Below are 106,683 nucleotides of genomic sequence, written 5' to 3' on the forward strand. Positions count from 1 at the left end.
CGCGACGCTGCACGCGATGCATTACCACAAGGTCGATGTGTTCGCCCGCCAGCGCGAGATCGTGGGCGAGGACATACCGGGCCTCAAGCCGCTCTTGGCGATCCCGGTCGCGCAGGGCCGCAACTGGACCGCGGATGAGGTCGCGCAGGAACTCGACAACAATGCTCAGGGCATCCTCGGCTATGTCGTGCGCTGGATCGATCAGGGCGTGGGCTGCTCGAAGGTGCCGGACATTCACGATGTCGGGCTGATGGAAGATCGCGCGACCCTGCGCATCAGCTCGCAGCATATGGCCAACTGGCTGCTTCACGGCGTGGCGAGCGTGGGCGATGTCGACGCCGCCTTCGCGCGGATGGCGGCCAAGGTCGATGCGCAGAATGCGGGCGACCCGCTCTACCGTCCGATGGCGGGGAATGAAGCGACCAGCCTGGCCTTCCAGGCGGCACGCGCGCTGGTGTTCGAAGGGGTAAGCCAGCCCAGCGGCTATACCGAACCGCTGCTGCACAGCTTCCGCGCCGAGGTGAAGGCGGGGGGCTGATCAGAGGGCGCGCTCCGTTCGCGCGGCGACCCAAAATGCCGGTTAAGTCGGCTTGAACCTTCCCCCCGCTCGCTCGTTGGGTTAGCGAGTGGGCGTGCGCCGGGTGCGTTTGGTGTGCGATCCCTTTGGGAGGACAGGGCAATTTCGGGCGTCGGACTGGGTATCCTGCTTTTGGCGAGCAGCGCGCTGGCGCCTGTGGTGGGCAGCGCCCAGATCAGCAGCAGCGCCGGCCAGCCCGGGCAGAGCGCGCCGGAAGACAATCCGAAGCCGCCCGAAGTGCGCCGCTCCGTCCAGCAGTCCGCGCCTGCGCCCGATACCAAACCGATCGTGTCCGACGAGGAATTCGACAAGTCGCTTCCGCCGCTCAGCGACGACATGAATGCTCCGCTCGAACCGATGAAGCCCGCCGATCCGGCGGCGCCCCGGGTCGCCCCGCTCGACGCCATGCCGGACGTGATCGATCCGCTCGATGTCGATACGCCGTTGGGGCAGGAGCAGAACGAGACTGAACTGGCGACCCCGTTACCGCCGCTCAGCGAATTCGACAGTACGCCGATCGCCGAAGCGATGCCGGCCAATGACGAGGCCGGGGTCGAAATCCGCTATGCGACGCGCATCATCGGGCTGGACGAACTGAGCCTCGACGACCGGTTTGAAGAGCTTTCGGCATTGAAGGACGGCGACGGTGTGGCCGCCAACGCCGCGATCATCAGCGCGCGGGCGCGCGAGGATGAGGCGCTGGCGGTGCGGCTGATGAAGACGCTGGGCTATTATGATGCGACCGCGGTGGCGACGGTCGATCAGACCACGGGCGGCACCCGCCCGGTGACGGCGACGATCACTGCGGTGCCGGGGCCGCTCTACACGCTCGGCGCCATCAAGATCGACGCCGATCCGACGGTGCCGCCCAGCCTGATCGCCGACCATTTCAAGCTCGAGACTGGCGAGCGGATCGACGCGGTGCGCGTGCAGGCGGCCGAAGCGGCGGTGAGCCTGGCGCTGCCGCAGAACGGCTATCCCTTTGCCGAGGTCGGCGAACGCGACATCCTGCTCGACGAGGAAACGCATACCGGCGACTATCTGCTGCCCGTGACGATCGGCCCGCGCGCGCGCTTCCGGACCATCACCACCGAAGGGACGCAGGCGATCGACGTCAAGCACATCAACGTGCTGACGCGCTTCGACCGCGATCAGCTGTACGACAGCCGCAAGGTCGATGATCTGCGCGACGCGCTGGTCGCGACCAGCCTGTTCTCGACCGTGTCGGTCGAACCGGTGAAGACCGGGGAGAAGGGCGCGGACGGCACCGAATATGTCGATCTGCTGGTGAAGCAGACCGCGGGGCCGCCGCGTACGCTCGCGGGCGAGCTCGGTTTTTCGACGGGGCAGGGGTTGCGCGCCGAGGTCAGCTGGACGCATCGCAACCTGTTCCCGCCCGAAGGCGCGCTGGTTCTGAGCGGGGTCGCAGGCACGCAGGAGCAGGGCGCTTCCGCGACCTTCCGCCGCTCCAACGCCGGGCGGCGCGACCGCACCTTTCAGTTCTTCGCGTCCGCGCTGCGCAAGGATGTCGAGGCGTTCACCAGCCTGACCGGCACGCTGGGTGCGCGGGTTTCCTATGATTCGACGCCGATCTGGCAGAAGCCGCTGACCTATAGCTATGGCGTCGAACTGATCGGCACGAGCGAGGATCGCTATGATTTCGACCGCGGCGAGCGTCGCCGCGGCGCCTATTTCATCGCCGCACTGCCGCTGTTCGCCGGCTGGGATCAGTCCGACAATCTGCTCAATCCGACGCGCGGCTATCGCGTGAAGGCCAACCTCAGCCCCGAAACCTCGGTGCGCGGCGCGGTGCGCCCTTATGCGCGCGCGACGGTGGAGGGGGCGATCTACCAGCCGGTCATGAACAGCATCGTGCTGGCCGGCCGCGCGCGCTTCGGCACGATCCAGGGTATCGATCGCAACGACCTCGCCCCGTCCCGGCGCTTCTATGCCGGCGGCGGCGGATCGGTCCGCGGCTTCGGCTATCAGGAGCTCGGCCCGCGCGCGCCCGACGGCAAGCCGATCGGCGGCCGCAGCTTCAACGAGTTCGCGATCGAGGCGCGCTACCGCTTCGGCGATTTCGGGATCGTGCCCTTCATCGACGCGGGACAGGTCTATGAGGGCGGCTTGCCCAAGCTGACCGACCTGCGCTTCGGCTTCGGCATCGGTGCGCGCATGTACACCAATTTCGGTCCGCTGCGCCTCGATGTCGCGACCCCGATCAACCGCAAGCCGGGCGAGTCCAAGGTCGCGCTCTACATCTCGATCGGGCAGGCCTTCTGATGGCGGAAGAGGCGACTTTGCCTGAAACGGAAACGGTCGTCGCCAGGACGCCGTTGTGGCTGCGGGTCGCCAAATGGCTGGCGATCCTGCTGCTCGGGCTCGCGCTGCTGGTGGCGCTCGCGATCTTCGGACTCAACACCAGTCCCGGCAAGCGCTTCGTCGCCGACCAGATCGGCAACTACAGCACCGAGAGCGGGATCAACATCAAGGTCGGACGGATCGAAGGATCGATCTACGGCGCGATGGTGCTGCGCGACGTGCGCGTCAGCGATCCAAAGGGCGTGTTCGCCACCTCGCCCTCGATCGCGGTCGACTGGCGCCCCTTCGCTTATCTCAACAACCATATCGACGTCCGTTCGGCGACCAGTCCGCTGGTGCAGGTCGCGCGTCTGCCCGAACTCAAACCGACCGATCCCAACGCGCCCTATTTGCCCGATCTCGACATCGATATCGGACGCATCCGGATCGACCGGCTGGTGCTCGATCCACCGGTCGCGGGCAGGCGCTATGTCGCGACGCTGAGCGGTGAGGCGGCGATCGCCGACCGGCGCGCGCGGGTGATTGCCAACGGGCGCACGCTGGGCCGGCAGGGCGGCGATCTCGTATCGGTGGTGCTCGACGCGGTGCCCGACGCCAACAAGCTCGACATGCGTGCCGATCTCAACGCGCCGGCGAACGGGCTGGTCGCCGGGCTGACGGGGTTGAAGGCGCCACTCGCCGTCCGGCTCGACGGCCGCGGCGGCTGGGACAATTGGCGTGGACGCGCAGTCGGGACACTCGGTGGCGCGCCGCTTGCCGATCTCGGCATCACCGCGCGCAAGGGCACATTCCAGGTCCGCGGCACGGCGCAGCCGGGGCTGGTGCTAAAGGGGCCGGTCGAGCGGCTGACCGCCCCCAATCTCCAGGTCGCACTCGACGCGACGCTCGACCAGCGCCGCGCCGATACCCGGCTACAGCTGCGTTCCAAGGCGATGGCGCTGACGACGACCGGGACGATCGACCTCGGCAAGAATGCGTTCGATCAGTTCCGGATCGCCGGCACGCTGCTGACCCCCGGTGCGATCGCGCCGAACCTCAACGGCCGGTCCGTGACCGGCGCGGTGGCGCTCAACGGCCCGTTCGCGACCCCGACCGTCGACTATAAGCTGCAGGCGGCGGCATTGGGCTTTGGCGAGACCGTGGTCGAAGGCCTGTATGCCGAGGGGAAGGCGACGGTGAACGCCGACCGCATCCTCGTTCCCGTGCGGGCGCGGGCAAAGCGCGTGTCGGGCCTCAACGCCGCGGCCGGCGGCCTGCTCACCAACGTCACGCTGGCGGGCGATCTCGCTATCACCGGACCCCAGATCCTGTCCGAGAATCTCCGCATCCGCTCGGACAAGATCGACGCGACCGCGATCATCGCCGCCAATATCAGCACCGGCCGCTACGCCGGTGCGCTCAAGGGGCGCGTTAATGACTATACGATCGACAGCATCGGCATCGTCAACCTGACCACCGACGCTGATCTCTATGCCGCGCCGGGCGGCGGCTGGGGGATCAAGGGGCGGATCGTCGGGCGCAGCACCCGATTGTTCAACAACGGCGTGCGCGATTTCCTCGGCGGCAATGCCGTGATGAGCGTCAATGTCGGGCTGGACCCGCGCGGGATCATCACCTTCTCCAACCTCAAGCTCGCTGCGCCTCAGCTCACGGTCGTTCGCGGATCGGGGAGCTATGATCCGGCGGGGCCGCTGCGGCTCACCGCCGACGGCGTGTCAAAGGCCTATGGCCCGTTGTTCGCGCGCGTGACGGGGACGCTCTACGCGCCGGTGATCGACGTTCGCGCGCCCAAACCCGGAATGGGCGTCGGCCTTGCCGATCTCGAAGCGCGAATCCGCGGGCAGGGCGATGCCTATGCCATCACGGCCAAGGGGGGGACGAGCTATGGCCCGTTCACTGCCGATGTGCTGGTGCGTATGGGACAGGCGATGACGGTCGATGTGCGCACCGCGCGCTTCGCCGGGACCGACATCACCGGCAAGCTCACCCAGACCGCTGCCGGGCCTTTCGCAGGCGCGCTGGCGTTCACCGGATCGGGCATCAACGGCAATGTCGACCTGAGCGCACAGGGTAAATACCAGCAGGCGGTGGTGCGCGCGACCGCGGTCAATGCAAAGGTTCCCGGCGACCTCGAATTCACGATCGGTCGCGCCATCGTCAATGCGACCGTCATCCTCTATGACGACGCGCCGGCGATTACCGGCGAGGCGCAGGTCGCGAACCTGCGGCGCGGCGCGTTCGTGTTGACGCGGGCGCGCGGCAAGATCGACTATCGCGGGGGTAGCGGGACGGCGCAGGCGCTGGCGGAAGGATCGTCGGGCGTTCCCTTCCGGGTCGGCGTCAATGCCGCCTTCGCGCCTGATCTGTGGCGTGTCGCCTTGTCCGGGCGTGCGAATAATATCGCGTTCCGGACCCCGCAGGCGGCGCGAATTGCGGTGAGCGACAGCGGCTACCGCCTTGCCCCGACCCAGATCGACTTCGACCGCGGGAGCGCGCGCATCGCGGGCAATTGGGACGACGGCCTCGCGGTGCAGGCGCGCATCGACAAGCTCGATCTGTCGGTCGCCAACGCCTTCTCGCCGGGCCTCGGCATCGGCGGCAGCGCCACCGGATCGATCGACTTCAAACAGGCGAGCGATGGCAGCTTCCCCAATGCGATCGCCCGGCTCAACATCGCCGGGTTCAACCGCTCGAGTCTGGCCGGCGTGTCCGCCCCGGTGGATATCGCATTCGTCGGCCGACTGCTGCCCGAGGGCGGGGACGCGCGCGCGGTGATCAAGCGTGGCCAGACGACGATCGGGCGGATGGTGGCGACGCTCCAGCCGCTTGGCCCGGGTGCGAGCTGGAACGAGCGGCTGATGGCGGCGCCGCTGGCGGGCGGCATCCGTTACAACGGGCCGTCGGCGGTGCTCTTCTCGCTTGCCGGTTTCACCAACCAGTCGGTCTCGGGGCCGATCTCGGTTGCGGCGGACTTTTCGGGCCAGCTGCGCGCGCCGCAGCTCACCGGGCAATTGCGCGCCGCCAACCTCACCTATGAGAATGAAACCTGGGGCACCCGGCTGACCCAGATGAAGATCGAGGGTCGGTTCGACAACGACTCGCTCGACATTACCGAGATGAACGCGGTGGCGGGCGCTGGCCGGGTGATCGCCACCGGTACGATCGGCCTCTCCTCGGCCGAGGGCTTCCCGATCGACATCACCGCGCGCTTCCGCAACGCGCGGCTGGCGCGCAGCGACGCGCTCGGCGCGACCGCGACCGGGCAGCTTCGCATCACCAACGGGCTCGATGGCGGGTTGATTGAAGGCCGCATCATCATCCCCGACGCGCGCTACCAGATCGTCCGGCAGGGCGCAGCTGAGGTGCCCGAGCTGACCGGCGTCTATCGCAAGAGCGAGCTCGACCCTGAAGGCAAGCGCCCGGTGCGGCGCAAGCCGGCGGGTATCTTCCGCCTCGACGTCGCGGTGGTCGCCGACAACCGCCTGTTCGTGAACGGCATGGGCCTCGAATCCGAATGGAGCGCGCGGATGCAGGTCACCGGCACCTCTGCGGCGCCGATCGTCACCGGCGAGGCGAAGGTGGTGCGCGGCACTTACAGCTTCGCCAGCCGGCGCTTCGAACTGACTCGCGGTCTGGTCAATTTCGAGGGCGGTCCGCTGACCGATCCCAGTATCAACATCTCGGCAAGCACCACGGCGGAGGGGGTGACGGCGATCATCAACATCACCGGCACCGGTCAGCAACCGCGCATTGCCTTCACCTCGACGCCGTCGCTGCCACAGGACGAGGTGCTGTCGCGCCTGTTGTTCGGCAGCTCGGTCACCAATTTGTCGGCGACCGAAGCGATCCAGCTCGCCGCCGCGCTCAACTCGCTGCGTGCTTCGGGCGGACTCAACCCGCTCGGCCAGCTGCGCTCGGCGACGGGGATCGACCGGCTGCGCATTTTGGGTGAGGACGACACCACCGGGCGCGGCATGGCGCTGGCCGCGGGCCAGTATCTGACCGACAATATCTATGTCGAGATCATCACCGATGCGCGCGGCTATACCGCGGTGCAGATGGAGATCGCCCTGACCCGGTCGCTCAGCCTGTTGTCACAAGTCGGGTCGTTCGGCGGATCGCGCGCGGGTCTCAAATATTCGAAGGATTATTAGCGCCGGCATTCGATCGCCGTTCGACCGATGCCTCATTTCTTCGTCACCCCGGCCTTGTGCCGGGGTCCACCGTGCCCCACCGGAGACCCCTGAGCCTCTTGCCTAGTGCCCGCCTCTTGGTGGACCCCGGCACAAGGCCGGGGTGACGGGCTGGCATAGGTACGGCGTGTGGTATTTTCCTACATCGCGAGATTTCGCTATGCCGGACCGATGCCCCTGCACACGCCATGTCCGGCCAGCCTCCCGCGCATGACACGTGTCAACCTGACGCGGAAAACATGCGTTTCGAGACAAGTTTGTAAATTAATTGAACGATGTCGTTCAGTAATTCGGGCGGTGCGCTCGCCGGTGGGCCCGAACGGCATTGCACTTAACTTACACAAGTGTAAGTATCTGCCTGGGAGAGGCGAATGAGCGAGCATTTCGACGTTGTGGTTGTGGGCGCGGGGATCTCGGGGATCGGCGCGGGGTATTTCCTCCAGCGCGACTGCCCCGACCGCAGCTATGTGATCCTCGAAGGCCGCGAGCGCATCGGTGGAACGTGGGACCTGTTCCGCTATCCGGGCATCCGCTCCGACAGCGACATGTACACGCTCGGTTACAGCTTCCGTCCCTGGACCCAGGCCAAGGCGATCGCCGACGGGCCGTCGATTCTCAACTATCTCGACGAGGCGGCGCGCGACTACGGCATCGACAAGCATATCCGTCATCAGCACCGCGTGACCGGTGCGAGCTGGTCGACGCAGGATGCGCGCTGGACGGTCAGCGTCGAGCGCGGGCCGGATAAGGAGCCGGCGAGCTTCACCTGCAATTTCCTTTTCATGTGCTCGGGCTATTACAATTACGCCGCGGGTTACCTCCCCGAATTCGCCGGGCGCGAGCGGTTCAAGGGCGAGATCGTCCATCCCCAGCATTGGCCGCAGGACCTCGATTATGCCGGCAAGCGCGTGGTGGTGATCGGGTCGGGCGCGACGGCGGTGACGCTGGTGCCGGAAATGGCGAAGACCGCCGCGCATGTGACGATGCTTCAGCGCTCGCCCACCTATATCGTCGCACGCCCGTCCGAGGATGGGATCGCCAACTGGCTGCGCGCGAAACTGCCCGGCAAGCTCGCCTATCGCCTGACGCGGCTTAAGAATATCTCGCTCGGCCAGTTCTTCTACCGGCTCGCGCGCAAGAAGCCCGAGAAGACCAAGGCGCGGCTGATCCAGATGGTCCGCGACGAACTGGGCCAGGACTATGACGTCGCGACCCATTTCACGCCGCGCTACAATCCGTGGGATCAGCGCATCTGCCTCGTCCCCGACGCCGATCTGTTCGCATCGATCCGCGACGGTGCAGCATCGGTCGTCACCGACCAGATCGAGACATTCGAGGAAGGCGGCCTTCGCCTCAAGTCGGGCGAGTTGCTCCCCGCGGACGTGATCGTCACCGCGACCGGGCTCAACATGCAGCTGATGAGCGGCATTCCCTTCACCGTCGACGGGGTCGTTGCCGATCCTGCCAAGTCGCTCGGCTATAAGGCGATGATGTATTCGGACATCCCGAATCTCGCCTCCAGCTTCGGCTATACCAATGCCAGCTGGACGCTGAAGTCGGACCTGACCGCCGCCTATGTCGCCCGTCTGCTCAACGTGATGAAGAAGCGCGGCATGCGGCAGGCGACCCCGCGCATCGCGGGCGACGTCGAGCCCGAGCCGTTCCTCGACTTCACCTCGGGCTATGTCCAGCGCGGCATGGACAAGTTCCCCAAGCAGGGAAATCGCAAGCCGTGGCGGGTGCACCAGAATTATGCGCTCGATCTGGTGGCGCTGCGCTGGGGCGGGATCGATGAGGGGATGGAGTTTTCCAACCCCGAACCCAAGACGAAAGCGGCCGCCTAGGCGGTGTAGATCGCGCCGTCGCGCACCTCGAGCGGCCATGGGGTGAGGGAGGCGCCGGTACAGGGACCGCCGACGCAGCCGCCGTCATCGACCCGGAACAGCGCGCCGTGCCAGCTGCACTGGATCAGGCTGCGGTCGGCGGTGAGGTAGGTATCGAGCTGCTGGGCGAGCGGAAGGCCCATATGCGGGCAGCGATCGACAAAGCCCGTGACGGCATCGCCCCGCCGGACCGCGAAGCCATGGAAGCGACCGGCCTTCATCTCGAGCACGAAGTTGCGCGCCGCGCCGTCCGCAATGATCTCGACCGGGCCAAGCCGGACGCCCGCCGGGGTGGTGGTAAGCCGTTCGGTCAGGGCAGCTTCGCCTTGGGAAAGCCCGTCCATGCCGCGTCATAGTCCGGTTGAGCGGTGTCGAGGGCATGGCTCGTCGGTCGATAGGGCCAGCAGGTCTCGACCATGAACGCCATCGTCCCGTCGATCTTGCGCGGCTTGAGCTCGGCCTTGCTCGCGCCTTCCCAGCTCGCGACATCGGGGCCGTGCCCGGCCATCAGGTTGTGGAGCGACAGGCCGCCCGGCGCGAAGCCGTCGGCCTTGGCGTCATAGGCACCATGGATCAGCCCCATCGCCTCCGACATGATGTTGCGGTGAAACCAGGGCGGGCGGAACGTGTCTTCGGCCACCATCCAGCGCGGCGGGAAGATCACGAAATCGGCATTGGCCCGGCCCGGCACGTCGCTGGGCGAGGTCAGCACGGTGAAGATCGACGGATCCGGATGGTCGAAGCTCACCGTGTTCATCGTGTTGAACCGGGCAAGATCGTAGCGCCACGGCGCAAGGTTGCCATGCCAGGCGACGACATCGAGCGGGCTATGGTCGAGCGTCGTCGTCCACAGATGCCCGAGCGATTTCTGGACGATCTCGAACGGCGCGTCGCGATCCTCATACCACGCCGCGGGCGTCTCGAAGTCGCGCGGATTGGCAAGCCCGTTGGCGCCGATCGGACCAAGGTCGGGCAGCCGGAACAAGGCGCCGTGGTTCTCGGCGACATAGCCCCGCGCCTCGCCATCGGGCAGCAGTGCGCGAAAGCGGACGCCGCGCGGCACCAGCGCGATCTGTCCCGGCGCGATGTCGATCCGGCCAAGCTCGGTGAGCAGGGTCAGCCGCCCGGCCTGCGGAATGAACAGCAGCTCGCCATCGGCATCGACGAAGACGCGGGTGTCCATGTCGGCGTTCGCGGCATAGAGATGCACCGCGACGCCCTCGAGATCGGCGGGGTCGCGGTTGACGAGCATCGTCGTCATGCCATCGATCAGGTCAGTGCCCGGCGCGGGCGCGCCGACGGGATCCCAGCGCAGACGATTGGGCGGGAGCGGATCGCCCGGGGCGGCGGCGACGAAGCGCCCGGCGCCCTGATAGCGGGTATAGGGCGGATGCTCGGCGCTGGGCCGCATCCGGTAGAGCCACGAGCGCCGGTTCTCGTGCCGGGGTGCCGTGAAGGCGGTGCCGCTCAACTGCTCGGCATAGAGGCCATAGGCCGGTCGTTGTGGCGAATTGCGCCCGACGGGCAGCGCACCGGGCACGGCTTCGGTCGAGACATGGTTGCCGAAGCCGGGGAAATAGTCGGTCATGCCGCTTCCTAAACCTTCTTCGCGGGCCGGAGAAGCTGGCGCCGACCTTCCCTCAAAAAGTTGGATGCGGGAGCGGTGCTTGGGTCCGCTCCCGCATCCTGTTCCTTCCCCCTTTGGAAGGAATTGGGGGCCGGATTTGCTCCGGCTCTCCTCTCCTGTTTCTTCAGGCGTCGACCTTGATCACCCCACGGCGGATCTGATCGAGTTCGATGCTCTCGAACAGCGCCTGGAAATTGCCGTTGCCGAAACCTTCATTGCCCTTGCGCTGGATGATCTCGAAGAAGATCGGGCCGAACATGTTCTCGGTGAAGATCTGGAGCAGAATGCCCTCGTCGCCGACATTGCCGTCGATCAGGATGCGATTCTTGCGCAGGCGCTCAAGATCCTCGCCATGGCCGGGGACACGCTTGTCGACCAGCTCGTAATAGGTCTCGATCGTGTCCTGCAGCCTGACGCCGCGGGCGCGCAGCCGCTCGACCGTGTCGAAGATGTCCGGCGTGGTCAGGGCAAGGTGCTGAATCCCCTCGCCATGATATTCGCGGATGAATTCCTCGATCTGGCTCTTGTCGTCCTGGCTTTCGTTCAGCGGGATGCGGATCGCCTTGTCGGGGGCGATCATCGCCTGGCTGAACAGGCCGGTCGCCTGCCCCTTGATGTCGAAATACTTCTGCTCCTCGAACCCGAAGAGCGTCTTGTAGAAGTCGGACCACACCCGCATCTGGCCGCGGCGGACATTGTGGGTGAGGTGGTCGAGCAGGTCGAGCCCGACATTGTTCGCAGCCTCCGCCGCCTCCCAGCCGGGGATCTCGGCCCAGTCGCTATACAGGTCTTCGCCGTCCTGGATGAAATAGAGATACGAGCCGCCGATGCCGAGGATGACGGTGTCGTTCTCCTCGGTCCGCTCGGCGCCATGCGCCAGCGCCCATTCCATCGCCTTGGCCGGATCCGCGACGCGGAACGCCATCGCGCTGGCCGAGGGGCCATGCTCGCCACGGAATTGCGCGACGCGCCCGGCATCGTCGCGGTTGAGCATCAGGTTGATGCGGCCCTGTTTGTAGCGGGTGATGTTCTTGGTCGGGTGGCGATGGCTCGCAACGAAGCCGAGTTGCTCGAACTGCGCCGCCATCGCCGCGGGATCGGGCGATGTGAATTCGACGAATTCAAAGCCGTTAAGGCCCAGGGGGTTGGCGGGGTCGGTCATGGGTCCAGCGCTCCGGAAAAGTGGCGGCAAGATTAGACCCGGTGAGATTTGGTGTCAATTGATACTAAGCTGGACTGGCGGTTCAAAATATGACTATGGTCAATTATGACCCGAGTCGGAATTCGTGAACGTAAGAAAGCCGATACCCGGATTCGCATCCTCGAGTCCGCTGTCGCGCTGTTCGGCGAGCACGGAATCGATGCGGTGACCGTCGAGGAAATCGCCGAGGCCGCGGGCGTCGGAAAGGGCACCGTCTACAATTACTTCGGCGCGAAGGAGGACATCGTCGTCGCCTTCCTCGTCGAGCTCGACCGACGCGCGCTCGACCGGATCGCGCTGCTGCCGGCGCCGGGAATGAGCATCGCCGAGGCGCTCGACGCTGCGGCCTGGACGCTGCTTGAGGACAAGCCGCCGCATCATGCGTTCGTCCGCGCTTTCCTCGCCCGGCTGTTTCAGGGCGACGGATTCGTGTTCGAGCTTGCGGCCTTCCAGACATTGCAGGACGCGGCATTGACGGCGCTGTTCGATCGGTTGCTGGCCGCGCACGGCATGCGACCGACGGTTTCGGTGTCCGACCTGATCCTGTCGTTCAAGACGATGGTCCTGGGAGTCACCGCGGTGTGGAGCTTCGAAGGACCACCCTATGCCAATGCCCGCGCGTTGATGCGGCGGCACATGTTTCTGCTCGCGAAGGAGATGGAGTCATGATGATCCTGGGCTATGCGGGCCTGACGTTCGCGGCGCTGACGCTGGCCGCATGGGTCTCGCCGGGGCGAGGTTGGCGGCTGTTTCTGGCGTTGTTCGTGCTCGGCTGGGTCGTCGGCCAGTTCAACAATCTGATCGAAGCCGTGGTCTTCGGCGTGATCGGCGTCTCCGATACCGCCGCCGCAATGCTGGTGTTGCTTCCGGCCTATGCGATTGTCGCTGCGCTGGCGGTGACCGTCACCGGCCGCTGGAAGGGGGCTGCCGGACCGGGAGCGAAGCCGGACATGAGTCCGATGAAGCTCGCCGCGGTCATCATCGGCTATGAGCTGCTCTACTGGGGCGCCGGAACGCTCGTCTGGCCCTATATCGCCGATTTCTACGCCGCGCGCACGGTGCCGCCTGTCTGGCTGGTCGCCGCGTTGCAGGTGCCGCGCGCTCTGATCTTCGTGCTGGCGGCCCTGCCATGGCTGCGCACCGGCCCGCGCGCAGCTCCGCTGGTGCTGGCGATCCTCTTCTCGGTCGTCGGCGGGATTGCCCCGTTGCTGCCCGAGAACCCGTTCATGCCGCCCGATATCCGGCTGGCGCACGGGTTCGAGACCGGCATCTCCAACTTCCTGTTCGGACTGCTCGTCGGCTGGCTGCTGCGGCCGAAAGCGGTGCAAGACGTCTAGGGTGCGGTGCCCGGCAGGCTGTCGATCGGAAGCAGGAGTGTCACGATCGTGCCGCCCGCTTCCGACCGGATCTCGATCCTGCCGCCGATCGCTTCGGCCCGCCGCGCCTGATTGCCGAGGCCGCGTCCATCCCTGGCTGTAGTGGTGTCGAAGCCGCGGCCATTGTCGACGATCCCCACCCGGACGAAGCCGTCGCGGGCTTCAGTCGTGACCCGGATCTCGCTGGCGCCTGCATGCTTGATCACATTGGTGAAGGCTTCCTGCAGGATACGCAGGACATGGAGCGAATGGCGCTGGTCGAGCCAGGCGAGCGGCGGCACGTCCCCGACCTCCCAGCGCAGCTTGATCCCCGTCGCCTCGAGCCGCGGCTGGAGGCGGAAGCGCAGCGTACCGAGCAGCAACAGCAGATCGGTCTCGACCGGCTCCATTGAATCGATGGTGAGCTTGAGGTCGTCGATGCAGCCCTTGAGCAGGTCGGCGATTTCGCTTTCGGCGATGCGGCCGTGCTCGACCACACGCAGCGCGCTGACCAGCGATGAGCCGAGGCCGTCGTGCATGTCCTGCATCAGACGCTGGCGTTCCTGAAAGAGCACCTCGCGCCGCTCGATCTCGCGGAGTTTCTCGTGGCTGGCGTTGAGTTCCGCCTCGCGCTCGGCCAGCCGGTCGGCGAGGACGGTGTTGGCGCGCTCGACCTCGCTCATCGCGCTCGTGTAGCGGCCCAGCATGATCTGACAGAACGCGATGATCAGGCCGATCGCGGCATAGATGTTGAGGAACAGCCCCTCGATATTGACCAGGTTGTTCTGGAGCAGGATGTCGTAGCCGCCGAGCAGGACGCTGAGCAGGCCCCACCCGGCGAGGACCACGCCTTCGCGCGACTGCACCTGCCAGCTGCGGTACAGGCCGGTGCCGAAGGTGAGCGTGCTGAGAATCGCCATGGTCACATAGATGACCGGCGCAATCACCGTGGCGTCGAATGTGCCGGCGAAAAGGGGCAGCGTGATCAGGCCGACCACCAGCGATGTCGCCACAATCGTGGCGGTCAGCAGCGGCTGACGGTGATGGTGGAGCCGGAGCAGGAACAGCTGGACGATCAGCATCATCCACGTGATCGAATTGACCGTGAACCAGCCGAACCAGGCGTCCGATACCGGCAGACGGTCCATGCCCATATAGCTGTGCATGACGCGCAGAAAGACGACGATCGTCATCGCCGCGAACAACAGATAGGGCGTCTCGCGCCGCCGTCTCAGCCAGACGAAAAAGGCGAACACCCCCGTCGCGAGGAACATCGCGGAGCCGATATAGGGAAGCTCGGTCTGGAAGAAGTTGCGGACCAGATACGCCGCGCCGAGCTGCGAATAGTCGCCCACCCACATGGATGAGAGCGCGCCGCCCATGCCGCGGACATGCCGGATCCGCACCAGAATCTCGCGCGGCGGCGTGGTCTCGGCGGCGTCCTCGAGCGGGATCCACAACGGACGGTTCGAGCCATTCCACTGAAGGTTGGCGTGCGACTGGTAGAAGAGCCGCCCGTCGAGATAGATCGCGATCTCGCCATCGGTCTTCCAGCGCGGAACATAGAGATAGGAATCGGGCGGTGCCGGGCGGGCGGGGTCGAGCTGGAAGTGATACCAGCTCGTCCGCGTTGGCAGCAGGCCTGCATCGCCCGGCTGGGTCGGGACACCGGGTCGCGGGGCATGGGGCATGGCGACCGTACGCCACTGGCCGGGGATGCTCCGCCAGTCGATCTGACGCGGTGGCGGCGTGTAGCCGTCGGTGTCCTGGGTCAGGAACTGCGCCTGGGTCAGATGGATTCCGTGTGGCCGACCGGCGAGCCAGGCGCCGCCGAGGATCAGCAGCAGGATGCCGGCATAGAACAGCACGGTGCGCAGATAGCTAGAGAATCCCATGATTCCGCGCTTCGTAGATCGCTTCGGCCTTCGAATGGACTTCGAGCTTCTGGTAGATGCGCCGCACGAAGGTCATCACCGTGTTGCGCGAAACCTGCATCAGATCGGCGATCTCGTCATAGCTGAACCCCTTGGTGATCAGCTCGAGCGCCTCGCGCTCGCGCGGCGAGAGCGGTGAGGCGAGCGGGAGTGCCGCGGCTTCTTCAGGCGGCTGCGGCGCGGGCTCGGTCGGGCGGAAGCGCAGCAGGATCTGGCGCGCGATCCGCGGGCTGATCGGGCTGCCGCCGGCATGGAGCGCACGGATTTCGTCGGCGATCTTCTCCGACGAACTGTCCTTGAGCAAATAGCCCGCCGCCCCCGCCTCGATCGAGGCGATGACGTGTTTCTCATCGGCAAAGGTGGTGCTGACCATGATGCCGCATTGCGGCCACGCGGCATGCGCGGCCCGGATCACGTCGATCCCGGACCCGTCGGGCAGGCCGAGGTCGACCACGAGCACGTCGAGCGGGTCGCCGGCCAGCAGGAGTCGCGCTTGCGCGACATTATGGGCGATGCCGGCGAGCCGCATGTCGCCGGTTTCCGCGACCGCGGCGGCGAAGCTGTTCTGGAACGCGACGTCATCCTCGACCAGCGCGACATTGAGGAGTGGCGGAACGGTATCGGCCATCGGAACATCCTGGAACGGTCTGCGCCCTGCGGCGCGACCGGGGCGGGCGATCAGGCGAACGCTCGACGACGCCCCGGTTACGGCCTTGTACCATCGATCCCACCGACTTCTGTCGCTAGGAATAGCGACATAGACACGATTTCGGCAGCGTTACAATCAGTTCGGCGGACCTGCCTGCCTCAGGCTTCAGGCCGGACGGCATGGATGGCGCGGGCGCGATCGCCCGGATATCAGGGTTCGAGGGACCGACTGACGGATCGCGTAATCCAGATAAGCGGGTGTTGCCCCTGCTTCGTCCGCGTATTCGGGCGGTGTAACCAGGACGAGGGATCGAGATGACACGAGTTAAGCTTCTGTTGGCGGCGCTGGCCCTGAGTGCACCGATGACCGCATTGGCGGCGCAACAGATCGCCGTTCACCGCGATCCGGGTTGCGGCTGCTGCGAGAAATGGGCCGAGCAGGTGCGTGCGCAGTTCGGCCGGCAGGTCCGGATGATCGACGATCCCCAGCGGGTTGCGCTCCACAAGAAGTATGCGATGCCCGCCGACCTCGCATCGTGCCACACTGCGATCATCGATGGCATGGCGTTCGAGGGTCATGTTCCGATCGCGGACATGAAGCGCGTGCTTAAGCAACGTCCGAAGGGCGTTGTGGGTCTTGCCGTTGCCGGAATGCCGCTTGGTTCGCCGGGAATGGAAGTGCCGGGCCAGCGCCCACAACGCTATACCGTCGTTGCGTTCGGACCGGGCGGCAGGAAGGCCTTTGCCCACCATAACTAAGCGAATCTGGCGGCGGGCGCTGCGGCGTCCGTTGCAGGTTGCCCCGGGGGCCGATGCCTGCGCGCGGCGCGGTCCCGAGGATCGTTTCGCCTGACGTCGCGGAGTCATGGCGCCGGATACAGATCGCCTGTATAGACAGGCTATGACAGCGAGCGCGGCCAAACGCACAGAATCACACGGGAATCCGGCAGAGAAGGTGGCAAAGGAACCGCGCGACCCCGAACGGGGAACAGCAGGCGACGCGCCGCGCTATGCGGCGATCAAGCAGTTCATCCATGATGCGATCAAGGATGGAACGCTGCGCTCCGGCGATCGCGTACCTTCAGAGGCCGAACTGGTGACCCGGTTCGGGGTTTCGCGCATGACCGCGAACCGCGCGCTGCGCGAATTGCAGAGCGCCGGGGTATTGGTGCGGCGTGCCGGGAGCGGCTCGTTCGTCGCCGAAGCGAAGCCGATCGGGCACATGATCGAAATCCGCAATATCGCCGATGAGGTTCGCGCCCGCGGACACGCCTATCGCGCGCGCGTGGTGCTGAATGAGGTCGTGAAGGCGGGAGGCGATACCGCCGCGCTGATGGGCGTGGCCGCCGGCACGCGCCTGTTTCATTCGGTCATCGTGCACCATGAGGCCGAATTTCCGATCCAGATCGAGGAGCGTATCGTTCTGGCGTCGGTAGCACCGGACTATGCGGTGACCGACTTCACCCACACGACGCCGAACGAATATCTGACGCGGATCGCGCCGCTGGAACGGGTCGAGCACCGCGTGCGCGCGGCGATGCCCGACGATCCCACCCGCAGCTTGCTGGGGCTGGAGGATGGCGAGCCCATCCTCGTCATGACCCGGCAGACCTGGAGCCGCGGGCGGCTGGTCTCGCACGCCTGGCTCACCCACCCGGCGAACCGCTTTGAGCTTTCGGCGAGCTTTTCGGTCACCAGCGATTAGGGCCCAAACCCGATCAGGACGCGGGGCGCAGGCGGCCCGATCGGGTTTGGACCCTGAACCTCAGGCCGAAGCCTGCGGCTTGCGCTTGCGCCGGCGCAGCCAGCGGAAGTCGGTGCGGGTGAAGCTCTTGAACAACAGGTAGAAGCCGGTTCCCGACAACCACAATGTGCCCAGCGCGACGAAGATGATCAGCGGATGGTTGAAGCTGGAACGGCTCACATAATCCATATTGTGGAGCATCCAGAAAAAGTCCCAGGTCCGCCAGGTGTCGCCGCGCATCACGACCAGGCGTCCGGTCTGCTCGGAGACATAGGCGCTGCTGTTTTCCGCATCGGTAAAGTTCACGCGCCACATCGGGCCGGTGCCGTCGCGCGACTCCAGATTGGGCTTGTCCAGCCGGACGACGTCGCGGACCGGGGCTTCGTTGGCCATCGCGGCGACGGTCTGAGCCGTCGCGGCGTCGATCCTCACGCGCTGCCCGTCAGTCGCGTCGACGAGGGCGATGCCCTTGCCGGTCTGCAGCTCATAGACCGGACGACCGGCGAGGTCGCGCAACTCCAGTCCGGACACCGGTCCCAGCCCTGCGAGCCGCGACGGTGCGACGAACGCCGTGTCGGCGGGCAGGGGATGGACATGCGCGGCGTGTGCGCCGTGGCCGCCGACCGCATCCTTGTCGAGCAGCGCCATCACTGCGCCGCTCAGCGCCCAGAGCAGGAACTGAAGGCCGAGGATCAGGCCCACCCATTTGTGGATGCGGCGGAACAACAGCGGGGAGAGGCGGATGCGCTTCATGCTGCGGGTGCCTTCTTCTTTTTCTTGCGGCGCGGGAACGCCCAGATCAGGAGCCAGGCGCCGGTCAATGCCATCGCGAAGGCGCTCCAGGTTGCCACGCGAAGCAGCGGGTTGTTGACGTCGGAGCGTTCGTCATAGTCCATGATGTGGAGCATCCAGGCGATGTCGAAGCCGCGCCACAGATTGTGCCGGCGTGAGATCAGCTCGCCGGTCACCGGAGAGAGGTAGAGCGTCGGGCGGTTCCAGCCCGTGAACTCGACCTGCCAGTAAGGCGGCTTGCGCGACTGCATCTCCTGCGGCGCTTCGGTCAGCAGCTTGACGGACACGATCTCACCCGTTCCGGTATAGATCCGCCGCGCGAGCTGGTGGATTTCGAGCTCGGTCGGCGGCGCGAGGCGCTGGCCGGTTTTCGCATCGAACAGGGCCCGGCCCTCCGGCGTCTCCGCGCGCCAGACCGGGCGGTCGAAGTGACGCTGGAGCCGCAGCTCCGAGCTGCCCGGCTGTGCCGCCACGATCCGCGCCGGGGGGATGATCCCGGCGAGGTCGTAGGGCTGCACGGCGGGCGCACGGACGAGATGGTCGCCATGGATCGTATCGATATGGATGACGACCATGTAGACGCCGGTGAGCGTCCACAGCAGCACCTGAACCCCGACCAGCAACGCCAGCCACTTGTGGAAGCGCCGCGCGACGAGCGGCCAGCGGATCTTTCCCGACATTATCCTGCTCGCCTCAGAAGCCGGTGCGGAAGCCGACATAGAAGCGCCGTCCGAGCAGGTCGTAGGTCATCGTGTCGGTGTTCGCATCGGTGAAGCTCTTGATGTACGGCGCCTTGCGATTGAACAGATTGTCGACGCCGATCTGGAAGCGGGTACGCTCGTTGATCTCGTAGGCGAGTTGCGCGTTGTGGTAAAACACGTTGGGCGTGCGATAGCCGATATCGGTCGCGGCCGCGTTGAAATCGGTCGCCTTGCCGATCCACTGCGTCGACCAGGTCGCGCTGAAGCCGTCCTTGCGCCCGGTGATCACGCCATAGCCGCGCCACTTGGCATAGCCGCCATTGCCGCCGCCGATATGGCCGTCGAACTGGATCGGGGCGCCGCCGGGGAAGGGCAGGATGTCATATTTGTTGAGATAGGTGAGGTTGAGGTCGATCGTCAGCGCGACCCCGCCGACGTTGCGATCATAGACCAGACCCAGATCGAGCCCGTTCATCTGCTCGCGCCCGGTGTTGATCGGCTGTGCCGACAGATCGATGACCTCACCGGTGAGCGTGCTGCGCTTGAAATCGCTGCAGAACGGGTGCGACAGGTTAGCGCTGGCGTAGCAGACCGCGAGCTTGGTCGAGCCCGGGATTGCGCGGATCGCGTCCTTGATGTCGATGTCGAACCAGTCGGCGGTGAACGACAGGCCGGGGATAAGCCCCTTGGGCCGGATCACCGTGCCGATCGTCCAGGTCCGCGAGCTTTCGGGCTTCAGTTTCTGGTTGCCGCCAACGGTGGTGAGAATGGTGTTCCCGAGCTGGACATAGTTTGCCGGCACACCCGAGGCCCGGCAGTTGGCGATCAGCGTTGCGTTGCCGCTGGCCGAATAGCGGCTGCACGGATCGGTGGTGGTGAGGTTGCCTTCCGACACGCCGCCGAACAGTTCCGGCACGTTGGGAATCCGGAAGCCGGTGCCGTAGGTGCCGCGCAGGCGGATATCGTCGTTGATGACCCAATCGGCACCCAGCTTGTAGTTCCAGTCGCCGCCGAACAGATCATAGTCCGAATAGCGGACCGCGCCGTCGAGCGTCAGCGCCTTGAAGAAGGGCGCGTTGGCGAACACTGGGATCGAGAGCTCGAGATAGCCCTCCTTGGCGGTGCTGGCGCCGGAGATCGGATCCTGCTGGTTGGTGTTGGCGACGCCGAGCACCGTCAGCGGATCGGGATCGCGCCAGCCCTTTTCCTTCCGGTAGACGGCGCCCGTCGCGAAGGACACCGGTCCGGCGGGCAGGTTGAACAGGCTGCCGGTCAGGTCGGCCGTGACGGTCGCCAGTTCATTGCCGCCATGATCGCGCGAGGTGAAGTTGATATAGTTGAGCACCGCCGGGGTGACGTCGCCCGCGCCCAGATAGTCGGCACAGGGGATCGCGGCGCCCACAGCTACGCTGCACTTGGTGCGGTCGAGCGTGTTGGCGACCTTGGCAAGGTTGGCGACATTGGTCGACCCGTCGACCGCGGTGTTGCGGCCGAACGCAGCCGCGACTTCCCACGCCCAGTCATTGGCGAACTTGCCGCGGAAGCCCAGCGTACCTTGCCAGGTTTCGGTTTTCTGGAAGAATTCGCGCGGCCCGCCCTCGACCAGCATCCGGCGTACGAGCAGCAGATTCTGTCCGGTCGGGTTGGTCGGGTTGGTCGCCGAAATCGAAATATTCCGCAGCGTACCCGGGGTCGCGAGCTGCTCGCTCTTGCGGTGGGTGTAAAGCAATTCACCGAAGACCTGGACACCGTCGGTGATCTGATAGTCGGCGAACACGGCGGTGCTGATGCGCTCGATCGGGCTGACCGCGTTCAGGTAGCGCTGGACGTTGTTGTTGTGCTTTGCGCCGCTGTACGGCTCAAAGAAATCGCCATTGCCGCCGGGCACCTGATTGAAGTTGATCTGCTGGCCATTGGGCAGCACGGCGCGGCCGCCGATCGTCGAGGTGCTGTTGGTGCACGACAGCGCGCCCGGCGTGTTTTCTGCCAGCGAACAGGGTGCGCGGGTCGCCATGTTGACCGCATCGGTTGTTTGATAGGTGACCGCCGCCATGATGCCGCCGCGATCATTGCGGGCGCCCCAGATCAGGTCGGCGGTAAAATCCCCGCCGTCGCCGCGATCGGTGAGGCCATATCGTGCAGTGACGCCGAAGCCTTCATAATCGGTGCGGGTGACGAGATTGACCACGCCCGCCATGGCGTCGGCGCCGTAGATCGCCGAGGCGCCGTCCTTGAGGACGTCGGTCCGCGCGAGCGCGACGACGGGGATCATGTTGAGATCGGGCGACGAATTGGCGCCGGTGCCGCCCGCGACAAGGCGGCGGCCGTTGAGCAGCACCAATGTGCGCTTGATGCCGAGGCCGCGCAGATTGACCTGCGCGGTGCCATAGCCGTTGTTGGTCCAATAGGCCGAGCTCTGGTTGCCGGCGAAGCCTGCATTGGCCGGGAGCCGCTGGAGCATCGTCTCGATATTGGCGATGCCGGTATTCTCGATCTGCTCGGCCGATACCACGGTGGCTGGCCCGACCCCGGCAAGGTCCTGCCGGCGGATGCGCGATCCGGTGACGACGACCTCTCCGGAGGTTTCGCTCTGCGCCGCCTCATCCGCCGCGACGGTCTGCGCCTGCGCCGGTGCGAAACAGACCGCCATCATCGCGGTGCCGAGAAGCAATGCTCCCTTCTTGCTCATCATAGATTCTCCCTGACCCTTGTTATCGGGCGAAGGAACACGGGTTGTATATACAGGTCAAGGCAGATTCTGCCTTTTATTTCAATTATTTAGGACGGAATCAAGCGCGCGTAGCTTGCACCATAGATACGCGGCCAGTCGCGGCACCCCTCATTCAACGGGAAATTTTTATGCGTGGCTGCCGATTTCATTGAAATAGTCCGCAAGGTGGAGGGCGAGCCCGTGGCTGCGCGACCGCGCGGAACCGGAAACGCCGCGCGAACAAGGTTCATGGATTGCCCGCCGCTAACGGCTCTCACGCCGCTGGCGCCAGGGTGATCCCTGCCGGAAACGCCGGCCAGCCAAAGCGAGGATTCCTAGTTGAGAAGCGCCGTAAGTACGCCCTTGCCCTGGATCTCGCTCGCCATGCCCAGGAACAGATCGAAGTTTCCCTTGGTGGCATGCGAGAGCTGGAAGGTTTTGCCGCCCGTCGGTGCCAGACGCGCATCCATCTGAAAGACGGCGTAGAAGGGCTGGTGCCGCCCCAGGCTCGCCGGCCGCGTCGCATCGGCGATGCGTTCCAGACTGACGAGTGTGGCCGGGACCTTGCCCGTATTCGCGGAGATCTGGAACGTCGTGCCGACGAACTTGTCCCACTCGCTGGCTTCGGAAGCCGTGAGCGGCGGGCCGGCCGGCGTGGCGCCGGTTGTGGGCGCAACGACGACGCTGCCCGATTTGCCGCCGCCATCGCAGCCGGCAACCCCGGCGCCCGCCATGACGACCAGTCCCCCAACAACGAACTGACGACGTGAGCTATGAGTCATTGGTTTCGTACTTCACAAATGGCCAGGCCCGGCAACCGCGCACGCCTTTCCCCCAAATGGGTCTTTACCACCCGGTTGGCCGTACCGCACCCCATGAATGATGCCGCGATCATGGTAGTTTCGGCACAGTCCGGGATTGGCGCAGCAGGCCCTGCCTGCCTATAGCGGCAACGCCGTGCGCAGGCGGGTGGCCGGGGAAGGTTGGATGATGACAGCGGATACCGTTCCGGGACTGAAACTCAGCGATTTCGAGGGGCGTATCGGCGAGTCCTTCGCGATCGAAGCGGAAATCGGAACGCAGACACTCGAACTCGTCGCTGTCGAGTCGGTGCCGCATTCTCCCCGGCCGGAAGGCGGATTCCGGCTCGAATTTGCGGGGCCGGCAGAACCCAGGCTGCCGCAGGCGATCTATCGCTTCACGCTCGGCGATACCGCGCATGAGATCTTCATCGTCGCGGTCGGCTACCGGCCCGGGGGCGGGCTGCGTTACGAAGCGATCTTCTTCTAGATCGGTCGGGCGGCAGCGGGCGTTCCATATTCCATCAGGTCGTAGACACCCTTGTCCTCGGTCACGACGAAGCCGAGGCGGTGGTACAGCCGCCGCGCCGGATTGAATTTCTCGACGTGGATCGACACGCCTTTGGTCTGGTCCTCCGCCCAGGCGATCACGTCCCGCAGGACCGCCTCGCCGATTCCCTGCCCGCGCGCCGCTGCCACGAGCGAGATGTCGACGATACGCAGTTCCAGCGGCCAGGTGTCGACGTAGAGCCGTCCGATCGGGGCACCATCGCGCTCGACGATCAACCGCTCGGCGTTCGGATAATAGGTCTGATAGTGATGATGCTGGGCGCGGTGCTGCTGGACGAGGAAGGCCTTCCTCTGCCCTTCAGGCCAGCCGCTCAGCGCCAGTTCCTCGTCGCGCGTGGAAAGATAGAGCGCTTCGATGAAATCGAGATCCTCCGCCCCATAGGGACGATAGTCGAGCGCATAGGATGCAGCGGCACGGAGAGGCGGTGGCATGGCGTTCGACCAGCGTCAGCTCCGCGGCGGGAACACGCCCTGCATCGCGATACAGAAGTAGAAGGTCAGATAAGGTTGCATATTGTTGTGGGGCAGGCTGCCGCCCGCCGGTGAGAGCGCCTGAGGCGACATCTGGACCAGGTTGGTGTTGGTCGTGCTGTGATAGAGCGTGCCGCCGACCGACGTGGAGAGCGCGACGCCATTGGAGAGCGTACCCTGCGTACCGTCCTCAACGGAACTGCGCAGCGTGTGCGAATGGTTCGGGATTTCCGATTCAAGCAGCGTGACGGTGTCGCTGCCGCCGGTTTCGCCCAGATCGTGCAACGAAAGACCGGGACCCTGACCCGGATGCATCGGCGCACGGCCCTGCATGTCCGGAAGCGCGAACGTGGCTTTACCATCGCCGCCATAGGTGGTGCCCAGCAACGAGAACAGCGCGGTGTTCTGCGAAATCGGCAGCAACTGTCCGTCACACCACGCCCAGCCTCTTGGGGCGAAGTTGAACGGGAAAATGCGAATCTCTGCGACGAAGGGATCGGCCATGGTGCGTTCCTGTCAGTTCTGGCTCGGAAAGATGCCGAACAGCGAGATGATGTAGTTCACGCAAAGATAGGGCTGGAAATTGGTATGCGGCTGGCTGCCGCCGACCGAGGTAATCGAGGTTGGGGCCATCGCCGTATCCGCAGCCTCGCCCGAATAGAGCTTCACCAGCGTCGAGCTGGCCAGGACATTGTTCTGGGGGTTGGATTGCGAGCCATTGCCCGACGATCCAATCATCGGGTGGCTATGCGACGGGATCTGGTTGATCGACAGCGTTACCTCTTCGGCGCCGCCCGTTTCGGCAAGGGTGTGGCCGTTGCCCTGGTGAAGCGGCAGCCGGCCGCGCAGATCGGGTAGCGCAAAGGTGCTCTGCCCGTCACCGCCATAGGTGGTGCCGATCAGCACGAACAGCGTCTCGTTCTCCGAGATTGGCAGGAGCTGCCCCTCACAGAACATCCATCCCGCGGGGGCGAAGTTTCCGGCGAAAATGCGAAGCTCGCCGACATAAGGTTGTGCCATCGGGCCGTTTCCTCAGTTCGGGGACGGGAAAATGCCCGCCAACGCCATGCAATAACTCAGCGTCAGGAAGGGCTGCATATTCTGATGCGCCTGGCTTCCGCCATTATTCGCCACGGTAGCGGCATTGAGCGCAACCGCGCTGGGCGCGAAGCCCGTCGAATAGGCATTGCCGGGGTCCGCCGCCAGAACACGGCCGGTGCCACCGAAATTCGGGTTCACGGCATTACCCTGAGTGTAGGTGGCCTGCGCAACATGCAGGTGAGTGGGCATCTCGCTGATGCTCAGCGTATGCGATTCCGCGCCCGCACGCTCACCCAAATAATGGCCGTTGCCGACATGGATCGGCACGCGTCCGCGCAGATCGGGCAGGGCAAAGGTCGTCTGACCATTGCCGCCAAAGGTGGTGCCGAGAAGCGAGAACAGCGCCTGGTTCTGGTTGATCGGGAGGAACTGGCCGTTGCACAGCGCCCAGTTCTTGGGCGGGAAGACGAACGACATCAGTCGAATCTCTCCCATAAATGGTTCCGCCATGAATTATAGTCCCCCGAAGCCCCGGCGACCGGCCTAACCGAAATGGATGAAACTGGCCATAGGGCTTCGACGCGTCGCGGTGATTTGGAGCGATGGCTGCCTGCCAATCCAGAGGCTGTTACGGACTTATGAGTTTGAAGGATTCAAAGGCTTCAAAGGCTTGGATGGAACATTCTCGCAAGCCTTATCCGTCCGACATATCGGGCTAGGAGTGGTCGCTGGTGGCGCCCGTATCTGACGTTGCAGCGTGAAGACCGGTGCGCCGTGGCGATGGATGCCGAACGACCTGCCGCCATGGGCAGCGGTGACCAGCAAACGCAGCGCTGGCTTGGGGTGGGCTGTACAGCCTCTAGCCGGCGCTACCCAAAAGCGCACCTTTGTTCACCTTGGCGTCAAGGGTCGCGTCATCGGGCATGTTTGACCGAGAAATGGAAACTTGGCGGTCTGGCGGACCGCCATCGAGTCGCGGCTGGTCTTGCAGATAGGCAGCGGGGCTTTGACCGAACTCACGCCGAAAGGCTTTATAGAATGTAGATTTGCTGTTGAAGCCAGACGCAAATGCCGCATCCAGCACGCTGCTTTTGTCGCTCAGCACAAGCTCGCTGGCGTGCCGGGCGCGCAATCGATTGATATAGTCAAAGAACGAAAGCTCGCTCCTTTCATTCAGATATCTGGATAGCTGGTTGGCAGGCACGGCGATCCGGCGAGCCAGGGACTGTAAGGAAAGTAGCGGGTCAAGAAATGCCAAATCCAGCGACATCGCCTGATCCAGGCGGATTCCGATCCGTTCGGCTTGCTCATCGGTCAGCGGAGAACGCGCATATTTTGGCGCGGGATCGGGCTGTTCGATTTGGGCTGGCGGGGTTGCGCAGGCGACCCAGGCGACCAACAGGAAAATGACGACTGCACATCCTGCCAGGATCGCAACCTGCCCAGGTGCGGGCAGCCCCAACAGATTATCGTTCAGGACAAGCAGCGCGACTGCAAACGCAAATGCGCCTGGAAGCGCAAAGGCCGGACCGAGCCATCGCACTTCGAATTGGTCCGCATTGGAATAGAGATCGCGCAGCTGTCGGTGGTAACCACGCAACTTGGCAAACATGCGCATAATTTCCGCCAGCCAGACCAAGGCAGTGATCAGAACCAAAACAAAAGCCGTGATAGCGACCACAGCACCTATCCTGCTCCCATTCGGTATTTCGCCGTCAATGAGAAGAGCTTCGCGCAAACTTTGGGGAAGCATCCATGTCACCATCGCAAGCGCCAACGCCATGACCGCAGGAAGCCCGCTCCAGCCGATCCGAAATTTGGCGCTGGAATCGACGAACGCAGTTGCCGCCGTCGACAATGCGACGGGCAAGATCGCCCAGAAAACCAGCATCGCCGGAAGGTAAAAAGTCCAGATCGCATCGAGTCCGTGGCGCAAAAGCGGAGCGCCAGCCAGCCCGGCGAGCAGCGCAAAAGCGGTTGCGGTCGCACAGCGAAATGTAAGGCTGCCTTTCGGCCGGAACGCAATTGTCAGGCCAAGCAGCGCCAAAGCTGTGGCCGATCCGGACCACGCCAATTGAGCACCCGTTATGATTTGCACGTCCTCCTCGAAACCTCTTTCAGCGCCCTAGCCCCGTTGCAGGTCGAGACGAGCAGGTCGTCCGCGCCTGCAGGATAGGACGACATAGCGCCAGTGTCACGGAAGAGCGGTTCGAAACAGGTCGGGTCTCTTGAAGGACGCGTGAGTGTCTCAGCTAACATATGTCGGTGCTTTACACCTTGCTGCAGGAATTGGGGTTTCGTTGGCGGGCTTCGTCGCGCTCGTTGCTCGCAAGGGTGCGGCAGCTCATATTTGGGCAGGGCGGGCTTTCACCTCTGGCATGGCGATGGTTTGCGCCACCGGATTGTGGATGAGCATTTCTCGTCAGATTGTGTTTACACTGTTGCTGTCGATATTTGCCGCTCACCTTGTCGCGACGGGCTGGGCGGCAGTCAGGCAGGACAGTCCGGTCGCCCGACGGGTCGACGAAATTTCGGCGATCGCGTCGCTGATACTCTCTCTCGCCTGCGCTGCAACGGCGGCTTATGTCGCGATGCGCCCCTCGGGCCAGATGGATGGCTTGCCCTATCCCGCCTTCCTGGCGCTCGGCGGCGTTTCACTCTTGCTTTGGCAGGGCGATCTCGGGTGTCGCAAGCCGTTGAGCCGCAAGCGCCGTTTTTTGCGGCACGGCGGAAGGCTGGCGACGGCCCAACTCATCAGTCTTTCGATCTTTGCGTTCGGCAATAGTCAGATACTCCCTGCCGCCTGGCGAGCACCCTCGATCTTGCTGACCCCGATCGGCATCTGCCTGGTGTTCTTTGCATGGCAGATGGCTGCAATCGTCATGGGTCGGCACCAGGTTTTTTACATCGCTCACTCAAAGGCAGCACATTGAAACTTCAAAAACTTGCAGGCCTTGCCGCCCTTTATTCAGCGGCCTCCTTTATCATCCTGTTTGCGGTGGTCGCGACCCTGTTCGCGCCTGCTGAGCTCGGGCCCGCAGCAACCCATGCGGCCGAGCGCGTCGCCTTCATGTCTGCGCATCAGGAGATTTCAATGGCCATCAATCTGATCGGCTACATCTTCTTTGGCGCCGCCATGAATATCCTCAGTTTCGGTCTCTACGAGCGATTTCGGGGCGGTGCGCCGATCGCTTCGCAGATTGCGCTCGGTTTCGGCCTGATCTGGTCGGGATTGGTGTTTGCTTCCGGAATGGTCGCCAACATCGGTCTTCAGCTTCTGTCCGATCTGCAGGCAAGCGATCCTGCGACCGCGTCAGTCGTGTTCCACGCCTATCGTCTTGTCGTAAACGGCTTGGGCGGCGGAAACGAAATCGTCGGTGGTTTTTGGCTCCTGTGCACAGGCCTCGCTATGAAAGGGCGACCGGGCATTCCTGCAATCGCAGCATGGCTCACGATGCTTATCGGGCTCTCGGGAATCGCGACGACGTTCCCGCCGTTGGCAGAGTTGACCACGCTATTCGGGATTGGCCTGATATTCTGGTATCTGTGGATCGCCTTGACCCTGCTCCGGCGATCAACGTTTGTGGGTTAGAATTGGCTTCGCAACCCAAGTTTTCATCCTGCCGCTTTTCACGACCAGGCGCCTTAGGAAGGCAGCCCTGACTTCCTTTCCTGCCTGCACCACAAAGCCCCGCTCGACGACTCGCGCCCTTCCTCGAACCTTCCGCCCTAACGTCACGAAGAAGCGGGGCGGCTACGGCGCCACCAGCGACCATTCCTCGTTCGATATGTCAGACGGATAAGGCTTGCGAGGATGTTCCATCCAAGCCCTTGGATCCTTTCAAACTCATAGGTCCGTAACGGCCTCCAAATCGAAAATAATGTGTGTGACTGTCGCCTTGAGACAAAGGCGGGGCAATGGTAACTGTTGCCGGGGCGTCACGAACATCGATGGGTCATTGCCGGGGGGGCAATGTCGCAATTGGGCGCCGACCTTGGGGGAATTGTCCGTGAAGAAGCTCCATCGTGGCCGCTTGCTGCTGTCGACCTGCCTGACGGGCATTGCCCTTGCATCTGCATCCGGCGCACAGGCTCAGGACAAGGATCCCAACTGGCAGCCCCGCGCCGAAGTGGACGCCCGGGCGGCCGATGGCAGCAGCCAGGTCTCGTTCGAACTCTTCGCCCCGGTCGCGCAGAACGATACCAACCTGATGTTTGTCTCCGGGCGGATCGGTTATGACGAGCAATTCGACCGCAACGGGTCGGTCACGATCGGCGGGCGCGGCAAGATCGGCGATGATCTCGCGATCGGCGTCAACGCCGGTGTCGATTTCTACAAGTCCGACGTCTCCAAGCGCGATCAGACCGCGGTTTCCTTCGGCCTCGAAGGCTTCACCTCGGTGTTCGACGTGCGGCTCAACTATCGCCTGCCGGTCACCAACCGCCGGACGATCGGCTATCTCGATCCCAATGCCAGCCCGGTGGGCGCGCTGCTGGTCGAGAACAACCGGCTGATCGAGCGCAAGAGCGGCTGGCGGCTCGAGGATGTGCCGCTCGGCGGCGCCAATGCCGAGATCGGCGCAACGATTCCGGTCGGAAAAAGCCTCAGCGTCCGCGCCTCGGCGGCGGGCTTCGACTATCGCGACGATGCCGCGAGCAAGGCCTATCGCGGGGTTCGCGGCGCGCTCGAACTGGGCGTCGAGGATCCGCTGGGCACGGGTGGCCGTTTCTCGATCGGCGCCGAGCTGCAGAACGACAATCGCTGGGGCACGCAGGCGCGCGGTACGCTGCGCCTCTCGATTCCGCTTGGCGGCGGTTCACGCGATCGCAGCGCGGGCAATCGCGGGCTCGATCGCCAGATGGGCGACCGGGTCCGGCGCGATTATGTAACGCCCTCGGGCACCCGTTATACCGACCTCACCAGCAACAGCTTTGCGATCGACGCGCGCACCGGCAACGAATTCGGTGGCATCTATTACGTCAACGGTTCGGCCGCGGCGGCCGCGGCCGGGACCAGCACGAGTCCGACGACATTGGGCGATGCGGTCACGCGCGCGGGCGCGAACGGCGTCGTCGTGGCGATGGGCAATGCCGGCAACATTACCAGCAGCGGCGTGACGCTGGCCACCAACCAGTATCTCGTGGGCGGTGCGAGCGGCGTCAATGTGCGCCATTCGAATGGATCGGTCAGCACCTTCAGCTTCGGTGGCAGCAATGGCACGATCGTGGGCAGCAATGCCGGCGGTGCAGCCGTCACGCTGGGCCAGGGCTCGGTGGTGCGCGACGTCACCATTCGCGGCGCCGGATCGGGCATTCTCGCGAACGGCGTGGGCGGATTCTCGCTTGAGCGCGTGATCATCGAGAACACCGGCGGGGCGGGGCTGACGCTCACCAATACCCTCGGCGCGGTGGCGATCGACGGGATCACGATCCGCGGCGCCGGCGGGGCAGGGCTGCTCGTCAACGGCGGCAGTAACTTCACACTGCGCAATTCGATCATAAACGGCGCCACCGCCGCGCTCGACATCAACGATGCCGGTGGAAACCTGACGGCGTCGCTGTCGAACCTCACGCTGTCCGCGGCCGGTGGCAATGTGCTCGACATCGACGGTTCAGGCGCGGGCACAGTGACGGTGGCTGGGCTTTCCGGCATCTTCATCGCGGGCGGAAACGGCGAGACCGGCGGTTTCGCGGCGCGCAACGTCACCTTTGATTCGAGCGTTGCGGCGGGCATCCAGGCCGTCAACGCCGGCACGATGCAGATCGGAGCCATCTCGGGGCGTGTGAACGGTGCTGGCGTTTCGCTCACCGAAGTCGACGGTGCGCTGAGTTTCGGTGCGCTCAACATCACGAATAATGCCGGCACCGGCCTGACGGTCAACAACACCAAGACCGGCACGTTCACGCTGACCAGCGCCGCCGGCGCGGTCGACACCACCGCAGGCACCGCACTCAACCTCGATCCACTACGGATCGACTTGACCTTCGCGAGCGTCCGCTCATCCGGCGCGGCCGGGGCCGGCATCATCCTCGACAATGTGCAGGGTGCGGGCACCGGCGGCAACGCACTGAACATCGGCACGCTGACGATCACCAATAGCGGCCAGCAGGGTCTGTTCATCACCGGCGGTTCGACAGGCGTGGTGACGATTGCGGGCGGCAGCGTCACCAACAGCGGCGGCGCATCGGTGCAGGTCGGCGAGGCTGGCGTCGCCGGTAGCGGCGGCACGATCGGGCTCAATTTCGGCGCCACGATCACCGATAGCGGAGCAGGACCGCTCGCCTCGATCTTCAACACCGGTGGCGCGCTGCGCTTCACGGGCGCGATCACCGGTGCCGGACCGATCACCATCGACGGTACAACTGCGGGTTCGAGCATCGTCTTCGCCGGTAATACGGCGATCAGCGGTTCAGCCGCCACTGCGCTATCGATCAACAACGTCGCTGGCAGCGTGGGCTTCACAGGCACGCTCGCCATTACCAATCCGGCGGGCAGCGGCATCGCGCTCGGCAACAGCGCGGCCGGTTCGAACATATTCTTCGCGGGCGCCACCACGATCACCGGGGCCGCTTCACCGGCGCTTTCGCTCAACAATCTGGCGGGTGGCACCGCCTTCACCGGTGCGCTGAGCATCGTCAATCCGGCCGGCACCGCCATCGTGATCGGCGCCGTGCCGGGCGGCGTGACCTTTGGCGATGTCGATATCACCGGCCTCGGCGCAGGCACGGGCCTGAACCTCACCGGCACCTCGGGCAATGTCACCTTTGCCACGCTCGATATTACGGGCACGGGCGCCGCCGGTTCGACCGGCATCGATCTGACCAACGCCAGCAATGCGGGTGCGGTCACCATCGTCAACCCGAGCGTGATTCAGGGCGTCGATATCGGCGCGAACCTGACCAATGCGCATATCACCGGCAGCTTCCGCTATGGCGACGGCAATGCGGCGGACGGTCTGGAGAGCCGGATCACCGCCAACACGGTGATCGCTGTCCTGGGCCTGAATGCGACGCAGGGCACCTATGATTTCGCCGACGTCCAGCTCGACGGTAACACCAACAACATCACCGGTGGCAGCTTCACCACTTATTATGTCCTCGCGGGCGCCACCGGTACAGGCACGGCGACCGATCCGGGCAGCATCGCAGGTGCTGCGGCGTCGGGCGCACAATATATCGTGCTGCTCAATGATCCGAATGGCGGGCGCGACGTGATCGACACCGCCGGCCTCACCGGTGGCGCGCTGAGCCTCACCACGGGCCAGTCGCTGGTCAGCTTCCTCAACTCCGATTTCTTCTCGGTCACCGGCGCCACCGTTCCGGCCAATCTGATCGTCTCCAACCTCGGGCCGACCGGCATCGCGAACACCTTTGCCGGGTCGGGCGCCGCGATCCTGACCAGCAGCCTCGGGGCCACGACGGTCAACCTCGCCAACAACACCCGGATCGACGGCGTCGTCATCAACAACGACGCGCTGGGCACCGGCATTTTCGGCTCTGGCGTATCTAACGTCATCATTCGTAACTCGACGATTTCGGGCACTGGTGGGGCGATCAGCATCAACGATGGCGGCGCCGCCGCGTCGGTCACGCTGACGAATCTCAACCTGTCAGCCAGCGGCGGCACGGTGCTGAATCTCAGCGGCGCGGGTGCGGGCACGCTCAACGTCTCGGGCACGGGCATCAACATCGCAGCTACGGGTACCGGACAGGCTCTGGCGATCAACGACGTCACGGTCGGCGCGCTCGACTTTGGTTCGGTCACCACCGGAACCGCCGCCGGCGCCAATGGCGCGGTCTATCTCAATCAGGTCGCTGGCGGTGCGGTCACTGTCGGCAGCGTCACCGTGGGCGGCACCAGTGTGGGTGCGGGGGTCACCGTAGCGAACAGCGCGGCGGCGATGAACTTTGGCGCGACCAGCGTGGCGAACACCGCCGGCGGCGGCGTGCTCGTTCAGAACAATAGCGGTGCGGTCAGCTTCGGGCCGCTCTCGGTCGCAAACAGCGGGGGCGCGGGCCTTACCGTCTCCGGCAATACGGGGCCGGCCGCGTTTGGCGCGGTTACGGTATCGACCAGCGCGGGTCATGGCGTTTCGCTACTGAACAATACCGGGAATCTGACTCTCGGGGCGGTTACGGTCGCGAACAGCACTGGCGATGGCTTGCGACTGGCGGGTAACGGGTCGGCGACGCTCGGTCAGCTGACGCTTTCCAATGTCGGCGGTACCGGTCTGTTCGCTCAGAATGTATCGGGCAATCTGAACATTGCGGGGGCAGTGATTACCGGCGCCACGAGCGGCGGCGTGAGCATTCAGGGTACCGCGGCATCGAGTGCGATCTCAATCGGCGCGCTCAGCGTGAGCGGCAGCGGTACCGGAATCGTGCTCGACGATATCGACGGTGTCGCGACCTTTACCGGCACCACCACGATCGCGAACAGCAACGGCATCGTGCTCGGCGCGGGCAGCACCGGCACGATCCGCTTCGGCGATGTCGATATCACCGGCCTGGGTGCGGGCATGACCGGCGTCGACGCGCGCAATGCGTCGGGCACCGTCAGCTTCGCGACGCTCGACATCTCTGGCGTCTCTGCCAGCGGCACGCGCGGCATCAACATGGCCGGCGCAACCTTCGCCGGAAGCATCACCGTTGCCGACAGCAGCACGATCACCGGTGTCGGCACCGGCGTCGATCTCACCAACGCGGCGATCACCGGCAGTTTTCGCTTTGGTGACGGCTCGAATACCGACGCTGACGGCGCACATTCGACAATCAACGCGATCACACCGATCACGGTGGGTGGCATCAACCAGACCGTCGGCACCTATGACTTCGCCGATGTCGCATTGAATGGCGACACGACCGGACTGGTGACCAACCCGATCAGCCTGTTCTTCGTCGAACAGGGCCGCACCGGCATCGGCACCAAGACCGATCCGGGCAGCCTGACCGCGGCGCTCGCATCGAGTGCGACGGTGATCGTGCTCCTCAACAACCCGACGGGCGGCAACGACACACTCGACGTGGCGGGCCTCGGCACGTTCGCGCTCGACGCCAACCAGCGCCTGATCGGCTTCCTGAACGGCGATAGCCAGAATGTCGGCGGCGGTACGCCGACCAACATGATCCTCTACGGCCTGGCGCAGGGCATCGTCACCAATCCCTATGCCGGCTCGGGTACGGGCCTGCTGACCAACACCGGCGGTGGCGCAACTGTCACGCTGGCGAACGGGGCATCGATCGACGGTCTTCGTATCGGCGGCGCGGGGATCGGCGTTTCGGGGATCGGCGTTTCGAACGTTGCGATTACTAATTCAATCATCTCGGGCGGCACGGGCGCAATCCTGTTGCGCGACGGCGGCGCGGCAGCTTCGGCGACGCTGACCAACCTCGCGCTCTCCGGCACCGGCGGCACCATACTCAATCTGCTCGGCACCAGCGGCGGATCGCTGACATTGCGCGGATCGGGCGTCTCGATCGCCGCGACGGGCAATGCGCGCGGTCTGGTAATGGACAGGGTCACGCTGGGCGCCAATCTGGGCTTCGGCGCTGTTTCCACGGTGACGTCGGCGGGCGCTGGCGTCGCGCTGAACAATATCGGTGGCTCGGGCGGGCTGAGCTTCACCAGCGTCAATGTCGGCGGCACGAGCGCGGGCGCGGGCATCTCGCTCAGCGGTAACAACGCGGCGATCAGTCTCGGCACGGTGACGGTCGCCAATACAGCTGGCGACGGCGTCGAAATCCTTGGCAATACCGGCAACGTCACGCTCGGCACGTTCGCCATCAGCGGCGCGACGGCCGCGGGGCTGCGAATCGATGGGATGCAGGGCGCGTTCACCGCGCTTGGCGGATCGATCGCGAGCAGCGTCACGGGTCTCTCACTCGCTGATATCGATGGTTCGGTGACCTTCACCGGCGGCGTGGCCATCGCCAATCCGGGCAGTACCGGCATCAGCCTCGGGCTGGGCAGCAGCGGCGCGATCAACTTTGCGGATGTCGATATTACGGGGCTGGGCGCCAACGCCACCGGCCTCAACGCACGTAGCGCCTCGGGCAACATCACCTTCGGTACGCTCGACATTATCGGCGCATCGGCCACTGGCACACGCGGCATCGATCTGACCGGCGCGTCGTTCGGCGGCAATTTGATCGTCTCGGGGAGCAGTGCGATCACCGGCGTCGGCACCGGCGTTGATCTCACCAACGCGGCGATCACCGGCAATTTCCGCTTCGGTGACGGATCGAACACCGATGCGAACGGCGCAGGCTCGACGATCAACGCCACCACTCCGCTTATCGCTGCGGGTCTGAATGGCGCCACCGGCACCTATAATTTCGCCGATGTGAACCTGATCGGCGACACCAGCAGTCTGGCGACCTCGGCGAGGGTCTATTGGGCGCTGGCCGGTAGCAGCGGTGCAGGAACGCGCATCGATCCGGGTAGCCTCGCGGGGGCTGCAGCGTCGGGCGCCGATATCGTTATCCTTCTCAACAACCCGGCGGGCGGCAACGACACGCTCGATGTGGCAGGGCTCGGCACCTTCGCACTCGCCGCCAACCAGCGTCTGCTCGGCTTCCTGAACGGTGACAGTCAGATTGTCGGCGGCGGCATGCCGGCGAACCTCGCCCTTTACAACGTCGTCACCGGCAGCGTGACCAATCCGTTCGCCGGGTCGGGCTCAGGGCTGCTGACCAATACCGGCGGCGGCGCGACCGTCACGCTGGCGAACGGGTCGTCGATCGACGGTCTTCGTATCGGCGGCACGGGCATCGGTGTGTCGGGCATCGGCGTTTCGAATGTCTCGATCGCCAACTCGATCATCTCGGGCGGCATGGGCGCGATTCTGCTGCGCGACGGCGGCGCGGCGGCTTCGGCGACGCTCACCAACCTGGCGCTGTCGGGTACCGGGGGCACTGTGCTCGACCTGCTCGGCACCAATGGCGGGTCGCTGACGCTGCGCGGATCGGGGATCTCGATCGCAGCGACCGGCAATGCCCGCGGTCTGGCAATGGATTCGGTGACGCTGGGTGCCAATCTGGGCTTCACTACGGTTTCGACGCTGACTGCGGCCGGGTCGGGGGTCGCGCTGACCAATGTCGGCGGCGGCGGCGGTCTGAGTTTCGCCAGCATCGATGTCGGCGGCACTACCAGCCAGTCCGGCGTCTACCTGACCGGGAATTCCGCGGCGATCAACCTTGGTAATGTGACCGTGGCCAACACGGCCATCCACGGCATCGATATCAACAACAACCCGGGCAATGTGACGCTCGGCACCTTCAATATCAGCAACACGGCCATGGCCGGCCTGTTGGCATACGCTCTGCCGGGTAGCTTCACGGCGGCGGGCGGCACCGTCACCAACAGCGGCACGATGGGCATTGCGATCGCCGGTATCGACGGATCGGCGACCTTCACCGGCGGTGTGACCATCGCCAATCCGGGCAGCACCGGGATCACCCTCGGGCGCTTCAGTAGCGGCACGATCGGCTTCGCCGATGTCGATATCATTGGCCTGGCGGCTGGAAAGACGGGTCTCGACGCGCGGATCGCCTCGGGCAACATCACTTTTGCCACGCTCGACATTACCGGCGCATCGGCGACCGGCACGCGCGGCATCGACCTGACCGGCGCGACGTTCGGCGGCAATCTGATCGTCACGGGCAGCAGCACGATCACTGGCGTGGGCACCGGCGTTGATCTGACCAACGCGGCGATCACCGGCAATTTCCGCTTCGGCGACGGATCTAACACCGATGCCAACGGCGCAGGTTCGACGATCAACGCCACGACTCCGCTTATCGCCGCCGGGCTGAACGGGGCTGTTGGCACCTACAATTTTGCCGATGTGAACCTGATTGGGGACACCAGCAGCCTCGCGACCTCGGCCAAGGTGTACTGGGTGCTGGCTGGCGCCAGCGGCGCAGGAACGCGCGGCAATCCGGGCAGTCTCGCGGGGGCGGCAGCGTCGGGCGCGGATATCATTATCCTGGTCAACAACCCGGCGGGCGGCAACGACCTGATCGATGCCAACGATGCCACTTATGGCACCGGCGGCACCTTCACGCTGATGACCGGCCAGCAGCTGCGCGGCTTCCTGTACGGCGACACGATCGCACTCCCGGGCGGCATTCCGGCGAACGTGACGCTCTACAACGTCGCGACGGGCACGGTGACCAATCCGTTCTCCGGATCGGGTGCGCCGACGCTGACGACGACGGCGGGCGGCGGCGCGGACACGGTGCGTGTGAATAGCGGCGCGCTGATCGACGGCGTGATCATCGCCAATGGCGGCACCGGGACCGGTGTCGCCGGCCTTGGCGCATCGAACGTGACGATCCGCAACAGCATCATCTCTGGTGCGGACAGCGCGATCGACTTCAGCGACAATGGCGCGTCGGCAAGCCTCGCGCTCAGCAATCTGCGTCTGTGGGCAAGCAACAATTCGATCGCGCTTGCGGTCTACAAGGCGGGCGCCGGTTCGACCACGATCACCGAGCTCTCGAACATCACGATCGAGGGCGGGCATGGCGAGGCGGGCGGCGCCTATTTCCTCGGCGCGACCTTCGATGCCGATCTGGCGACCGCGGGCCATCAGACGGTCAATGCCTCGCTCACGGCCGGGACCGCGGCTGTGCGGATCAATGGTCATGGTGTTAACCTCACCAACGCGACCGGGGCGCTGAACTTCACCAATCTGGGCATCTACAACCAGGGCGGCGCCGGCCTGAGCGTCGGGGGCATGGGGCTGGCGCTCAGCAGCATCGCCGGCACGGTGGACACGGTGAACAGCACCACTCTGTCGATCAACGGATCGCAGACCGACCTGATGCTCGACAGTGTCGTCCATTCGGGCACGGGCGCGGGCGTTGCCGTCACCAACGGCCTCACCGGCATCGGCACAGGCGGCCGCGCGCTTCAGGTTGGGGCGCTCAACGTGACGTCGGCCAGCACGAACGGCATTTTGATCGGTGGCAACGTCAACGGCCTGATCACTTTCGGTGCGGGCTCGAACATCGCGGGCACCACGGGTTCGGCGATCTCGATCTCCAGCGGCACCGGCACGCTCGGCTTCACCTATAATGGCAGCGTCAGCCAAACGAACAATGCGGCACTGCTTAGCGTCGCGGGCCATAACGGTACGATCACCTTCGGTGCGGGCAGCACCCTGTCGGCGACCAACGGCACCGGATTGCAGTTCGACAATGCCGACGGCACCTATAACTTCAACGGCACGACGACGTTGAATGGCGGTGATGCTGGCATCGACATTTTGAACGGTTCTGCGGGCAGCTTCACCTTCGGCGCGGGCGCGACGATCACCAGCCCGACCGGCGCGGCGATCAGCATCGCCGACAGCACGGCCAGCCTGAGCTACGCCGGCAATGTCACACAGGCGAACAATGCGGCTCTTCTCTCGGTTCTGAACCACTCCGGCGGTACGGTCAGATTCCTGAACGGAACACTGGGTGCGACCAACGGCACGGGCCTGCGGTTCAGCAATGCTGACGGCACCTATCTCTTCAATGGCACGACGATGCTGAACGGTGGCAGCGCGGGCGTCTCCATCCTCGCCAACTCCGCGGGCAGCTTCGCTTTCGGTTCCAGTACGACGATCACCAATCCATTCGGCCCGGCGTTCGCCATTTCCAATTCGACCGCGGGCGTGATCTATTTCGGCACGGTGAATCAGTCGGACGCGACGTCGCTGGCGCTTTCCGTCTCGGCGCATTCGACCGGAACGCTCGATTTCAGTGGCGCGACCCTCAACGTAACCGCCGGACACGGCCTGACGTTCAATGATGCCGACGGCACTTATAATTTCGGCAACATCGCGCTCGACGGCGGCGCGAGCCTCAGGATCATCAACGGTTCGGCAGGCGCCTTCACCTTCGGCAATGTCGACATCACCGGGTTGCTGGCCAACAGCACCGCGGTCGACCTGACTGGCGCAAGCGGCAACGTCACCTTTGCGACGCTCGACATCGCGGCCGCTTCGGCCACGGGCACGCGCGGCATCGATCTGACTGGCAGCACCACTGCCGGAAATGTGATCGTGAGCGGCAGCAGCAGTATGACCGGCCTTGGCGTCGGTGTGGACCTGACCAACGCCGCGATCACTGGCAATTTCCGCTATGGCGACGGTTCGAACACCGACGCGAACGGAGCGGCCTCCAGCATCTCGGCGATCACGCCGCTGGTCATCGCCGGTCTGAACGGCGGCACCGGCAACTATAACTTCGCCGATGTGAACATGGTCGGCGACACCACGAATCTCTCGGTCTCCGCCTATTTCGTGCTGGAAGGCGCGACGGGCATCGGTACGCGCAGCGACCCGGGCAGCCTGGCCGGTGCTGAAGCAGCGAACGCCACCTATATCGTGCTGCTCAACAATCCGACGGGCGGCATCGACATCCTCGATGCAACGGCGGGAGCGGGTGGCTCCTTCGACCTCGACGGCGGCCAGATCCTGTACAGCTTCCGCGATACCGACAGCTTCACGGTGGGTGGCGGCGCGCCCGCCAATATCGTCCTCTACAATGTCCAGACCGGTGTGATCTCCAACCCGTTCACGGGTTCGGGCGCGCCGATCCTGACCGCGAGCGGTGCCAACGCGACTCTCACGCTGGGCGGCAGCAACATCATCGACGGCGTGATCATCACGAATTCCGGCACCGGCGCCGGCATCCTCGGCAACGGCGTCGGCGGCACGCTCACGATCCGCAACAGCACCATCTCGGGCGGTGCGGCGGGTGCGCTGCGAATCTACGACAACGCCGCGAACGTATTGCTGGGGCTGAGCAATCTCACCCTCGCCGCGAATGGCGGCAACATCCTGAATCTCGACGGCACCGGCGCTGGAAGCTTCACGCTCACGCAGCTGGCCAACCTCAACGTCAGCCACACCACGGAGACCGGCGGCTTCGTCATCTCCGACGTGACGTTCGATTCCGATACGCTCACCGCCGGTCTCCAGGCGGTGAATGCCGGTGCGCTGACCCTCGGCACCACGGGCGCCCGTATCACCGGCACCGGCCTTAGCCTGACCAACGTCACCGGCACGCTGAACTTCAGCGACCTCAACATCGCCAACACTGGCGGCACCGGCCTGATCGTCGCCAATTCCAAGACGAACAACTTCACCCTCGGCACGACCGGCGGCGCGATCAACACGACTAACGGCACCGCGATCAACCTCGATCCGCTGACGATCAACATGGTGCTCAATTCGGTGTCTGCGAGCGGCGGCACCTATGGCATTCTGCTCGATGAGGTGCTCGGCAACTTCACCGTCACCGGCGCGGTCAACATCAACGACGCGACCAACACCGCGATCGCGGTGCGCGACAACACGGCGCTGGGCGTACAGTTCCAGGGCGCGGTCGCAATCAACAACACGGCCGGCGCCGGCGTCGTGCTCACCAGCAATAATGGTGCGACGGTGGACTTCACCGGCGGGCTCGGGATCACCACCACCACCGGTCTCGGCTTCGTCGCCAGCAGTGGCGGCACGGTCAGTGTGACCGGGAGTGGTAACACGATCACTACCGGCAGCGGGGGGGCGCTGGCGCTCGCCGGCATGATCGTGGGGACCGGCGGCGTGACCTTCGACCAGATCACCGCGGCGCCCGCGATCGCCACCGCGGTCAGCGTGGTCAACGTCAATCTGGCCGGTGCGCTCAATATCCGCGGGCTTAACCTCGATGCCACCAATATGGCGGTCATATTCAACAACCTGACCGGCACCGGCGGCGTCAACCTGACCGGCACGCTCGATATCGACAGCGGCTTCGGCTTCACCTTCGCGGGCGCGCTCGGAACGATCAACATCGCGAACACCGCGGGCTCGTCACTGACGATCGACGGCGGCCAGAACGCAATCCGCTCCCTCAACGTGACCAGCGGCACGGTGAATATCGCAAGCGCGGCCGGCAGCGCCGCGATCAATGGCTCGACTGTCTCTGCGATCAGCTTGAGCAACGATACCGGCGGCACGCTGAACTATGGCGGTACGATCAACGCGACCCAGGGCTCGATCCTGAACGTGTCGAACAGCGTTGCCGGTGCCACGCTTTCGGGCGCGATCACCTCGACGAGTGCCGGCACCGCGTTCAACTTCGGCAATGCCGACGGCACCTATTCCGTCACCGGCGCTGTCAGCCACACTGGCGGCGCGGGCGTTGCCGTCGATGCGGCGAGCAGCGGCGCGATCACCTTCTCGAATGCGAGCAAGGCGTTCAACAGCGGCGCCAGCACTGCGATCAACATGGCGGGCACCGGTACGCTGTCCTTCACCGGCGGCGGGCTCGATATCGACACCACCAGCGGTACCGGCTTCAGTGCTAGCGGCGGTACGCTCGTCATCACCGGTGCGAACAACCGGATCGACACGACTACCGGTCAGATTCTCGGCCTGAGCGGGGTGACCGGCGGCACCGGCGGCATCAACTTCGCCTCGCTGACCGCCACGGGAACCGTCGCAAACAACGGCATCCTGTTGAACAACCTCACCGGCGCCGCTTTCAACGGCGGCACGGTCAGCATCGCCAATGGCACCAGCGGCGGCGCCAACGACGGCATCAAGGTGACCACCGGCACGGCGGCGATTACCTTCGGCAACACCACGATCGGCCTGGCCGGCAGCAACGCCATCGAATTGCTCAACAGCGGTTCGGCGGTGACCTTCGGCACGATGAACCTGGCGGGCGCCAACGGCAGCACCGTTGTCATCGCCGGCTCGACCGGCCCGGTCACTCTGGGCGCCGGCACCATCACTGCCACCGGTGCGGCCAATTATGCGGTTTCGCTTACCGGCGGCACCGGCGACGTTTCGGTGGGCTCGGCGCTTATCGGCACCAACATGGTGCAGATCGTTGATCACGAGACTGGCACCGTCACCTTCGGCGGCGACATGGCGTCGACCGTGAGCGGCATCTCGGTCACCAACGTCAATTCGGGTTTGATCAGCTTCACCGGGCAGTCGCTCGCACTGAGCGGCACCGGCGCTGGCGTTTTCCTGGATGGCAACCTTGGCGCCACCATCGATTTCAACCCGACGGCGGGCGGTAACGGCCTCGATATCGTCACCACGGGTAGTGGCTTCACTGCCAGAAATGGTGGCACGATTCTGGTCCGCGGTACCGGCAATTCGATCAGCACGACCGGCACGGGCGCGGCCCTCAACCTCGATCTCGTCAGCCTCGGCGCTGGCGGGGTCACTTTCGACAGCGTGAGCGCCAATGGCGCGACAACGGGCATTGCGCTGAACGGCGTGTTCGCCTCGGGCGCGACGATCGCACTCGGAACCGTAAACCTTCAAGGCATCACTTCGCGCGGCATCGACATCAGCGGCAACAACAGGGCCGGGCTTTCGATCACCGATCTCGACATCGGGTTGAACAGCAACAGTGCGGTTGCGCTCGATTTCAACAGTGCGGTGCTCTACTCGCCGATCACCGTTGGCGATTTCGACGTCACCAATTCGGGCGGTGCGGGCACCAGCATCGGCGTCGATCTTCGCGCCACTTATGGCAGCGTCAACATCATGCTGGGTGGCCAGTCGGGCGCCTCAAGCTCGATCTCGGGCGTGGGCACCGGCATCTACCTCAATGCCGCGACCGAAGCGTTACTGACTTATGGTGACGGCGAGGCGGGTATCGACACGGGTTCGACCATCTCGGCCAGCACCGCGATCGACGCGAGCACCGCACCGACGGTCGGCACCTATGACTTCCGCGACGTGTCCTTCCTGGGCAGCCCGGGTGCGGGCTTCGGGCTTGGGAAGATCTACTTCGTCGCGGCGAGTGCCGGCGGGAACGGCAGCGGCTCGGATGGCGCCAACCCGATGACGCTCGCGGCCGCAGAGCTGTTGGCCACGGCACAGGACATGATTGTCCTGGTCAATAACGGGAGCGCAATCAGCGCGGCCGGTTCCAACGGCAACGATTCGCTGATGCTGGCTTCCAACGTCCAGGTTCGCGGCTTCGGCAACGGCGTGGGCGGCGGTGCGGGAACCGGCAGCGCGCCGATCGTCGTCGCACTCACCGTCCCATCGACGATCCTGCTGTCGGGCGGTGGCTCGGTCAGCATCGCCGATCCCACCGGTAACGGGGCTGCGACGCTCACCAGTGCGGCGGGTGCGAATGCGATTACGCTGGGCGCGACGGGCAACCGTCTGTCGGGCTTCATCCTCGATGGTGGGGGTGCGGTATCGCGCGGCATCAAGGATAATGGCGCCGGCGCGGTCAATACGATCCTTGACTATCTGACGATCCGAAACTTCGGGACGATGGGTATCGAGATTACCCCGTCGGCCAGCACGACGATCGACCGTGTTGCCTTCTCGGGCAACCCGGGCGGCGACCTGCTGCTCAACGGCACGAACTCGGTACTGACCAACATCACCAGCACGGGCGGTGGCATCGCGCTCAACAATACCAATGGCACGACGACGCTGACCAATGTGAACCTGACCGGCGGCGCTGGCCTGGCCTTCACCAATGCGGCAGGCGTCATCAACGCCACGAATGTTGACATCACCAATCCCCTAGCCGCGGCACTCGCGATCTCGGGCGGTATGGCATCGTTCAACTTCGATTCGACCAGCTCGATCACTAAGAGCAACGCTGGCGCGGCGCTGCGCATCAGCGGTAGTCACAACATCGGCACCTTCGCCTATGCTGGCACGCTCAACATAACCGGCGGCACCGGCCTGCAGTTCGACAATGCAAACGGTACCTACAACTTCACCGGCACGACGACGCTGGCCGGCGGCGATGCGGGCATCGATATCCTGAACGGCTCGAGCGGTACCTTCAGCTTCGGCGCCAACACCGCGATCACCAGCCCGTCGGGCACGGCGTTCAGCGTCTCGGGCAGCACCGCTGCGGTCACCTATAGCGGTAGCATGACCCAGGCGAACAACGCCGCGCTGGTGTCGATCCTCAACCATTCGGGCGGAACGATCACCTTCCAGACCGGCACGCTGGGCGCCACCAACGGCACCGGCCTGCAGTTCGACAATGCCGATGGCACCTACAACTTCAACGGCACGACGACGCTGAACGGCGGCGATGCGGGCATCGACATCGTCAACGGATCGGGCGGTACCTTCGGCTTCGGCAGCGGCACGGCGATCACCAGCCCGACGGGCACGGCGTTCAATGTCTCTGGCAGCACCGCTGCGGTTACCTATAGCGGCAGCATCACCCAGGCGAACAACGCCGCGCTGCTCAACGTCCTCAACCATTCGAGTGGCACGCTCACCTTCCAGACCAGCACGCTGAGCGCCACCAACGGCACCGGCCTGCAGTTCAACAATGCCGATGGCACCTACAACTTCACCGGCACGACGACGCTAAATGGCGGCGATGCCGGTATCGACATCGTCAATGGGTCGGACGGCACCTTCGGCTTCGGCAGCGGCACGGCGATCACTCATGCCGCGGCGGGCGATGCCTTCGTCCTCACCGACAGCAACAGCAACCTGATCTATTCGGGCAACATCACCGACAGCAACGGCTATGCCGTTCGCATCGACAATCACGATGCCGGCACAGTGACCTTTGACACCGGCACGATCAATTCCAGCGGCGCGAATGCGCTGGGCCTGAGCGTGACCAACAACAATGGCGGCGCGATCAACTTCAACGGCCAGACTACGCTGTCGACCCAGGCCAATAACGCCCTCACGCTGAGCGCCAATGCGGGCGGCACGGTCGGGTTCGCCCCCAGTGCAGGCGCCGGCCAGGCCCTGAACATCTCGACCACCAGCGGTACGGCGCTCGCGATCTCGGGCGGCGGCATCATCAACGTGCTTGGCTCAAGCAACACCATCGCCACCGGCTCGGGCACGCTGCTCGACATCGCCAGCGCGACGGCGGTGACGTCGACGCTGAGCTTGAACTTCGCGGCGGCCAGCAACACGCTGGGCGCCAACGGCATCCTGATCAGCCGCACTGCGGGCACGCTGACCGGCTCGGTCAACATCGGCAGCGGCGCGATCACCGCCACCAATCGCGGCGTCGACATCGATGGCGGCACGCTGTCGCTCAGCTATGGCGGCAGCATCGCCACCAGCGGCACCACGGGCCGTTCGGTGGAGGTCACCAACATCACTGGCGGCGGCGCGACGCTGAGCGGCAACCTCACCGACAATGCGCTGGGCATCAACATTGCCAACAATGCCGGCGGCGCGATCAACTTCTACGGCCAGAGCATCGCGCTCAACACCGTGGCCAATGCCAATGCGGTGACACTGGCCAGCAATACCGGCACCTTCATCACCTTCTCGTCGGCGGCCGGCGGCAACGGCGTCGACATCGTCGCTTCGGGCACCGGCAATGGGATCGACTATACCGGTGGCGGCTCGCTGACCGTCTACAGCACCGGCAACTCGATCCAGACCGCCACCGGCCAGATCCTCAACCTGGTCAACGGCAATGTCGGCACGCTCGGCCTCGTCTTCGACTCGCTGACCAGCACTGGCTCGACCAACGGCAGCGCGATCAACATCAGCAACATTGATGGTGGCACGCTGAGCGCGACCAATGTCTCGATCGCCGGCACCACCGGCGCGACGGCGGACGGCATCTTCTACGGCGGCGGATCGACGATGAACGTCAATCTCGGCGCCGTGACGATCGCCAATACCGGCGACGAAGGCATCGAGATCAACGGCTTGGGCAACGGCACGTTCACCGCGAGCAGCGTCACGGTCAACAACACCGGCGGCAACGGCGTCGAGATCAACGGCTCGAACAACAGCGTGAGCCTGAATGGCGGCGCGATCGGTGCGATCAACGATCCGACCGGCTTCGGCGTCTATGTGCTGAACGGCACCGGCGCCGTCAGCATCGCGTCGTCGATCACCAAGACCACCAGCGGCAACGTTGTGTTCGTCGATAACCACGAGACGAACAACGTCACCTTCTCGGGCGCCATCAGTGCCACTGGCGGCTTGAACAACGGCATCGTCGTCCAGAACGTCAATTCGGGCACGATCAGCTTCACGGGCAACAAGACGCTCACCACGGGTGCCAATACCGCGGCTAACCTGCTCAACAACACCGGCGGCACGATCAGCTTCCTGAACGGCAATTTGGCGATCAACACCACCGCCGGCACCGGCCTCACCGCCACTGGCGGCGGCACGGTCACGGTCGAGGGCACCGGCAACACGATCACCTCGACCACCGGCACGGCGCTCAATGTCGTGAACACGACGATCGGCACGAACGGGCTGCGCTTCCAGAGCATCTCATCGAACGGTGCCGCCAGCGGCATCATCCTCAACAACACCGGCACGTCGGGCGGCATCAACGTCACCGGTACCGGCGCGGCGGGGTCGGGCGGTACGATCCAGAACTCGGGCGGCGACGGCATCAGCCTGACTAACACGCAGAATGTTCGCCTCGCCTATATGAACGTCACCAACAATCTGGGTGACGGCATCGGTGGTTCGAACATCAACGGCTTCGTGATCGACAATCTGACGATCACCGGCAACGGCAACGACAACGGCACCGACGAATCGGGCATCAATATCAGCGAGCTCACCGGTACCGGCTCGGCCGGCGCGCGGCCGACCGGCATCTTCAACTCGACGATCAGCAACAACAACGAGTTCGAAGTCCAGATCACCAACTCGACGGGCACGCTGACCAATTTCCAGCTCGTCAACTCGAACATCTCGTCGAACGGCAACGCGGTGAATGGCAATGCCACCCCGTCGCACGGCAACCTGTTCAACTTCCTGGGCACCGGCACGTCGCAGATGGGGATCAGCGTCTCGAACAGCTTCTTCACTGGCAACTGGAATCCGGTCACCCCGCCGGCCACGATTGTCGGCAGCGGCCTGTTCGTCGACAGCTCGGGCACCAGCATGACCGCGCAGGTCAGCGGCTCGACCTTCACCAACACCAACAACGGCGTGAACCTGTCGACCGGCCCGGGCTCGACGACGGTGACCTACAGCATCGACGGCAACACCTTCACGGGTACCCGCTCGACAGCGATCAACGACTTCCAGAACGGCAACGCGCCGTTCACCCGAATCGTCAACGGCCGGATCACGAACAACATCATCGGCAACAACGCCGTCACCAATTCGGGTTCGAATGTCGGCAACGGCATCAGCATCTCGAACGAAGGCGGGGTCAATGCCAATTATCTGATCAGCGGGAACACGATCCAGCAGATCCAGACGTCGCAGGGCATCGTGGTCAATGTCGGCCTGGTCGGCCAGGCCACCGGCAACCAGACCACTAATGTCACCATCCTCAACAACATCATCCGCAACATCAACGGCAGCCGCGGGCTCGTGATCAACAACAACCAGAATACCGGCGGCTTCCCGACGGTGAATGTCAGCATCTCGGGCAACAGCTTCTCGGGCATTGCCGGCCAGGCGGGCAATGGCCAGTATCTGCGCCTTTCCGCCTCGGGCGGCGGCACCATCAACGTCACTCAGGGGCAGGCCACGGCCAGCGCCATTGCAAGCGAGCTCGACGACGCCAACGGCTTCAACGACACGACCAAGATCAGCATCGGCACCGGTACGTTCAACTACGGCCAGCCTGCGCCGACCCTGCCTCCGGCGGTGGTGCCGCTGCCCTGATGGCGTGGGCAACCCGGCGCGAGCGATGCGTGCCGGGTTGCCGCAGCCGATCATGGAGAGCTCGACTGTCCGCGGCCGAAGTTGCCGGCAAACGGCAACGCAGCGAGGCTGCGGTACACAGCGAGGCCATCGCCGCGGTACGACAGGCGTTGCCGGCCATGGGGCAGCGTTGCCGAAACGGCCGGAAGCGAACCCGGCGCGCGCGGCCTGACAGGCTCTCCCCTATGTCTCGGTCGGTAAGATGATTCAGTTGCCCTGTGGCTTCGAGCGGCCGCGCGCCTCCTCGATGATGCGGAGGATGTTTCCGCCCCACATCTTCGCGAGATCCTCGTCAGAATATCCGGCCTGCTTCAGCCGTTCGGTGACCTTGGGCAATGCTGAGATATCCTCAATCCCCGGCAGACCGCCGCCACCGTCCCAATCTGCGCCGAAGCAGACATGGTCCGGCCCGGCGACTTTGATGACGTGCAGCACCATCTGCATGTAACGCTCGAAATCGGCGTTCCACAGCGGCTGGGTTTTGTCGAGTTCGCGCCAGCGCTTCGACAGCGCGACCTGCTCCTCAGGGGAAAGCGTCGCGATCTGCTCATATTGGGCGAACAGCTTGCCGCGCTCGCCGGCCAGGTTGATCTCGGAGAAGAAGATCGTGCTGATGCAGATCGCGCCGCCTTTCGCTGCGAGCTTGCGGATACGCGCATCATCGAGGTCGCGGGGGTGATCATACACCCAGCGCCCGCTGCTATGTGATAGCAGGATCGGCGCTGTGGACAGCTCCAGCATCTGATCGAACGCAGCGTCCGAGGCGTGGCTGCCGTCGATCACGATGCCGAGCCGGTTCATCTCGGCCACCCACCGTTTCCCGAGCGGGCTCAGCCCATTCCACTTCGGCGTGTCACCCGAACTATCGGCGAACTGATTGTTCTTGGCGTGCACCGGCCCAATCAGCCGCACGCCGCGCTTGTGAAAATCGGCGAGCAGGGACAGGTCCTCGCCGATCGGATAGCTGTTCTCCATGCTCTTGAATGCGATCAGCTTGTTCTCGCCATTCAGCCGGCGCGCATCGTCCGCGGTCAAAGCCGGAGCGATGCGCGTGGCGAAGCCGGCAAGGGTGGTATCGATCAGATCGGATCGCTTGCGGGCGAACGCCAGCGCAGCGGCATAGCCTTCGGGCGTCAACGGTCCCTGATCGGTATAGATGGCGAAGAAGCCGCCATCGAGTGCGCCCGCCTCCATCCGCGCCAGATCGACCTGGACGATGTCGGTCGCCGGATCGTGCTTCGCGCCGAAGTCCCAGCCCGGCCGCCCGAAATGCATCGGCGTGTCGAGATGCGTGTCGAGCACCAGCAGCCGTTTGTGCAGCATTGCCGGATCCTCAGCAGCCTGCGGCGCAGGCGTCTGGCCCGCGCAGGCGCCGAGCAACAGCAGCGCGGTGAGTCCCCCGCGCTTCACTTGCCCGCCTCCGCCGGCCGCAGGTCGAGGTCGTGATAGTCGTAGCTGAAATCGGCGACCGGACTCTCTGCCTTCATCGAGACGCGCGCGACCTTGCCGTCCGCGTCGAGCGCGAAGGTGACATAGGCGGGTTCGATCGCCTTGTCGTCGAAGCGGGTGACGAACGTGTCATACTGATAATGCGCCAGCTTACCGGCCATGCGCGGGGTGGTCCTGAAGTCGATGCGAAGCCCGTCGGCGCCGGCGGTGACGGCGACATCGCCATACCAGGCATCGCGATAATTGCCGGCATAGCGCTCGAGCGACAACGATGGGCCGACCTTGGCGGGCGCAGCCTTGGTCGCGGTGAGCGCGGCTTTGCCGCCCTCGATCCGCCGCGCATATTGCGCCGCGAACAGCGCCGGCCAATCCTGTTTCGGCGCGCCCAGATAGTGATCGACCAGCGTCTGCGAAATGCCGCGCAGGAACGCGCCTTCTTCGGCATTGACCACCAGCGCGATCCCCACATCCTGTTCGGGCAGCAGGATCACCTGCGCGATCGCCCCGAGCACGGCGCCGCCATGCGAGATGATCTTGGCGCCACGATAGTCCGCGACGTTCCAGCCGAGCGCATAGCTGCTGAATTTGGGCGTGAGCGCCGCCATCGGTCCGGGTGCCGGCTCGCCGACCGGCAGCAGCGTGACGCCCTTCCACATCTCGTTCGCCTGCGCCTCGCTATAAAGCCGCCCGCCGCCGGGCAGTGCGCCGCGGCCAAGCTGGATCTTGAGCCATTGCGCAAGATCGTTGGCGCTCAATGCCAGCCCGCCCGCGGGCAGGGCGGCACGGCCCAGTTCGGACTCCCGTTCGTCGAGCATCGACAGCGGCCCGTCGCCACGCAGCGCCCCCGCGATGCGGGCGTGCGGCATGGCACGGTTGGGTGTGGCCAGGCGTGCCTCGTAATTGGCGGTGGCGGAGTTCATCCCGCCGCGCTTCAGCACGTCCTGTGCCATGAAGTCTTCCCAGCTCCTGCCGCTGACTTCCTCGATCAACTGCCCGGCGACGGCGTAGAGGACGTTGTCATAGGCATAGCCCGAGCGGAAGCTGCGCGCCGGTTTGATATGCGCCAGCCGCTTCACCATCTCCTTGCGCGACAGGCTGCCGCGGGGGACGAACAACAGGTCGCCCGCGCCGAGGCCAAGCCCGCTATTATGGACGAGCAGGTCACGCACGGTAATCTCGCGCGTCACCCAGGGATCGTGCAGGCGGAACCAGGGCATATGGTCGATCACGCGATCGTCCCACTTGATCTTGCCCTGATCGACCAGCACCGCGAGCGCCGCAGCGGTGAACGCCTTGCCGGTCGAGCCGGTCTGGAAGATCGTGTTGGCGTCCACTTTGGCCGGATCGCCGAGCCCGCGCACGCCCCAGCCGCGCGCGAGCGTGGTTTTGCCGTTCTCCACCACCGCGATGGCGATGCCGGGTGCGCCGCTCTTCTGGCGCAGTTCTTCGACGCGCGCCTCGAATCCCTTGGGAAGCTCGGCTGCTGCGGGAATGGCGGCGAGCAGCAGCAGCGCTGGCGCCGCACGAACAAAGCGGATCACGGGACTATTCTCCTTATCGAGCGAATGCCGTTGCACCGGGTCTCAGAAGCCGGTGCTGAAGCTGATCAGTTTGAACACCAGCGACACCGACAGCAGGACAAGAGCGCCGGGCAGCAGCTTCCACATCGATCGCAACCCCCTCCGCTATCGCCCTCCGGCCGGTCGATTGCATCGCCAGCCGGTAGATTCTGTCACCTGAAATGGAATTCAATCATCCTAATTGGGACATCATGATCCCGTTTGGATAATTGTCAATTCAGTGCGGCGAGCGGAGGCTGTGTCGCATGATAGCTGCACGCCCGGCGCGCCGGATCGCCGTCGGCACCGGGCTCTGTATAGCGGTTATGCCAGCGGATCGCGGCGCGCGGATCAGGCGAGCCGCATCTTGACAGTGCGGACGCGGACGATGCTACGCATCTTCTCGGCGACGATCGCCGCGCGAACGGGGTCGATGCCCCGGATCTCCAGCGAGATGCGGCAGATCCTCGCCGAGGAGTCGACCCGAACCGCATCGACCAGGCGATCTTGCTGTGCGACCAGGCCGAGCAGGCGGCACAGCACCTGCGGGCACCGTTCCGCGGTGATCGCAAAGCTTGCTGCGGGCTGTTCCGCCGACGAGCGGGCACGCGTCACGCGGCGCCACCCAACAAAGGCCGCACGCGATCAGCCACGCGATACTCTCTCCCGGTCATAGTCGCGACAATATCGCCCGTAGCGGGAAATATCTGACCTGATTCACCAGTGGACAGTGAATCGGAAGAAGATCTATCCTGAAATATGCCAGATTTAGGATAAATCATGCCAACCCTCGATGCGTTCGACCGGAAAATCCTGCGGGTGCTGCAGGACGATGCCTCGCTGTCCACTGCGGCCGTTGCCGAAGCGGTCGGCATGTCGGCCTCGCCATGCTGGCGGCGGATCGACCGGCTCGAGCGCGAGGGCTTCATCCGGCGCCGGGTTGCGCTGGTCGATCGCCGCAAGGTGGGCCTCAACACCCACATCTTCGCGCTGGTGAAGCTCAACGCGCATGGTCGCGCCAATCTCGACGAGTTCGCCGCGTCGATCCAGGACATGCCCGAGGTGCTCGAATGCTTCGTGCTGATGGGGCCGGTCGATTTCATGCTGCGTGTCGTCGCCGCCGATATCGAGGCCTATGAGCGCTTCTTCTTCGAGAAGCTCTCGCGCCTGCCGGGCGTGCAGGAGATCAACTCGACGGTTGCTCTGTCAGAAATCAAGTCGACCACGGCCCTGCCCGTCTGAACGGCCGCGAGATGCGAGGGGCGGCACGGCGAGGCCCGCCGTGCCGCCTTTCCCTAGAAGCTCATCTTCGCGCCGAAGGTGAAGTAGGTGCCGATCGCGTCGTAATACATTGCCTGCGACGGGCTGATCGGCGGCTCACGGTCGAACACATTGTTGACGTTGGTCCAGAGGGTGAACTGGTCCGTCACCTTGAACTGCGCGCCAAGGTCGACATAGACGCGGGCGCTGATGTCGTTGTTGACCAGCCCCTCGAGTGTCGCCGTGGCGGGATTGTCGACCGATAGATGGTTGTGCTTGCCGCCGCCGACATAGCGCATGCGGGCGTCGAACCCGACCAGCTTGTCCTGATAGCTGAGCGCCAGCGTGCCGCGCCATTTCGGTATCGCGTTGCCGGTACCGCTGCCGACATCGCCCGCCGAGTCCACCCGGCTCACACCGGTGTCGAGAACGAACTCGCGCACATGTGTGGCCAGGGCGCGGATCCTCAGCGTGCCTGGGAGCGATTCGCTGAGGTCCGACAGACGTAACAGGTAGGATGCCTCGATATCGAAGCCGGAGGTCTTGAACACCGCCAGATTCTGCTGGTTCGACTGCACTTCGGTGACCGTTCCCGTCGCGTCGCGCGTGATCCGGGCGCAGGCCGACGCATTGCCGCCGCGGCAGGCGCCCGTCAGGTTCGACCCCGAAAGCGCGGTGATCGCGCCGTTGATCTCGACATCATAGTAATCAACCGAGAGGTTGAAGCGCGGCAGGAACGTCGGCGTGAAGCTGACGCCCAGCGTCGTGGTATGGCCGATCTCGGGCACCAGATCGGCATTGCCGCCGGTATAGGTGCGCACCTGCTGCGGCGCGGGATTATATCCCGGGTTGGCGGCAGCCCGGCCCGCCGTATCCTGATCGACCAACGGACCGACATTGATTGCGCGGACTGCGAACAATTCGGTGATGGTGGGCGCACGAATGTCGCGCGACCGCGTTCCGCGGAACATCAGGCTGTTGAACAGGCTGACGGTGCCGCCGGCCTTCCACGACCAGATCCCGCCGCTGCGGCTATAGTCCGAGTAGCGTGCTGCGCCGTTGAGATCGACCTTCACCTTGTCTTCGATGGCGAGCAGCGGCAGTGCCACTTCGCCGAACACCTCGCGCACGTCGAAGCCGCCGTTGACCGGATTGCCGTATAGCGTCAGCACCGGGCCGAACGCGCCGGAAAGGTCGAGCGCGCCGCTGCGTGAACTCTGTTCTTCCCACCGCGCTTCGGCGCCGACCGCGATCGTGACGGGGCCGGCCCAGAGCGAGAAGAGATCGCCCTGCAACTCGACCGCTGCGGCGTCGAGCTTGCTGACGGTGTCGTTGCGCTGCGTATCCATAATATAGCCGAGTGCTTCGGCCGACGGTGCATTGCGCCCGAACAGGTTGAGCGGCCGGCACGCCGGATCGTCGTTAGCGGTGGTCGCATCGGCATTGATCGCGCAGACGATCTGGCCGCCGCTGCTCACTGCGTTGATCGCATTGTTGAACCGCGAGACGACGCGCGTGTTCGCGGCGCGCTGCCGGAAATCGACTTCGCCATGGCTGTAATGTGCGCTGGCCTTCCAACTGCCGCCAAGGTCGATGTCGAGCCCGATCGCGCCCTCCTTCTGGGTGCGCGTGCCGTCATATTCGACCATGAACGGGCCGTCGAAGAAACGGCCCAGTGTGAAGCTGCTCTGGCCGGCCGTGGCCAGCGCATTGCGGATATCGGCCGACAGGAACGGGTTGGTCGCCTGAATCGTAATGCTTGCCGGCGCACCGATATCGGGGAGGAAGTTGTACTTGGAACGCGAGCGGCCATAGGCGGCATCCGCCCATAATCGCACGCTGCCGAAATCATAGGTTGCCCGGCCGAACGCGCTGATCCGCTCAAGCGGGGTGGTCACCACGACGGAATCGAACAGGCCGACCCCGTCCTCGCCACCGACCATCTGGGCGGGGAAGGGGGTCGCTGCGGGATTGGCCGTGATCAGCCTGCCGCCGCGGAACCGGCGCAGCGAGCCGTCATCGTTGAACATCTGTCCGGCAAAGATGCCGCTGGTGATCAGGCCCGCCGGGTGAGTGTTGCCGTTATTGACGTCGCGGACGAGGATCGTGCGCAGATCTGTGGCCGACGCGGGATCGAGCCGCACCGTCCCCGCGCTGCCAAGGTTGCGGCGCGAGTTGCGATCCGGGATCGACTCGTCCTTCATATACTCGCCACCGAACATCAGCTGTCCGCGGCCATCGGCGAAGGCGGTTCCGAGCGCGAGGTCTGCACCATAGCGAAAGCCGTCGCCGCGCGACGAGATGCCGGACTGCACGCCGACATGGATGTCCTCGACCTTGTTCTTGAGCAGGATGTTGACCACGCCTGCGACCGCGTCCGAGCTATAGGCCGCCGACGCGCCGCCGGTGACAACCTCGACCCGCTCGACCAGCGACATGGGCACATAGTTGAGGTTGTTCTGCCCGACGAAGCGGCGCCCGTTGATCAGGGTCAGTGTGCGGGCAGCGCCAAGGCCGCGCAGATCGACCGGCGCACTGCCGCTCGACGTGTTGCCCGCCGAAACCTGGGTGGTGGTGGTCGGACGGAATTGTGGGGAATCGTTCAGCACTTGCTGCAGGTTTGAACGCTGGCCCTGGCGCAGCTCCAGCTCGCCGATCACCGTTGTCGGCGTGGGCTGGTCGAACCCGGCGCGCTCGATGCGCGAGCCGGTGACGACGACTTCGCCCGCCTCGCCGGCTTCTTGCGCGGCGGGAGGGGGCGATGGCGCGGTCTGCGCGGTGGCGGGTACGGCAATCAGCAATCCCGCCGCCAGGGCAGTCAGGCTGCTTCCCTGCACGAAGCGATCAGCAAGGCTCGAAACGGCTCGATGCATTGGATTCTCCCCTGTCAGGCGGACCGACTATTGACGGTTCCTCTTTGTCTTCCTGTTCCCGGGATGGTGGCATACTGTCCTGATTGGGACAATCAATTTCCGTTTAGGGCTAAGTATCGAAAAGGAGACGGATTTGGCCAATCTTTGACTTTTGGGAAAGCTGCGTTTCCTTGCGGCTGAGTCGAATTTCTCGACTTCGCATCCCGGAGTCGCTGATCGGCGATGCCCGTGCAGCCCGCTATCCGACCCGCGCTGACGGCGCGCTAATCAGGTGTTGACGTTTCTATATCGGCATATATCCTCCTAATTAGAAAATACATCGGAGGGGAATTGCGTATGCGTGTCACGCGTCGTCAGGCGATCTGTGCCGCGGGAGTGGCGGTCATCGCCGCACCGCATGTCGCGCGTGCGAGCTTCCAGATCAGCCCGTTCAGCAACAAGGCCTATTCGAAACGCGCGATCGAGCTGGTCCGCCAGTCGGTGGTGGTCGACATGCTCGCACCGATCAAGATCGAGTTCGATCCGGCTTTCTACGCCAAAGCGATGAGCGAGAAGATGGCTGGCGATTTCCGCGCGAGCGGCATCAATGCGATCCATCATGCGATCGGCATCGGCGGTCCGACGGCAAAGGAGCAGGCGCTCAGCTTCTTCGCGATCTATGGTAATTACGTCGCGCGCAACAGCCACGTCCTGACCGGTGTCGGCACCTTCGCCGACGTCCTGCGCGCCAAAAAGGATGGCAAGGTCGCGGTAATCATGGGCCTGCAGAATGCCGACCACTTCCAGCGTCCGGCGGACGTCAAGACCTTCTACCAGCTCGGCCAGCGCTGTGCGCAGCTGACCTATAATTCGCAGAATCTCATCGGATCGGGATCGACCGAGCGTGTCGATGGCGGTGTCAGCGATTTCGGCGCGTCGATCATCGAAGAGATGAACAAGGTCGGCATGCTGGTCGATGTGTCGCATTGCGGCGACCGCACTACGCTCGACGGGATCGCGATTTCGAAGAAGCCGATTTCGATCACGCACAGCAATTGCCGCGCGCTGATTGATCATCCGCGCGTCAAGACCGACGAGGCGATCAAGGCCATGGCCGCCAAGGGCGGCGTGATGGGGATCACCGGCGTGCGCAACTTCGTGAGCAAGACCGACCCGACCACGATCGTGAACTATGCCGACCATATCGATCATGTCGTGAAGCTGGTGGGCATCGACCATGTCGGCATCGGCACCGATTCCGACCTTTACGGCTATGACGATACTCCGCCCGAGCTGAACAAGATGCTGCGCGGCGCTTACAAGGACAGCTACGCCTTTCGCGAAAAGATCGACATCGACGGGTTCGACCACCCGCTCAAGATGTTCGACCTGACCGAAGAGCTCATCCGCCGCAACTATTCCGACGCCAATATCCGCGCCGTGCTTGGCGGCAATTTCCAGCGGCTGCTGACCGCGACCTGGGGCGGCTGACGATGACTGTCCGGTACCGCCCTTCGATGTCGCGAGCAGCTTGATGAACGCCCCGGTGGACCGCAAGTCCGGTGCGATCGAGCTGCCGCACCCCTATGTCCTGTTCCTCGGCGACACCACGATCGCAGGCTTCGCAAAGACTGCGCTCGGCCTGCGCGACTGGGCGCCGGAGAAATGTGTCGGCGAGCTTCGGCTGCCGGGCGGCACCGTTACCACGGGTCTCGACGCGATCACGCCGGCGCAGGCGCATGCCCGTGGCGCGCGCGCGCTGGTCATCGGTGTCGCCAATCAGGGCGGCGTGATTCCGCCGAGCTGGCGCGCGACGCTGGTCGAGGCGCTCGAAGCCGGCCTCGACGTGATCGCGGGCATGCACATGCGGCTCGCCGACATTCCCGAACTGGTCGAAGCGGCGGACCGACTGGGGCGACGGCTGATCGACGTGCGGGTGCCGCCGGCCGGAATCCCGGTCGGGACGGGGCGCAAGCGCAGCGGCAAGCGGCTGCTCACCGTCGGCACCGATTGCGCGCTGGGCAAGAAATACACCGCGCTGGCGCTCGCCCGCGCTTTTGCCGGGCGTGGTGTCTACACCGATTTCCGCGCGAGCGGGCAGACCGGCATCATGATCGCCGGTGGCGGCATCCCGATGGATGCGGTGGTCTCGGATTTTGAGGCAGGCGCCGCCGAATTGCTCTCGCCCGATGCTGCGCCCGGCCATTGGGACGTCATCGAAGGGCAGGGCGCGATCACCCACCCGTCCTATGCCGCGGTGTCGCTGGGGCTGCTTCACGGCAGCCAGCCCGACGTGTTCGTGGTGTGCCACGAGCCGGGCCGCACCGACATGCTGGGCGCGCCGGGCTATGTGCTGGCCAGCATCGAAGAGATCGTCGAGCTGACCATGTTGCTCGGCCGCCGCACCAATCCTGCAATTCGCTGCGGTGGCTTCTCGTTCAATACCTCGGCGCTGAGCGAGGCGGACGCCGCTGCGCTGATGGCGCGCGAGAGCCGGCGGCTCGGCCTGCCCGTCGCCGATCCGATCCGCGGCGGTGCCGCCTTCGACGCGCTCGTCGACAACTGCCTCGCATGATCCGTCGCGCGCCCTGCCACGCGCGCCGGCCTTTGACCCGCATTCGTCCTGGAGACTCGCCCATGCCTCGATTTCACGCCCTGCGTGGCGCCGCGATCGCCGCCGCGCTGCTCGGATGCACCGCCTCGCCCGCCATCGCGCAAACGCCGCGCGCTGCGGCCGCCGTCGTTCCCCCCGCGCGGATCGCGGGTCTTGCCGACTTCGTCGATGGTGTGATGGCGCAACAGATCGCGACGCGCGAGGTCGCGGGTGCAGTCGTCACCGTGGTCCAGAACGGCAAGGTGCTGTTCGCGCGCGGCTACGGCTTCGCCGACGTCGACAAGGGACAAGCGGTCGATCCGCAATCGACGCTGTTCCGCCCCGGCTCGGTCTCGAAGATGTTCACCTGGGCCGCGCTGATGCAGCAGGTCGAACGCGGCAAGGTTAGCCTCGACGCCGACGTAAACACCTATCTCGATTTCAGGATTCCGGAATTCCAAGGCAAGCCGATCCGCGTCCGCGACCTGTTCGCACACACGCCCGGGATGAGCGACATGGGCGGCATCACAGCGCCGACGCCCGACAAGCTGGTGCCCTATACCGAATGGATGCGGACCCATGTCCCCAAGCGGGTATGGGCGGCCGGCACGGAAGTCTCCTACTCCAATTACGGCGCGGCGCTGGCCGGCTATATCGTCGAACGCGTCTCGGGCGAGCCGTTCGCAGATTATGTCGAAAAGCACATCTTCTCCCCGCTGGGGATGCATTCGACCACCTTCCGCGAGCCGCTACCCACCCGGCTCGCGCCGCGCATGACCAAGGGCTATGTCGTCAAGGACGGGCGCTTCGACGCCCAGCCGTTCGAGCTCTACAGCAACATCATGCCGGCCGGATCGGGCACGAGCAGCGCGCCCGACATGGCGCGGTTCATGATGACGATGCTGAACGATGGCGCGCTCGGCAAGGCGCGCATTCTCAACGCAACGTCGGTCCAGCTGCTGATGCGCAACTCCTTCGCCAATACACCCGGCCTTCCCGGCATGGCGCATGGCTTCTTCGTCGTGCGCGAGGCGGGGCCGCGGCTCGTCGGCCATGGCGGCAACACCAGCGACTTTCACTCCAACATGATCCTGTCGCCCGAGACCGGCATCGGCTTCTTCGTTTCCGAAACCGGTGGTCAGGGCAGCTATGGCGGTCGTACCGAGCTGGTCGAGGCGCTGATCGGCCGGATGTTCCCGGTCAAACCCGCGCCGCGCATCGCAGCACCTGCGGACGAGACGCTGCCGCTCGGCGCGTATCGCAGCAACCGCCGCGACTATGCGCGCGATCCCAACCCCGGTTTCGACGTCAAGATCGCTGCCGCGGGCGCCAACGCCGTCACCGTGACCCTTAACGGCCGCACCACCTATTGGGAGCGGATCGGCCCGATGCTGTTCGAGCAGGTCACCGGCGCCCGCGCCGGGGGGCCCTATGAGAAGCTGCGCTTGCACGGCACGCCCGGCCACTGGCGCCTCGGCTTCAGCTCGCAACCGCATGTCGCATACCATCTGGTTCAGCCCTGACCGAGGAGGTCCTCTCATGAAGCTGCTGCTCGCCCTCGCGCTTTCCTGCGCGCCCATCGCGGCCCTCGCTCAGACCGCCGCCGCGGATACTCCCGGCAAGCTCGCCAGCGGCGTGCAATATGTCCAGCCCAAGGACTGGACCGCGACGAAGCAGGGGTCTGTGCTCGTCTTCACCTCGCCTGAGGGGGACCTGCGTATCGCGGTCGCCGATATCGGCGGCGCAGTCGATGCGAAGGACGCCGTTGCCAAGGCGTGGGCTGTGGTTCGCCCCGGCCCCGCACCGACACTGCGTACCAGCATCAACGCCCCGGCCGGCGACGGCTGGGAAGAGCGGGTGAGCTTCGCCTATGACACGCTGCCGAGCGAGCGCGCCAGCCGCGCAGCCACCGCGCTGCGTAAGGGCGCAGCCTGGACCGTCATGGTTATCGACGGCTCGGCCGGCACCGCGGCCAAGCGCTCAGCAGCGCTGCAAGTCGTCCAGCAGGGCCTGTACCCGGCCGGCTTCCAGCGCGAGAGCTTCGCGGGCAAGGCTGCGCATGATCTCACCCCCGAGCGTATCAAATTGCTCACTGACTTCGTCGAGAAGAGCCGTCAGGAGCTGGAGGTTCCCGGTATCGGCTTTGCGCTGATCGATGACGGCAAGGTGGTGTGGCAGGGCGGTTTCGGCACACGCGCGCTCGGCTCGCCGGCAAAGGTCGACGAACACACCAAGTTCATGATCGCGTCGAACACCAAAGGAATGACCACCCTGCTGCTTTCGGTGCTGGCCGACGAGGGCAAGCTCAAATGGGACGAGAAGGTCATCGACCTCTATCCCGAGTTTCGCCTCGGCAATGATCAGGTCACCCAGTCGGTGCTGGTCCGCCACCTGATCTGCGCGTGCACCGGCCTGCCGCGCAAGGATTACGGGTTCATCCTCGCCGACAAGGGCCAGCCGGCGGCGGCCACGTTCACGCAGCTGGCCGCCACGATGCCGACCAGCAAATTCGGCGACCTGTTCCAGTACAATAATCAATTGGCGTCCGCCGCAGGCTATGTCGGCGGACATATCCTCTATCCCAGGATGGAACTCGGCGCCGCTTATGACCGGGCGATGCGGGAGAAGATCTTCACGCCGCTCGGCATGAAGGACAGCACCTTCGACTATGCCAGGGGCATGGCGGGCAACTGGGCGGCGCCGCACGGTCTCGACGTCGATGGCAAGGTCACGCTGATGTCCAACGACTTCAACTGGGCGCCCTATCCCTATCGTCCTGCGGGCGCCGCCTTCTCCACCACCGCTGACATGGTCCGTTATGTCCAGCTCGAGCTGGGTAAGGGCGTACTCGACGGCAAGCGTGTGGTGAGTGAGGCCAATCTGCTCGCGCGGCGCGAGAAGGGCGTTCAGGTCGCTCCGGACAGCTGGTACGGCATGGGTCTGTTCCAGCGCGATGTCTCGGGCGTTCAGGTCGTCACCCATGGCGGCACGTTGCTCGGCTACCACAGCACTTGGTTTGCGTTACCCGAATCGGGGGTCGGCCTGGTGATACTCGTCAACAGCGATCCAGGCGCATCGATGCTCGGGCCAGTGCTCCGCCGCCTGCTCGAAGTCCTCTATGACGGCCAACCTGAGGCAGCGCGCGAAATCACCGCAGCGGCGGCGCGGATCAAGGCACAGGCCAGGGCGAAGCGAGAGCGGCTGACCTATCCCGGCGATGCCGCGGTGCTGGGCAACCTCGCCGGTCACTACATCGATCCCTCGGTGGGCCAGATTGCGATCAGCGAGAAGAATGGCCAGACGTGGATCAAGGCGGGCTTCGTTGAGGGTCCGCTGGCCACCCGCAAGAATGCCGACGGCACGATCTCGGTGATCTCGGCTGGCCCGGGGAGTATCGGCGTCGATGCGCTGGTCGGCACGAAAGACGGCAAGCGCACGCTGACCATCAATGACGGTCAGCAGGCCCAGTACGTCTACACCGAGGACTGAGAGGCATAATTCTTCAGATCATGATGGAAGCGCAATGCGCCTCCATCATGGAGGAAGCGGTTCCTAATAGGATACCGTGATCGTGAGCGTGTCGCTGTAGCTGCCGGGACGTGGCAGCGTCTGGCCTGACGGGATGCGTCCGAAAACGGTAACCGTCTGCACCAGGCCGTTGCCGGTGTTGCTGGCTGGTCCGGTGCCCGGAGTCCCGGCGAGAACAGGAAACGGCACAGACCGGCTGTTGTCGGTAAAGATGTCATAGTTCAGCGTGTCGGCTTGTGACGCGTGCTTCATCCGCTTCTGCGCGCTTAGTGCGTTGGCACCACTGTCCGAATGCAGAACCCAGGGGGTCGTGGCCGTGCAAATGAGGCTGACCGATCCCTGATTGTCGATATTAGCAGATGACTGATCGACGGAACCGAATGCAAGTGTCGATGTTGACGTAATGTTGCAGGACGATAGCACTTCCGCCGTCACATCGAGCGATCCGGTGTCCTGGGCGAATGAAGGTGTCGCCGATGCCGCTATCGCAACTGCACATATCACGGTGATATTTCTCATCTTTCTCATCCCATTCTAAAAATGGACTAGTTCGGTTCTCCACGTCTTCATCTTACGACTCGAATTTTCACATAAACATGTGAATCAATAGGTAACGGTGATCAGGACGGTGTCGGAGTAACTGCCTAACACCGCAGGAACCGCGGTTCCCGCGGCAATCCTTCCGTAGACAGTGAGATTCTGATTGGCGCTCGTTCCGGTGCCATTGACCCCGCCGCTGCCGCCCGTCGTGGAGGTCCCGCCGGTCGCGTCCCAGATTGTTGCGTACGCGTTGGTCTTGTAGAGCTGGTAAGGGAGCCGACCGGCCCCGTTCGCCATCTGGCGATTGCCACTGCCAGGCGCGACGCGGTTGGCACCGTCGCCGATATAGACGGTGTAGCTGGCACCTGTGCTGCACGCGACGGTTATCGTGCCCTGAGCGGTCACATCGGCCGCGAGTGTGCTGAGGCCGCTGATTGTCCCAAAGGCGATCGTGGGGGTGGCCACGAGATCACAGGTCGCGGTTACAGTCGCAGTGACCGTACCGTTTCCGGTTACCGTATCGGCGATGGCTGGCTGCGCCTGAGATGCACAGACAAGCGCCATCAATGTTAGCAGGCCTCTGTTTCGTCTGGTCGCACTGAGCATGTCCATTCTCCAGATGACTTTCAGTAAGTCACGGTGATCACGACCGTGTCGGTGTAGGTGCCCGGAACGGGCAGCGTGGTCCCTGCGGGGATCGATGCGTAGACCGTCTTGTTTTGCGAAGAGCCGGTGCCGGTATCCGAAACGCCGCCGCTGCCCCCGATGGCAGCGGTGCCGCCGGTGGCATCCCAGATCTGGGTACGCCCCGCATCCTTGAAGAGCTGATAGGGCAGCCGTGCGGCGCCTTGCGCCATCCGCCGGTTGCCCGATCCGGGCGAGACGCGGTTCTGCCCGTCGCCGATATAGATGGTGTAGGGCGTGTTGCATTGGACGGTCACAACGCCCTGCGCATCGATACGGGCCGGTGTTGGACCGATGCTGCTGACGTTGTTGAAGTTGATCGCAGGGGTCGCGTTGAGCGTGCACATCCTCGGGATGACGAAGTTCGCGGTGTAGTTGCCAAAGGCTTGAGCCCCGGTCAGCGCGCCGAAGAGCCCGCACAGACCGAGAAGCGTCGTCGCCGTTTTGGCCTCATAAACCGTGAAGCTGCTGGTGTAGGTTCCGGCTGCCTTGCCGCTGGCGGCCCCACCCGGAACGACGCTGGTGATCGTTGTCGATGTCGATGACGGGCCAAGCGCGAGCAGGGCACCGTATGGCCCATACATCGCACCCGCATTGTCCATGTCGGTGATGGTCACGCTGTGCACCGGTATTGCGGCGTCGAGGCGCATAGTGACGCTGTTCGCGCCATTGGCGGCGCTGCGCGTGTACGTCGCGCCGACACAAATATTCTGGCCGTCGAGCAAGCCGGTGCAATTGATCACGAACGGGAAGTCGAGGCGTGCCTCGTTGCCAAGATTGGCGGCCGTATAGGTGTAGGTCCGGTTCTGCGAGGCGCCCGAACTATTGGTGCACGCCGCTTGTGCGGGCGCGGGGGTCAGCAACAGCGGCAATGCTACAAGGGACGCGGACAGCGTCTGTGTGCCAAGGCCGAGGACCGATAGCATAGCGGTTAGCCGGCGCGGCAAAGCGCAGGGCTGCGTTTGTATCGCTTTCAGGTTCCTTGCCGGAACGTCGCCGGCAGATCGTGAGAGAGGCCAGCGCAAAGCTATTGGCATGTCAGAGGTCCGATCCTGGCTTGCGGGGATCCGCTATCCGCATGGGTGAAGGTGGCATGGCATTGGCCGGCGATGCCGCGGTCGACCGACAATCGATTGTTGGGCTTCAGGCCGTGCAGATAGACCTCGCCATCATAGCCAATCACGGCGCTTTCACCGCCCTCGATCGTGGCGACATACCCCGCCTCGATTGGTCGTCCGAATCTGTCATGAAGTACGATCACGGCGCTTCGGACTCGCCGGGTTCCGAAATCGACCACCGCTCCCTGGCGATAGCCGGACACCGCAATGCGCTCGGTCACGTCCGGCTCCCAGCCGTCGGCCATGGTCGACGGATCGAGGAATATCTGTTGCGGATAATTCGGCAGCACATCGGGTAACAGTGCGCGGCCAGCTGCGCTCGCCTTGCCCATCCGAACGCCGCCTTGAAGCACCTCTGTTCCCGGGCCGGCATTCTTCACGATGACGAAGCCGTCGCCGATACGATTGGCCAGGAATACACCGCCGCCGGCAGCGACAACCGCACCTTCCATTTCCAAACTGGCCAGCCAATCATCACCGGTCTGGGCGAAGCGCGCCCGAACCAGCGCCTGGGGCGCACGATAGCTGATATAGGCGCGTCGCGAATCCTCACCATCCAGGACGGCTCGATTGGAAAGGCCCCAGCCGACGTCGCCCTGACGCTGACCGGTCAGGCCCTCCGCCTGCATTTCCAACGCGGTGCGCCCTCTGTCGCGCTCCACGCTTGCGGTCAGCATGGTCGATTTTCCGATCCGGATGTTCACCATCGCGAACGCACCGTAGCTGTCGCCGCGATCAAGATCGGAATAGGCGCTGATATAGGCGGTGACGCGGCCCGAAATGGGCTGGGAAAGCGACATGTTGGTCAGCCGCTGCCCATAATTGTGGTCCTGAATATCGGTATAGTTGAGCGAAACGGACGCGCCGCCCAAAACGGGGCCGAATGACAGGCCTGCTCGGTTGATTGTCTTCGCGCGCGTTGGGGCTAATGCGAGATCGTCTGATCCGGTGATGCCGCGGCGTTGTCGATCCCGCGCCACTGCGACGCGTGCAAGGTCGAAATAGTCACCGAGGCTGCGTTCTGTGCCGGCGAAGAAGCTCAACTGACCGATGCGCCCTTCGGCCTTTGCGGCCAGGCGAGCACCGCTATGGTTTTTGTAGTGACTGCCGGAGATGGAAACAGTCAGCGCGCCGTGACCTCCAAGGCCCTGAACGACGCCGCCCCCGCCGTTGATGAGGCCATCGACTGCGCCTTCGGCATGGCCTTCGATCGTTGTGGTGTCCGTCAGGCCATAGCGAAGCGATCCCGAGCCGGAAAAATTGCTGTCGTAACTGAACGACGCGAAGCCGAAATCCCGTCGCGGAAATCCCGCTTCGACCGAATATTCGAGAAGCCCGGACCGGAGCTGTGAGGCGGAGTAGTAATAGTCCCGCACGATCTCGACCTGACGGCCGTTCAGGTCGGTCGTCACCAGGCGAACCTTTCCGCCCGAAACTTGCGGCAGCGATTGAATGTCAAACGGCCCGGACGGTATGTCTCCGGAGAATATCCGCTGCTGGTCGATATAGAGATCCAGGGTCGATGGCAGCGCGGCTGACCCTGCGAACCGCGGCAATGGTGTGGTGACGATATCCGGACGCTGCTGGAATGCGCTGGCGATCTGAAAACCGCCCAGCCTTATGCTGTTCGACCAGGTCAGCGCATTGGAGGCAAAATCGCCAACCGTATAGGAACGGACGGATTCCGCATCGACAAGGCGCCAGGTGCTGTCCAGCCGTACGAGCCCGTCGCCGTTCCAATGATTGTCGCTGTTAAAGTTGAAGTCTGTCGTGACAGCGCTGCCGCCGATCATGCCGATCATGCCGATCATGCCGATCAGACCGACCGTACCGGCGGCGATGGTCCTGTCGCGCGTTTGCGTCGCGTAAATGGAGTAGTTGACGATCGCGCCCGGGGTGGGATGGACTTTCCCCGCGTCAAACATTCGCCGGCCAGTGCCGAGTTCGATCTGGTAGGGGGTGAGCGACTGATCGCCAACGGTGAGTGAAATCGTCTGGCCGGGTTCGTCGTATACGAAACCGAGATTGGGGATCGCCGAGAGCGCGACGAGATCGTCCTTCACAACTCCGGGGTCGACCTGAACCCGGAGTGCACGCAATTCGCTGGCGCGTGCGAGCAGCCGATTGTCCGGCAACTTCAACACGGTGAGCAGGGTGCCGGTGGCGGTGCTGTTGAGCATCACCGCAAGCAGGAGCGTTTGCCATTCGGCTTGTTCCGCGTTGCTCGCCGGCACCACTGATCGTCCAGCGTCCAGACTGGCCGCCGCCGCCCTCGGCAGCAGCGTCACCTGCATACCGGCAAGGACAAGAAAGAGCCGGGAGAGTTTCACCACCCGGTCTCCGCCGCCTTCCTCAGCGCCTGCCGACGATGATGGTTGCCTTCACATCGAGTGCGTCGTTCTGGGCGACGAGGTCGATGCTTTCACCATCCCGGAGTGGCGCTCCTGCGCGTCCCGCAACCGGGGGGGCGGTGAAGGTCCTGGTCGCACCGCCCAGAACATAGCCATTGAGTCCTCCACCGAAGCTGAGCGGATTGCCTGACGCTGTCTGAAGCATCAGATTGGCGATCTTCGCATGACGCTTGCCGTGGTTTTGAGCCTGGGCATGTACACCCCCCTCATCCTGCCACACGGTCCATTTGAGCTCGGCCATGGCCTTCGGGTCGGTAACGAAGATCGGGAGGGAGTTCCGCAGGACCATCTTAATACCCTGACCTACGGTGCGAGGGTCATCGGGCTGCGGCAATTCGTCGATCAGCAATCGATAGGCCCGCTCGCCATTCACCGGTGTGATGACCAGACGTGCGATGCGGATGGTATAGGAAGCGCCTGCTGGCACGGTGATCGCCGGAGGGCTGACGATCAGGTCGGTGGTTCTGTCGAGATGCTCCTGCCCATCTTCGAGCTCGGACCACTCGTAGAGGCGAAGCTGAAGGTTGACCGGCCGTTCATCCGTATTGACGATGGTGATGGCCCCGGCCCGCTCGGTCGCCGTCAGGTGTATGCCTATCGGTGAAATTCTAAGTCTGGCTGCCGAGGCAGTATCCACGGATGCGAATGAAACGAGGCATGCCGCGAGGGCGAACGCTATCAGCGACGATCTGGTCATTGTCACCACTCCTCAACGAGGAAGGCGGCCCCGGTCCAAGTCTAGGGGCGCCGATGAGAGAGGCGTGCGATGCAGGATCACGAACGTAGGCAATACCTCGCCACGTTTTCAAATTGAGCGCTTTGACAACAATCCCGCAGCTCATACCCCACCTATGTACCGCCTGGCCTAGCCATCTTTCGGAACTGAACACGAGTCGTGGCGGTTACACGGTCACCATGGTCAAATGTGGTAAATAAACATTTACCCTGAAGATCCATTTTGGTGTAATCGGCGTAATCAAGCTGACATGTCGATGATTTTACTTTGAACGCTGGCGTGGCTAACCTCTGCGCTACTTGTGGAAGGGGCCGTAAACCGCCTCCTCAACGACCTTGCATAGACCGCGGTAGCGGGGCCATCAGCTATGCCATCTTTACCTATGACAGCATCGGACAGCTGACGGAGACCTCCTATCACGAAGGCAACAAGGTTCAGTTCGCGTACGATACGCGCGGCAACCTGACCTCGACCACGCGCAAGGCCAGACCGGGCTCGGGCCTGGCGGATATCGGGACGAGCGCGAACTATCAGTCGACGTGCGTCGATGCGACGTGCAGACCTGCCGATCTGGACGAGGACGGCACCCTCAAATTCAGTCCGCTTCCCGGATCCTGAATGAGATCACTCGCCCCACATCAATGGGTCCTGACCCTAATCCACCGACACAGCGTACGGCTTCGAATAGGCTGCAACTTGGCTACAGTTAGTCTCGGTGCCAAAATACAAAACTAAAGGTCGACTTAGCGCTTTTGCGGTCAAGGCGATAGAAACCCTGGCCTGTGTTCCTGTATCGGTGCAAACGTCTCCACAGAGACTCACACTTTGCATCGGGGAACCATTAGTCAAAACGATGTTCTCTAAGGCCGGCATTCCATAGATATATCCGGATATTTTGAATTGACTTGTACTACAGAAAACCTCCGCTGAAGCCATGCTTGGCGCAAAGGCCAAAGCCAATCCGATCAGCACTGGAATTCTGTAGCGAAAGGACTTCATTCCGTCACCTTTTTTCAAACTTAAGTCGCATTAGCGAAATGCCGATTAACCCCATTTGGCCTCTCACGTCTACGTTAATAAAGTGCAGGTGCTGTCAGGCCAGTGTGGCACTGCCTGACCGCCGCTGTTAGCGATGTTCAACTCCTCGCCTGAGGTTATCCGCTTGGTCGTACTGATGTTCGCCAGATTCCCGCTGTCGCTGCGGAATGTTGGGAACCTTCTGTTCGAGCCCGGCATCAACATCTGTCATGAGACCGTGAGAATGTGGTGGAACCGGTTCGGGCCGATGTTCGCCGGTGACATCCGCCGACAGCGGGTCAGCCGCGTATGAGGGTTCCGTCATTGGCGATGGCATCTCGACGAGATGTACGTGAGGCTCAACGGCGAGATGACCCACTTCTGGCGACCGGTTGATCAGGAAGGTGAGATCGTGGAGAGCTACATCACGAAAGCGCGCGACAAGGGGGCGAGCCGATGCGCTTCATGAAGAAGGCGCTCAAGCGCCATGGCTGAGTAGCAAATCGTCGCGAGCTAGGCTGCCCGCCCCAACGATCGAATTCCATCCTCTGGAGAGCGGTTCGTGTCAGACTGGCAGCGCCATTCTGCGAACTGTGTGCCGGAGCGGGAGGAGTTTCAGATTCTGGGCTAATAATTAGCGCTCCGATGACATCCCTGTGCTGCTCGATCAACGCGTCCAGCTTGGCAGGCCGTCGCTATCAGCGAGCTTGTAGGGCTTGGCACGGCCCTTGGCCGCTTTGTTCGTCACAACGGAAAGTGCCATGATGGTATCTCCGGTCAGGGGATCGGCAAGGCATCATCAGATATACGATGAATTTGCTGGTATGAGGTGGCATCCAGCCAATCCGACTGAGATCAGTACGCCACCAAAAACCTGCAGAAAACAGCCATTTATGGCACGCTCTGGCACCTTCTGGGAGACGAAGGTGGTGACCCCTACGGGAATTTTGATCTTGCGATAAGTGCATAATAAACCATGCTATTATTCAGCATTATCAGATCGATACCATCAGAAGTGCCATCGAAAGATTTGAGCTCAGCCAGCAAGCTCAGTTTGGTCGAACCCTTGGATTTATGTGGATTTGATTCGCGCTGTCAGGTTTGTCGAGCGAGATCACCAATACCCCTCGCGCGATGGGCGCACTCCCTGAACAGTCGAAATCAACCTGCAACCGTGTTCAATATGGCGGTAACGTTGTTCTGCGCTTGTCACATGATCAACGGTTCGATCATATCGATGACGAAACGGCAACATTCCGCTTGCAATGTTGGAATTCAGATGTTCGTTTGATGTTCTTGTAGGGGAGGGCGGATATGAAGAAGAGTGTGGGGATAGGCGCGATGATTGGAATTGCCGCCATTTCAGGCCTCACGGCCGTGGCGTTGGCCAGCGAAACCAAAACCTACAGCTATGATGCGCGCGGCCGACTGATCAAGGTCGAGCATAGCGGCACGATCAACAACGGCGTGGTTGCCAACTACAGTTTCGACAAGGCGGATAACCGGACCAACGTCAAGGTTACCGGAGCGCCGTAACGCGCGCCCTCCGCCACCTCACATCATCATTGGAGATTGCCATGACGCGCACAGCTTTTGCGCGCGACCGGTCGCGTCTGCGCCGCTCGCTCCTGACCGTCACCACCGCGCTTTGCACCTGCCTTGCGGCACCCGCGCTCGCGCAATCGGCGTCGCCGCATCCCAATCTGGATGAGAATGGCGTCGACCTGACCACTGGAGGGTTCCACCTCCGTCTGCCTGTCGCATCGATCGGGGCCGGTCAGTCCGAGCTTCCGTTGGTCGCGTATAGCGGCGAGACCGACAACTGGACCGGCTTCACGTCGCGCCAGACCTCGTTCTCGGGCAACAACCAGATCACGGTTGAGATGGGCCCCCAATGGGACCAGTTCTCCTCGGCAGACGGCTATACCCGATCGATCAACGGCACCGGCGCGACGCTGTCGTTCAGTGGTAACCAAATGACCTATCAGGCGCTCGACGGCACGACGATCGTGTTCGATGATCCGATCGGTGCAGGCGCCGGCGGCGGGTTCTGCACGGCAAGCAGTTCGACGAACTGCACCCGGCTGCCGTTGTCGATGTCCGGACGCAGCGGAATGAGCGTCAACTTCAATTGGGAGCCGTACGAGAACTGCTCGATCCCGCCGACGCCGGAGGAAGAACCCGTCTGCACCTATAGCTGGCGGCTTGGCGGCGTCTCGAACGATGCGGGCTATTCGATCGCCTATGGCTTCGCCGCAAATTCGGTGCCGCCAGGGCAGAATCCGGGACACGCATGGTATCGACGTACCAGCGCTGTGCTCAGCGGCGGTGGGACGAGCCGCACCGTCACCTATGCCAATCCATCGACCAATGTCTTCACCATCACGACGCCGGGTGGCAATACATGGCGGATCACCGGATCGGGCCTGGTGATTACGGGCGTGCGCCGTCCGTCGGCCGCGTCGGACACGACCAGTGTCACCTATTCGGGCCTTAGGCCCACATCGGTCACGAACAACGGCGTCACCACCGGCTACAACTACAGCATCTCGGGCAGCACTGGGACGATGGTGGTAACCGATGCGGCGTCGAACACGCGCACAATCGTGTCGGACCTCTCCAAATACCGCCCGACATCCGTCACCGATGAGCTGGGCCGCACGACCAGCTTTACCTATGATGGCATCGGGCAGCCGACCGAGGTCAGCTATCCCGAAGGTAACAAGGTCCAGTTCGCCTATGATGCACGCGGCAACCTGACCACTACCACGCGCAAGGCCAAGCCGGGGTCGGGGCTGGCGGATATCGGGACGAGTGCGAACTATCAGACGACATGCGTCGATGCGACGTGCAACCTGCCGACCTGGACGAGGGACGCCAAGGGCAACCAGACCGACTATACCTATGACACCGCTACGGGACTGGTGCTGACGGAAACGGCACCGGCTGCTGCGGTAAGCGGCACGCGCCCGCAGACGCGCTACAGCTACACGACCACCAGCGGGGTCAAGCTGCTGACCGGCATCTCCACCTGTCGCACCACCGGCGGTTGCACGGGCGGGGCGGACGAGACCAGGGTCACGATCGGCTATGACGCTCGGTTGCAGCCGACCACGGTCACCCGCGCCGCGGGCGACGCTTCGCTCAGCGCGACCACGACGACCGGCTATGACGGGTTCGGCAACGTCACCTCGATCGATGGCCCGCTGAGCGGAAGCGGCGACACCGCGCGCTTCGAATATGACGGGGATCGCCGGCTGACCGGATCGATGACCGCGGACCCCGACGGGGCCGGCGCGCGTAAGATTCCCGCGAGCAAGTTCACGTACAACAGCGATGGACAGGTGACACTGGCCCAGCGCGGAACGGTGCCCAGCGGCGCGACCAACTGGTCGGGCTTCACGGCGAACGAGGCCGTCCAGAGCAGCTATGACGGCAATGCGCGCAGGATCAAGGATGTGGTGTCCGCCGGCGGCACCGACCATGCGGTGACGCAATATGGCTACACCAATCGCGGCCTGATGGTGTGTGTCGCGCAGCGGATGGATCCGGCGCAATGGGCGGGGCAGAGCGATTCCTGCACGCCACAGACCACCGGCCCCAGCGGCCCCGACCGGGTCCAGCAGCGCGGGTTCGACGCGATGGGACGCGTGGTCGACTATCACAACTCATTCGGTACGGCCGCTGCCTCGCATGACTATGTGAGCTTCACCGCCAACGGCCAGATCGAGACGGTCACGGACGGCAACGGCAACAAGACTACCTATGAGTATGACAGCCATGATCGCCTGAAGAAGACGCGTTATCCTTCACCGTCGAGCGCGGGCACCAGCTCGACGACCGACTATGAGGAGCTGGACTATGACGCCAATGGCAACGTCGTCAGTCGGCGGCTGCGCGACGGGAACAGCATCGCCTATGGCTATGACGATCTGAACCGGCTGAATACGAAGAACCTGCCGGGGAGCGAACCGGATGCCAGCTACAGCTATAATCTGATCGGGATGATGACCGGGGCGAGCCAAAGCGGCAACGCGCTGACGTTCGGCTATGATGCGCTGGGGCGGAACATCAGCCAGGCGGGGCCGCAGGGGACGATCGCCTATGCCCATGACCTTGCCGGGCGACGGACGCGGATGACGTGGCCGGACAGCCTTTATGTCGACTACGATAGGTCGGTGACCGGCGAGGTGACCGCAATCCGGGAGAATGGCGCGAGTTCGGGCGCGGGGGTGCTGGGGAGCTTCGCCTATGACGACCGTGGCCGTCGCGCCAGCCTGACCCGCGGTAATGGCGTGGTGACGAGCTATGGCTATGACGCGGTATCACGGCTGAACACGCTGACGCATGATCTGGCGGGCGGCGGCCACGACGTCACCACGACGTTCGGCTACAACCCGGCGAGCCAAATCGCGAGCAGCACGCGCAGCAACGACAGCTATGCCTGGACGGGTGCTGTGAACGCCGATCGCAACTACACGGTGAACGGGCTGAACCAATATGGCAGCGCGGGCGCGACCAGTTTTGGCTATGACGGCAAGGGCAACCTGACCAGCTCGGGATCGGACAACTACAGCTTCAGCAGCGAGAATATGCTGCTGACGGGTCCGGGCGGCGTGACGCTGAGCTACGATCCGATGCTGCGCCTGTACGAGAGCAGCGCGGGCCGTCGGTTTGCCTATGACGGCGGCAATATCGTCGCGGAGTACAACGCCAGTAACGCGTTGCAGGCGCGGCATGTGTTCGGGCCGGGCGCCGACGAGGTGTTGGTGTCGTACGATGCCAGCGGCAACCGCAGCTGGCCGATCGCCGACGAGCGTGGTTCGATCGTCGCGAAGACTGATGCCAGCGGCGCGGCGAGCGCGATCCGGGCTTACGACGAATACGGCATCCCGTCGGGCGGCGATGTGGGGCGGTTCGGCTACACCGGGCAGGCTTGGTTGTCCGAGCTGGGCCTGTCCTACTACAAGGCCCGCATGTACTCGCCCACGCTCGGCCGGTTCATGCAGACGGATCCCATCGGGTACGGCGACGGGATGAACATCTACGCCTATGTCGGGAATGATCCCGTCAATAAGGTCGATCCGACCGGGAGAAGTGGCGACTGCCCTCTAGATGGTCATGATGGAGCGAGTTGTGGTCAGAAAACTGTCATGCCCAATGCCATCATACACGTCACCAACGGTGGCGCTTATGCTTCAGGCCTGCCTGGCATCTACACCGGGGCGAATGATGGCGGTAGTTCGGTGGGTCAATGTGATAACACTAACAAATTGGGATTCATGGCTCCAGAAGGAGGGCAGGCTACGAATGGTGCAAAGGCAGCGTTGGGAAAGGCGCTTGGATCTTTAGCCGTCGGGGCCGGGCGCTTGGCTGGCGTGTTTGGGTCCCTGTTATCACTATCAAGTGATTCTAATAACAATCTGCTGAATCATTACACTACTGACGCAGGTCGCGAGGGAATCTTAAAGGCGGGTTTTATTAACCCCAGTTCGGACGGTTTTGTGTATCTTACTCCAGACCTCTATTCGTCAGGTCGATCTGCTCAGGCTGGGCTGGCGCTTAGCCGAACACCGACAGGCTATTTCAGTATCCCAAAATACGATGCAGTGATAAAGTATGGAACATTCCCGAGTACAGTAGACCCCGCAAATGGTCAGCCGGGAGGGGGATATGAAGTTAAGTTTCCTCGCCCCATATCTGTTAAAGGTGCCGCATGGAACGCAATACCTGCCTGCTAAAAAATGAATTTCTTGTTGTATATGACTATGGAATGGGTGGTGTATGGGCCGTAATAGAGGCGAGAACTAAGAATGATATTCTGAAGAGATTTCCAAACGTATCTATTCACCATTGCATTCCGTCGTGGATGAGTGATGATAGGTTTATGGAATTGTATAATGATAGATTTTCACTGGATGGTGGCGATGTTCCAGAGTGGCTGGATATGACAAACTCAGAATGAAGGCGATCATTCAAGTTAACCTAATTGTACTATGAGTATTAAGATCGATAGGTAAGGTTGGAAGGGGGCGTTTGGTGCTCTCTTTTCGGGGCGCTTGTGAGCGTTGGGGCTTGGATAGCTTGGATGCTTCTAGTTGCGAGGTGGCTGAGTGACGATCCGATGCCGCGTCTGTATGATAGCAATACGGGCCGCTGGTTCGCCTACGAGGCGGGAATATCGTCGCCGAGTACCGTGCCAGCAAGCGCTGCTATGGCATTGTTCCTGTATATATCAGGCAACCCGCGTGACCGCATCAGCGCCCGAGCCCACGTCCTCTGCCGAAGTCGATCCCGTAATTGAACGCCAACTCCGCTCCGAGCCGATGACCGGTGTCGATCGTGATCCCGAGCTGGGCTTTGCGTGCAGCGAGTATCGACTCCATCTGGGGGTCACGTTGGAGGCTCTTTGCCATACCTGCCATCTCGCTACGGATGGCTTTGTGGTTGGTTATATCGCCAGCCACATACGCCCGCTGAGATTGCTTCTGCAGCTTATCCCAACGCGCGACGAACTGGTCGGCGCGCCTGCTTGGATCGGCCTGCATTTCGGCCTCCAGCGCCATCGCCCGGATCGCCCTTTGCGGCCGTCCGTTTGCGGCCTCGTCGATTGTCGTGCGATCGGCGTCGAACACATTCTGCAGATCGCGCTTAACGCTGGGGCGTAGCGCCTCAATCTCAGCGACCGCCTTGTCGAGTGCGGCACGCTGGTGTGGAAGCTCCGCATATCCTCCTTTTCGCACGCGCACGATATCAGCAACCGATCGAGCAACCCTCACCACGGCCCGCTCGAACGGACTCAACTCCGGAGCGTCGGGAGGCGCGCGCAGCTTGAGCCCGGCGAACCGATCGTGCTGTGCCCGCCGTTCCTGCGCCGGCTCGCCCCCCGGATAGTCCGATGCCATGTCCTTGCCGCGCTCGCGCGAGAGCGCCCTCGTCAATGCATGCTGGTCGGCGAAATCGTCGCGACCATAATGAAGATCGACTCTGTCACGGTGGCGTGACAGCGCGACATAGGTGGCATGCCGGTCAAGCCCCGGCGTTGCGAGCACATGCACGCGATCGACCGTCACCCCCTGTGCCTTGTGCACCGTCGCGGCATAGCCATGATCGACGGCCGCGTAATCCTTAACGTCGAACGCGAGCGAGCGCCCGTCATCAAGCAGCACTGCCATGCATGCCTGGGTCACCAACTGCACTTGGCCAAGCGTGCCGTTCTTCACGCCAAGGCTGCGTTCGTTGCGCAGGAACATCACCCGGTCTCCGGGCGCGAATTGACGTCGCCCGCGCTCAGTAGAAATGGCCACCTCTTCGTCCAGTGCACCAGCGGCACGTAGCCTATCGCGTGCAGCGGCATTCAGTTCGCGCACATCGTCATTGGTGTGGGTGAGGATGATCCGGGAGGCGCCGGGCGCCTCCGATCGATCCCTATCCCAGCGGTCGATCAGGTCGGCGCGTGCAAGCTCACGCGTATCGGCAACATGGATGTAGCCGTGCCGGCTATAGGCGCTGATTGCCTCCGCGGCCCGCTCGGTCGCCAGATATCGCGTGGCGTCGCGCTGCCAGTCCTCGCGTTGCCGGCGGATCTCGGTGATCTCGATACTGCCATGCCGCTCGGCAGCCGCCCGAAACGCGGCGCCCGCCTCGATTGCCTGAAGCTGCTCCGGGTCACCGACCAGCACCACCTTGGCGCCGCGCTTTTCTGCCTCCGTAAGCACGCGCTCCATCTGACGCGTGCCGATCATACCGGCTTCGTCGATGACCAGCACATCGCGGTTGGTCAGCAGCTCGCGCCCCTCGGCCCATTGATGCTCCATGCTCGCAATGGTCCGCGAAGCGATGCCCGAGCCGCTCTCCAGATTTTCGGCGGCAATGCCGGACAGCGCCACCCCGCGTACCGAATAGCCTGCGCTCTCCCAGGCCTCACGCGCTACACCGAGCATCGCCGACTTGCCGGTTCCGGCATAGCCAATGACCACGCCCAAACCCTGGCCTTTAGTGACATGATCGAAGGCGCTGCGCTGCTCGCTCGACAGCACCAACCCGCGCATCTCCGAACGCACGAGCGCGAGCTTGCGATGCCGTTCATCCATGCCGTGTCGTCGCCCCGCCTCCAGCCGGACAGTGGCGCGCACGAGCCGCTTCTCGGTCTCGACCATGCCCCGGCTGGCGAAGCGCTCCTTACCGCGCCCATCTTTACCCAGCGCGATGAGCTCCGGTGACGCGCGCACCGCCGCCATCACCCGATCGAACTGATCCTTTCCCTCACTGTGCCGGTGCACAAACATCGCCAGATCGCGGGTGGTAAAGGTCGCCTGGGTGCGGGTGATGGCGTCGAGCGCCAGCGTCGGGTTCCCCAGCAGCTTTTCGCCATTGGCGCGGGCGATTGCGTGGTGCTCATCGAGGCGCTCGGAGGTCAGCCCGTGCTCCGCCATTCGCGATGCCGCCGGCCCGATCTTGTGCTGCGGCTCAAGGTCGATTCCCTGTGCTTCCAGCGACCGGTGGTCGACACGCGTATCGATATCGAGATCAGCCAGCGCCAAGTTGACGTGCTCGGCCCAGCGATCGCGCCACTTCTCCAGCAGGTCGGTTCGGTTCCAGTCGCGGTTCTTCTTGCCGAAGCCGTTCTCGCCGACATCGCGAAGCGTGAGCATCACATGCGCGTGTGGCTTGGGTTCACCATCGGCGCCGACATCCCAGTGCACATTGAGGTCGGCGATCATGCCGCGCGCGACGAACTCGCGTTCGACAAAGTCTCGCGCCAGCCGAATGCCCTCAGCTTGGTCCAACTCGCGCGGGATGGCGAATTCCACCTCGCGGCTGAGTTGTGCGTCCTTTCGCTTCTCGGTCGCCTCGACCGCGTTCCACAGCTTTTCGCGATCGGCGAACTGCTCGGGCACATTCTCCGGCAGCAGGATTTCAGAGTGAACGACACCCGACTTGTTGGTGAAGTCGTGATCGCGATCGAACCGCTCGTCGTGCAGCCGCAAGGCCGAACGATAGGCAGCAGCCGCCACGGCGCTGCGCCCGCTCGCGCGGCTGATGACCTTCACGCTGAAATGGTAGATCGCCATAGCGACGTACCATCTACACTGCAAAGCGCACGTCGGCACGACGTATAAGCGCGCCCTCACACGAAAAATTCCTGTGAGGGACTGGCTGGTTCCAGACGGTCCCGGCGACTCTACAGCATCGCGGCCGCCGCTCCACTATCATGCACGCATCACCTCACAACGGAGACTGTGATGCGTAAACCTAAAGACTTTGATGCGGAGCTGAAGGCGCTCGCCGACAAGGCAAAGCAACTCAAGGAACGCCAGGTCCGCCAACTCGGCGAGCTGGTCGTCGCAACCGGTGCCGATGCGCTGGACGCCGATCTGCTCGCGGGCGCACTGCTTGAGGCGGCGGCCACAAAGGACGACGCGACGAAGGAGGGCTGGCGCAAGCGCGGCGCGGCATTCTTTCACCCGGCGCGGCGGAGCGCTGCGCGCGGCTCTCAAAGCCGGGCGCGCAGCGCTCCGCCGGTCGCAAGCGACACATTGCCGCTTGGCGGCGCGGAGCGCGCGCCATGACACGCGAGCCTGGGTCGTGAAGCGCCGCAAGCGCACACGTCAGCTGATCGAGCTTGGTGGCCTCGTCACCAAGGCCGGTTTGGTCGAGCTGACCGGCGACGATCGTGCCACGCTCTATGGCGCGTTCATCGCGGTCGCGGCCAAGTTGCGAAGCGAGGAGCGTGAGCAAGCGCTGGCGCTATGGCAGCGTCGCGGCAAGCGGGCGTTCGCTTCCGAGGCTGACGGCGGTGCCATCAACGATCATCGTCCAGTGCACGGCACAGATGGATGAGCGCTGCGGCGATATGTGCCTCAACCTCATCGACACCGATCCTGAGACGGATCGCGATGCGATCATAGGGGAGATCGTTGAAGCGGTGCAGAATGAACACCTCCTGCGTGACCGGCGGCAAACTTAGGATTGACGCTTCAATCTGGGCAACGCGCAAGGCGTCGATTCGATCGGGTGGCTTCGAAGTGCGCTTGCGACCAGTGCTCCGTTGCAAGGCCAAGACCGCTCGCCGACGCAGCCAACCTCGATCGCGCGGCGAGGACATCATGCGTCTCCTACTCGCGAAAGTTGCCGCCAGCCGCGTGGGCGGGGATGGCCGGTCACCGCATGCACCCGGTCCAGCAGCGCGCGCGTTAGCGCCCAAATCTCGTGAGGAGGGAAGGGGAAGTCCGGCGGGAGGTCGTACGGACCGGCGTGCCGCCATTTGCCATATGGCGACAGGATCGCTGCCAGCAATGCGAACGCGGAAGTTTCGAAGTCGAGGCCCGTCGCGTTGGCATAGGTCAGTGATCGGGTAAGGCTCAGTCCGATGTGTCGGGCACACCAACTATCTTCAAAGCCTACGTCCAGCAGATGCGAGCTTAGCCCGAGTTGGAGTACAATTCCGACTTGGTAGAGCTGGTCTGCCGAATGCCGCACATCGTGACGCTCAACCCCACGATAGAAGCTCTCGGCATTGTGGTAGCGGAAGCGGCTGAGCCTGCGTCCTTCGCGGCTTCGCTGTAACGGAGCCAATTCGTCCAAGGCTTGCTGTGCAACTGTCCCGCGCCAGAGCGTGGCCTCTGTCCCGCGGGATATCGCGAGCGGGGCTATCGTCAGCGCGCCCAGCATCGTTCGGCGTGATGCTATCGTGGGGCCTGCATTGTCACCGTCTCGGGGGTCAAGCGCTGTCATCGCCTTTCCTCATCGCCTTGAGGCAGATGCCGGAAGAGTGTCAGCCGGCTCTGCAACCTTAGTAACCGATATCGGATATAGACTTTCTGCGCGGAATGGGCAATAAGCGATATCGGTTATTCATCTTCCGATTGATCGCATCCGATGCCTGACTACGACAGGGGCATGGGAAGGCCGCCGCTCAAGGTAAAATCGACCGTGATCCGTCTGCCGGAAGGACTAGGCGAGCGCATCGACAAGCTGGTCGGGCGGCAGCGCCGGGCTGCGTTTATCCGCGAGGTTGTTGAGCGCGAAGTTGAGCGGCTGGAGACGAAGGAAACTCCGGGCGGCTAGGCCCATCCAAGCCAAGCGCGAATCACCAAGCCAGAGCCTCGCGCATTCGCGAGTAAATCCCGGTGTTGGAGATCGGGCGCGATCGGTAGGCCGTTGTCGGGACGGCATGGGAAAAATTTCTCGGCACCGTGTGGCACCGAACGTCACCGCAGCGCGCCGCAACCGACCGCAACTCGCCGCAGCTGGCACCCAGGAAGTGTGTCGGCACCGTTTTGGCACTCTTGCATTCGATGCCGGGGCTTTCGATCCTGTGCCGGGGAGCGTCACTAGCCACCGAGTATGGAAGTGTAAGCCCATGTCCAACGTTGAAAGAATCATCCGTCTCAAGACCGTGCTCGCCCGCACCGGTCTTTCCCGCACCACTCTCTATCGGAAGATAGGGGAGGGGACTTTCCCCCGGCAGGTGCGGATCAGCGTCCACGGTGCGGGCTGGCATGAATCCGCCGTCAATCGTTGGATTACTGATCCGATGGGGTATCGAGGGGAGGGCGGGGAATAGCGATGGCCACTATTCGTTAGTCTGGCGTGGTGACGCGGTGCCGCATCGATCGGGTTGGGCAGCTAAGCGCCCTCATTTTCGGTCATTCGCCGTGCTGACGGTCGATCCTCAAAACCGCCATTCGTTCGCGCCGATTCGGTGGACAAGACTGAGCATTACGGGTGGGCCGCTTCCGAGTGCTAAAGTCGGCCTAAGCAACAAATTGATCTGTCGACCGTGAGGTGGCTGATTATTTTGCGGATGATTTGTCGCGATCTTACGTCGGCGTTATCCGCCATCAAAACGACGACGCTTGAAGGCCCAGAGATGAGCGTAGAGTTCTACCAATTCTTCAGCCCGGGTGCGGCTGAAGCCGGCTTTGACCAGCATCGAGCGAAGCTGGTAGCCGGAAATCTCCTGCCGTCCTTCATGCACAAGCGCGTAGAAGCGCGCCCAGTCGAGTGGATGCAGGGACATGGTGTTGGCCAAAATCGCGAAGCGATCGAACAACCTGGTGGTCAGCGGCGTAAGCCGGGGCGGGCGCGCCGCGCTGCGCTGTATCCTGAACCGATACCGCGTGGCGAATGTTCGGTTGTAGGTTTTGAGCAGGGGGCGCAATTGCGAGTCCAGCGCCTCGCAATAGGTTGCCCGCGTGGGCGGCTCCGGTGACCATTGTTCGGCCCGCATCTCGACCAGGATTCTGCCGGGCCGATCCAACCGGGCGATCAGTTGTCCACCGCTCTCCATATGTGCGGCGTCGCCGAGATATCGAAAATTGATGATGTCGAGCTCACCATTCTTGATGGCGTCGTAATGGCGTTCGACGTTGAACTGCCCGGATTGTTCGCCGATGACCGACATGCGTTCCAGAAATTCACGCGGCTCGTCCGATATCGCGATATCGATCCCGGGTAACCACTCGCGGCCCTCTCGCTCGGTCAAGTCATGGACTCCGGGTCGCCGTCCTGGGCTTCCGGTTCGACCGGCGCCATCGCCAGCAGCGCGGTCATGTTGCCGGCTTTGCTTTCTCCCGGTGTGACGCGCCAGGTCATGACGTTGCGATCGCCGCCCGGCACCTTCATCGAGGTGATCCGGCAGCGCCGGTCCGCCGGATGCTCGACCAACGCGATATGGTCGACGCTGGCCTGTCGGATCTGGACGCTGCAGATTCGGCCCATATAGGCGCGGCCGGCAATGTGATGGCACGCGGCATAATCGGCGCGGCAGATCGAACAATGCTGCTCGCTGACGATCGCGCCAAGGCTGGTGAACTGCTGTGGCGGGAAGAACCATGTTTCCATCTCGCGCAGCCGATCGAATTTGGTAGAAAGGTTGGTCACGCGCGGGGAGGCGCGGGCGGCGGTCAGCAGCCAGTCCTGCGCATCGATCAGCAGCGTCCAGGCCTGGTCCGCCTCGCCGCGCTTGAGCGCGATATACATTTCCAGCTCGCAGAGCAGCGCCTTGGCGACGGCGGCGAGGGCGAGCAGATCGTTGGCGCGGCCCTCGTCCTGGGCCATGATGGCCGCGACCCGGTCGCCTTCCACGCGCACGACAAACCGATTTGTCTTACTCGACGCCTGCTCCTGCAACTCAAGGGCACGCGACATGAACAGCATCGGCTCGACCTCGGTCTTTAGCGCATCATAAGCGAGCGCGAGGTCGTGCAGCGAACTCAACGCTTCCGCGCCAGTGCCTTGAGCGCCCCGGTCAGTTCGCCAAGGCCTTCGGGCGGACCTTCATACGTTAGCCGGTTATACTGACCGGCCTTGCGGTCCTCGACGACCAGCTCGGCCTTAATCTTACGTCCGCCGGTCATGCCCTTGAATTGATCGACCACATATTGCTGCACAAGGCCGAGCGCCTGCCCGATCAGGTCGGGGTTCTGCTTCATGAGTTCGGCCCCGATGAACAGGATCGGCATCGCCCAGTCATGGCTGCGATTGTGGATGAACGCATGATTGTGGCTGCCGGCACCCAGACCGGCGGCGTCGATACCATCAGCTGCGAGAATCTTGCGCAGCGTGGTGACTTCGCTCTGGAAACGCAACGTGTCATCGACCGCTGCGGCATCGAAATTATCGGGCAGAAAGACCGGGCCGGGCGGCAGGGCCGCGCCGAGGTCGCTCGCGCGCCGCGCCACATCGAGATAGCGCGTGGTTGTAACCGGCATGACATTCCTCTCCCCTCGATCCAGCCCATGATGCCAACGGCGGCAAGCATCCCGCACCGCGCTGGCATGGGCAAGCCCTGCGCCATTTTGTCCCGCGGGTCGGCATGCGGACAGCCGGGATTCTAGTCGTGGATGGCTCGCTTTCGAAAGGTGCGGCAATGCGCCCTCATTCCGGTCATTGAAGGCGTGAACTTGCCCTGCCAATAGCGGACATAGTTCCATCTTGATCCCACGCCCTACAGCCATATGAGTTGCAGCGGCTAGATCTCCCCAGATGGTCTAGATATCCGCGAAAGCAGCACGCAGCTGATGAAGGCGTGCGAGGCGGACGGGATTGGCGCGTGCGTCCCCGGCGTTATCGGTTTCCCAAGCGATCGCAATATCGAGCTGGCGGAGCGCGCGGGCACGTTCGCGTGTGCCTATCTTCGGGCGAGGTTGCAATGACAGGAGTTCGGCATGGGACACCTCCCATCGATTGCAATCATCCTTCGCGAGCAGAGGACGCGCCTCGGCTAGAGCCTCCCGTGCGGCGTCGAGGTGCCCCGCTCCGCCGTCAGTCGCGGCAAGAACGAGATGTGCCTCTGTACGGCCGAGGATGCTGCGCACGCGGCAGCTATAGAGATCGGGCTTCTCGGCGTCGATCGTGAGGGCATTGGCGAACGCATCGACGGCCTCGGATAGGTCCCGCACACGGGTCCGGTCTAGCCGCGCGAGTTCGACGAGCGCTTGGCCGAGGGAACGCCAGTCGAAGCCGGGATCGTAAGAGTAAACGGATCCTGTGGCGATCGTCCGTCCGAACGCGTCCGCCGCTTGCTCGAGGAGATCGGCACGGCCCAGCCGCTCTCCAGCATAAAGCAGCTTCGAGGCGTACATTCTGATTTCGTCCGGCCAGCGGCTTGTGGTCTCGAGCGCGTAACGGGCGTGGAGATCGCGAAACCCGGCAAGGACCTGGTCGACTCGCTCATTGTCGTTATCCTGAACCGCAGGCACGACGGCATCGATGAGCTGCCCCCGAGTCTCGCTCATCTGCCATTCGGGCGGTGAATTTGCGGCAATCTGTCGCCGCGCTTGATCGAGAACCGTTTCTCCGGGGTGCCGGAGTCCTGTCCCACCCCACAGGCGGGCTGCCGCTTCGGTAAAGCGCTGCCATGGCGATCGTCGCGCCGAGGCGGAGCGACGGCGATCTAGCAGGCTGTTGCTGGCCACGATCATCGTCTGCCGCGCCCGAAGATCTCGTGGCGTCAGAGCGAGAACGGTAGGCGCATGCTTCAGCCAGCGAGAGGCTTGGCGGGGGAAGTGACCCGGATCCGGCGAATCAAAAAAGGCATCGTCCAGCTCTCCAACCGCCGGAGGAATCTCCCCGAACCCTGCGCCTTGCATAGTCGCAGCTTTCAGTGCGCCATCGCGCTCCAGCGCATTTCTGAACCGGCGGAAGATGGTGAGCAGACCATCGAGGCCGAGCCGCTCGAGACCGGTCTCGACATCGCCGAGCACCTCCGGCTTCATCGCCGAGTTTGCGGCAAACTGGCCATGTCCGCCGTTATTGACCTGCGCGACGTAAAAGCTCGCATGGAAAATCGGCCATGCGTCAGGCTGGACCTCGTCCCGGACCAGCCAGGCATCCTCGACGCACCATTTGCAAAACTGGACCAACGCATCCAGCAAAGCGTTCGGATCAGCCGCTTGATGGGCTGCCAAGGTCACCAGAATCTCGGGAGCGAGAAGATCTTGCGGTTGTTCAAAAGACCCGTCTCTTACACTCGACAGCATTCTAACCCTCCCGCGACAGCCAGTTATGCAATGACGGGATGGGCTTCACAATCGAACGTAGGGAGCGCCATCACAATGGCTGCCCGGCGCGTCGCAGCCGCGAAACCTGTCAGTCTCCTCGCGGCCCAAAAGCCGCAGAGTGGATTTTGGCGCGAGCTGCGGGTCAGGAATGCGCCCGCACTATGGTCATTCACGCCGCAGCGCCGATTGCCTGAAAGCGGACAACTTCTCTGCCAGCGAACATTCGTGCTTTTCAGTCGCCTCCAACCCTGGGATTAGGGCCGGAAAGCCGCGGCGGCTTCGGACTGTGCGCAAATTCCGAGAGATCTACGGGGGCGTAGAATAGCCGCCCTGATCGAATTATGCTGCGGTCATGGCCTTTTCAAACCCTCAAGTTTACATCGACGAACTCGCGACCCCGCTTTGCCGTCGCTTCGAGGCTGAGCCGACCGCCTATGACCTCGCCATTTCAACATGCATCATCCTCTACCACTTTGCTGACGTTGTTGCGCACGTTCGGAGCAGCAAGCCGCATGACGTTGCGGAAGAGATTGCCGCGAAGGTGCCAGCCTTCCATACGATCCGCGCAATTGCGAATGCGGGTAAACACGTCGAGTTGACTCGTCACCCCAACGCCGCCCTAGTCGGCCTTCGAGCGGAGCATCTTGTCCGTGGCCAAGGGTCGGCATTCAGCGATGGCTCTTACTTCTCTGACGGTACTACTTGGTCAGATATGCCAGATACTGTGGTGGTAGAGACACCAGACGGCACGAAGCACGATGTGCTTCACATCTGCCTGTCTGTTCTCGCTGCGATTTCCAAAGACCGGGAGTTCTTTCAGGTTTAGCAACGGCGCGATTTCAATCAAATCGCAGCTTCGCGCCTCAATGTCGGCCATTCGATCGCCAGTTTGAGCATGCCGATTGTGGTCATTCATTCAGATTGGGAACTGCCCCTTACTCAGGCTCACGTCCGGTGACTCTTCACATCTTTGAGAAAGGGTTCGGGGCACCGCAGCTGACCCGCGTGCAAATTGCGAAGTGCGGTGGTGTCGGCTGTATGGACTGTTGCTATTTAACTCGACACGGTGTGGCACCCATGACCAACCCCAAACGAACTGGCATCCGCCTAATCCACACGTCCGACTGGCATATCGGGCAGGAACTCCACGGTCATGGACGCGAGGAGGAGCATGACGCATTCCTCGCGTGGTTGCTCGATCAGCTGGTCGAACTCGACGCCGACGCGGTGATCGTGACAGGTGACATCTACGACGTCGCCAATCCGCCAGTGACCGCGATGGCGCGGTTCTACGGCTTCTTGCGCGATGCGCTCGAGCGGTGCCCGCGGTTGCAAATAGTCGTTGTGGGCGGGAACCACGATTCCGCAGCGCGCATCAACCTGCCTGGCGCCCTGCTCGGGCGTGGCCGCGTCCACTTGGTCGGCCAAGTGCCTCGCCGGGAAGGTGAGCTCGACGTCGATGCGCTCGTCGTGCCCTTGGCCGGGCACGACGGCGAGCCGGCTGCCGTACTCGCCGCGATACCGTTCTGCCGACCGGGTGATCTCGGTCGGGGCGACCTCGCGGCACTTTACGCCGAGGTCACTGCCGTTGCGGCCGAACGGGCGCAGGGTCTCCCCGTCGTCCTTACCGGCCACCTGCATGTTTCCGGAGGCGACGTGTCGGTCGATTCCGAGCGCAGGATCGTGATCGGTGGTGAGGAAGCGCAGGCCTCGACTCTGTTCGACGCCCGGGCCGCCTACGTCGCCCTCGGCCACCTTCACCGGCCGCAGAACATCGCTGGCGGCACGATGATCCGCTACGCTGGCTCTCCCCTCCCGCTCTCGGTCGCGGAGCGGGACTATCGTCATTCGGTCAGCGTCGTCGATGTCAGTCCTGACGGGGTCGAACTCGACGTCGTCGAGATACCGCGTCTCGCACCGTTCCTGTCGTTGCCGGTCGGCGACCCGCTGCCGCTCGACGAGCTCGAGCTTTCACTCGCCGCTTTCGACTTCGGCGACCCCGCCACGCCTGGCAGTCGTCCGTTCGTCGAGGTGTCAGTTCTTCTCGACAGGCCGCAACCGGGCGTGTCCGCGCGTATCCATGCCGCTCTTGCGGGCAAGCCGGTCAGGCTGACCCGCGTCCGCTCAGTCTTCCCGGAGGCAGCGGTCCGCGACCGGCTAGACCGGGGCGAGACGCTCGATGAGCTCGAGCCAGCTGCCGTCTTCGCGTCGCTGCATGTCGACCGCCACGGTGGCGAGCCTGACGAGGCACTGGCCCGGGCGTTCGCCGACCTCGTGGTCGCCGTCCAGTCGGAGGACTATCCGTGAGGATCCTCGCGATCAGGGGCAAGAACCTAACCAGCCTTGCCGGTGAGTTCGAAGTCGACTTCGACGCTGAGCCGCTGGCTTCCGCGGGCATATTTGCGATCACCGGACCGACCGGCGCGGGGAAGTCGACCCTCCTCGACGCGATCTGTCTTGCGCTCTTCAATGATGTCCCGCGCCTCGGCTCCGCGTCGTCCGGCCACGTCGGCACGTCTGGCGGCGAGATGCTGACCTCGGGTGATTCGCGTGCGCTGCTGCGGCACCGCGCAGGCGAGGGTTTCGCAGAGGTCGACTTCGCAGGCCTGGACGGGGGGCGCTACCGCGCCCGGTGGTCGGTCCGGCGCGCGCGTGGACGGCCGGACGGAGCGCTCCAGCAGGTCGTCCAGACCCTGGTCAATCTCGATACCGGCGACGCGATGGGCGGCACCCGGACCGAGACGCTGGCCGAGGTCCGGCGCCTGATTGGGCTTACCGCCCATCAGTTCGGACGGGCGGTGATGCTGGCGCAGGGCGAGTTCAATGCCTTCATCGACGCCGACGCGAACACCCGTGCGGAACTGCTCGAGAAGCTGACGGGAACCGAACTCTATGCCCGACTCGGGGCCGCCGCGCGTCTTCGGGCCGATTTACTGCGCCAGGGTATCGCCGCGATCGAAGTACGCATCTCCGCGCAGAACGGCCTTGACGACATCACGCGGGCGGCAGCCGAGGACAGCCTCGGCGAGGCCCGGCGCATTCACGGTGCCGCCGCCGGCGATCTCGCTGCGCGAAGGCGCGACCGCGACTGGCACACTCGCGCTGGAGAGCTGGCGCGTCTCGTCGAGGTCGCCGAGGGCGATCGCGCGGCGGCGGTCGAGCGCAGGTCCGAGGCTGAACCGCGCCGCGCCGACCTCGCGCGTAGGCGGCTGGCCCACTCCGCGGTCCCAACCTGGCGGGCGTCGGCCGATGCGGACGCCAAGGTCGCCGAAACAAGGTCGAGGATCGAGGCGCTGACGGCCGAGGCCGACGATGCGCGAACGCGCGCGGCCACCGCCACCACCGCCGAGGCCCAGGCCGTGCGCGGTTTCACCGACGCTGAGGCGGAGCGTGATCGTCATCGACCGGAACTCGAAGCTGCCCGGGCGCTCGATCGTCGGCTTGCCGAGGCCGAAGGCAAGCTCCAACCGCTTGCCGACGCGCGTGCAGCCGCGGCCGCGCAGGCCACGACGAGCGCCGAGGTGCATGCGTCGGCGACCGCTCAGCGGGAAGAGGCGAGCCGGCGTCGCGATGCGCTCGCCGCGTGGCTGGACGGAAATCAGGCGCGTGAAGCCCTGTCCAGCCGTGCCGACGATATAAAGGCGGATATCAGGGAGCGGGCCGGTCTAGCCGAACGCGTCAGCGGCCTCGACGTGGCACGCGCGTCGATCGGCGGCCGCATCGAAGCCGCGCGTGAGGCGCGCGACGAGACGGCGACGGCGGCGGCCACGGCGCGCGACGCACTGGCGGCGGCGGAATCTGCCTCTCAAGACGCGGCAGGGGCGATCCCGGCCGCCGACGAGGCGAACGAGATGGATGTGACGCGCAACGCGTTGCTGGCAATCGAGCCCCGCATCCTCACGTACGAGCGAGCGATGGCGGACCTCGGACGAGAGTCGTCGGCGCTTGCCGCCAATCGCGCGGAGCTCGCACGCCTCCAGCACGCGCTCTCGACCTCGGACGGCCGGCGGAAGGTGATCGAGGCCGAGTTGCCGGCCCTTCACGAGCGGCACGAGGAGGCCACACAAGCAGGTGCACTGTCGGCTGCAGCCTCCGACGATGCGGCCGCGCGTCTGCGGGAGGCGCTCGTCGACGGCGAGCCATGCCCGGTCTGCGGTGCCGCGGAACACGCAGTCGCAGCGCTCGCGGGCCTGATCCACGGCAGGGCCGCCACCGACGCCGCCCGCGTCGCGGAACTCGCCGGCGCGATCGGCTTGCTCGACGCCGAACGCGCGGTGCTCACCGATCGGATGGATGGCGACCGATATCGGCTGGCCGCGATGATGCAAGTGGCCGAGGCCGGAGAAGCTACGGCGACCGCTGCCAAGGCGGTACTCACCGACGCGGGCTCCGCGCTTGAGGCTGCGCTCGCGGCGTGTGGCATCGAGAATGACGCTCGGGAGGTCAGGTTTCTAGTTTCGGAACGTCTCGCTGCGCTTGACGCGCGGCGTGACCGACTGTCGGCAGTGCGCGAGGCCGCGCAGTCGGCGCAGCGCGATCTCGACGGGGCGCGGATCGCCAACGATGGTGCGCGCGACGCCGAGCAAGACGCTGTGCGGGCCCTACGTGACCTAGAGGTCGAGGCGGCCGGTAATGTCGAACGCCTCGCCGAAGCGACGTCCCGCCTCGGTCAGGTAGAGAGCGACCTCGACGGGCGCCTGTCCGTGCACTTCGCCTGGCGCGACGACCGCGCTCCGCTGGAGACGCTTGAGCGCCTCGTCGAGGAGTGGCGGACGCGTCGTGCGGATCTGCTGGAGATCGAGGCGGGCATGTCCGGACTGACCGACGCTGTGCATCGCGCGGACGTCGGAAGGGATCGGGACGCCGCACGGCTCGCCGACGCTGAACAGATGGAGCAAGCGACGTTGGCGGAACGCGACGGTCTCGTCGCGGAGCGCGCGACCAAGCTCGGTGGCGAGAGCGTCGAAGCCGTCGCCGAGCGCCTCGACGGGGCCGTGGGTGCGGCCACCGCAGCGAGGGAGGAGGCGCGCGAGGTGCTCGGGCGCGCCCGCACAGACGCCGCGGGCGCGGCCGCTCGTCAGGAGGAGGCGGTCGGCCGGCTCGCCTTGGAGGAGGCCGATGCCGGGCACCGGCGGCAGATCCTGTCGCTTGAGCTCTCGGAGAAGGAACTCGACCCGACCTGGGTAGAGGCCGCCGCGGCGGCGGGGATCGGCGAGCTGGACGCCGAGGAGGCGGCGTTGGCGCAGCTTGATCGCACGGTGGTCGCGGCGGAGGCGAGCCTTCTTTCTCGCGTTGCCGACCGTGACGCTCACGCGCGCACCGAGGCGCCGGTGATCGCGATCGACGACCTCGAGGCGGCCCTGGACGCTGCGCGCCTGGCGGAAGCGGCGGCGCGGGAGGCATTGTCCGAGGCTGAGATGGTCATCCGCCAGGACGACGCGGCGCGCACGGCAACCGCCGAGCTTCGTCGTTCGCTCGAGGGTGCGCGCGCGGACGCGCAGCCGTGGTTCCAGCTGGACGCGTTGATCGGTGACGCGACCGGAAACCGCTTCCGGCGCTATGCGCAGGGACTCACGCTCGAACGGCTGCTGATGCACGCGAACGCGCGGCTGACGGAGCTGAAGCCGCGCTACTCGCTGGAGCGCGCACCCGAGAGCGATATGCTCGTGCAGGTCATAGACAACGATATGGCGGGTGAGGTCCGGGGGCTCCCGAACCTGTCAGGGGGGGAGCGCTTCCTCGTGAGCCTGGCGCTGGCGCTCGGGTTGTCGGAGATGTCGACGGGAGGCGGCCTTCGTGTCGAGAGCCTGTTTATCGACGAGGGCTTCGGGTCGCTGGATAGTGCCAGCCTTGGTCAGGCCATCGGCGTGCTGGAGCATCTCCACGCCACGGGACGGAGGGTCGGCGTCATCAGCCACATTGATGACGTAAAGGAGCGGATCGCCGTCAAAATCGCGGTGGCGCCTGTATCGAACGGTACCAGTTCGATCGAGGTCATCGAGGGCTGAGCGGGCAGCGGCGTGTGATGGCGGTTCGCTAGGACACACACGTCGGGGATCGTCGTGACCTCTGGTGCTGCTACGAATCCGGCCCCGATCGGACCACGTGCCACCCCTGACACGTCGATCGGCGACCACTGATCATGACGCAAGCGCTGCCGCGTAAGGTTGGCGAGGTGCGGGATTGCCTAGAATTCGGTAGCTTGATGCAAGATTGGCCTTGGCACGGCGCTGCCGAGGCACGTGCGTAGATGGAGTGCCCACAAATGGATGACCGCAAGTTCGCACTGCCGCTGACGGAAGCCGAGCAGGCGCTCGTGGCCAGAATCGACTTCGGCAGCGATAACGGCCATCACGATGATCGTCGGGCAGCCTATCTCGGCAACCAGCAACCGATACTCGCGCTACTTGCCTCAATCTGCAAGCGCGAGGGAATCCCTGAGCATCGAGTCAGGTATTGGACCGATCCCGAATACCATCCGGGCCGCGTAAAGGGATCGCGCAAGGACATATTCGAGCGTAACGGAAACGTGGGCGACGAGGTCTACATCCACCCGGGCTTCGTGAAGCACCTGCGCTACCTCCTCTTCGGCGCCGACCTGCCGGCGCCCGTCATCGCCGCGTTCGAGGATGAGGTCGGCAACCCGGAATGGGTCTCGTACGGCGACGCGCTTGAGCTGGGAAAGGCCGCCCGGGCGCTGGTTCGTCGCTTCCGCCTGAACCCTCACGACGCGTGCGAGGAGTTCCTCAAGCTGGCCCTCGACCTCGGGCTGAGCATCGACGAGGCCCTGCGGATCCGGCAGACCGTCAAGGAGCTCCGTTGAGACCCGGGACCGCGAGTTCTACGCCTTGGGTCGCATCTGCGGCCGCGCCGCCTCGACTCCATCCTTCGCCTTCTTGAAGTCGGCAATGAGCGTCTCGAGTTCCTTCAGGTGAGCCTCGAACTCGTCAGGGGTTGGAACGGCCACCGTGTCCGAGGCCGGATTGTCGTGGCTATGCGTATTGGCCCGCGTCATCCCGTCATGGAAGCGGATCGCGAGGTCGTCAGGCAGCGTGACGTAGCGCAGTTTCTGGGTTGAGATCACGTCGCTGCCGCGACGTACGATGTCGCTGAAGATGATCTCCTCGACCATGCGCTCGTAGGTGTCGCGCAGGCGACCGTAAAGGCCTTTCACTTCGAACTCGTAGGCCGAAGGGCTGGTCCCGTGGAGCTTGGGAAGCGGCGCGAATTTCTGCTTGATGTGGCCGATGCGCCTCAAGACGTTGAGGCCCTTCCACACCATTCCCGCCTGGTCGACCTTCCCCGCCGCGTTCCTGTCGCCGAAGAGCGCGATCGTCACCGGCTCGATGCCGACGGCGTCCGCCGCGCCGCAGAGCTCGTTGAAGAACACCATGTCATGGGTGAAGACGACGACCTGTCGCGTTGTGGCCTCGCGGGCGATCCGCCCCGCAACGCGGGCGCTGCGGTCGCGGTCGAGCGACGACACCGGATCGTCGACGACGATCGGCCCGGAGCCGTCTGTGAGCGCCACCTCTGTCAGGAACCCCGCCAGCGCCAACGCGCGCTGCTCACCCTCGCTGAGGATTTGCGAGGTAACCTTGGTCAGGCTCGTCTGCGGATCGGTTTGGAACTCGGCCTTCGTCTGCCCGCTCTTTCGCGCGAGGCCGACCTTGAGGTGGCCGATGTCGAGACCGTCCCGCTCCGTCTGGAACTTGGCGACCACGGCCGAGGTCAGGTGGATGTCGATCAGCTCGTTCGCGCGCTTGGTGATGCCGGTCGTTCCGACCATCCCGATCGCCTTGGCGAATGAGGCATCGAGCGACATCAGGTCGCGCCGCGTCGTCAGTTTCGCCTTGCTCGCGCTGAGTGTCTTGCGGTCCTCGAGCTCGGCCTTCTCGGACGCCAGCTTCTCACGACCCTCGGCGTCCTCCGCGGCGACGAGTTCGTCCCGTTCCGCAGCGAGCTTGCTCGCGAGTACCTCGATGCCGTCGGTCGGGGCGCTGAGGGCCTGAACCGGAACGTCCTCCGTCCCGTCCAGACGAGCGGCCGCGCTCGTTAGGCGGCCGCTTATGGCAGACTGGAAAGTCGACAGACTGTCCGCTAGGTTCGGGTCGCGCGACCTGACTTGGTCGAGGCGGTCCGCGAAGTCGTCTGCCTGCAACTTTGGCAGTGCGGGCAGACTCGCCTTGGCGTCGGCCACCGACCGCTCGGAGAGCGAGGCGGCCCTGTCCAGGGTGTCGTCCATGTGCCGCTGGAAGCGGGTCATGCGGTCGGCACCTTCCGGTAGCAGTGTCTGCTGGCACAGGACGCACGCCGCGGCCTCCACGTCCGAGCCGACGACCGGGAACTCCTGACCCGGATAGGCCTCAGTGACCGAGAAGTCGCGCGCTGCGACCCACAAGGCCCGCCAGGATTCGCTCCCGACGCCATCGAGCGGAACGTCGTCGAACAGCGACTCGGCCGCGAGCTTGGCCGCCTCGCGTGCGGAGAGGGCCTTCTCCCGAAGGGCGGCGAGAGCGGCCAGCGCCTCGTCGCTCAAGGCGGTCACAGCCGTGACACACTCCGCCTTCACCGCGTCAACCCAAGAGATCAGCGTTGCCAGGTCTGCGCGCGCGGTAGATCCGGAGGACAGGATCGCCGCGATTTCGTCGATGCGCGCCGTGTCGGTCTCGCGGAATGCCGTCGCCTCGTCGATCTGCTCGTCGGTCGTCGTCGCGCTGACGCCGTTCGCGAACTTCTGCGCCCCCGTGTCCCGGACCGGTGCGAAGGCGACGGCGCTGAGCTGCACCTTGTTGCCGACCGCAGCGTCCCTCTCACTCTCCAGCGTCGTCTTCAGGGCGAGGCAAGTGGCGTTTAGCCGGTGCAGAAGCGCGAGGCCGAAGGGAAGGAAGCGGATCTGGTTGCCACCATCCACGTAGAGCTGCGCGGAGGCGGAATCAAAGACTGACACCTGCATCAGCTGAGGTGCGGCGGGCATCCCTGCGGTCCAGGCCACCGCCTCGTCGCCCGCCCCGGCATCGATGATGATGTCGGCGGCCTGCACGCCGCCGCCGCCGCCGTAGACGTCGGCGAGCACCTTCAGGGTCGCCGGGTTCTCGATTCTCGTCCGGCACGCCGTGCGCATGATGCGCACGAAGCCGCTCTTGCCGCTGCCGTTGCGACCGTAGACGATAGTCAACGCGGTTGGGCAGAACGTGAGCGACGCCTTTTCCACCAGCCTATTGACGCCCTGAACGTTGGCTATCCCCTTTTAGGACGATCGGCGCGTGCGTCGTGCTTCCGAAGTGCTCCTTTGCGAACGGGACCGGCACAGGCGGTGTGCCAGTCACCGCGAGGCCTGCCTCCGCTTTGATCATCGCGAGCAGTTCGTCGATGTCGCTCTGTGTCAGTTCATCCGATAGGGAGAGACGGCGCAGGCAGTCCTGCCGCCAGGCGGTCTGCGTGGCGGACCAAGCGTTGATGTCGTCGATGGGCTCGTTGGCCAAGGTATCCCCCAGATGCGCCCCTAGTCTTTATCCTGCGGCGGACGGGGACGGTCGCGCGGCTGGCGCCGAAATCGCTACTTTCGGGCTGGCATGTCAAGGATTTGCCGCTGAACCGAAATAACTTGCTGTCACCGGCCGTTGTCGCCTCGCCGTCGTGTTCTGGAAAGCAGGGAGCGCGATCCGGGATATGCTGCCAAGCGCCGGCTTTGCAGGCGCATGAACGAACGGCCATGCAAACAGGTCACGAGTGCCCGGATTTGGGCCTTAACGCTTGCAAGCGATTGCTGCACGAACGTCTGGTTATCGCGTTCGGCGTCTTGAAAGCTGCCATTCTGCTAACGGCCCAAGAGCTGTCGGTACTACTGATACTTGACCTTGCCGAATCTGCCCTTGAGCACTTTGGCGCCACCTTGAAGGAAGTCGAGGTGATCTGACCAGTGCTGCATCATTCGCACACGCTCATCCCAGTACTCGCCCCGCGCATAGGCACGGCGCACAGCATTATTGTCACAATGGGCGAGCTGTCGTTCGATCGCGTCGGGATGCCATAGGCCCATCTCGTTGAGCAACGTTGCTGCCATTGCCCGGAAGCCGTGACCGGTCATTTCATCCTGCGCATAGCCCATGCGCCGCAGCGCCGCGTTGATCGTGTTCTCCGACATCGGACGATGGACCGAGCGCAGCGACGGGAACAGATGGCGACTGTACTTCGCATCATGTTCGATGGTTTGGAGGATCGCGAGCGCCTGTCGGGAGAGGGGAATGATATGCGCCCGCCGCATCTTGGTCTTGTGCGGTGGGATCGTCCACAGCGCCTTCTCGAAATCGAAGTCGATCCATTCGGCGTGGCGCAGCTCGCCTGGCCGCACGAACACATGGGGCAGCAGTCGAAGCGCCACCTTGGTGTTGGAATGCCCTTCGAACGCTTCGATAGCGCGAAGCAAGGCGCCGGCTGCATCCGCGCTGGTGATCGCGGCACGGTGGACCGGCTGAGGCGCTATCAGTGCGCCGCGCAGATCGGCGGCAACATCGCGCTCGGCGCGTGCCGTGGCGATGGCGTAGCGGAATATCTGACTGCACGTGCTGCGCAGCCGCTTGGCGGTCTCGTAGCGCCCCTTGCCCTCCATCTTGCGGAGCATGATGAGCAACTCTTGCGCGGAGATCGACGCGATAGGCCGCTTGCCGATTGACACGTTGATGAAGTCGAGCAGCCAGCGCAGCTTCTTCATTGTAGCGGCCGAGCGACCTTCCTTCTCGGCCTTCACCAGCCACTCGTCGGCGACCGCCTGGAAGCTGTTAGAGGCGGCGATGCTCGCGGCGATCCGCTCAAGCTTGATTTTCTCAGCAGGATCCTCGCCGCGTGCCAGCACTTTGCGGGCCGCGTCGCGTTGTTCACGGGCATCGGCAAGGCCGGTGTCGGGCCATACGCCGAACGCCAGCGTCTTTTGTTTGCCGAGGTGGCGATAGTTCGTCCGCCAGTAGCGCGCACCGCTAGGCGCCACCAGCAGGTAAAGACCGTCGCTGTCGGTCAGCTTGTAGGGCTTGCTGCGGCCCTTGGCCGCTTTGATCGCAACAACGGAAAGCGCCATGATGGTATCTCCGATCCCCGGACCGGCGAGACACCATCAGATATACCATCGATTTGCTGGTATGTAGCGGTATCCAGCCGTTCCGAATGAAACGCTTATACCACTAAAAACCCGTAGAAAACAGCCATTTAAGGCATGTTCTGGCACCCTCTGGGAAACGAAGGTGGTGACCCCTACGGGAATCGAACCCGTGCTTCAGCCGTGAAAGGGCCGCGTCCTAACCGCTAGACGAAGGGGCCGTGAAGGCGAGGGCGCGCACTAGGCAACCCGGACGACCGGGTCAAGGGCCATTCCGCTCACAATCGTGCACTAATCTGCCCAGGCGGCGTCCTCGATATGGATTTCCGCGGCGGGCCGCGCGCCCCAGTCGTCGATCTTCGCACGGCCGGCGATCCACAATCGGCGATCGCGTGGTGCGCCGAGTAGCGCGAGACCGAGCGGGGTGTCGGCAGCGCGGAAGGCGACGCACTTGATACTGCGTCCATCCTCGCCCGCTACGATGGCGCGAACATGGTTGGTGCCGACGATATCGCATTTGATGATGCGGACCGGGCCGGTGGCGACGCGCGGAGCGGGCCAGCCCATGCCATAGGGCCCGCCTGCCTCCATCGCGTCGACGAGCGCGGGATTGACCCCGCCGGGCGCGAGCACTGCGTCGAGCAGCAGCGCGCGCTCCCCGGCGGCGCGCTCAACCGTTGCGGCGAGCTTGGCTTCGAGAAATGCAGTGAATTCGGTGATCTGCCCTTCGGCGATGGTGACGCCTGCGGCCATCGCGTGCCCGCCGCCCGCGATCAGCAGCCCGGCTTCCTTGGCAGCGAGAATCGCTGCGCCGAGATCGACCCCCGCGATCGAGCGGCCGGAGCCCTTGCCGATCCCGTCCTCTCCCACGGCGATGACGATGGCGGGTCGCCCGAGCTTTTCCTTGAGGCGTCCGGCGACGATTCCGATCACGCCCGGATGCCAGCCGCGCGCGGCGACCACCGCGACCGCGCCGTTTACTTCGATCGCCTCGGCCGATTGCTGCACCTCGGTCTCGATTGCGCGGCGTTCCTCGTTGAGGCGGTTGAGCTCCTCGGCGATTCCCCGCGCCTCATCGGCGTCCTGTGTGGTCAGAAGCCGTACACCGAGGTCGGACTTGCCGACGCGCCCGCCGGCATTGATCCGCGGCCCAAGCGCGAAGCCAAGATCGGTCGCGGTCGGTGCACGGGTGAGGCGGCTGGCTTCGATCAGCGCGTTCAGGCCGATGTTGCGGCGCTGCGCCATCACCTTGAGGCCCTGTGCCACGAATGCGCGGTTCAACCCTCTAAGCGCTGCGACGTCGGCCACCGTGCCCAATGCGACGATATCGAGCAGGTCAAGCAGCTTGGGTTCGGCCCGGTCTGCAAAGAAGCCGCGGCCGCGCAACACCCGGACCAGCGCCGCACCGAGCAGCCAGGCGACGCCCACCGCGGCGAGGTGCCCGTGAAGGCGGCCTTCCTCTTCATCGAGCCGGTTGGGGTTCACCAGCGCCAGCGCAACCGGCAGCTGCGACACGCATTTGTGATGATCGACCACGATCACCTCGGCGCCGGCATCTTTCGCCTCGGCGAGTGCGTCGAACGCCATCGCGCCGCAATCGACGGTGACGATCAGGTCGGCGCCCTCGCGCTTCAGCCGAACCAGTGCCTCGCCCGAGGGGCCGTAACCTTCCATGAGCCGATCGGGAATATATGCACGGGAATTGAGACCCAGGTCGCGCAGCAGCCGGATCAGCAATGCCGCCGACGTGGCGCCATCGACGTCATAGTCGCCAAAGATCGTCACCGCCTCGCCGCCTTGTACGGCATCGGCGAGCCGTTCCGCCGCCGTATCCATGTCGCGGAAGATCGATGGGTCGGGCATGAAGGCGCGGATACTGGGATTGCGGTGTGCCTCCAGCTCCTCCCGCGCGCAGCCCCGCGTCAGCAGCAGCTGAGTCACCAGATCGTCGGGCGCGAAACCGGGGTCGCGCGCGTCCGCCTCCAGCCCGCGCCAGCGCCAGGGTTGGCCAAGGATCGAGCTGTGAACGTTGAGCACGGGATTCATCGCGATGCCTTAGCGCGGATCGGCGGGAAGGGGAATCGCCGGCTCAGTCTTCAAGGATACGGCTATGTGTCCGTGTGTCGCGCATGCGCAGGTAAACGACCAGCGACACGCCGATCATCGCGGTCACATACCAGTAGAAGCCGGGCTCGAACCCCGCATTCTTGAACCACAGCGCGACATATTCCGCGGTGCCGCCGAAGATCGCGTTGGCGAGCGCATAGGGCAGGGCGACGCCCAGCGTGCGGATATGAGCCGGGAACAGTTCAGCCTTAACTACCGCGTTGATCGAGGTGTAGCCGGTGACGATCACCAGCGCGCCAAGCATCAGCGCGAACGCCGCCCAGACGCTCGTCACACTCTCCAGCGCGGTAAAGATCGGATAGGTGCACAGCACGCCCAGCACGCCGAACCCGACCATCAGGGGTTTGCGGCCGATGCGATCGGATAGCGCACCGGCAAGCGGCTGGAGGCACATGAAGACGAAGAGCGCCGCGGCGTTGATTTCCGACGCGGTTTCGCGGTCAAAACCTGATGTATTGACCAGGAACTTCTGGAGGTAGATCGAATAGGCATAGAAGGCGAGCGTGCCCCCGGCGGTCAGCGCCATCACCAGCAGGAACTCGCCGGGATGCTCGCGCAGCAGCGCCAGCGCGCCGGTCTTGCGCCCTTCGGCCTTCGCATTCCGGAAGCTCTCGGTTTCCGAGAGTCCGCGCCGCAGCCAGAACACGATCACCGCCAGCGCGCCGCCGATGAAGAACGGGATTCGCCAGCCCCAGCTCTCGAGCGCTGCTTCGCTCATCGACGCCTGCAGGATCAGCAGCACGGTCAGCGCGATGAGCTGGCCGGAGATCAGCGTCACATATTGGAAGCTGGAGAAGAAGCCGCGGTGCTTCTTCCCCGCCATCTCCGACAGATAGGTCGCGCTGGCGCCATATTCGCCGCCGATCGACAGCCCCTGCATCAGCCGCGCGAAGATGAGCAGCGCCGGCGCCAGCCAGCCGATCGTTGCGTAGCCGGGTGTCACCGCGATCAGCAGCGATCCGGCACACATGAGGGAGACCGAAAGCGTCAACCCCGCCTTGCGTCCGTATTTGTCGGCATAGACCCCCATCAGCCAGCCACCGATCGGGCGCATCAGGAACCCGACCGCGAACACCGCGGCGGTGTTCAGCAGCTGGGTGGTCTGATCGCCTTTGGGGAAGAAGTGCGGCGCGAAATAGAGGGTGAAGGCGGCATAGGCGTACCAGTCATACCATTCGACCAGATTGCCCGCGGATCCGCCGAAGATCGATTTGAGGCGCTGGCGCGTGGTTAGCGTTTCATTCGCGGCCGTCGTTGTCATCCCCACTCCTCACCGTCACCCCGGCCTTGTGCCGGGGTCCACGGTTCCCGGAGGGCTGACTACCAGCCTCTATGGGCCAGCTTGCCTCCCGGTGGACCCCGGCACAAGGCCGGGGTGACGGAAAAGGAGCGGACGAGGGGCTAGAACGACCCCGGCACTTCGCGCTGCGGGGTGGTCGGCCGGCTGGGCGTCAGCAGTTCCATCGGCGCCTCGACCTGCTCGCGTGCCGCCTGCGGACTAAGTCCCGGGGCGCTTGCCGATGCGCTGGCGCTGATCGGCGTGCAGGTTCGCCCGGCAAGGAAGTCGAGGGCTGCGCGCGTCGAGGCTTCGGCCGGGTCGCCGAGCGGGCGGCTGATATCGTCGCTCGCCCGACAGGTCGCGCCCATAAAGCCGGCAAGGCCATCATAATAGGCGCCCTGATGGTCGCGATTCTCGAGCGCGAAGGCGATGACGCGCAGCCGGTCGTCGCATGCCGCCTGGTCGAGCGCGATCTGACCCACCGGCTTGCCATAGGTGTTCGTGCCGACCAGTGCCGATCGATTACCGAGATAGGGGATGAAGGTGTTCATCACCAATTCGCTCGCCGAGGCCGAGCCGCCGGTGCCGATGAAGGCGATCCGGGTCGGGGTGATCGATTGCGGCTGGGGCGCGAAATAGACGGTCTCATTGTTCGAGGCTTTGGAGGGACGAAAGCTCACATAATTGGCGACGGTCGACGTCGTTTTGTCCGCGCCCAGCAAATTGTTGATGAGATCCGCGACCGAAATCAGTCCGCCGCCATTATAGCGCAGGTCGATGATGATCTCAGTGACTCCCTGCGCCTTGAATGTAGCGAAGGCGTTGCGCAGCGGCGTTTCCGCCGTGTTGATGAAGGTGCGCAGGTTGATGTAGCCGACCTTGCGCCCGCCATCGTCGATCACCTTGGCGCCATAGCGCGTCGAAACCGGGGCCAGGCTATAGTCGGCCATCGTAATGTTGACGTTGCGCGTGCCCGCGGTGTCGCGGATCTGGAAGGTGCGGGTCGTGCCCACCGCGGAGGTGCCGAGCGCATTATTGAGCCCGGCAGTGCCCTCGCTTGCGAGGATTGAGGCGACGGTGCGCAGCGTCGATCCGCTGGTGCCGATGGCGACAATCTCGGCCCCGCGATCGATTCCCGCGGTCAGTGCGGGTGCGCCCTCGAACGCTTCGGTGATGACCAGCCGGTTCGATCCGTCGAGAGCGAGTCGGAAGCCATAGCCCGCGCTGGAGCCGGAATTATAGTAGGCTTCCTCTTCCTTGATCGAGGTGATGTAAGTGAAATAGCGGTCCTTGCGCTGCGTTCGCGCGGTCGCGGTGAGCGCATCGATATAGGATTGCACGTCGGCATAGGCCGCCGGGTTGAGGCTTGAGGGCAGCGTCTCGGGGAAGAGGTACCACTCGTTCATCCGCGCGGCGACCCAGTCCTGGCGTGACCGGAGCGAGCAGGTGCCGGTCGAAGGAGTCGGAGTCGGCGTCGGTGTGACGCCGCCAGACCCTCCACCGCCGCCCCCGCCGACGACGCCGGTTCCTGCGCCGCCGCAGGCGGACAGCAGGGCAACGATCGCAGTCATTGCCGTCATGCGGCGGGCAGCGTTGCTGGATACGCGTTTCATTTCAGTTACTTACCTCAATTCTACACGTCCGCCAGCGCTTGCCGGCGCACCTGCGCCACAACAATGCGGCGATCATCGCCACCCGATGCGAAAAGGCAAGCGCGAACCGGGCGGGCACCCTTGTGTTTAGGCCCCCTCCCTGCTAGTGGCGCGTCCCAACGCCCGGGGTAAATGCCCCGGCGAACCCATTTCTATTGAATATGATTCGGAGTTGAGACGAGCTTATGCAGATCATCGTTCGCGACAATAACGTCGACCAGGCGCTGCGGGCGCTCAAGAAGAAGCTGCAGCGTGAAGGCGTTTATCGCGAGATGAAGCTGCGCCGTCACTACGAGAAGCCGAGCGAGAAGCGCGCCCGTGAGCGTGCCGCTGCGGTCCGCCGCGCGCGCAAGCTTGAGCGCAAGCGCATGGAGCGTGACGGCGCCCGTTAAGGCCGCCGTGGCGCCATCCATGCGGGGTGGCGCGACCCTCTGTGACTTTCCAGCCGCGCGCCGCTGCGGCAATCCGGGATAGCTGATCCATGTCGTCCGTCACCGCCGTGCCGATTCCGCCGACCAGGCGCAGCTATCTCATCTGGCTCTGGGTTGGCATTGCCGCCGCGGTAGCCATTGCGGTGGCGCTCGCCTGGTTCGGGACGAATACCCCGGCGATTCGCGGCGCGCTGCCGAACGACAAGTTCATGGCGGCGAACAAGAGCCAGCCGGGCGTGATCGAGACTGCCTCGGGCCTTCAGTATGAAGTACTCAAGGAAGGTGCCGGCGGCAGCCCCACGGATGGCGACATCACCCTGTCGATGTACAAGGGAACGCTGCGCGACGGCACGCAGTTCGACGCCAGCCAGCAGCCGACCCCGCTGCCTGTCACCGGCATGATTCCCGGCTTCAGCGAAGCGCTCAAGCTGATGAAGAAGGGCGGCAAATACCGCCTGTGGATCAAGCCTGAGCTGGGCTATGGCGCTGAGGCGCGCAAGGACCAGCAGGGCAAGGAAGTGATCCCCGCCAACTCGCTGCTGGTGTTCGAGGTCGAGCTGTTCGAGTTCATGCCCCAGGCGCAGTTCATGCAGATGATGCAGCAACAGCAGCAGATGGGCGGCGGCGGGATGCCGGGCGGCCCTCCTCCGGGCGCCGAGCAGCCGCAGGGTCGCTGATCGCGCGCCCGATCCTCGGACATTGATCCGCGAGCCATCGCGCGCGTCGCATGGTTTGCCGCAAGTGCGAAGACGCGCGCAGTCGCCGGGTTAAGCTCACCCCCGATTCGCGACATGCACGAATCGCCGAAGGGGAAGAGTGATGCGGCGCTATACGGGTGAGCTTGTCCCGGATGACGAACGCTCGCAGGTGCCGATGCTGTTCGATGGTTGGGGCTACGTCCCGCTCGACGTCGCAGCCGTAACGCGCTTGCCGGTCGAGCCGGGTCCGAAGAAGCGATCCCTTGTCGAGGCAGTAGTGCCGGCTGCGCGTTAGCTGTCCAGACCCGGGGCGATCTCCCGCCGGTCGGGCCGCAACCGCACTGCGAGACTGAGTACTAAGGGCCAGAACAGGGTGCTAACCAGGTCGATCATGGTGTCGTCCCAGCGCCAGGAGCCGTGATTGATCCGGTCGATACCCTCGTTGAGGAGTTCAAGCACCAGCACCGCAGCAAAGGGCACGAAGGAGCCGATCGATCGTCCTGAGATCAGGCGCGCGATCAGGAAGACCAGCATGCCGCCATGGATATGGAGGATGGTGTTGCCGAGGCCGGTATCGTTACCGATCGCATCTTTGATCGCAGCGTAGAATTCGAACATGAGTCCGCGCTATGCAGGTTGTGGGCGACAGTCGAGAGGCGCGGGCAGGCGGGAATGACGGTCAGCGCTGCGTGACTGCTTGGCAGTGCAATTTCGGGTCATGGCGAGGCTGTTGCTCAGGCGTGACCTCGGCGGCGGCTCGTTCGTTCGTCCGGGATCCGCGCAGGCAAACAAAAAGGGCGGCCAATGGCCGCCCTTTTCCATTCGGGACAGCCCGACTTAGTTGCTGTCGGGATTGTCGTCGCCGTCAACCAGAACGAGGATGCCGCCAATGACCGCGACAACGGCGATCAGCGGGATCAGGAAGCCGCCGACTGCTTCGTTCGACTTGCCAGTTTCGCTGGACGCGCGGGCTGCCGCGGAATTCGAGATCGACAGCTTCGAAGCCGACGACGACGCCAGTGCCGGCGACGCTGCAAGCGAACAGGCCGCAACGGCCATCATCATCTTAGCCAAGCGCATCAATAAACTCCCTCTAGATATACAGCTGTCAATTCTAACTACCGTCGCGGAATGGCACAAGCGTTCTCCGCTATCAACCGGCAATTTCACCACCGTAAGCGAATGAAATTCCGCCGTTGCACGGGCGCCACACAAGCTATGCCGTGACCGGTGCGCGGCACCGCCGCGTGGCCTCAGCTTCGATATGCGGCACCGGTCAATAACTTTCATCCGCGATTACGGTTCCGGGGCGCGCATTCGTTTGAAGAATCCAGCGCTCCTGACCTTCGAATCCCATCGCGGTCAGCTTCCCCGATGCGTAGGCGCCGGTGTCGATACCGATGCGGCAGACTCGCTCCTCGACCTCGTCGCGGATGGTGTGTCCATGAACGATGATCTTTTCCAGGGTTTCGTTGTGATCGAGAAATTCCTCGCGAATCCAACGGAGTGCTGGGGCAGACTGATCGGCGAGTTCGACTCCGGGGCGAACCCCTGCATGGACGAACGCATAATCACCGAGAATGATCATATCCTCGAATGTACGGAGGAATTCGATGTGTGTGACTGGAACTTGCTCACGCATCAATTCCAGCAAGGCAGGAAAGTCGCTCTCGCGATATTGCTGCTCGCTGACACCGTAACTCAAAATCGTCGCCTTGCCGCCGATCCGGATGAAGAAGGATAGCGCCTTCTGATCTCCGGACAGCGCCTTGAGAAAAACTTCCTCGTGGTTGCCGAGCAGAAATCGGATCGAATCGACGCGTGCAGCCAGATCAATCAACCGCTGGACGACCCCCGCCGAATCGGGGCCGCGATCGACCAGGTCACCCAGAAAGATAAGGATTGATTCGGCTGGAGGCCGAGCCGCATTGTCGGACTCGATCTGGGCCAGCAGGGTGTCGAGGAGATCCAGCCTTCCATGAATATCGCCGACGGCATAGACCCGAATGCCGGCAGGCATCGATCCTTGTGGTGCAGGCGATGCGGAATTGCGGGAAAACGCTGTAAGAAGGCGGCGAAGCATGGGACCGATCATTGTTTGCGGCGGCGGATAGCGCCTGTCCGCTTTTCCATGCAACCTTGATCGTTCAAAGATGACCAATGATTGAACCGTTGAATATCGTTGCACGCGTGGCCGGGCGCAACCTGGTCGTGATCGGGGCATTGCTCCTGGCCGCGCCTGGCCCTGCCGCCGAACGGGACGATCTCGGCATCCAGCTCGAGGCGATGCGGGCTGCGGACATGCAACTCGCCACAGCCGGGTTTCGGCTGAGTGTGGCAGCGGCAGCGCTATGTGATCGCAGGGAACCGGGAACTGGTCTGCAGATTCACGCGATCGACCAGTATCCGTCTACTGCCCGCAGCCGTATTCGGGCGCATTTCGGCTTGTCGGCGCCGGTTGGCATAGAAGGGGTCGTGCCGGGCAGCCCGGCGGAGCGCGCCGGCGTCCGCCCGGATGACGCGATTGTACGGATCGGCGGAATCGTTCCGGCCGAGACCAGCGGCGAGATGACCACCGCCACCCTCGCGGGATTGCACGCACAGCTGGCCGGGCTGTCACCGTCAGATCCCATTTCCCTGACCGTTCGCCGGCAGAAGGTCGAGCACGACCTTGTGATCGCACCGGTTCCTGCATGCCGGACGCGGTACGAGCTTCGCATCGCGAACGCATTCGACGCGCGTGCCAATGGCGAGCTCATTCAAATCACCTCCCGCTATCTTGAGGACACGCCGGCCGAATTGTTCCCGGCGGTGGTCGCGCATGAGCTGGCGCACAACATCCTTCGCCATCGCGAGCGGCTTTCCGCCGCAGGTGCGGGGTTCGGCTTCGCTTCGGGTCTTGGCCGGAATGTCGGCCTGTTCCGCCAGACCGAGATCGAGGCGGACATCCTTTCAGTTCATCTGCTCGCCCGCGCGGGGTACGCGCCCGAGATCGCCGAGCGCTTCTGGCGCGAGATCGGGCCGAAGCTCCTTGAAGGCCAGATCCGCAGTCGTTCGCATCCGCGATTCCAGGATCGCGCGGCGACGGTAGCGGTAGAGGCTGCGCGCATCGCCGCTGCCGGTGCCGAGGTGCCGCTGCCCGGTTTTTATGAGCGGCGGGCGCAGCCGCTCGACGGCAACTGGCAACCGTTGCTCGTCAAGGGGCGCTGAGTCTCAGGCAGCGCTCAACCTGACGGGGGCATGGCCTCCGCCGGAGCGGGCTGATCGGGCCAAATGCCACGTGTGTCGTAGACGTGCTTGTCGGCGCGCTCGGCAACCGGGACGGACTTGAACACATCGTGATCGACCAGCACGATCAGGATTGGGCAGGTCTCCAGCGCGGTGTCGATGTCGATCAGCGACGCGCCGGTCTTCGCGAGCTTCTCGGGCAGAATGCGGGCATAGGGCTCGACGATGCGGATGCGTGACCCGTACCGTGCGGCGAGTGCCTCGGCGACGTGCAGCGCAGGACTTTCGCGGAAATCGTCGATGTTGGCCTTGAATGCGAGGCCGAGGCACGCGACCGGCGCATCGGGATGCGCCGCGATCAGCGCCTCTGCGCGCGCGACTGTGAAATCGACCTTGCCGTCATTCACTTCTCGCGCGGTACGGATCAGCGGCGTGTTCTCACGGTCAGCGGCGACCAGGAACCACGGATCGACGGCAATGCAATGGCCGCCCACGCCCGGCCCGGGCGAAAGGATGTTGACGCGAGGGTGGCGGTTGGCGAGACGGATCACCTCCCACACGTCAATGCCCATACCGTCTGCGACAATCGAAAGCTCGTTGGCGAAGGCGATGTTGACGTCGCGAAATGCATTCTCGGTCAGCTTGGTCATTTCCGCGGCACGCGCCGAGGTGGTGACGCAGGCGCCGCGCACGAAGCGGCGATAGAATTGCAGCGCCTTGCGGGCGCAGCGCGGAGTAATGCCGCCGACGACGCGGTCATTGTCAATCAGCTCGACCAGAATGCGGCCGGGCAGCACGCGTTCGGGGCAATAGGCGATGGCGACGTCCGCGATGCCGCTGCAATGGCCCGGGATCTTGAGATCGGGGCGGAGCTTGAAGAGCAGTTCCGCCACCTTCTCGGTCGTGCCGACGGGAGAAGTCGATTCGAGGATGACGGTATCGCCAGCCTTGAGCACCCCGGCGATGCTGGTTGCGGCCTGAAGGACATAGCCGATGTCGGGCGCGTGATTGTCGCCGAACGGGGTCGGTACGGCGATCAGGAACACGTCGGACGGCTCGATAATGGTAGAGGCGCGCAGCGTGCCGCGCGCGATCACGCCGGAGACGAGGCCGTCGAGATCAACTTCCTCGATATGCACTTTCCCCGCATTGATCGTATCGACGACATGCTGATGCACGTCGATGCCCAGCACCCTGGCGCCGGTCCGTGCGATTACCGCCGCGGTGGGAAGCCCAATATAGCCGAGCCCGATAACAGCGACGTTGAGTTCAGAGCCCGAATCCATGCGCAACAACCTTTGCAATCCTTGCCGAGGCATGACCGTCGCCGAACGGATTGTGGGCGCGGGCCATTGCCTGATAGGCGTCCTTGTTATCCAACAGGGTTGAGATTTCGGAAACGATACGGTCCGCGTCGGTGCCAACCAGCTTCGCGGTGCCCGCTGCGACTCCCTCGGGGCGCTCGGTCGTCTCGCGCATCACGAGCACCGGTTTACCCAGCGCGGGTGCCTCTTCCTGCACCCCGCCAGAGTCGGAGAGCACGACCTCGCACAGGTCGAGCGCGCGAATGAAGGTCGGGTAATCGAGCGGCTCGATCCGTGCGACATTGGCGCGTTCGCCCAGCAGCTGATCCATCACCGACACGACATTGGGGTTGGGATGCATCGGGAACAGCACGGCGGTGTCGGGCCGGTCGGCGATCCGCGCGATGGCGCGCGCAATCGATTCCATGCCCCCGCCGAAATTCTCGCGCCGATGGGTCGTGACCAGCACCAGCCGCTTGTCTGCAAAGCGTGCTGCGATCGGGTCCAGCCCAGAAGCCAGTGCTGGCTCCGTTGCGATCCGCTCACGCGTAGCGAGCAGCGCGTCGATCACCGTGTTGCCGGTCACATGAATCGTCGCGGGATCGATGTTCTCCCGGCGCAGCGCCTCGGCTGCCGTCTCCGTCGGTGCAAAATGCTGGTCGGCGATCGGCGCGACGATGCGGCGGTTCACCTCCTCCGGCCAGGGCTGCCAGATATCGCCCGAGCGCAGGCCCGCTTCGATATGTCCCACCGGCACTTTGCGGTAATAGGCGGCGAGCGCGCCGACCATCGCGGTCGCCGTGTCGCCCTGTACCAGCACGCGATCGGGCTTCTCGGCATCCATGACCTCGCCAAGTCCGGTGAGCAGCCTTGCGGTCAGTCGGTCGAGCGACTGGCCCGGCTCCATCAGATCGAGGTCGATGTCCGGCGTGATCCCCGCAATCTCAAGCACCTGATCGAGCAGCCCGCGATGTTGCGCGGTGACGCACGTCCTGACCGTCAGCCCCGGCACCTCCGCCAATGCCCGCACGACGGGGAAGAATTTGATCGCCTCCGGCCGGGTGCCGAAGATCGCCAGGACTTTCTTGCTCATACCCGCTCTATATCGCCGCCGCGTTAAAGACCCGTCACGTCCCCATAATATTCGCGATACCAGTCGGCGAACGCTTGCACGCCGGTGCTGACCGGGGTCGCCGGCGCCGATCCGATCAGCGTCCGAAGCAATGCCGGGGACGCCTCGGTCGCATAAACGTCGCCGGGTTGCATCGGCAGGAAGTTCTTGCGTGCTTCCTTGCCCGTCGCGGCTTCGATCGCCGCGATAAAGGTCATGAGTGGGGTCTGTGTGCCGCCACCGATATTGACGACCCGGAACGGGGCAACGGGGGACAGGCTGTCAAACGGTGCCACGGGCTCGCGGCCCGGCACGACATCGACCAGATCCGCGATAGACCTGACCAGATCGTCGACAAAGGTGAAGTCGCGCGCCATCTCGCCATTGTTGTAAACATCGATCGGCTGATCGTTCAGCACCGCGCGCACGAATTTGAACGGCGCCATGTCGGGTCGTCCCCAGGGGCCGTAGACCGTGAAGAAGCGGAAGAAGGTGAGCGGAATCCTGTAAAGGTGGCTATAGCTGTGTCCGATCAGCTCGGTCGCGCCCTTGGTCGCGGCATAGAGACTCATCGGCGTCTGGGTCCGCTGCGTCTCGGCGAACGGCATCTCGGTGTTCGCGCCATAGACCGAGCTGGTCGACGCAGCGAGGAAGTGGCGGACCGGATTGTGCCGCGCCAGCTCCAGGAGGTTGAAGGTGCCGGTCACATTGGTACCGACATATTCGGCCGGATGCTCGATGCTGTAACGAACACCGGCCTGTGCGGCGAGGTGGATCACCGTGTCCGGGCGGAATGCCCGCCAATGCCCTTCCAGCGCGTCGCGATCTTCGATCGAAATGCGCGCCAGCGAGAAGCTGGGGTTCTGCATGAGCAGCGCATTGCGCCGCTCCTTGAGCTCGACATCGTAATAGGCGTTGAAATTATCCACACCCAGCACCTGCGCACCAGCTGCCAGCAGGCGTGATGCGGTATGGAAACCGATGAAGCCGGCGGATCCGGTCACGAGGAAACGGCGATCGGAAAGCGGGTTCATGAATTGCACCTCAGATGGTGAAACGGCCATCACACCGAAAGCCGTAGAAATCGCCAAGCGCCGCTGGCAGCTTTGCGCGGGTAACGGGCGCGGTCAACAGATGCGGTCCGGCCTCTGCTGTGGTTTGCCGATGCCGACGAGGGTGAGGCCAGCGCGATGGGTTTCTGTGGCGGGATAGATGTTGCGCAGGTCGATGAGCAGCGGTGTGTTGAGGAGCGACTTGATCCGATTGAGGTCGAGCGCGCGG

General features: G+C 64.1%; 74 protein-coding genes, 1 tRNA gene and 1 pseudogene (1 of these 76 cut by a window edge). 34 read left to right on the forward strand and 42 right to left on the reverse strand.

All coding sequences use genetic code 11. From position 1 onward, the window contains the following. From AC07NK_RS05430 to AC07NK_RS05445, 4 genes are all read left to right on the forward strand, one after another. Positions 1-538: the 3' portion of a malate synthase G gene (locus AC07NK_RS05430; protein ID WP_495169534.1), read on the forward strand. The gene continues 1,562 nt to the left of window position 1, outside the view; 538 of the gene's 2,100 nt are visible here — the last part of the coding sequence; its start codon lies beyond the left edge, outside the window; the stop codon is at positions 536-538. A 114-nt stretch (positions 539-652) separates the two neighbouring features. Further along, positions 653-2,860: an autotransporter assembly complex protein TamA gene (locus tag AC07NK_RS05435; protein ID WP_495169535.1), complete on the forward strand. Its 2,208-nt coding sequence runs from the start codon at positions 653-655 to the stop codon at positions 2,858-2,860. After that, on the forward strand, positions 2,860-7,053 hold the full coding sequence (locus AC07NK_RS05440; RefSeq protein ID WP_495169536.1) for a translocation/assembly module TamB domain-containing protein: 4,194 nt from the start codon (positions 2,860-2,862) through the stop codon (positions 7,051-7,053). Before AC07NK_RS05435 ends, AC07NK_RS05440 begins: the two co-directional genes overlap by 1 nt. Positions 7,054-7,463: 410 nt before the next feature. Continuing rightward, on the forward strand, positions 7,464-8,936 hold the full coding sequence (locus AC07NK_RS05445) for a flavin-containing monooxygenase (RefSeq protein ID WP_495169537.1): 1,473 nt from the start codon (positions 7,464-7,466) through the stop codon (positions 8,934-8,936). Here the strand turns inward: AC07NK_RS05445 and AC07NK_RS05450 are convergent. The 3 genes from AC07NK_RS05450 to hppD all read right to left on the reverse strand — a co-directional run bounded on the left by AC07NK_RS05450 (position 8,933) and on the right by hppD (position 11,764). After that, positions 8,933-9,319: a Rieske (2Fe-2S) protein gene (locus tag AC07NK_RS05450; RefSeq protein ID WP_495169538.1), complete on the reverse strand. Its 387-nt coding sequence runs from the start codon at positions 9,317-9,319 to the stop codon at positions 8,933-8,935. The genes AC07NK_RS05445 and AC07NK_RS05450 overlap by 4 nt on opposite strands. Continuing rightward, a complete protein-coding gene (hmgA, locus tag AC07NK_RS05455; RefSeq protein ID WP_495169539.1) occupies positions 9,286-10,563 on the reverse strand; it encodes a homogentisate 1,2-dioxygenase in 1,278 nt (425 codons plus the stop codon). The genes AC07NK_RS05450 and hmgA overlap by 34 nt, the downstream gene beginning before the upstream one ends. A 163-nt stretch (positions 10,564-10,726) precedes the next feature. Then, complete coding sequence (gene hppD, locus AC07NK_RS05460; protein ID WP_495169540.1) at positions 10,727-11,764, reverse strand: 4-hydroxyphenylpyruvate dioxygenase; 1,038 nt, start codon at positions 11,762-11,764, stop codon at positions 10,727-10,729. 105 nt (positions 11,765-11,869) lie between these two features. On the opposite strand from hppD, the gene AC07NK_RS05465 reads away from it, so the two are divergent. Further along, positions 11,870-12,472, forward strand: coding sequence for a TetR/AcrR family transcriptional regulator (locus tag AC07NK_RS05465; RefSeq protein ID WP_495169541.1), 603 nt, complete (start codon positions 11,870-11,872; stop codon positions 12,470-12,472). Continuing rightward, a complete protein-coding gene (locus tag AC07NK_RS05470) occupies positions 12,469-13,140 on the forward strand; it encodes a hypothetical protein (RefSeq protein ID WP_495169542.1) in 672 nt (223 codons plus the stop codon). Before AC07NK_RS05465 ends, AC07NK_RS05470 begins: the two co-directional genes overlap by 4 nt. On the opposite strand, the gene AC07NK_RS05475 is transcribed toward AC07NK_RS05470, so the two are convergent. Continuing rightward, a complete protein-coding gene (locus AC07NK_RS05475; RefSeq protein ID WP_495169543.1) occupies positions 13,137-15,053 on the reverse strand; it encodes a sensor histidine kinase in 1,917 nt (638 codons plus the stop codon). The genes AC07NK_RS05470 and AC07NK_RS05475 overlap by 4 nt on opposite strands. After that, positions 15,040-15,720: a LuxR C-terminal-related transcriptional regulator gene (locus AC07NK_RS05480; protein ID WP_495169544.1), complete on the reverse strand. Its 681-nt coding sequence runs from the start codon at positions 15,718-15,720 to the stop codon at positions 15,040-15,042. Before AC07NK_RS05480 ends, AC07NK_RS05475 begins: the two co-directional genes overlap by 14 nt. Before the next feature lie 335 nt (positions 15,721-16,055). On the opposite strand from AC07NK_RS05480, the gene AC07NK_RS05485 reads away from it, so the two are divergent. Both AC07NK_RS05485 and hutC read left to right on the forward strand, forming a co-directional pair. After that, a complete protein-coding gene (locus tag AC07NK_RS05485; protein WP_495169545.1) occupies positions 16,056-16,499 on the forward strand; it encodes a DUF411 domain-containing protein in 444 nt (147 codons plus the stop codon). A gap of 196 nt (positions 16,500-16,695) precedes the next feature. Next, positions 16,696-17,445, forward strand: a complete 750-nt coding sequence (hutC, locus tag AC07NK_RS05490) for a histidine utilization transcriptional repressor HutC (RefSeq protein ID WP_495169546.1) — start codon at positions 16,696-16,698, stop codon at positions 17,443-17,445. Between the two features lie 60 nt (positions 17,446-17,505). Here the strand turns inward: hutC and AC07NK_RS05495 are convergent, their stop codons facing one another. From AC07NK_RS05495 to AC07NK_RS05510, 4 genes are all read right to left on the reverse strand, one after another. Then, positions 17,506-18,237: a PepSY domain-containing protein gene (locus tag AC07NK_RS05495; protein ID WP_495169547.1), complete on the reverse strand. Its 732-nt coding sequence runs from the start codon at positions 18,235-18,237 to the stop codon at positions 17,506-17,508. Then, positions 18,234-18,956 carry a hypothetical protein gene (locus AC07NK_RS05500; RefSeq protein WP_495169548.1) on the reverse strand — a complete coding sequence of 241 codons (723 nt, stop codon included), beginning with the start codon at positions 18,954-18,956 and terminating at the stop codon, positions 18,234-18,236. Before AC07NK_RS05500 ends, AC07NK_RS05495 begins: the two co-directional genes overlap by 4 nt. A 13-nt stretch (positions 18,957-18,969) precedes the next feature. After that, complete coding sequence (locus tag AC07NK_RS05505) at positions 18,970-21,666, reverse strand: TonB-dependent receptor domain-containing protein (protein ID WP_495169549.1); 2,697 nt, start codon at positions 21,664-21,666, stop codon at positions 18,970-18,972. Between the two features lie 356 nt (positions 21,667-22,022). Beyond that, complete coding sequence (locus AC07NK_RS05510) at positions 22,023-22,469, reverse strand: DUF6916 family protein (protein WP_495169550.1); 447 nt, start codon at positions 22,467-22,469, stop codon at positions 22,023-22,025. A gap of 136 nt (positions 22,470-22,605) precedes the next feature. Between AC07NK_RS05510 and AC07NK_RS05515 the strand changes: the two genes are divergently transcribed. Continuing rightward, the gene (locus tag AC07NK_RS05515) at positions 22,606-22,977 is read left to right on the forward strand and encodes a DUF6916 family protein (RefSeq protein WP_495169551.1); all 372 of its coding nucleotides are present in this window, start codon (positions 22,606-22,608) and stop codon (positions 22,975-22,977) included. Here the strand turns inward: AC07NK_RS05515 and AC07NK_RS05520 are convergent. The 5 genes from AC07NK_RS05520 to AC07NK_RS05540 form a co-directional block, all read right to left on the reverse strand. After that, positions 22,974-23,489 (reverse strand): GNAT family N-acetyltransferase, encoded by a 516-nt coding sequence (locus AC07NK_RS05520; protein ID WP_495169552.1) that lies wholly within the window; start codon positions 23,487-23,489, stop codon positions 22,974-22,976. The genes AC07NK_RS05515 and AC07NK_RS05520 overlap by 4 nt on opposite strands. A gap of 15 nt (positions 23,490-23,504) precedes the next feature. Then, entirely contained in the window at positions 23,505-24,032 is a 528-nt protein-coding gene (locus AC07NK_RS05525; protein ID WP_495169553.1) for a phage tail protein, read from the reverse strand. Positions 24,033-24,044: 12 nt separating this feature from the next. After that, a complete protein-coding gene (locus AC07NK_RS05530; protein ID WP_495169554.1) occupies positions 24,045-24,548 on the reverse strand; it encodes a phage tail protein in 504 nt (167 codons plus the stop codon). A gap of 12 nt (positions 24,549-24,560) precedes the next feature. After that, positions 24,561-25,079, reverse strand: coding sequence for a phage tail protein (locus AC07NK_RS05535; RefSeq protein WP_495169555.1), 519 nt, complete (start codon positions 25,077-25,079; stop codon positions 24,561-24,563). Between the two features lie 349 nt (positions 25,080-25,428). Next, a complete protein-coding gene (locus AC07NK_RS05540) occupies positions 25,429-26,616 on the reverse strand; it encodes a helix-turn-helix domain-containing protein (protein WP_495169556.1) in 1,188 nt (395 codons plus the stop codon). Positions 26,617-26,869: 253 nt separating this feature from the next. On the opposite strand from AC07NK_RS05540, the gene AC07NK_RS05545 reads away from it, so the two are divergent. From AC07NK_RS05545 to AC07NK_RS05555, 3 genes are all read left to right on the forward strand, one after another. Then, positions 26,870-27,502 carry a hypothetical protein gene (locus AC07NK_RS05545; RefSeq protein WP_495169557.1) on the forward strand — a complete coding sequence of 211 codons (633 nt, stop codon included), beginning with the start codon at positions 26,870-26,872 and terminating at the stop codon, positions 27,500-27,502. Next, positions 27,499-28,161: a hypothetical protein gene (locus tag AC07NK_RS05550; RefSeq protein ID WP_495169558.1), complete on the forward strand. Its 663-nt coding sequence runs from the start codon at positions 27,499-27,501 to the stop codon at positions 28,159-28,161. Before AC07NK_RS05545 ends, AC07NK_RS05550 begins: the two co-directional genes overlap by 4 nt. A 418-nt stretch (positions 28,162-28,579) precedes the next feature. After that, positions 28,580-47,185: a hypothetical protein gene (locus tag AC07NK_RS05555; RefSeq protein ID WP_495169559.1), complete on the forward strand. Its 18,606-nt coding sequence runs from the start codon at positions 28,580-28,582 to the stop codon at positions 47,183-47,185. Between the two features lie 246 nt (positions 47,186-47,431). Here the strand turns inward: AC07NK_RS05555 and AC07NK_RS05560 are convergent, their stop codons facing one another. From AC07NK_RS05560 to AC07NK_RS05570, 3 genes are all read right to left on the reverse strand, one after another. Further along, complete coding sequence (locus AC07NK_RS05560; RefSeq protein ID WP_495169560.1) at positions 47,432-48,634, reverse strand: dipeptidase; 1,203 nt, start codon at positions 48,632-48,634, stop codon at positions 47,432-47,434. Beyond that, a complete protein-coding gene (locus AC07NK_RS05565; protein WP_495169561.1) occupies positions 48,631-50,214 on the reverse strand; it encodes a serine hydrolase in 1,584 nt (527 codons plus the stop codon). Before AC07NK_RS05565 ends, AC07NK_RS05560 begins: the two co-directional genes overlap by 4 nt. A 369-nt stretch (positions 50,215-50,583) precedes the next feature. Further along, positions 50,584-50,847, reverse strand: a complete 264-nt coding sequence (locus AC07NK_RS05570) for an ACT-like domain-containing protein (RefSeq protein WP_495169562.1) — start codon at positions 50,845-50,847, stop codon at positions 50,584-50,586. Positions 50,848-51,012: 165 nt separating this feature from the next. Between AC07NK_RS05570 and AC07NK_RS05575 the strand changes: the two genes are divergently transcribed. Then, positions 51,013-51,474: an Lrp/AsnC family transcriptional regulator gene (locus AC07NK_RS05575; RefSeq protein WP_495169563.1), complete on the forward strand. Its 462-nt coding sequence runs from the start codon at positions 51,013-51,015 to the stop codon at positions 51,472-51,474. A 53-nt stretch (positions 51,475-51,527) separates the two neighbouring features. On the opposite strand, the gene AC07NK_RS05580 is transcribed toward AC07NK_RS05575, so the two are convergent. After that, entirely contained in the window at positions 51,528-54,365 is a 2,838-nt protein-coding gene (locus AC07NK_RS05580; RefSeq protein ID WP_495169564.1) for a TonB-dependent receptor plug domain-containing protein, read from the reverse strand. Positions 54,366-54,701: 336 nt separating this feature from the next. Between AC07NK_RS05580 and AC07NK_RS05585 the strand changes: the two genes are divergently transcribed. The 4 genes from AC07NK_RS05585 to AC07NK_RS05600 all read left to right on the forward strand — a co-directional run bounded on the left by AC07NK_RS05585 (position 54,702) and on the right by AC07NK_RS05600 (position 60,426). Next, complete coding sequence (locus AC07NK_RS05585; RefSeq protein ID WP_495169565.1) at positions 54,702-55,835, forward strand: dipeptidase; 1,134 nt, start codon at positions 54,702-54,704, stop codon at positions 55,833-55,835. 43 nt (positions 55,836-55,878) lie between these two features. After that, on the forward strand, positions 55,879-56,919 hold the full coding sequence (locus AC07NK_RS05590) for an N-acetyltransferase DgcN family protein (protein ID WP_495169566.1): 1,041 nt from the start codon (positions 55,879-55,881) through the stop codon (positions 56,917-56,919). Between the two features lie 62 nt (positions 56,920-56,981). Beyond that, positions 56,982-58,460 (forward strand): serine hydrolase domain-containing protein, encoded by a 1,479-nt coding sequence (locus AC07NK_RS05595; RefSeq protein ID WP_495169567.1) that lies wholly within the window; start codon positions 56,982-56,984, stop codon positions 58,458-58,460. Positions 58,461-58,476: 16 nt separating this feature from the next. Further along, positions 58,477-60,426 (forward strand): serine hydrolase domain-containing protein, encoded by a 1,950-nt coding sequence (locus AC07NK_RS05600; RefSeq protein ID WP_495169568.1) that lies wholly within the window; start codon positions 58,477-58,479, stop codon positions 60,424-60,426. A gap of 63 nt (positions 60,427-60,489) precedes the next feature. Here the strand turns inward: AC07NK_RS05600 and AC07NK_RS05605 are convergent, their stop codons facing one another. The 5 genes from AC07NK_RS05605 to AC07NK_RS05625 all read right to left on the reverse strand — a co-directional run bounded on the left by AC07NK_RS05605 (position 60,490) and on the right by AC07NK_RS05625 (position 65,915). Then, positions 60,490-60,984, reverse strand: coding sequence for a Csu type fimbrial protein (locus AC07NK_RS05605; protein WP_495169569.1), 495 nt, complete (start codon positions 60,982-60,984; stop codon positions 60,490-60,492). 84 nt (positions 60,985-61,068) lie between these two features. Beyond that, the gene (locus tag AC07NK_RS05610) at positions 61,069-61,569 is read right to left on the reverse strand and encodes a Csu type fimbrial protein (protein ID WP_495169570.1); all 501 of its coding nucleotides are present in this window, start codon (positions 61,567-61,569) and stop codon (positions 61,069-61,071) included. A gap of 62 nt (positions 61,570-61,631) precedes the next feature. Beyond that, complete coding sequence (locus tag AC07NK_RS05615; RefSeq protein WP_495169571.1) at positions 61,632-62,615, reverse strand: Csu type fimbrial protein; 984 nt, start codon at positions 62,613-62,615, stop codon at positions 61,632-61,634. A gap of 101 nt (positions 62,616-62,716) precedes the next feature. Further along, a complete protein-coding gene (locus AC07NK_RS05620; RefSeq protein ID WP_495169572.1) occupies positions 62,717-65,137 on the reverse strand; it encodes a fimbria/pilus outer membrane usher protein in 2,421 nt (806 codons plus the stop codon). A 22-nt stretch (positions 65,138-65,159) separates the two neighbouring features. Then, entirely contained in the window at positions 65,160-65,915 is a 756-nt protein-coding gene (locus AC07NK_RS05625) for a fimbrial biogenesis chaperone (protein WP_495169573.1), read from the reverse strand. Between the two features lie 1,171 nt (positions 65,916-67,086). On the opposite strand from AC07NK_RS05625, the pseudogene AC07NK_RS05630 reads away from it, so the two are divergent. The 4 genes and pseudogenes from AC07NK_RS05630 to AC07NK_RS05645 all read left to right on the forward strand — a co-directional run. Then, a pseudogene (locus AC07NK_RS05630) lies at positions 67,087-67,463 on the forward strand (DDE-type integrase/transposase/recombinase); the annotation flags it as partial. 822 nt (positions 67,464-68,285) lie between these two features. Further along, positions 68,286-68,507 (forward strand): hypothetical protein, encoded by a 222-nt coding sequence (locus tag AC07NK_RS05635; protein ID WP_495169574.1) that lies wholly within the window; start codon positions 68,286-68,288, stop codon positions 68,505-68,507. Between the two features lie 41 nt (positions 68,508-68,548). Further along, entirely contained in the window at positions 68,549-72,712 is a 4,164-nt protein-coding gene (locus AC07NK_RS05640) for an RHS repeat-associated core domain-containing protein (protein ID WP_495169575.1), read from the forward strand. Continuing rightward, positions 72,688-72,936, forward strand: coding sequence for a hypothetical protein (locus tag AC07NK_RS05645; RefSeq protein ID WP_495169576.1), 249 nt, complete (start codon positions 72,688-72,690; stop codon positions 72,934-72,936). Before AC07NK_RS05640 ends, AC07NK_RS05645 begins: the two co-directional genes overlap by 25 nt. A gap of 292 nt (positions 72,937-73,228) precedes the next feature. Here the strand turns inward: AC07NK_RS05645 and traA are convergent, their stop codons facing one another. Beyond that, the gene (traA, locus tag AC07NK_RS05650; RefSeq protein WP_495169577.1) at positions 73,229-76,045 is read right to left on the reverse strand and encodes a Ti-type conjugative transfer relaxase TraA; all 2,817 of its coding nucleotides are present in this window, start codon (positions 76,043-76,045) and stop codon (positions 73,229-73,231) included. Between the two features lie 171 nt (positions 76,046-76,216). On the opposite strand from traA, the gene traD reads away from it, so the two are divergent. Further along, positions 76,217-76,543 (forward strand): conjugal transfer protein TraD, encoded by a 327-nt coding sequence (gene traD / locus AC07NK_RS05655; protein ID WP_495169578.1) that lies wholly within the window; start codon positions 76,217-76,219, stop codon positions 76,541-76,543. Between the two features lie 16 nt (positions 76,544-76,559). Further along, positions 76,560-76,814 (forward strand): conjugal transfer protein TraD, encoded by a 255-nt coding sequence (locus AC07NK_RS05660; RefSeq protein ID WP_495169579.1) that lies wholly within the window; start codon positions 76,560-76,562, stop codon positions 76,812-76,814. Here AC07NK_RS05660 and AC07NK_RS05665 read toward each other — a convergent pair. Continuing rightward, positions 76,777-77,079 (reverse strand): sigma factor-like helix-turn-helix DNA-binding protein, encoded by a 303-nt coding sequence (locus AC07NK_RS05665; RefSeq protein ID WP_495169580.1) that lies wholly within the window; start codon positions 77,077-77,079, stop codon positions 76,777-76,779. The two genes, AC07NK_RS05660 and AC07NK_RS05665, sit on opposite strands and share 38 nt — an antisense overlap. Beyond that, the gene (locus AC07NK_RS05670; protein WP_495169581.1) at positions 77,079-77,645 is read right to left on the reverse strand and encodes a hypothetical protein; all 567 of its coding nucleotides are present in this window, start codon (positions 77,643-77,645) and stop codon (positions 77,079-77,081) included. Before AC07NK_RS05670 ends, AC07NK_RS05665 begins: the two co-directional genes overlap by 1 nt. A 228-nt stretch (positions 77,646-77,873) precedes the next feature. On the opposite strand from AC07NK_RS05670, the gene AC07NK_RS05675 reads away from it, so the two are divergent. Together AC07NK_RS05675 and AC07NK_RS05680 are read left to right on the forward strand one after the other, a co-directional pair. Then, entirely contained in the window at positions 77,874-78,041 is a 168-nt protein-coding gene (locus tag AC07NK_RS05675) for a hypothetical protein (RefSeq protein ID WP_495169582.1), read from the forward strand. A 295-nt stretch (positions 78,042-78,336) separates the two neighbouring features. Beyond that, entirely contained in the window at positions 78,337-78,540 is a 204-nt protein-coding gene (locus AC07NK_RS05680) for a helix-turn-helix transcriptional regulator (protein ID WP_495169583.1), read from the forward strand. Positions 78,541-78,807: 267 nt separating this feature from the next. On the opposite strand, the gene AC07NK_RS05685 is transcribed toward AC07NK_RS05680, so the two are convergent. The 4 genes from AC07NK_RS05685 to AC07NK_RS05700 form a co-directional block, all read right to left on the reverse strand. Beyond that, on the reverse strand, positions 78,808-79,461 hold the full coding sequence (locus AC07NK_RS05685; protein ID WP_495169584.1) for a hypothetical protein: 654 nt from the start codon (positions 79,459-79,461) through the stop codon (positions 78,808-78,810). Continuing rightward, positions 79,458-80,135, reverse strand: a complete 678-nt coding sequence (locus tag AC07NK_RS05690) for a hypothetical protein (RefSeq protein WP_495169585.1) — start codon at positions 80,133-80,135, stop codon at positions 79,458-79,460. Before AC07NK_RS05690 ends, AC07NK_RS05685 begins: the two co-directional genes overlap by 4 nt. Positions 80,136-80,191: 56 nt before the next feature. Further along, positions 80,192-80,689 carry a hypothetical protein gene (locus tag AC07NK_RS05695; RefSeq protein ID WP_495169586.1) on the reverse strand — a complete coding sequence of 166 codons (498 nt, stop codon included), beginning with the start codon at positions 80,687-80,689 and terminating at the stop codon, positions 80,192-80,194. 279 nt (positions 80,690-80,968) lie between these two features. Then, a complete protein-coding gene (locus AC07NK_RS05700) occupies positions 80,969-82,459 on the reverse strand; it encodes a DMP19 family protein (protein WP_495169587.1) in 1,491 nt (496 codons plus the stop codon). Between the two features lie 373 nt (positions 82,460-82,832). On the opposite strand from AC07NK_RS05700, the gene AC07NK_RS05705 reads away from it, so the two are divergent. From AC07NK_RS05705 to AC07NK_RS05720, 4 genes are all read left to right on the forward strand, one after another. Beyond that, the gene (locus AC07NK_RS05705) at positions 82,833-83,306 is read left to right on the forward strand and encodes a hypothetical protein (RefSeq protein WP_495169588.1); all 474 of its coding nucleotides are present in this window, start codon (positions 82,833-82,835) and stop codon (positions 83,304-83,306) included. A 251-nt stretch (positions 83,307-83,557) separates the two neighbouring features. Then, entirely contained in the window at positions 83,558-84,787 is a 1,230-nt protein-coding gene (locus tag AC07NK_RS05710) for an exonuclease SbcCD subunit D C-terminal domain-containing protein (RefSeq protein ID WP_495169589.1), read from the forward strand. Next, a complete protein-coding gene (locus AC07NK_RS05715) occupies positions 84,784-88,488 on the forward strand; it encodes an AAA family ATPase (RefSeq protein ID WP_495169590.1) in 3,705 nt (1,234 codons plus the stop codon). The genes AC07NK_RS05710 and AC07NK_RS05715 overlap by 4 nt, the downstream gene beginning before the upstream one ends. A 257-nt stretch (positions 88,489-88,745) precedes the next feature. Next, complete coding sequence (locus AC07NK_RS05720; RefSeq protein ID WP_495169591.1) at positions 88,746-89,303, forward strand: hypothetical protein; 558 nt, start codon at positions 88,746-88,748, stop codon at positions 89,301-89,303. Positions 89,304-89,321: 18 nt separating this feature from the next. Here the strand turns inward: AC07NK_RS05720 and AC07NK_RS05725 are convergent, their stop codons facing one another. The 7 genes from AC07NK_RS05725 to AC07NK_RS05755 form a co-directional block, all read right to left on the reverse strand. Beyond that, complete coding sequence (locus AC07NK_RS05725; protein ID WP_495169592.1) at positions 89,322-91,658, reverse strand: AAA family ATPase; 2,337 nt, start codon at positions 91,656-91,658, stop codon at positions 89,322-89,324. Positions 91,659-91,698: 40 nt separating this feature from the next. Next, complete coding sequence (locus AC07NK_RS05730) at positions 91,699-91,965, reverse strand: hypothetical protein (protein ID WP_495169593.1); 267 nt, start codon at positions 91,963-91,965, stop codon at positions 91,699-91,701. A 359-nt stretch (positions 91,966-92,324) separates the two neighbouring features. Then, positions 92,325-93,554, reverse strand: a complete 1,230-nt coding sequence (locus AC07NK_RS05735; RefSeq protein ID WP_495169594.1) for a tyrosine-type recombinase/integrase — start codon at positions 93,552-93,554, stop codon at positions 92,325-92,327. Positions 93,555-93,718: 164 nt separating this feature from the next. Then, positions 93,719-93,793, reverse strand: a tRNA-Glu gene (locus AC07NK_RS05740). Between the two features lie 70 nt (positions 93,794-93,863). Beyond that, entirely contained in the window at positions 93,864-95,618 is a 1,755-nt protein-coding gene (recJ, locus tag AC07NK_RS05745; protein WP_495169595.1) for a single-stranded-DNA-specific exonuclease RecJ, read from the reverse strand. Positions 95,619-95,661: 43 nt separating this feature from the next. Next, positions 95,662-96,960 carry an MFS transporter gene (locus AC07NK_RS05750; RefSeq protein ID WP_495169596.1) on the reverse strand — a complete coding sequence of 433 codons (1,299 nt, stop codon included), beginning with the start codon at positions 96,958-96,960 and terminating at the stop codon, positions 95,662-95,664. A 140-nt stretch (positions 96,961-97,100) separates the two neighbouring features. Further along, complete coding sequence (locus tag AC07NK_RS05755) at positions 97,101-98,591, reverse strand: S41 family peptidase (protein ID WP_495169597.1); 1,491 nt, start codon at positions 98,589-98,591, stop codon at positions 97,101-97,103. A 224-nt stretch (positions 98,592-98,815) separates the two neighbouring features. Between AC07NK_RS05755 and rpsU the strand changes: the two genes are divergently transcribed. The 3 genes from rpsU to AC07NK_RS05770 all read left to right on the forward strand — a co-directional run bounded on the left by rpsU (position 98,816) and on the right by AC07NK_RS05770 (position 100,054). Then, complete coding sequence (gene rpsU, locus AC07NK_RS05760) at positions 98,816-99,022, forward strand: 30S ribosomal protein S21 (RefSeq protein WP_010162663.1); 207 nt, start codon at positions 98,816-98,818, stop codon at positions 99,020-99,022. An 89-nt stretch (positions 99,023-99,111) separates the two neighbouring features. Then, positions 99,112-99,738 (forward strand): FKBP-type peptidyl-prolyl cis-trans isomerase, encoded by a 627-nt coding sequence (locus tag AC07NK_RS05765; protein ID WP_495169598.1) that lies wholly within the window; start codon positions 99,112-99,114, stop codon positions 99,736-99,738. Positions 99,739-99,880: 142 nt separating this feature from the next. Beyond that, complete coding sequence (locus tag AC07NK_RS05770) at positions 99,881-100,054, forward strand: hypothetical protein (RefSeq protein WP_495169599.1); 174 nt, start codon at positions 99,881-99,883, stop codon at positions 100,052-100,054. Here the strand turns inward: AC07NK_RS05770 and AC07NK_RS05775 are convergent. After that, the gene (locus AC07NK_RS05775) at positions 100,051-100,377 is read right to left on the reverse strand and encodes a hypothetical protein (RefSeq protein WP_495169600.1); all 327 of its coding nucleotides are present in this window, start codon (positions 100,375-100,377) and stop codon (positions 100,051-100,053) included. The two genes, AC07NK_RS05770 and AC07NK_RS05775, sit on opposite strands and share 4 nt — an antisense overlap. 271 nt (positions 100,378-100,648) lie before the next feature. On the opposite strand from AC07NK_RS05775, the gene AC07NK_RS05780 reads away from it, so the two are divergent. Beyond that, positions 100,649-100,945, forward strand: a complete 297-nt coding sequence (locus AC07NK_RS05780; protein ID WP_495169601.1) for a hypothetical protein — start codon at positions 100,649-100,651, stop codon at positions 100,943-100,945. 90 nt (positions 100,946-101,035) lie between these two features. On the opposite strand, the gene AC07NK_RS05785 is transcribed toward AC07NK_RS05780, so the two are convergent. Next, positions 101,036-101,854, reverse strand: a complete 819-nt coding sequence (locus AC07NK_RS05785; RefSeq protein ID WP_495169602.1) for a metallophosphoesterase family protein — start codon at positions 101,852-101,854, stop codon at positions 101,036-101,038. 65 nt (positions 101,855-101,919) lie between these two features. On the opposite strand from AC07NK_RS05785, the gene AC07NK_RS05790 reads away from it, so the two are divergent. Beyond that, the gene (locus AC07NK_RS05790) at positions 101,920-102,969 is read left to right on the forward strand and encodes a PDZ domain-containing protein (protein WP_495169603.1); all 1,050 of its coding nucleotides are present in this window, start codon (positions 101,920-101,922) and stop codon (positions 102,967-102,969) included. A 14-nt stretch (positions 102,970-102,983) separates the two neighbouring features. Here AC07NK_RS05790 and wecC read toward each other — a convergent pair whose 3' ends face one another. Genes wecC through AC07NK_RS05805 form a run of 3 tightly spaced genes read right to left on the reverse strand, consistent with a single transcriptional unit; the run spans position 102,984 to position 106,436 of the window. Beyond that, positions 102,984-104,273 carry a UDP-N-acetyl-D-mannosamine dehydrogenase gene (wecC, locus tag AC07NK_RS05795; protein ID WP_495169604.1) on the reverse strand — a complete coding sequence of 430 codons (1,290 nt, stop codon included), beginning with the start codon at positions 104,271-104,273 and terminating at the stop codon, positions 102,984-102,986. After that, positions 104,257-105,384, reverse strand: coding sequence for a non-hydrolyzing UDP-N-acetylglucosamine 2-epimerase (gene wecB / locus AC07NK_RS05800; RefSeq protein WP_495169605.1), 1,128 nt, complete (start codon positions 105,382-105,384; stop codon positions 104,257-104,259). The genes wecC and wecB overlap by 17 nt, the downstream gene beginning before the upstream one ends. A gap of 23 nt (positions 105,385-105,407) precedes the next feature. Next, on the reverse strand, positions 105,408-106,436 hold the full coding sequence (locus tag AC07NK_RS05805) for an NAD-dependent epimerase/dehydratase family protein (protein ID WP_495169606.1): 1,029 nt from the start codon (positions 106,434-106,436) through the stop codon (positions 105,408-105,410). Positions 106,437-106,683 lie beyond the last annotated feature (247 nt).

The sequence above is a fragment of the Sphingomonas sp. GW821-FHT09B04 genome (assembly GCF_059418285.1).

Bases quoted from the DNA above. Each gene is read 5' to 3' on its own strand.
- AC07NK_RS05440 (WP_495169536.1), top strand. From the start codon at position 2,860: ATGGCGGAAGAGGCGACTTTGCCTGAAACGGAAACGGTCGTCGCCAGG.
- AC07NK_RS05445 (WP_495169537.1), top strand. From the start codon at position 7,464: ATGAGCGAGCATTTCGACGTTGTGGTTGTGGGCGCGGGGATCTCGGGG.
- AC07NK_RS05450 (WP_495169538.1), bottom strand. From the start codon at position 9,319: ATGGACGGGCTTTCCCAAGGCGAAGCTGCCCTGACCGAACGGCTTACC.
- hmgA (WP_495169539.1), bottom strand. From the start codon at position 10,563: ATGACCGACTATTTCCCCGGCTTCGGCAACCATGTCTCGACCGAAGCC.
- hppD (WP_495169540.1), bottom strand. From the start codon at position 11,764: ATGACCGACCCCGCCAACCCCCTGGGCCTTAACGGCTTTGAATTCGTC.
- AC07NK_RS05465 (WP_495169541.1), top strand. From the start codon at position 11,870: ATGACCCGAGTCGGAATTCGTGAACGTAAGAAAGCCGATACCCGGATT.
- AC07NK_RS05470 (WP_495169542.1), top strand. From the start codon at position 12,469: ATGATGATCCTGGGCTATGCGGGCCTGACGTTCGCGGCGCTGACGCTG.
- AC07NK_RS05475 (WP_495169543.1), bottom strand. From the start codon at position 15,053: ATGGGATTCTCTAGCTATCTGCGCACCGTGCTGTTCTATGCCGGCATC.
- AC07NK_RS05480 (WP_495169544.1), bottom strand. From the start codon at position 15,720: ATGGCCGATACCGTTCCGCCACTCCTCAATGTCGCGCTGGTCGAGGAT.
- AC07NK_RS05485 (WP_495169545.1), top strand. From the start codon at position 16,056: ATGACACGAGTTAAGCTTCTGTTGGCGGCGCTGGCCCTGAGTGCACCG.
- AC07NK_RS05495 (WP_495169547.1), bottom strand. From the start codon at position 18,237: ATGAAGCGCATCCGCCTCTCCCCGCTGTTGTTCCGCCGCATCCACAAA.
- AC07NK_RS05500 (WP_495169548.1), bottom strand. From the start codon at position 18,956: ATGTCGGGAAAGATCCGCTGGCCGCTCGTCGCGCGGCGCTTCCACAAG.
- AC07NK_RS05505 (WP_495169549.1), bottom strand. From the start codon at position 21,666: ATGAGCAAGAAGGGAGCATTGCTTCTCGGCACCGCGATGATGGCGGTC.
- AC07NK_RS05510 (WP_495169550.1), bottom strand. From the start codon at position 22,469: ATGACTCATAGCTCACGTCGTCAGTTCGTTGTTGGGGGACTGGTCGTC.
- AC07NK_RS05520 (WP_495169552.1), bottom strand. From the start codon at position 23,489: ATGCCACCGCCTCTCCGTGCCGCTGCATCCTATGCGCTCGACTATCGT.
- AC07NK_RS05525 (WP_495169553.1), bottom strand. From the start codon at position 24,032: ATGGCCGATCCCTTCGTCGCAGAGATTCGCATTTTCCCGTTCAACTTC.
- AC07NK_RS05530 (WP_495169554.1), bottom strand. From the start codon at position 24,548: ATGGCACAACCTTATGTCGGCGAGCTTCGCATTTTCGCCGGAAACTTC.
- AC07NK_RS05535 (WP_495169555.1), bottom strand. From the start codon at position 25,079: ATGGCGGAACCATTTATGGGAGAGATTCGACTGATGTCGTTCGTCTTC.
- AC07NK_RS05575 (WP_495169563.1), top strand. From the start codon at position 51,013: ATGCCAACCCTCGATGCGTTCGACCGGAAAATCCTGCGGGTGCTGCAG.
- AC07NK_RS05580 (WP_495169564.1), bottom strand. From the start codon at position 54,365: ATGCATCGAGCCGTTTCGAGCCTTGCTGATCGCTTCGTGCAGGGAAGC.
- AC07NK_RS05585 (WP_495169565.1), top strand. From the start codon at position 54,702: ATGCGTGTCACGCGTCGTCAGGCGATCTGTGCCGCGGGAGTGGCGGTC.
- AC07NK_RS05590 (WP_495169566.1), top strand. From the start codon at position 55,879: ATGAACGCCCCGGTGGACCGCAAGTCCGGTGCGATCGAGCTGCCGCAC.
- AC07NK_RS05595 (WP_495169567.1), top strand. From the start codon at position 56,982: ATGCCTCGATTTCACGCCCTGCGTGGCGCCGCGATCGCCGCCGCGCTG.
- AC07NK_RS05600 (WP_495169568.1), top strand. From the start codon at position 58,477: ATGAAGCTGCTGCTCGCCCTCGCGCTTTCCTGCGCGCCCATCGCGGCC.
- AC07NK_RS05605 (WP_495169569.1), bottom strand. From the start codon at position 60,984: ATGAGAAATATCACCGTGATATGTGCAGTTGCGATAGCGGCATCGGCG.
- AC07NK_RS05610 (WP_495169570.1), bottom strand. From the start codon at position 61,569: ATGGCGCTTGTCTGTGCATCTCAGGCGCAGCCAGCCATCGCCGATACG.
- AC07NK_RS05615 (WP_495169571.1), bottom strand. From the start codon at position 62,615: ATGCTATCGGTCCTCGGCCTTGGCACACAGACGCTGTCCGCGTCCCTT.
- AC07NK_RS05625 (WP_495169573.1), bottom strand. From the start codon at position 65,915: ATGACCAGATCGTCGCTGATAGCGTTCGCCCTCGCGGCATGCCTCGTT.
- AC07NK_RS05635 (WP_495169574.1), top strand. From the start codon at position 68,286: ATGAAGAAGAGTGTGGGGATAGGCGCGATGATTGGAATTGCCGCCATT.
- AC07NK_RS05640 (WP_495169575.1), top strand. From the start codon at position 68,549: ATGACGCGCACAGCTTTTGCGCGCGACCGGTCGCGTCTGCGCCGCTCG.
- AC07NK_RS05645 (WP_495169576.1), top strand. From the start codon at position 72,688: ATGGAACGCAATACCTGCCTGCTAAAAAATGAATTTCTTGTTGTATAT.
- traA (WP_495169577.1), bottom strand. From the start codon at position 76,045: ATGGCGATCTACCATTTCAGCGTGAAGGTCATCAGCCGCGCGAGCGGG.
- traD (WP_495169578.1), top strand. From the start codon at position 76,217: ATGCGTAAACCTAAAGACTTTGATGCGGAGCTGAAGGCGCTCGCCGAC.
- AC07NK_RS05665 (WP_495169580.1), bottom strand. From the start codon at position 77,079: ATGTCCTCGCCGCGCGATCGAGGTTGGCTGCGTCGGCGAGCGGTCTTG.
- AC07NK_RS05670 (WP_495169581.1), bottom strand. From the start codon at position 77,645: ATGCTGGGCGCGCTGACGATAGCCCCGCTCGCGATATCCCGCGGGACA.
- AC07NK_RS05675 (WP_495169582.1), top strand. From the start codon at position 77,874: ATGGGAAGGCCGCCGCTCAAGGTAAAATCGACCGTGATCCGTCTGCCG.
- AC07NK_RS05680 (WP_495169583.1), top strand. From the start codon at position 78,337: ATGTCCAACGTTGAAAGAATCATCCGTCTCAAGACCGTGCTCGCCCGC.
- AC07NK_RS05690 (WP_495169585.1), bottom strand. From the start codon at position 80,135: ATGCTGTTCATGTCGCGTGCCCTTGAGTTGCAGGAGCAGGCGTCGAGT.
- AC07NK_RS05695 (WP_495169586.1), bottom strand. From the start codon at position 80,689: ATGCCGGTTACAACCACGCGCTATCTCGATGTGGCGCGGCGCGCGAGC.
- AC07NK_RS05700 (WP_495169587.1), bottom strand. From the start codon at position 82,459: ATGCTGTCGAGTGTAAGAGACGGGTCTTTTGAACAACCGCAAGATCTT.
- AC07NK_RS05705 (WP_495169588.1), top strand. From the start codon at position 82,833: ATGGCCTTTTCAAACCCTCAAGTTTACATCGACGAACTCGCGACCCCG.
- AC07NK_RS05710 (WP_495169589.1), top strand. From the start codon at position 83,558: ATGACCAACCCCAAACGAACTGGCATCCGCCTAATCCACACGTCCGAC.
- AC07NK_RS05720 (WP_495169591.1), top strand. From the start codon at position 88,746: ATGGATGACCGCAAGTTCGCACTGCCGCTGACGGAAGCCGAGCAGGCG.
- AC07NK_RS05735 (WP_495169594.1), bottom strand. From the start codon at position 93,554: ATGGCGCTTTCCGTTGTTGCGATCAAAGCGGCCAAGGGCCGCAGCAAG.
- recJ (WP_495169595.1), bottom strand. From the start codon at position 95,618: ATGAATCCCGTGCTCAACGTTCACAGCTCGATCCTTGGCCAACCCTGG.
- AC07NK_RS05750 (WP_495169596.1), bottom strand. From the start codon at position 96,960: ATGACAACGACGGCCGCGAATGAAACGCTAACCACGCGCCAGCGCCTC.
- AC07NK_RS05755 (WP_495169597.1), bottom strand. From the start codon at position 98,591: ATGAAACGCGTATCCAGCAACGCTGCCCGCCGCATGACGGCAATGACT.
- rpsU (WP_010162663.1), top strand. From the start codon at position 98,816: ATGCAGATCATCGTTCGCGACAATAACGTCGACCAGGCGCTGCGGGCG.
- AC07NK_RS05765 (WP_495169598.1), top strand. From the start codon at position 99,112: ATGTCGTCCGTCACCGCCGTGCCGATTCCGCCGACCAGGCGCAGCTAT.
- AC07NK_RS05770 (WP_495169599.1), top strand. From the start codon at position 99,881: ATGCGGCGCTATACGGGTGAGCTTGTCCCGGATGACGAACGCTCGCAG.
- AC07NK_RS05775 (WP_495169600.1), bottom strand. From the start codon at position 100,377: ATGTTCGAATTCTACGCTGCGATCAAAGATGCGATCGGTAACGATACC.
- AC07NK_RS05780 (WP_495169601.1), top strand. From the start codon at position 100,649: ATGACCGCGACAACGGCGATCAGCGGGATCAGGAAGCCGCCGACTGCT.
- AC07NK_RS05785 (WP_495169602.1), bottom strand. From the start codon at position 101,854: ATGATCGGTCCCATGCTTCGCCGCCTTCTTACAGCGTTTTCCCGCAAT.
- AC07NK_RS05790 (WP_495169603.1), top strand. From the start codon at position 101,920: ATGATTGAACCGTTGAATATCGTTGCACGCGTGGCCGGGCGCAACCTG.
- wecC (WP_495169604.1), bottom strand. From the start codon at position 104,273: ATGGATTCGGGCTCTGAACTCAACGTCGCTGTTATCGGGCTCGGCTAT.
- wecB (WP_495169605.1), bottom strand. From the start codon at position 105,384: ATGAGCAAGAAAGTCCTGGCGATCTTCGGCACCCGGCCGGAGGCGATC.
- AC07NK_RS05805 (WP_495169606.1), bottom strand. From the start codon at position 106,436: ATGAACCCGCTTTCCGATCGCCGTTTCCTCGTGACCGGATCCGCCGGC.